The 88,896-nt window shown below is 72.2% G+C and carries 97 protein-coding genes and 3 tRNA genes; 80 read left to right on the top strand and 20 right to left on the bottom strand.

Features of this window, described 5'->3' with window-relative positions; translation table 11 throughout:
• The 7 genes from IN07_RS25655 to IN07_RS05610 all read left to right on the top strand — a co-directional run.
• Positions 1-1,320: hypothetical protein (locus IN07_RS25655; RefSeq protein WP_036334240.1), on the top strand; the 1,320-nt coding region annotated here is incomplete at its 5' end.
• A 438-nt stretch (positions 1,321-1,758) separates the two neighbouring features.
• Complete coding sequence (locus IN07_RS05585) at positions 1,759-4,260, top strand: putative bifunctional diguanylate cyclase/phosphodiesterase (protein ID WP_231558017.1); 2,502 nt, start codon at positions 1,759-1,761, stop codon at positions 4,258-4,260.
• Between the two features lie 101 nt (positions 4,261-4,361).
• Positions 4,362-4,434: transfer RNA gene (locus tag IN07_RS05590), tRNA-Thr, on the top strand.
• 57 nt (positions 4,435-4,491) lie between these two features.
• A tRNA-Met gene (locus tag IN07_RS05595) sits at positions 4,492-4,565 on the top strand.
• A 115-nt stretch (positions 4,566-4,680) separates the two neighbouring features.
• Positions 4,681-4,845: a 50S ribosomal protein L33 gene (gene rpmG / locus IN07_RS05600; RefSeq protein WP_014742879.1), complete on the top strand. Its 165-nt coding sequence runs from the start codon at positions 4,681-4,683 to the stop codon at positions 4,843-4,845.
• 30 nt (positions 4,846-4,875) lie between these two features.
• Positions 4,876-5,322: a MaoC family dehydratase N-terminal domain-containing protein gene (locus IN07_RS05605; RefSeq protein ID WP_036334244.1), complete on the top strand. Its 447-nt coding sequence runs from the start codon at positions 4,876-4,878 to the stop codon at positions 5,320-5,322.
• Entirely contained in the window at positions 5,319-5,741 is a 423-nt protein-coding gene (locus tag IN07_RS05610) for a MaoC family dehydratase (protein WP_036334247.1), read from the top strand. Before IN07_RS05605 ends, IN07_RS05610 begins: the two co-directional genes overlap by 4 nt.
• Positions 5,742-5,756: 15 nt before the next feature.
• Here IN07_RS05610 and IN07_RS05615 read toward each other — a convergent pair whose 3' ends face one another.
• Positions 5,757-7,010 carry a pyridoxal phosphate-dependent aminotransferase gene (locus IN07_RS05615; protein ID WP_036334249.1) on the bottom strand — a complete coding sequence of 418 codons (1,254 nt, stop codon included), beginning with the start codon at positions 7,008-7,010 and terminating at the stop codon, positions 5,757-5,759.
• A gap of 213 nt (positions 7,011-7,223) precedes the next feature.
• On the opposite strand from IN07_RS05615, the gene IN07_RS05620 reads away from it, so the two are divergent.
• From IN07_RS05620 to IN07_RS05660, 9 genes are all read left to right on the top strand, one after another.
• Positions 7,224-7,299, top strand: a tRNA-Trp gene (locus tag IN07_RS05620).
• Positions 7,300-7,362: 63 nt separating this feature from the next.
• Positions 7,363-7,821, top strand: coding sequence for a preprotein translocase subunit SecE (gene secE, locus IN07_RS05625; protein WP_036334251.1), 459 nt, complete (start codon positions 7,363-7,365; stop codon positions 7,819-7,821).
• Positions 7,822-7,864: 43 nt separating this feature from the next.
• Positions 7,865-8,761, top strand: a complete 897-nt coding sequence (gene nusG, locus IN07_RS26925; RefSeq protein WP_156119051.1) for a transcription termination/antitermination protein NusG — start codon at positions 7,865-7,867, stop codon at positions 8,759-8,761.
• A gap of 93 nt (positions 8,762-8,854) precedes the next feature.
• A complete protein-coding gene (gene rplK / locus IN07_RS05635) occupies positions 8,855-9,283 on the top strand; it encodes a 50S ribosomal protein L11 (RefSeq protein ID WP_036334253.1) in 429 nt (142 codons plus the stop codon).
• Positions 9,284-9,416: 133 nt separating this feature from the next.
• Complete coding sequence (gene rplA / locus IN07_RS05640) at positions 9,417-10,136, top strand: 50S ribosomal protein L1 (protein WP_036334254.1); 720 nt, start codon at positions 9,417-9,419, stop codon at positions 10,134-10,136.
• Between the two features lie 358 nt (positions 10,137-10,494).
• A complete protein-coding gene (gene rplJ, locus IN07_RS05645) occupies positions 10,495-11,112 on the top strand; it encodes a 50S ribosomal protein L10 (RefSeq protein ID WP_036334256.1) in 618 nt (205 codons plus the stop codon).
• Positions 11,113-11,130: 18 nt separating this feature from the next.
• Positions 11,131-11,520, top strand: coding sequence for a 50S ribosomal protein L7/L12 (gene rplL / locus IN07_RS05650; RefSeq protein ID WP_036334258.1), 390 nt, complete (start codon positions 11,131-11,133; stop codon positions 11,518-11,520).
• Positions 11,521-12,070: 550 nt separating this feature from the next.
• Entirely contained in the window at positions 12,071-15,565 is a 3,495-nt protein-coding gene (rpoB, locus tag IN07_RS05655; protein ID WP_036334260.1) for a DNA-directed RNA polymerase subunit beta, read from the top strand.
• A 96-nt stretch (positions 15,566-15,661) separates the two neighbouring features.
• Positions 15,662-19,561, top strand: coding sequence for a DNA-directed RNA polymerase subunit beta' (locus tag IN07_RS05660; protein ID WP_036334262.1), 3,900 nt, complete (start codon positions 15,662-15,664; stop codon positions 19,559-19,561).
• A gap of 112 nt (positions 19,562-19,673) precedes the next feature.
• Here IN07_RS05660 and IN07_RS05665 read toward each other — a convergent pair whose 3' ends face one another.
• The 3 genes from IN07_RS05665 to IN07_RS05675 form a co-directional block, all read right to left on the bottom strand.
• Positions 19,674-20,714 (bottom strand): LLM class F420-dependent oxidoreductase, encoded by a 1,041-nt coding sequence (locus tag IN07_RS05665; protein WP_036334356.1) that lies wholly within the window; start codon positions 20,712-20,714, stop codon positions 19,674-19,676.
• Positions 20,715-20,800: 86 nt separating this feature from the next.
• The gene (locus IN07_RS05670) at positions 20,801-21,016 is read right to left on the bottom strand and encodes a hypothetical protein (RefSeq protein WP_036334357.1); all 216 of its coding nucleotides are present in this window, start codon (positions 21,014-21,016) and stop codon (positions 20,801-20,803) included.
• 71 nt (positions 21,017-21,087) lie between these two features.
• Entirely contained in the window at positions 21,088-22,068 is a 981-nt protein-coding gene (locus tag IN07_RS05675) for a hypothetical protein (RefSeq protein ID WP_036334264.1), read from the bottom strand.
• A gap of 625 nt (positions 22,069-22,693) precedes the next feature.
• Here IN07_RS05675 and rpsL point away from each other — a divergent pair.
• From rpsL to truA, 36 genes are all read left to right on the top strand, one after another.
• Entirely contained in the window at positions 22,694-23,068 is a 375-nt protein-coding gene (rpsL, locus tag IN07_RS05680; protein ID WP_036334266.1) for a 30S ribosomal protein S12, read from the top strand.
• Positions 23,068-23,538 (top strand): 30S ribosomal protein S7, encoded by a 471-nt coding sequence (rpsG, locus tag IN07_RS05685; RefSeq protein ID WP_036334267.1) that lies wholly within the window; start codon positions 23,068-23,070, stop codon positions 23,536-23,538. Before rpsL ends, rpsG begins: the two co-directional genes overlap by 1 nt.
• Before the next feature lie 87 nt (positions 23,539-23,625).
• Positions 23,626-25,725 carry an elongation factor G gene (fusA, locus tag IN07_RS05690; RefSeq protein ID WP_036334268.1) on the top strand — a complete coding sequence of 700 codons (2,100 nt, stop codon included), beginning with the start codon at positions 23,626-23,628 and terminating at the stop codon, positions 25,723-25,725.
• A gap of 90 nt (positions 25,726-25,815) precedes the next feature.
• A complete protein-coding gene (gene tuf / locus IN07_RS05695; protein WP_036334269.1) occupies positions 25,816-27,009 on the top strand; it encodes an elongation factor Tu in 1,194 nt (397 codons plus the stop codon).
• A gap of 119 nt (positions 27,010-27,128) precedes the next feature.
• Positions 27,129-27,434, top strand: a complete 306-nt coding sequence (rpsJ, locus tag IN07_RS05700) for a 30S ribosomal protein S10 (protein WP_014742859.1) — start codon at positions 27,129-27,131, stop codon at positions 27,432-27,434.
• A gap of 14 nt (positions 27,435-27,448) precedes the next feature.
• The gene (rplC, locus tag IN07_RS05705) at positions 27,449-28,114 is read left to right on the top strand and encodes a 50S ribosomal protein L3 (protein ID WP_036334270.1); all 666 of its coding nucleotides are present in this window, start codon (positions 27,449-27,451) and stop codon (positions 28,112-28,114) included.
• A complete protein-coding gene (rplD, locus tag IN07_RS05710) occupies positions 28,111-28,899 on the top strand; it encodes a 50S ribosomal protein L4 (RefSeq protein ID WP_036334272.1) in 789 nt (262 codons plus the stop codon). The genes rplC and rplD overlap by 4 nt, the downstream gene beginning before the upstream one ends.
• A complete protein-coding gene (gene rplW / locus IN07_RS05715; RefSeq protein WP_014742856.1) occupies positions 28,896-29,198 on the top strand; it encodes a 50S ribosomal protein L23 in 303 nt (100 codons plus the stop codon). The genes rplD and rplW overlap by 4 nt, the downstream gene beginning before the upstream one ends.
• 54 nt (positions 29,199-29,252) lie before the next feature.
• Complete coding sequence (gene rplB, locus IN07_RS05720; RefSeq protein ID WP_036334274.1) at positions 29,253-30,086, top strand: 50S ribosomal protein L2; 834 nt, start codon at positions 29,253-29,255, stop codon at positions 30,084-30,086.
• A 23-nt stretch (positions 30,087-30,109) separates the two neighbouring features.
• The gene (gene rpsS, locus IN07_RS05725) at positions 30,110-30,391 is read left to right on the top strand and encodes a 30S ribosomal protein S19 (protein WP_036334275.1); all 282 of its coding nucleotides are present in this window, start codon (positions 30,110-30,112) and stop codon (positions 30,389-30,391) included.
• Between the two features lie 28 nt (positions 30,392-30,419).
• Positions 30,420-30,887: a 50S ribosomal protein L22 gene (gene rplV / locus IN07_RS05730; RefSeq protein ID WP_036334276.1), complete on the top strand. Its 468-nt coding sequence runs from the start codon at positions 30,420-30,422 to the stop codon at positions 30,885-30,887.
• Positions 30,887-31,816: a 30S ribosomal protein S3 gene (gene rpsC, locus IN07_RS05735; protein ID WP_036334278.1), complete on the top strand. Its 930-nt coding sequence runs from the start codon at positions 30,887-30,889 to the stop codon at positions 31,814-31,816. Before rplV ends, rpsC begins: the two co-directional genes overlap by 1 nt.
• A 3-nt stretch (positions 31,817-31,819) precedes the next feature.
• Positions 31,820-32,236 (top strand): 50S ribosomal protein L16, encoded by a 417-nt coding sequence (gene rplP / locus IN07_RS05740; RefSeq protein ID WP_014742851.1) that lies wholly within the window; start codon positions 31,820-31,822, stop codon positions 32,234-32,236.
• Complete coding sequence (rpmC, locus tag IN07_RS05745; protein ID WP_014742850.1) at positions 32,236-32,469, top strand: 50S ribosomal protein L29; 234 nt, start codon at positions 32,236-32,238, stop codon at positions 32,467-32,469. The genes rplP and rpmC overlap by 1 nt, the downstream gene beginning before the upstream one ends.
• Complete coding sequence (gene rpsQ / locus IN07_RS05750; RefSeq protein WP_036334280.1) at positions 32,466-32,768, top strand: 30S ribosomal protein S17; 303 nt, start codon at positions 32,466-32,468, stop codon at positions 32,766-32,768. The genes rpmC and rpsQ overlap by 4 nt, the downstream gene beginning before the upstream one ends.
• A 200-nt stretch (positions 32,769-32,968) precedes the next feature.
• On the top strand, positions 32,969-33,337 hold the full coding sequence (rplN, locus tag IN07_RS05755; RefSeq protein ID WP_026844850.1) for a 50S ribosomal protein L14: 369 nt from the start codon (positions 32,969-32,971) through the stop codon (positions 33,335-33,337).
• A 2-nt stretch (positions 33,338-33,339) separates the two neighbouring features.
• On the top strand, positions 33,340-33,687 hold the full coding sequence (gene rplX / locus IN07_RS05760; protein WP_442928849.1) for a 50S ribosomal protein L24: 348 nt from the start codon (positions 33,340-33,342) through the stop codon (positions 33,685-33,687).
• 5 nt (positions 33,688-33,692) lie between these two features.
• Positions 33,693-34,277, top strand: coding sequence for a 50S ribosomal protein L5 (gene rplE / locus IN07_RS05765; protein WP_036334284.1), 585 nt, complete (start codon positions 33,693-33,695; stop codon positions 34,275-34,277).
• Positions 34,278-34,309: 32 nt separating this feature from the next.
• A complete protein-coding gene (locus tag IN07_RS05770; RefSeq protein ID WP_036334286.1) occupies positions 34,310-34,495 on the top strand; it encodes a type Z 30S ribosomal protein S14 in 186 nt (61 codons plus the stop codon).
• A gap of 133 nt (positions 34,496-34,628) precedes the next feature.
• Positions 34,629-35,039, top strand: a complete 411-nt coding sequence (gene rpsH, locus IN07_RS05775; protein WP_036334288.1) for a 30S ribosomal protein S8 — start codon at positions 34,629-34,631, stop codon at positions 35,037-35,039.
• A gap of 15 nt (positions 35,040-35,054) precedes the next feature.
• A complete protein-coding gene (rplF, locus tag IN07_RS05780; protein WP_036334290.1) occupies positions 35,055-35,594 on the top strand; it encodes a 50S ribosomal protein L6 in 540 nt (179 codons plus the stop codon).
• A complete protein-coding gene (gene rplR, locus IN07_RS05785; protein WP_081975217.1) occupies positions 35,594-36,010 on the top strand; it encodes a 50S ribosomal protein L18 in 417 nt (138 codons plus the stop codon). The genes rplF and rplR overlap by 1 nt, the downstream gene beginning before the upstream one ends.
• A 37-nt stretch (positions 36,011-36,047) precedes the next feature.
• Positions 36,048-36,689 carry a 30S ribosomal protein S5 gene (rpsE, locus tag IN07_RS05790; protein ID WP_036334292.1) on the top strand — a complete coding sequence of 214 codons (642 nt, stop codon included), beginning with the start codon at positions 36,048-36,050 and terminating at the stop codon, positions 36,687-36,689.
• A gap of 1 nt (position 36,690) precedes the next feature.
• A complete protein-coding gene (gene rpmD / locus IN07_RS05795; RefSeq protein WP_036334294.1) occupies positions 36,691-36,873 on the top strand; it encodes a 50S ribosomal protein L30 in 183 nt (60 codons plus the stop codon).
• Positions 36,874-36,898: 25 nt separating this feature from the next.
• The gene (gene rplO / locus IN07_RS05800; RefSeq protein ID WP_036334296.1) at positions 36,899-37,342 is read left to right on the top strand and encodes a 50S ribosomal protein L15; all 444 of its coding nucleotides are present in this window, start codon (positions 36,899-36,901) and stop codon (positions 37,340-37,342) included.
• Between the two features lie 194 nt (positions 37,343-37,536).
• Positions 37,537-38,847 (top strand): preprotein translocase subunit SecY, encoded by a 1,311-nt coding sequence (gene secY, locus IN07_RS05805; protein ID WP_036334297.1) that lies wholly within the window; start codon positions 37,537-37,539, stop codon positions 38,845-38,847.
• Positions 38,847-39,467 (top strand): adenylate kinase, encoded by a 621-nt coding sequence (locus IN07_RS05810; RefSeq protein ID WP_036334298.1) that lies wholly within the window; start codon positions 38,847-38,849, stop codon positions 39,465-39,467. The genes secY and IN07_RS05810 overlap by 1 nt, the downstream gene beginning before the upstream one ends.
• Positions 39,468-39,548: 81 nt before the next feature.
• Positions 39,549-40,352 carry a type I methionyl aminopeptidase gene (gene map, locus IN07_RS05815; RefSeq protein WP_036334360.1) on the top strand — a complete coding sequence of 268 codons (804 nt, stop codon included), beginning with the start codon at positions 39,549-39,551 and terminating at the stop codon, positions 40,350-40,352.
• 292 nt (positions 40,353-40,644) lie between these two features.
• The gene (infA, locus tag IN07_RS05820; RefSeq protein WP_012950459.1) at positions 40,645-40,866 is read left to right on the top strand and encodes a translation initiation factor IF-1; all 222 of its coding nucleotides are present in this window, start codon (positions 40,645-40,647) and stop codon (positions 40,864-40,866) included.
• Positions 40,867-40,937: 71 nt separating this feature from the next.
• Positions 40,938-41,051: a 50S ribosomal protein L36 gene (gene rpmJ, locus IN07_RS05825; RefSeq protein WP_014742835.1), complete on the top strand. Its 114-nt coding sequence runs from the start codon at positions 40,938-40,940 to the stop codon at positions 41,049-41,051.
• 14 nt (positions 41,052-41,065) lie between these two features.
• Positions 41,066-41,440, top strand: coding sequence for a 30S ribosomal protein S13 (gene rpsM / locus IN07_RS05830; RefSeq protein ID WP_036334299.1), 375 nt, complete (start codon positions 41,066-41,068; stop codon positions 41,438-41,440).
• Between the two features lie 128 nt (positions 41,441-41,568).
• A complete protein-coding gene (rpsK, locus tag IN07_RS05835) occupies positions 41,569-41,976 on the top strand; it encodes a 30S ribosomal protein S11 (protein ID WP_026844840.1) in 408 nt (135 codons plus the stop codon).
• A 35-nt stretch (positions 41,977-42,011) separates the two neighbouring features.
• Positions 42,012-42,638, top strand: a complete 627-nt coding sequence (gene rpsD, locus IN07_RS05840; RefSeq protein ID WP_036334300.1) for a 30S ribosomal protein S4 — start codon at positions 42,012-42,014, stop codon at positions 42,636-42,638.
• A gap of 127 nt (positions 42,639-42,765) precedes the next feature.
• Positions 42,766-43,833: a DNA-directed RNA polymerase subunit alpha gene (locus tag IN07_RS05845; RefSeq protein WP_036334302.1), complete on the top strand. Its 1,068-nt coding sequence runs from the start codon at positions 42,766-42,768 to the stop codon at positions 43,831-43,833.
• 169 nt (positions 43,834-44,002) lie between these two features.
• A complete protein-coding gene (gene rplQ, locus IN07_RS27025; protein WP_036334303.1) occupies positions 44,003-44,800 on the top strand; it encodes a 50S ribosomal protein L17 in 798 nt (265 codons plus the stop codon).
• A gap of 36 nt (positions 44,801-44,836) precedes the next feature.
• On the top strand, positions 44,837-45,673 hold the full coding sequence (gene truA / locus IN07_RS05855; RefSeq protein WP_197058369.1) for a tRNA pseudouridine(38-40) synthase TruA: 837 nt from the start codon (positions 44,837-44,839) through the stop codon (positions 45,671-45,673).
• Between the two features lie 42 nt (positions 45,674-45,715).
• On the opposite strand, the gene IN07_RS05860 is transcribed toward truA, so the two are convergent.
• Positions 45,716-46,381: an NAD(P)H-binding protein gene (locus IN07_RS05860; protein ID WP_036334305.1), complete on the bottom strand. Its 666-nt coding sequence runs from the start codon at positions 46,379-46,381 to the stop codon at positions 45,716-45,718.
• A 58-nt stretch (positions 46,382-46,439) separates the two neighbouring features.
• Positions 46,440-47,027 carry a molybdenum cofactor guanylyltransferase gene (gene mobA / locus IN07_RS05865; RefSeq protein WP_036334307.1) on the bottom strand — a complete coding sequence of 196 codons (588 nt, stop codon included), beginning with the start codon at positions 47,025-47,027 and terminating at the stop codon, positions 46,440-46,442.
• 42 nt (positions 47,028-47,069) lie between these two features.
• On the opposite strand from mobA, the gene fdhD reads away from it, so the two are divergent.
• Positions 47,070-47,900, top strand: a complete 831-nt coding sequence (fdhD, locus tag IN07_RS05870) for a formate dehydrogenase accessory sulfurtransferase FdhD (RefSeq protein WP_036334308.1) — start codon at positions 47,070-47,072, stop codon at positions 47,898-47,900.
• Between the two features lie 171 nt (positions 47,901-48,071).
• Here fdhD and IN07_RS05875 read toward each other — a convergent pair whose 3' ends face one another.
• The 3 genes from IN07_RS05875 to moeA are packed head-to-tail and all read right to left on the bottom strand — an operon-like array spanning position 48,072 to position 50,304.
• Complete coding sequence (locus tag IN07_RS05875; protein ID WP_036334309.1) at positions 48,072-48,617, bottom strand: MogA/MoaB family molybdenum cofactor biosynthesis protein; 546 nt, start codon at positions 48,615-48,617, stop codon at positions 48,072-48,074.
• Positions 48,614-49,102, bottom strand: a complete 489-nt coding sequence (gene moaC / locus IN07_RS05880; protein WP_036334311.1) for a cyclic pyranopterin monophosphate synthase MoaC — start codon at positions 49,100-49,102, stop codon at positions 48,614-48,616. The genes IN07_RS05875 and moaC overlap by 4 nt, the downstream gene beginning before the upstream one ends.
• Positions 49,099-50,304 carry a molybdopterin molybdotransferase MoeA gene (gene moeA / locus IN07_RS05885; protein WP_036334312.1) on the bottom strand — a complete coding sequence of 402 codons (1,206 nt, stop codon included), beginning with the start codon at positions 50,302-50,304 and terminating at the stop codon, positions 49,099-49,101. Before moeA ends, moaC begins: the two co-directional genes overlap by 4 nt.
• A 184-nt stretch (positions 50,305-50,488) precedes the next feature.
• Here moeA and IN07_RS05890 point away from each other — a divergent pair, with 184 nt between their 5' ends.
• The 12 genes from IN07_RS05890 (at position 50,489) to tsaE (ending at position 61,857) form a co-directional block, all read left to right on the top strand.
• Positions 50,489-51,454, top strand: a complete 966-nt coding sequence (locus IN07_RS05890) for a PfkB family carbohydrate kinase (RefSeq protein WP_052090888.1) — start codon at positions 50,489-50,491, stop codon at positions 51,452-51,454.
• 52 nt (positions 51,455-51,506) lie between these two features.
• A complete protein-coding gene (locus IN07_RS05895; RefSeq protein ID WP_036334314.1) occupies positions 51,507-52,061 on the top strand; it encodes a beta-class carbonic anhydrase in 555 nt (184 codons plus the stop codon).
• Between the two features lie 152 nt (positions 52,062-52,213).
• The gene (rplM, locus tag IN07_RS05900; protein WP_036334364.1) at positions 52,214-52,657 is read left to right on the top strand and encodes a 50S ribosomal protein L13; all 444 of its coding nucleotides are present in this window, start codon (positions 52,214-52,216) and stop codon (positions 52,655-52,657) included.
• Positions 52,654-53,073, top strand: coding sequence for a 30S ribosomal protein S9 (gene rpsI, locus IN07_RS05905; protein ID WP_036334315.1), 420 nt, complete (start codon positions 52,654-52,656; stop codon positions 53,071-53,073). Before rplM ends, rpsI begins: the two co-directional genes overlap by 4 nt.
• A 10-nt stretch (positions 53,074-53,083) precedes the next feature.
• Positions 53,084-54,439 carry a phosphoglucosamine mutase gene (gene glmM / locus IN07_RS05910; RefSeq protein ID WP_036334317.1) on the top strand — a complete coding sequence of 452 codons (1,356 nt, stop codon included), beginning with the start codon at positions 53,084-53,086 and terminating at the stop codon, positions 54,437-54,439.
• A 153-nt stretch (positions 54,440-54,592) separates the two neighbouring features.
• Positions 54,593-56,455 (top strand): glutamine--fructose-6-phosphate transaminase (isomerizing), encoded by a 1,863-nt coding sequence (gene glmS / locus IN07_RS05915; RefSeq protein ID WP_036334318.1) that lies wholly within the window; start codon positions 54,593-54,595, stop codon positions 56,453-56,455.
• A 125-nt stretch (positions 56,456-56,580) separates the two neighbouring features.
• Positions 56,581-56,958 carry a holo-ACP synthase gene (locus IN07_RS05920; RefSeq protein ID WP_036334319.1) on the top strand — a complete coding sequence of 126 codons (378 nt, stop codon included), beginning with the start codon at positions 56,581-56,583 and terminating at the stop codon, positions 56,956-56,958.
• A complete protein-coding gene (locus IN07_RS05925; protein WP_036334320.1) occupies positions 56,955-58,391 on the top strand; it encodes an NAD(P)H-hydrate dehydratase in 1,437 nt (478 codons plus the stop codon). Before IN07_RS05920 ends, IN07_RS05925 begins: the two co-directional genes overlap by 4 nt.
• Before the next feature lie 27 nt (positions 58,392-58,418).
• Positions 58,419-59,570 (top strand): alanine racemase, encoded by a 1,152-nt coding sequence (gene alr, locus IN07_RS05930; RefSeq protein WP_081975220.1) that lies wholly within the window; start codon positions 58,419-58,421, stop codon positions 59,568-59,570.
• Positions 59,570-60,757, top strand: a complete 1,188-nt coding sequence (locus IN07_RS05935; RefSeq protein ID WP_036334321.1) for an alpha/beta fold hydrolase — start codon at positions 59,570-59,572, stop codon at positions 60,755-60,757. Before alr ends, IN07_RS05935 begins: the two co-directional genes overlap by 1 nt.
• 33 nt (positions 60,758-60,790) lie before the next feature.
• On the top strand, positions 60,791-61,408 hold the full coding sequence (locus IN07_RS05940; protein WP_036334323.1) for a uracil-DNA glycosylase: 618 nt from the start codon (positions 60,791-60,793) through the stop codon (positions 61,406-61,408).
• Positions 61,405-61,857, top strand: a complete 453-nt coding sequence (gene tsaE / locus IN07_RS05945; protein ID WP_036334325.1) for a tRNA (adenosine(37)-N6)-threonylcarbamoyltransferase complex ATPase subunit type 1 TsaE — start codon at positions 61,405-61,407, stop codon at positions 61,855-61,857. Before IN07_RS05940 ends, tsaE begins: the two co-directional genes overlap by 4 nt.
• 3 nt (positions 61,858-61,860) lie before the next feature.
• Here tsaE and IN07_RS05950 read toward each other — a convergent pair whose 3' ends face one another.
• Entirely contained in the window at positions 61,861-62,541 is a 681-nt protein-coding gene (locus IN07_RS05950) for an alpha/beta hydrolase (RefSeq protein WP_036334327.1), read from the bottom strand.
• A gap of 119 nt (positions 62,542-62,660) precedes the next feature.
• On the opposite strand from IN07_RS05950, the gene tsaB reads away from it, so the two are divergent.
• The 3 genes from tsaB to tsaD are packed head-to-tail and all read left to right on the top strand — an operon-like array spanning position 62,661 to position 64,812.
• Positions 62,661-63,323: a tRNA (adenosine(37)-N6)-threonylcarbamoyltransferase complex dimerization subunit type 1 TsaB gene (gene tsaB / locus IN07_RS05955; protein ID WP_036334328.1), complete on the top strand. Its 663-nt coding sequence runs from the start codon at positions 62,661-62,663 to the stop codon at positions 63,321-63,323.
• Entirely contained in the window at positions 63,320-63,781 is a 462-nt protein-coding gene (gene rimI / locus IN07_RS05960; RefSeq protein WP_036334329.1) for a ribosomal protein S18-alanine N-acetyltransferase, read from the top strand. Before tsaB ends, rimI begins: the two co-directional genes overlap by 4 nt.
• On the top strand, positions 63,778-64,812 hold the full coding sequence (gene tsaD, locus IN07_RS05965; RefSeq protein ID WP_036334330.1) for a tRNA (adenosine(37)-N6)-threonylcarbamoyltransferase complex transferase subunit TsaD: 1,035 nt from the start codon (positions 63,778-63,780) through the stop codon (positions 64,810-64,812). The genes rimI and tsaD overlap by 4 nt, the downstream gene beginning before the upstream one ends.
• 26 nt (positions 64,813-64,838) lie before the next feature.
• Here tsaD and IN07_RS05970 read toward each other — a convergent pair whose 3' ends face one another.
• Positions 64,839-66,086 (bottom strand): class I SAM-dependent methyltransferase, encoded by a 1,248-nt coding sequence (locus tag IN07_RS05970; protein WP_231558018.1) that lies wholly within the window; start codon positions 66,084-66,086, stop codon positions 64,839-64,841.
• 191 nt (positions 66,087-66,277) lie between these two features.
• Here IN07_RS05970 and groES point away from each other — a divergent pair, with 191 nt between their 5' ends.
• The 3 genes from groES to IN07_RS05985 all read left to right on the top strand — a co-directional run bounded on the left by groES (position 66,278) and on the right by IN07_RS05985 (position 70,150).
• A complete protein-coding gene (gene groES / locus IN07_RS05975) occupies positions 66,278-66,586 on the top strand; it encodes a co-chaperone GroES (protein WP_036334331.1) in 309 nt (102 codons plus the stop codon).
• 165 nt (positions 66,587-66,751) lie between these two features.
• Positions 66,752-68,392, top strand: coding sequence for a chaperonin GroEL (gene groL, locus IN07_RS05980; RefSeq protein ID WP_036334332.1), 1,641 nt, complete (start codon positions 66,752-66,754; stop codon positions 68,390-68,392).
• Between the two features lie 144 nt (positions 68,393-68,536).
• Positions 68,537-70,150 (top strand): GGDEF domain-containing protein, encoded by a 1,614-nt coding sequence (locus IN07_RS05985; RefSeq protein WP_052090890.1) that lies wholly within the window; start codon positions 68,537-68,539, stop codon positions 70,148-70,150.
• A 94-nt stretch (positions 70,151-70,244) separates the two neighbouring features.
• Here the strand turns inward: IN07_RS05985 and IN07_RS05990 are convergent, their stop codons facing one another.
• Complete coding sequence (locus IN07_RS05990; RefSeq protein ID WP_036334333.1) at positions 70,245-70,544, bottom strand: WhiB family transcriptional regulator; 300 nt, start codon at positions 70,542-70,544, stop codon at positions 70,245-70,247.
• Between the two features lie 368 nt (positions 70,545-70,912).
• Here IN07_RS05990 and IN07_RS05995 point away from each other — a divergent pair, with 368 nt between their 5' ends.
• Together IN07_RS05995 and IN07_RS06000 are read left to right on the top strand one after the other, a co-directional pair.
• Positions 70,913-71,671 carry a response regulator transcription factor gene (locus IN07_RS05995; protein ID WP_052090891.1) on the top strand — a complete coding sequence of 253 codons (759 nt, stop codon included), beginning with the start codon at positions 70,913-70,915 and terminating at the stop codon, positions 71,669-71,671.
• A gap of 203 nt (positions 71,672-71,874) precedes the next feature.
• Positions 71,875-72,891, top strand: coding sequence for a type IV toxin-antitoxin system AbiEi family antitoxin domain-containing protein (locus tag IN07_RS06000; protein ID WP_052090893.1), 1,017 nt, complete (start codon positions 71,875-71,877; stop codon positions 72,889-72,891).
• A 76-nt stretch (positions 72,892-72,967) separates the two neighbouring features.
• Here the strand turns inward: IN07_RS06000 and IN07_RS06005 are convergent, their stop codons facing one another.
• Positions 72,968-73,402, bottom strand: a complete 435-nt coding sequence (locus IN07_RS06005; protein ID WP_036334335.1) for a DUF5319 family protein — start codon at positions 73,400-73,402, stop codon at positions 72,968-72,970.
• Positions 73,403-73,592: 190 nt separating this feature from the next.
• Between IN07_RS06005 and guaB the strand changes: the two genes are divergently transcribed.
• The 4 genes from guaB (at position 73,593) to IN07_RS06025 (ending at position 79,073) form a co-directional block, all read left to right on the top strand.
• Positions 73,593-75,113, top strand: a complete 1,521-nt coding sequence (gene guaB / locus IN07_RS06010) for an IMP dehydrogenase (protein ID WP_036334336.1) — start codon at positions 73,593-73,595, stop codon at positions 75,111-75,113.
• Between the two features lie 4 nt (positions 75,114-75,117).
• Positions 75,118-76,287 (top strand): GuaB3 family IMP dehydrogenase-related protein, encoded by a 1,170-nt coding sequence (locus IN07_RS06015; protein ID WP_036334337.1) that lies wholly within the window; start codon positions 75,118-75,120, stop codon positions 76,285-76,287.
• Positions 76,288-76,295: 8 nt separating this feature from the next.
• Positions 76,296-77,894, top strand: a complete 1,599-nt coding sequence (guaA, locus tag IN07_RS06020; protein ID WP_036334338.1) for a glutamine-hydrolyzing GMP synthase — start codon at positions 76,296-76,298, stop codon at positions 77,892-77,894.
• Positions 77,895-78,053: 159 nt separating this feature from the next.
• Complete coding sequence (locus IN07_RS06025) at positions 78,054-79,073, top strand: sodium:calcium antiporter (protein ID WP_036334339.1); 1,020 nt, start codon at positions 78,054-78,056, stop codon at positions 79,071-79,073.
• Between the two features lie 45 nt (positions 79,074-79,118).
• Here IN07_RS06025 and IN07_RS23825 read toward each other — a convergent pair whose 3' ends face one another.
• Together IN07_RS23825 and IN07_RS06035 are read right to left on the bottom strand one after the other, a co-directional pair.
• Positions 79,119-79,415 carry a hypothetical protein gene (locus tag IN07_RS23825; protein WP_052090894.1) on the bottom strand — a complete coding sequence of 99 codons (297 nt, stop codon included), beginning with the start codon at positions 79,413-79,415 and terminating at the stop codon, positions 79,119-79,121.
• Positions 79,408-80,343 (bottom strand): PspC domain-containing protein, encoded by a 936-nt coding sequence (locus IN07_RS06035; RefSeq protein ID WP_036334340.1) that lies wholly within the window; start codon positions 80,341-80,343, stop codon positions 79,408-79,410. The genes IN07_RS23825 and IN07_RS06035 overlap by 8 nt, the downstream gene beginning before the upstream one ends.
• 134 nt (positions 80,344-80,477) lie before the next feature.
• Here IN07_RS06035 and IN07_RS06040 point away from each other — a divergent pair, with 134 nt between their 5' ends.
• Together IN07_RS06040 and IN07_RS06045 are read left to right on the top strand one after the other, a co-directional pair.
• Complete coding sequence (locus IN07_RS06040) at positions 80,478-81,716, top strand: ATP-binding protein (RefSeq protein WP_036334341.1); 1,239 nt, start codon at positions 80,478-80,480, stop codon at positions 81,714-81,716.
• Positions 81,713-82,372 (top strand): response regulator, encoded by a 660-nt coding sequence (locus tag IN07_RS06045; protein ID WP_036334343.1) that lies wholly within the window; start codon positions 81,713-81,715, stop codon positions 82,370-82,372. The genes IN07_RS06040 and IN07_RS06045 overlap by 4 nt, the downstream gene beginning before the upstream one ends.
• Before the next feature lie 42 nt (positions 82,373-82,414).
• On the opposite strand, the gene IN07_RS06050 is transcribed toward IN07_RS06045, so the two are convergent.
• The gene (locus tag IN07_RS06050) at positions 82,415-83,149 is read right to left on the bottom strand and encodes a PIG-L deacetylase family protein (protein WP_036334344.1); all 735 of its coding nucleotides are present in this window, start codon (positions 83,147-83,149) and stop codon (positions 82,415-82,417) included.
• A 74-nt stretch (positions 83,150-83,223) separates the two neighbouring features.
• Positions 83,224-83,514: a chorismate mutase gene (locus IN07_RS06055; protein ID WP_036334345.1), complete on the bottom strand. Its 291-nt coding sequence runs from the start codon at positions 83,512-83,514 to the stop codon at positions 83,224-83,226.
• 261 nt (positions 83,515-83,775) lie between these two features.
• Here IN07_RS06055 and pcrA point away from each other — a divergent pair, with 261 nt between their 5' ends.
• Entirely contained in the window at positions 83,776-86,067 is a 2,292-nt protein-coding gene (gene pcrA, locus IN07_RS06060; protein ID WP_036334347.1) for a DNA helicase PcrA, read from the top strand.
• Here pcrA and IN07_RS06065 read toward each other — a convergent pair.
• From IN07_RS06065 to IN07_RS26625, 3 genes are all read right to left on the bottom strand, one after another.
• Entirely contained in the window at positions 86,057-86,602 is a 546-nt protein-coding gene (locus tag IN07_RS06065) for a GNAT family N-acetyltransferase (RefSeq protein ID WP_036334349.1), read from the bottom strand. The genes pcrA and IN07_RS06065 overlap by 11 nt on opposite strands.
• 32 nt (positions 86,603-86,634) lie before the next feature.
• Positions 86,635-87,510 (bottom strand): M23 family metallopeptidase, encoded by an 876-nt coding sequence (locus tag IN07_RS06070; protein ID WP_156119053.1) that lies wholly within the window; start codon positions 87,508-87,510, stop codon positions 86,635-86,637.
• A gap of 230 nt (positions 87,511-87,740) precedes the next feature.
• Positions 87,741-88,496 (bottom strand): esterase/lipase family protein, encoded by a 756-nt coding sequence (locus tag IN07_RS26625; protein WP_269429948.1) that lies wholly within the window; start codon positions 88,494-88,496, stop codon positions 87,741-87,743.
• Between the last annotated feature and the right edge of the window lie 400 nt (positions 88,497-88,896).

Genomic DNA, 88,896 nt, shown 5'->3' on the forward strand with positions numbered 1-88,896 from the left:
GGCGCCGACGGGCTCCGCTGGCTGCTCGCCGTGCTCGGCGAGCGCGGCGGATCCGCCGACGCGCTGGCCGGCCTGCTGGCGGTCGCGCTCGGCTCGGTGGCCGGTGGGTCCTCCGCCACGAGCAGGGCCGGCCGGGCGCTCGCCGACCTGCGGTTGGACCCCGCGGACCCCGACGGCGCCGTCGACGTGGTGGCCGTGGGGATGGGGGTCGTGCTGCGCACCCTGGCCGGTCCGGTCGGGGGAGGCGCCTCGCGGCTGACTGCGTCCTGGGCGAGCCAGTTCCTGGCCCGCGAGGCCGCCCAGGGGGTCGGGTCGGCGGCCCGGGTCGGTCCGACGACACCCGACCCGGTGGCGGCCGCACTGGCCGTGCTGCGGAGCGGCGGCGACCGGGGGTCGGCGGGTCGGCTGCTCGGCGAGCCGGCGGCCTGGACGACGCTGCTGAGCCGCCCCTGGCCGGCCGGGACGGCGGACCTGGCCGCCGTGGTCTCGCTCGCCGCCGCGGGTCCGGGTGCGTCGGCCGCGGTCGAGGCGGGGCTGCGGGCACTGGGGAGGGGCCTGGCCCCGGACGCGCCGGACCGGGTGCTGGTCGACCAGGGGACGCTCACCGGGATCGGCACTGCGGTGGGCGGCCTGGTGGCCGGGCAGCCCGGCGTCCTCGTGCCGCTGCTCGACGCCGCCGTGCGGGACGGCGGAGCCGACGGCGACCTCGGTGCGTCGACCGACACCGACCTGCGCGGACTGGCGCACCTGTTCGCCGACGAGGCCCGGAGCGAGCCGGTGGTCAGTGCGGTGCACGCCGCGCTGCGAGCCGGGGAGGCGGGCGTGCCGGCGTCGTCGGCCGCAGCGCTCGTCGGTGCCACCGTGGCGGTCCAGGAGCACGGGCAGCGGCTCCGCCATGCGCTCGCGTACAGCCAGGCCCAGGGGGAAGCCGTCGACCGGCAGCTGTTGTGGACGGTCGGGGTGACCCTGCCCAGCGCACCGCTCCGCGGGTCACGGGGGGAGCTCGTCGGCGACGTCCTGGACGCGGCAGCGGGCCTGGTCGGCGCCGACGGCGTGGTGCGGATCGGTCCGGACACCGGCCGGGTCCGTACGGCTGAGGACGCCGAGCGGACGGCGGTCGAGCTGCTGACCGCGGAGGCGCTCCCCCCGGGAACGGTCGGGGCGGCCGCCCGGACCGGTTTCGACCAGGTGGCCGCCGCGCTCGGCCGGCCGGGCCCACCGGCCCCCTCGCCGCTGGACCTGCTCGACGACGTGCCCGACCCGGACGACAGGAACCGGTGGCGCCTGCGCAGGCACCCGAACGGGGTCACCCGATGGTGACGTTCAGCAGATCAGTCACTGCAGAGCGTAACGACACAACGAAGATCATCAACCCGTTCGTGTTCGATATTGCGCGTGTGGGTGACCGCTTGCAGTCTCTCCATTGCGGTCTGTGCCGGACGACGCTCTGCCCCCGCGTGGGCGGCTACCGCGACCCCGAGTCCTTCCGCGCCCTCAGGAGACGTCATGACCGGCACCACCTCGCTCGCCACCGCCCGCCCCTCCGCCGCCGACCGTGGCTGGCGCTGGAACCGCGGCTGGCGCTGGAACCGCTGACCCGGCCGTCTGGCTGAGGGGCGGTCGTGACGAGCCGGCTGCCCCAACGGGTGAGGTGGCTGCCCGGAAGTGGCCACCGCTGTTAACGTCTGTCGACCACGCCAATTGACAGACGGGCTGACGTTGGCCGAGCAGCCGGCCCCCCCGCAGTGGGGGGCAGCAGTGATCCGGCGCCCCGAGATGATCGTCGCCGTCGCGCTCTCGGTGGCGGCGGTGCTCGGTGCGCTGACGCTCCCGCATGCCTGGACCACCCCGTCGGTGTGGGCCGTCCTGGCCCTCTTCCTCGCCTTCCTGCTCACCGAGGCGTCCCAGTTGGAGCTGGAGTTCCGGCGCCAGACCTTCGCGGTCTCGCCCTCCGAGCTGGTGCTGGTCATCGCGCTCGTCGAGGTCGGAGGCGTCTGGGCCGTCATCGCCCGCGTGGCCGCCGTGGCCATCGTGCTGGTCCGTCAGTCGCTCCCGCTGACCAAGGCCGCCTACAACATCGGCCTGACCGTCGCCGAGGTGTGCACGGCCCTGCTGGTGCTGTCTTGGCTCCCGCCGCTCGACCTCGACGACCCGCTGAGCTGGTTGTCCCTGGTCCTGGCGCTGCTGGCGGCGACGGTCGTCGGCATCCTGATGACCTGTCTGGCCATCTGGTTGTCCGGGGGCTTCCCGGGCTGGGGGCTGCTGCTCAGCGCGATACCGGCCTTCGCCGTGGCCCCGCTGAGCGTGGTCGTCGGTGTCGTCGCCCTCCTGCTGACCCGTGAGACGGCGTGGGGCTGGGTGCTGATCGGCCCCCTCGTCCTGGGGGCTGTGGCGATGTTCCGGCAGTCCTCGCACGCCATCCGGGAACGGCGGACCGTCCAGCAGGTCTACGACTTCGCCCGGCGCGTGGAGCTGGTGACCCCGGACGAGGCGGGGACCCGGGAGATCGTGAGCGCGGTCCGCGAGCTGCTCAACGCCGACCGGGTGGCGCTGTGGCTGCCGCCCTACCTCGACGAGGGTCCGCAACTCGTCGTCGACGCCGCCGATGGCGAGCTCGCCTGGTACGACGGTCCCGGCGATCCCGACGACCTGATCCGGCAGCGTGCCCTGGCTCCCGATGCCTCGGGGCCGGTCCTCCTCTGGGCGGCCCGGGCGGAGCCCCGGGAGCTCGCTGCCCTGGCCCGTCGCCACGCCCGCGAGGTGCTCGGCGCTCCGGTGGTCACCGCAGCCGGTGAGCCCGGGTACCTCGAGGTCTGTGACCGGCGCAGCGACGTGGTCACCTTCGCCGACGGGGACCGCAGTGCGCTCGAGTCGATGTTGACCCACGTCAACGCTGCGATCCGGCAGCAGCAGCTGCTCAGCCAGATCCGGCACGACGGCGACCACGACCGGCTGACCGGGCTGCCGAACCGGCAGCGGCTGGGTGGGGAGATCGACGCGCTGCTGCTGGCCGAGCCGGCCACCGCCCGGGCCGGGCTGGTGCTGGCGGCCCTGGACGGCTACACCGACGTCACCGACACCCTCGGGCACGCCGCCAGCGACGAACTGCTCCTGGTCACCGCCGGCCTGCTCCGCGAGCACGCGCCGCCGCAGGCCGTCGTCGCCCGGATGGAGGGCGGTCAGTTCGCCGTCCTGCTGCCGGGCCTGTCCCTGGCTGCCACCGAGCGAGCCGCCCGTCGGCTGCGGGAGGCCGCCTCCACCCGGGCCCGGGTCGCCGGGCTGGACCTGGAGGTCGCGCTGACGATCGGGGTGGCTGCGGCGCCCGTGCACGGGTCGGAGTCCGGCACGCTGATCCAGCGGGCGGACGTCGCACTGCTCGCGGCACAGGGCTCCGGGGGAGTGGCGACCTACCACCCCGTCCTGGACCAGCAGAGCCTGCGCCGCCTGCAACTGGGCGCGGAGCTGGAGACCGCGATGGCCGACGGGCAGATCTCGGTCGTCTTCCAGCCGATCGTGGACACCCGCACCGCGGACATCGTCTCGGTGGAGACCCTCGTGCGCTGGGCGCACCCGCGCTACGGGGACATCTCGCCCGACGACTTCATCAGCCTGGCCGAGCAGATCGGCCGGATCGGGCTGCTGACCGACCACGTCCTCGACCGTGCGCTGGACCGCTGCCGGCGGTGGCTGGACCAGGACATCGCCCTGTCGGTGGCGGTCAACCTCTCGGCCCACTGCCTCGCCGAGCCGGACATCGTCGACCGTGTCCGCCGGGCACTGCGCCACCACGGGGTGCCGGGTGAGCTGCTGACCCTCGAGCTGACCGAGGGCAGCGTCGTCGACGACACGGTGCGCAACAGCACCGTGCTGGCCGACCTGCACGCGCTCGGTCTGCGGTTGTCCATGGACGACTTCGGCACCGGCTACTCGTCGCTGTCCCAGCTGCGGCTGCTGCCGATCGACGAGCTGAAGATCGACAAGTCCTTCGTGCTGGGCATGTCGACGAGCCAGAACGAGTCCTTCATCGCCCGGTCGATCGTCGAGCTCGCGCACAACCTGGGGTTGCGCGTGGTGGCCGAGGGGGTCGAGGACGAGGTGACCCGGGACCTGCTGACCCAGATGGGCTGCGACAAGCTGCAGGGCTTCCTGGTCAGCCGCCCGTTGCCGGAGGACCGGCTCGAGGGGTGGCTGCTGGCGCGCACCGGGGTCCGCGCCGCCGCGCCGGGGGCCACCCACCGGCGGCTGTTCGTCCGCACCTGAGAGAGGACCTCCCTGCCCCCCACCGCTCGCAGGCTCGCGGCGGGCCCCTGCAGGGAGGCCGAAAGGCATCAGGTACAGTTCTCCACGGCTCTTCGGAGCAGGCCCCTTTAGCTCAGTCGGCAGAGCGTCTCCATGGTAAGGAGAAGGTCTACGGTTCGATTCCGTAAAGGGGCTCGTACGATCGAATGCCGACCACCGGTCCAGTCGGAAGACCGGGCCGCGCGGTCGCCTGGCGGTGTAGCTCAGCCTGGTAGAGCAAGCGGCTCATAATCGCTGTGTCACCGGTTCAAGTCCGGTCACCGCTACCCCAGACGGACCCCGGGAACGGGGTCCGTCGTCGTGTTCGGCATCCGTCGGGCACGGGCACCACCCGAGAAGCGTCGAGGGACTCTCGACCACCGACAAGGCGAGGATGCGCTCATGGCAGCCACCGACGTTCGTCCGAAGATCACCCTGGCCTGCCAGGAGTGCAAGAACCGCAACTACATCACCCGCAAGAACCGGCGGAACGACCCCGACCGGATCGAGCTGAAGAAGTACTGCCCGACCGACCGCAAGCACACGGTCCACCGCGAGACGCGCTGACCGCAGCGGTCGCGAGGAGAGGGCGGGAGCATGGCGCTGGACGCAGGACTGGTCGGGCGCAGCTACCCGCCCTCTGCCGTGTACGAGGTCGGGCGCGAGAAGATCGCGGAGTTCGCCACGGCGCTGGCCGACCCTGACCCGGTCTACCGCGACCCGGCCGCGGCCCGCGCCGCCGGTCACCCCGACGTCATCGCCCCGCCGACCTTCGCCATCGTGCTGTCCCTCGGTGCGGGCAACGTCGTCGTCGAGGACCCCGAGGTGGGGCTCGACTACAGCCGGGTCGTGCACGGCGAGCAGCGGTTCACCCACCACCGCCCGATCCGGGCCGGCGACCGACTGGTCGCCACCGCCACCATCGACGCGGTGAAGACGGTGGCCGGCAACGACATGCTGACCACCCGCGTCGACCTGGCCACCGAGGACGGCGAGCCGGTGTGCACGACCCGCTCGATGCTCGTCGCCCGGGGCACGGCGTGAGCCCGCGACCGACCGACGTCGAGGTCGGCACCGAACTGCCCGAGCAGACCTCCCGGGTCACCCGCGCCGACCTGGTCCGGTACGCAGGCGCCTCGGGTGACCTCAACGTCATCCACTGGAACGAGCGGGTCGCCCGCGCGGTCGGCCTCCCGGGTGTGATCGCGCACGGGATGCTCACCGCGGGCCTCGCCGTCCGAGCGGTCACCGCCTGGGCCGGCGACCCGGGTGCCGTCGTCGACTACTCGGTGCGCTTCAGCCGGCCGGTCGTGGTGCCCGACGACGACCTCGGTGCCGAGCTGACCGTGCGGGGGCGGGTCGCCGCCCTCCTCGAGGACGGCCGGGTGCGCGTCGACCTCACCGTGACCAGTGGTGGCGACAAGGTCCTGTCCCTGGCCCGCGCCGTCGTCGCGCTGGGCTGATCGGGTCCGCAGGTCTCAGCCTGCGGAGCCCAGGAGCTGCTGCATCCGGCGGACACCCTCGACCAGGTCGTCGTCCCCGAGGGCGTAGGACAGGCGGAGGTACCCCGGCGTGCCGAAGGCCTCGCCCGGGACGACGGCGACCTGGGCCAGTTCCAGCAGCAGCTCGGCCAGCTCGGCGCTGCTGGCGGCCGTGCGCCCGGCGATCGCGCGGCCGAGCAGGGCGGTGACCGACGGGTAGACGTAGAAGGCGCCCTGCGGCTCGGGGCAGGCGATCCCCGGGATCTCCCGGAGCATCCGGACGACAGTCCGGCGGCGGCGGTCGAGGGTGGCCCGCAGCTCCACGACGCTGGACTGGTCACCGCTGAGCGCGGCCACCGCGGCGGCCTGGGCGACGTTCGAGACGTGCCCGGCCGAGTGCGACTGCAGGGCCGTCGCCCCGGCCACCACGTCGGCCGGCCCGATCAGCCAGCCCACCCGCCAGCCGGTCATCGCGTACGCCTTGGCGACGCCGTTGACGACCACGCACCGCGGCTGGACCTCGGGCACCAGGGCGGGCAGCGACGGCGCCGTCGTCCCGTCGTAGGTCAGGTGCTCGTAGATCTCGTCGGTGACCACCCAGAGGCCGGCAGCCAGCGCCCACCGGCCGATCTCGGCCACCTCCTCGCGCGGGTGGACGGCGCCGGTGGGGTTGGCCGGGGAGCAGAACAGCAGCAGCTTCGTCCGCGGGGTGCGAGCCGCCTCGAGCTGTCCGACGGAGACCAGGTAGCCGCTGGCCTCGTCGGCGACCACCGGGACGGGCACGCCGCCGGCCAGCCGGATCGCCTCCGGGTAGGTGGTCCAGTGCGGCGTCGGGAGCAGCACCTCGTCGCCGGGGTCGAGCAGCGCCGCCAGTGCCTGGGCGACCGCCTGCTTGCCCCCGGCGGTGACCAGGACGTCGGTCGGCTGGGCGGTCAGGCCCGAGTCGCGCAGCGTCTTCGCGACGATCGCCTCCCGGAGCTGGGGGAGGCCCCCGACCGGGGTGTACCGGTGCATCGCCGGGTCCCGGGCCGCCCGGACGGCCGCCTCGACGACGTGGTCGGCCGTGGGGGAGTCCGGTTCGCCGGCGGCGAAGCTGATCACGGGCCGCCCGGTGGCCCGCAGCGCCTTGGCGCGGGCGTCGGCGGCCATCGTCGCAGAGGAGGCGATGGCGGCGACCCGCCGGGAGACCCGCCGCTCCGCCGATGGCGCCGGTTCGACGGGCTCGGACCCGGGGGCGGGGGCGGTCGGCATGATCCGATCGTGGCAGACGGACCGGGTGTCCCAGCCCGCTCCGGGTCCCCCGCGGGGGCGCCCCGGCTCCCGTGTTGGCTGCTGGGCGGGCCGGTCCCGTACACTCGACGACCTGGGGCCTGTGGGACCCCGCCACCGGCGTGCCCCGGAGGCCCTCTTCGGGGGGTCACGTCGAGACTGGGGCCGCGTCGCGACGCGGACCCGGCGTTCCCTAGGGGTGTAGCTCAATTGGCAGAGCAGCGGTCTCCAAAACCGCAGGCTGCAGGTTCAAGTCCTGTCACCCCTGCCACGACCTGACGACCGACCGAGAAGAGCCGACCGAAGTGAGCCGGACCGACGTGAGCGAGGCGCTGTGAGCGAGAAGGACGGCGAGCCGAACGGCGAGCAGGTCGACGCCGAGCAGCTCGACGCCGAGACGCCGGGCGTGGAGGACGCGGGAGCGCTCGAGGCCGCCGAGGCCGACGTCGCCGACGAGGCGGAGACCGACGAGGACAAGGTCGTCGCCACCCCCACCCAGCGCCGGTCCCGCACGTCGAGCCGTCCCGCCGGGCGGACGCCGGACACGGGTTCCACCGGGACCCGCACCCGCGCCGCCGCCGAGCGCGAACGCGCCGCCGAACAGCGGAAGAAGCGGGACCTGGGGCGGTTCCTCCGCGAGGTCGTCGCCGAGCTGCGCAAGGTGATCTGGCCCGGTCGCAAGGAGCTGATCACCTACACCACCGTGGTGATCATCTTCGTGGCGGTCATGGTCGCGATCGTCGCCGGCCTGGACCTCCTCTTCGCCCAGGGCGTGCTCGCCGTCTTCGGCTGACCGCCCTCCGCGACTGCACCACACCCGACAAGGAAGAGACCCTGTGACTGACCCCCGCGAGCCCTTCGAGACCGACAGCGCCGTCGAGGGCACCGACCTCGACGACGCGCGTGCGGACGTGCGCGGTAGCGCAGACCTCGAGACGGGCGCCGGCGAGACCGGGTCCGCCGAGGGATCGAGCGACACCGCAGACCAGGACACCGACACCGGTTCCGCCGACGCCGTCCCCGAGGTGGAGTCCGGTGGCCGCGACACCCTCGTCGCCGACCCCCTGGCCGAGCCCGCCCCCGACCACGACCCCGTGGTCGTCGAGGCCCTCGAGACCGCGGCGGCGGAGGACGAGGACCCGGCCGAGGCCCTGCGCTCGACCCTGCGTGGCCAGTTCGGCGACTGGTACGTGATCCACTCCTACGCGGGCTACGAGAACAAGGTGAAGACCAACCTCGAGTCCCGGATCACGTCGCTGGACATGGAGGACTACATCTTCCAGATCGAGGTGCCCACCGAGGAGGTCACCGAGATCAAGAACGGCAAGCGGACGCAGGTCAACCGCAAGAAGCTGCCCGGTTACCTGCTCGTCCGGATGGACCTCAACGACGAGTCCTGGGGTGCGGTCCGCAACACCCCGGGCGTCACCGGCTTCGTCGGGGCCACCTCCAAGCCCTCGCCGCTGAGCATCGACGAGGTCGTCAACCTGCTGGTGCCGGCCACCACCGCCAAGCCGGTCTCCACGACCGAGGCGGCCCCCAGCGCCGGCCCCGCGCCGGAGGTCGAGTTCGAGGTCGGCGAGTCCGTCACCGTCATGGACGGGCCGTTCGCGACGCTGCCGGCGACCATCAACGAGATCAACCCGGAGCAGCAGAAGCTCCAGGTGCTCGTCTCCATCTTCGGCCGCGAGACGCCGGTCGAGCTGTCGTTCACCCAGGTCACCAAGATCTGAGGACCTCCTCGCCCCCCACCCTTCGCAGGCTCAGGGTGGGGCCCTGCGAGGGAGCCGTTCCAGCCAGTCACCACCGTCACGAAGAAGGAAGTCATGCCCCCCAGGAAGCGGTTGACCGCGGTCATCAAGCTCCAGATCAACGCCGGTGCGGCCACCCCCGCGCCGCCCGTGGGCCCCGCCCTCGGTCAGCACGGCGTCAACATCATGGAGTTCTGCAAGGCGTACAACGCCGCGACGGAGGCGCAGCGCGGGAGCGTCATCCCCGTGGAGATCTCGGTCTTCGAGGACCGGTCGTTCACCTTCGTCACCAAGACGCCCCCGGCAGCGCGCATGCTGCTGAAGGCCGCCGGTGTGGAGAAGGGCTCGGGTGAGCCGCACAAGACCAAGGTCGCGACGGTCACCCGCGACCAGGTCCGCGAGATCGCGCAGACCAAGATGGCCGACCTGAACGCCAACGACCTCGAGCAGGCCGAGAAGATCATCGCCGGCACCGCCCGGTCGATGGGCATCACCGTCAAGTGAAGGACGCCGGTGCCTCCCGGCACCGGGGCCGTTCCATCGCTGACCCGGTCAGCACCTCACCTCAGTAGTCGTGGGAGGGCCTCGCCAGGCCCGCACACCACATGACCCCCGTCCCGGGGGAAGGAGAACCACCATGGCGAAGCACGGCAAGAACTACCGCAAGGTCGCCGAGCTGGTCGACGCGGACACGCTCTACAGCCCGCTGCAGGCCGCCGGTCTGGCCAAGCAGACCTCGACCACCAAGTACGACGCCACCGTCGAGGTCGCCATCCGGCTCGGGGTCGACCCGCGCAAGGCCGACCAGATGGTCCGCGGCACGGTCAACCTGCCGCACGGCACCGGCAAGACCGCCCGCGTCATCGTCTTCGCGACCGGCGACAAGGCAGCCGAGGCGGAGGCCGCCGGCGCCGACGTCGTCGGCTCCGACGACCTGATCGAGCAGATCCAGGGCGGCTTCCTGGACTTCGACGCCGCGATCGCCACCCCGGACCAGATGGCCAAGGTCGGTCGCATCGCCCGCATCCTCGGCCCCCGTGGCCTGATGCCGAACCCGAAGACGGGCACGGTGACCCCCGACGTCACCAAGGCCGTCAACGACATCAAGGGCGGGAAGATCAACTTCCGCGTCGACAAGCAGGCCAACCTGCACCTGGTGATCGGCAAGACGTCCTTCGACCAGGCCAAGCTGGTGGAGAACTACGCCGCTGCCCTGGACGAGGTCCTGCGGGCCAAGCCCTCGGCGGCCAAGGGCCGGTACCTGCGGAAGGTCACCGTCTCCACCACCATGGGCCCGGGCATCCCGGTCGACCCGAACCGCACCCGCAACCTCACCGTGGACGAGCCCTCCTCCTGATCGGCGCACCTGTCTGATCGACGGACCCCGTCCCCACGAGGGCCCCGCAGCGCACGTCGCTGCGGGGCCCTCGTGCATCGGGGCCCTCGTGCGTCCGGCCCGCAGTCCCGTGTACTCTTCCTGCTGTTCCCCCCAAGACCGCTGGTCGTCGCACGTCCGCGTGCGATCGAAGGTCCGGAAACGACCGGACGACCCGCGCAGGTGGACGGTTCGACGAACGTGGCACGGCCTGGGCTCAGCGCCCGGACCGTGAACGTCCCTCGCCCCGTGCGCCCTGCGCCGGGGCGTTCCTCGTCTCCGGGCCCGATCGCCCCGGGCGCACGTCGCCGGTGGTCGCCCGACAGACGAGAGGAGGCCCATGCCCACGCAGGCGAAGGCCGCGGTGATCGAGGAGATCACCGAGCGGTTCCAGAAGTCCAGCGCGGCCGTGCTCACCGAGTACCGCGGGCTGACCGTGGCGCAGCTCACCGAGCTGCGTCGTTCCCTCGGTGCGGGCAGCAGCTACGCCGTCGTCAAGAACACCCTGACGAAGCGGGCGGCGGACTCGGTCGGTCACTCGGACCTGGCCCCGCTGCTCAACGGCCCCACCGCGATCGCCTTCATCGAGGGCGACCCGGTCGAGGCCGCCAAGGCCATCCGTGACTTCGCGCGGGCCAACCCGCTGCTGGTCATCAAGGGCGGCGTGGTCGAAGGCCGCACGGTCGACGCTGCCGAGGTCACCCGCCTCGCCGACGTCGAGTCCCGTGAGGTCCTGCTGGCCAAGCTGGCCGGCGCCATGAAGGGCAACCTCACCAAGGCGGCCGGGCTGTTCCAGGCCCCGCTGTCGCAGGTCGCCCGACTGGCCGAGGCCCTCAAGGAGAAGAAGCCGGCCGAGGGCGCTGCTGCCTCGGACGACGCTGCTCCCGCCGACTCTGCTGCTGACACCACCCCCGACACGACCGATGCTGCCGCGGACTCCGCGGCCAGCACCGACTGACCCCCTCAAGGAGACACCATGGCCAAGCTTTCCACTGACGAGCTGCTCGACGCCTTCAAGGAGATGACCCTCCTGGAGCTGTCGGACTTCGTGAAGCAGTTCGAGGAGACCTTCGAGGTCACCGCCGCCGCCCCCGTCGCCGTCGCGGCTGCCGGCGGTGGTGGTGGCGCTGCCGCCACCGAGGCCCCGGTCGAGCAGGACGAGTTCGACGTCATCCTCGAGGCTGCCGGCGACAAGAAGATCCAGGTCATCAAGGAGGTGCGCGGCCTCACGTCCCTCGGCCTCAAGGAGGCCAAGGACCTGGTCGACAACGCACCGAAGCCGGTCCTGGAGAAGGTCGCCAAGGACGCTGCGGAGAAGGCCAAGGCCGCCCTCGAGGGCGCCGGCGCCACCGTCACCGTCAAGTGACCCCCCACCCGGCCGCCACCTCCGTGGCGGCCGGGTAGCACCACCCCGCACTGACGACAGGGGCCGATCCACTCCGGTGGGTCGGCCCCTGTCGTGCGTCCTGGTCGCCGGCGCCTGAGTGGGGTCCGCGGGGTCTTCGTTCACCCACAGGTCGCGGCGTGGCGGTCCCACGTGGGCTGCGGCACTGGCATCATCGGCAGGGCACTCATCCCGCTCACCCCCGATCCGCGGCACCGGGCTCCTGCTGGAGCCCCGTGTCCCCCGGGCCGGGTGGGCGCCGGCCACCCCACGCGGGTGGGTCCCCGACCGCCCCGGCGGCCCGACGTGGACACCGGCGCTGAGCAGGGGTAGGGTCTCCTGTTGCGCTGCCCTCTGACTGCCAGCCCGTCGAGACGGGTCACGAGGGGTGCCCGGGAACGGCTCCGGGTCACCCCGTGTTGACCGTACCGACGGGGCAGGCATCCGCGGTCAGCCTCGCCGACAACGACGACGACCCAGGACGAACTGCACCCACCGCCCGCACGTCGTGAGGTCCTCGAAAGGACGCATCTTGGCAGGCTCTCGCCCCACCAGCACCACCACCACTGATCCCGGCACCACCGCGGTCGACGTCCAGCCCGGTCCCCGTACCGGCGGCACCGACCAGCAGAAGATCCCCGGCGCGCCGCTCCGCGTCTCGTTCGCCAAGATCCGCGAGCCCCTCGAGGTCCCGGACCTGCTCGCCCTGCAGACCGCCTCGTTCGACTGGCTGGTCGGCGCCCCGGAGTGGAAGGCCACCCTCGCCCCCGAGGACCAGGCCAACGCCGTCGGCGGCCTCGCCGAGATCCTCGAGGAGATCTCGCCGATCGAGGACTTCAGCGGCTCGATGTCGCTGTCCTTCTCCAACCCGCGCTTCGAGGACGTCAAGGCGTCCCTCGAGGAGTGCAAGGACAAGGACATGACCTACGCGGCGCCGCTGTTCGTCACCGCCGAGTTCATGAACAACACCACCGGCGAGATCAAGAGCCAGACGGTGTTCATGGGCGACTTCCCGGTCATGACGAGCAAGGGCACGTTCGTCATCAACGGGACCGAGCGCGTCGTCGTCTCCCAGCTGGTCCGCAGCCCCGGCGTCTACTTCGACAAGAGCCTGGACAAGACGTCGGACAAGGACGTCTACAGCGCCAAGGTCATCCCCAGCCGCGGTGCGTGGCTGGAGTTCGACGTCGACAAGCGCGACACCGTCGGCGTCCGGATCGACCGCAAGCGCCGCCAGCCGGTCAGCGTCCTGCTCAAGGCCCTCGGCTGGACCGAGGACCGGATCCGCGAGCACTTCCAGTGGTCGCCCACCATGCTGGCCACCCTGGAGAAGGACCACCTCGCCGGCCAGGACGAGGCGCTGCTGGACATCTACCGCAAGCTGCGCCCGGGCGAGCCGCCGACGCGTGAGTCGGCGCAGGCGCTGCTGGAGAACCTCTTCTTCAACCCGAAGCGCTACGACCTGGCGAAGGTCGGCCGCTACAAGGTCAACAAGAAGCTGGGTGTCGACGTGCCCAAGGGCACCTCGACGCTGACCGAGGACGACATCGTCGCCACCATCGAGTACGTCGTGCGTCTGCACGCCGGCGAGCCCGACCACGGCGTCGACGACATCGACCACTTCGGCAACCGTCGCCTGCGCACGGTCGGCGAGCTGATCCAGAACCAGATCCGGGTCGGCCTCTCCCGCATGGAGCGCGTGGTCCGCGAGCGGATGACGACCCAGGACGTCGAGGCGATCACGCCGCAGACGCTGATCAACATCCGGCCGGTCGTCGCCTCCATCAAGGAGTTCTTCGGCACCAGCCAGCTCTCGCAGTTCATGGACCAGACCAACCCGCTCGCGGGCCTGACCCACAAGCGCCGCCTGTCGGCGCTGGGCCCGGGTGGTCTGTCCCGTGAGCGTGCGGGCATGGAGGTCCGCGACGTGCACCCGAGCCACTACGGCCGGATGTGCCCGATCGAGACCCCTGAGGGCCCGAACATCGGCCTGATCGGCTCGCTGTCCTCGTTCGGCCGGGTGAACCCGTTCGGCTTCATCGAGACGCCGTACCGCAAGGTCGAGAACGGCACCGTCACCGACCAGATCGACTACCTGACCGCTGACGAGGAGGACCGCTTCGTCGTCGCCCAGGCCAACTCGCCGCTGGACGCGACGGGCCGGTTCGCCGAGGACCTGGTCCTGGTCCGCACCAAGGGCGGGGAGACCACCGACCTCGCCCCGGAGAACGTCGACTACATGGACGTCTCGCCGCGGCAGATGACCTCGGTCGCGACGGCGATGATCCCGTTCCTCGAGCACGACGACGCCAACCGCGCCCTGATGGGCGCGAACATGCAGCGTCAGGCGGTCCCGCTGCTGCGCAGCGAGGCCCCGCTGGTCGGCACGGGCATGGAGCTGCGTGCCGCCGTCGACGCCGGTGACGTCGTGGTGGCCGAGAAGGCCGGTGTGGTCGAGGACTCCACCGCCGACTACGTCACCGTGATGGCCGACGACGGGACCCGGCAGACCTACCGGCTGCTGAAGTTCCAGCGCTCGAACCAGGGCACCTCGATCAACCAGAGCCCGGTGGTCGAAGAGGGCCAGCGGGTCGAGGTGGGCCAGGTCATCGCCGACGGCCCGTGCACCGACGAGGGCGAGATGGCGCTGGGCAAGAACCTGCTCGTCGCCTTCATGCCCTGGGAGGGTCACAACTACGAGGACGCGATCATCCTGTCGCAGCGCCTCGTGCAGGACGACGTCCTGTCCTCGATCCACATCGAGGAGTTCGAGGTCGACGCCCGCGACACCAAGCTCGGTGCCGAGGAGATCACCCGGGACATCCCGAACGTCTCCGAGGAGGTCCTCGCCGACCTCGACGAGCGCGGGATCATCCGGATCGGTGCCGAGGTCGTCCCCGGCGACATCCTCGTCGGCAAGGTCACGCCCAAGGGTGAGACGGAGCTGACCCCCGAGGAGCGGCTGCTGCGGGCGATCTTCGGCGAGAAGGCCCGCGAGGTGCGCGACACCAGCCTCAAGGTCAAGCACGGCGAGTCCGGCAAGGTCATCGGCGTCCGGGTCTTCTCCCGCGAGGACGGCGACGAGCTGCCCGCCGGCGTGAACGAGCTCATCCGGGTCTACGTGGCCCAGATGCGCAAGATCAGCGACGGCGACAAGCTGGCCGGCCGCCACGGCAACAAGGGCGTCATCTCCAAGATCCTCCCGCAGGAGGACATGCCGTTCCTCGAGGACGGCACGCCGGTCGACATCGTGCTCAACCCGCTGGGCGTGCCCGGCCGGATGAACGTCGGCCAGGTGCTGGAGACCCACCTCGGGTGGATCGCCAAGACCGGCTGGGAGGTCGAGGGCACCCCGGAGTGGGCGGCCAAGCTGCCGGGCGCTGCGCGTCAGGCCGCGCCGGGCACCCGCACCGCGACGCCGGTCTTCGACGGTGCCAAGGAGGAGGAGATCATCGGCCTGCTGGGCTCGACGGTCCCGAACCGCGACGGCAACCGGATGGTCAAGGAGACCGGCAAGGCGCGGCTGTTCGACGGCCGCTCCGGGGAGCCCTTCCCCGAGCCGATCTCGGTGGGCTACGTCTACATCCTGAAGCTGCTGCACCTGGTCGACGACAAGATCCACGCCCGTTCGACCGGGCCGTACTCGATGATCACGCAGCAGCCGCTGGGTGGTAAGGCGCAGTTCGGTGGTCAGCGCTTCGGTGAGATGGAGTGCTGGGCGATGCAGGCCTACGGCGCGGCCTACGCGCTGCAGGAGCTGCTCACCATCAAGTCCGACGACATCCTCGGCCGCGTCAAGGTGTACGAGGCGATCGTCAAGGGCGAGAACATCCCGGAGCCGGGCATCCCGGAGTCCTTCAAGGTGTTGCTCAAGGAGCTCCAGTCGCTCTGCCTCAACGTGGAGGTCCTCTCCAGCGACGGCAACGCGATCGAGCTGCGCGACACCGACGACGAGGTCTTCCGGGCCGCGGAGGAGCTGGGCATCGACCTCAGCCGTCGCGAGCCGTCGTCCGTCGAAGACGTCTGATCGGCCGCCGGCCGGCCCTGAGCGAGTCAGGGCCGGCCGGCCCCACACCCTCATCGATTAGAAGCGAAGAACTAGCCCCGGAAAGGGGTACATCGAGTGCTCGACGTCAACTTCTTCGACGAACTGCGCATCGGTCTGGCCAGCGGTGACGACATCCGCCAGTGGTCACACGGCGAGGTGAAGAAGCCCGAGACCATCAACTACCGCACTCTCCGTCCGGAGAAGGACGGTTTGTTCTGCGAGAAGATCTTCGGTCCCACCCGGGACTGGGAGTGCTACTGCGGGAAGTACAAGCGCGTCCGCTTCAAGGGCATCATCTGCGAGCGCTGCGGCGTCGAGGTCACTCGCGCCAAGGTGCGTCGTGAGCGGATGGGCCACATCGAGCTGGCCGCGCCGGTCACCCACATCTGGTTCTTCAAGGGCGTCCCCTCGCGCCTGGGCTACCTGCTCGACCTGGCGCCCAAGGACCTCGAGAAGATCATCTACTTCGCTGCCTACATGATCACCTCCGTCGACGACGAGGCGCGTCACCGCGACCTGCCGACCGTCGAGGCCGAGATCAGCGCGGAGAAGTCCAACCTCGAAGGTCGCCGCGACGCCGACGTGGAGGCGCGCCAGCAGAAGCTGGAGGCCGACCTCGCCGAGCTGGAGGCCGAGGGGGCCAAGTCCGACGTGCGCCGCAAGGTGCGCGAGGGCGGCGAGCGCGAGATGCGCCAGCTGCGCGACCGGGCCCAGCGGGAGATCGACCGCCTCGACGAGGTGATGGACACCTTCCGCAAGCTCGAGGTCAAGCAGCTCATCGCCGACGAGGGCCTCTACCGCGAGCTGCGCGACCGCTTCGGTGAGTACTTCGAGGGCGGCATGGGCGCCGCGGCGCTGCAGAAGCTGCTCGCCGGCTTCGACCTCGACGCCGAGGCCGTCTCGCTGCGCGAGACCATCCGCAGCGGCAAGGGCCAGCGCAAGCTGCGGGCGCTCAAGCGGCTGAAGGTCGTCGCGGCGTTCCAGCAGACCCAGAACTCGCCCATGGGCATGGTCCTGGACTGCGTGCCGGTGATCCCGCCGGACCTGCGCCCGATGGTGCAGCTGGACGGTGGCCGCTTCGCGACCAGCGACATGAACGACCTGTACCGCCGGGTGATCAACCGGAACAACCGGCTCAAGCGACTGCTCGACCTGGGCGCGCCGGAGATCATCGTCAACAACGAGAAGCGGATGCTCCAGGAGTCCGTGGACGCGCTGTTCGACAACGGTCGTCGTGGCCGTCCCGTCACCGGCCCGGGCAACCGTCCGCTGAAGTCCCTGAGCGACCTGCTCAAGGGCAAGCAGGGCCGGTTCCGGCAGAACCTGCTGGGCAAGCGCGTCGACTACTCCGGCCGTTCGGTCATCGTCGTCGGCCCCCAGCTCAAGCTGCACCAGTGCGGTCTGCCCAAGCAGATGGCGCTGGAGCTGTTCAAGCCCTTCGTGATGAAGCGGCTGGTCGACCTCAACCACGCGCAGAACATCAAGTCCGCCAAGCGGATGGTGGAGCGTGCGCGGCCGGTTGTGTGGGACGTCCTGGAAGAGGTCATCACCGAGCACCCGGTGCTGCTGAACCGGGCGCCGACGCTGCACCGTCTGGGCATCCAGGCCTTCGAGCCCCAGCTGGTCGAGGGCAAGGCCATCCAGATCCACCCGCTCGTCTGCACCGCGTTCAACGCGGACTTCGACGGTGACCAGATGGCGGTGCACCTGCCGCTGTCGGCCGAGGCGCAGGCCGAGGCCCGCATCCTCATGCTCTCCAGCAACAACATCCTGAGCCCGGCCGATGGTCGTCCGATCACCGCGCCGACCCAGGACATGGTGCTGGGCCTCTACCACCTGACCTCCCTCTCCGGGTCGGTCGAGGTGCCCGAGGGCGAGCGGCCCAAGTCGTACTCGACGACGGCCGAGGCGGTCATGGCCTTCGACAAGGGCGTGCTCGGGCTGCAGGAGCGGGTCCTCATCCGCCTCGACGAGGTGTTCGGCGTCGACAGCGGCCCGAACGACCCGTGGGAGGCCCCCGAGGGCTGGGAGCCCGGCCGGCCGGCCGTCGTCTCCACCAGCCTGGGCCGGGTCCTCTTCAACGAGGCCCTGCCGGAGGACTACCGGTTCGTCAACTACCAGGTGCCGAAGAAGGCGCTGGGCGCGATCGTCAACGACCTCGCCGAGCGCTACCCGAAGGTGCAGGTGGCGGCGACGCTGGACGCCCTCAAGTCGGCCGGCTTCCGTTGGGCGACCCGTTCGGGCGTGACGATCGCGATCGACGACGTCGTCACCCCGCCGGTGAAGGCCGCGATCCTGGAGCGGCACGAGGACGAGGCCCGCAAGATCGAGCGTCAGTACGAGCGGGGCGTCATCACCGACGCCGAGCGTCGTTCCGAGCTCATCGAGATCTGGACGCGGGCACGGGCCGAGGTCAGCCAGGCGATGGTCGACAACTTCCCGACCACCAACCCGGTCTGGGTCATGGTCAACTCCGGCGCTCGCGGCAACATGATGCAGATCAGCCAGATCGCCGGCATGCGTGGCCTGGTGGCCAACCCGAAGGGCGAGATCATCCCGCGGCCGATCAAGGCCAACTTCCGGGAGGGTCTGTCCGTGCTGGAGTACTTCATCTCCACGCACGGTGCCCGCAAGGGCCTGGCCGACACCGCGCTGCGGACCGCCGACTCCGGGTACCTCACCCGCCGGCTGGTCGACGTCTCGCAGGACGTCATCATCCGCGAGGAGGACTGCGGCACCGAGCGCGGCGTGATCATGCCGATCGGCACCGTGGTGGACGGCGCGGTCATCCGTGACGCCCACGTGGAGACCAGCGTCTACGCCCGTGCACTGGCCGCTGACGTGGTCGCTGCCGACGGCACCCAGATCGCCCCGGCCGGGGCCGACCTGGGCGACGTGCTGATCGCTCAGCTGGTCGACGCCGGGGTCTCCGAGGTCAAGGTGCGCTGCGTGCTCACCTGCGAGTCGCTGCTGGGCACCTGCGCCACCTGCTACGGCCGGTCGCTGGCCTCCGGCAAGCTCGTGGACGTCGGCGAGGCGGTCGGCATCATCGCCGCCCAGTCGATCGGCGAGCCCGGGACGCAGCTGACGATGCGCACCTTCCACACCGGTGGTGTGGCGGGCGCGGACATCACGCACGGTCTGCCGCGTGTGGTCGAGCTCTTCGAGGCCCGTGTCCCCAAGGGCAAGGCCCCGATCGCCGAGCTGGCCGGCAACGTCCGGATCGAGGACGGCGACCAGTTCCGCAAGCTCACCATCACCCCGGACGACGGGTCCGACGAGGTCGTCTACGACAAGCTGTCGCGTCGCTCGCGGCTGCGGGTCGAGGACGGCGGGCACGTCGAGGTCGGCGAGCAGCTGACCGAGGGTGCGGTCGACCCGCACGAGGTGCTGCGGATCATGGGCCCGCGTGAGGTGCAGCTGCACCTGGTGCGCGAGGTCCAGGAGGTCTACCGCAGCCAGGGTGTGTCGATCCACGACAAGCACATCGAGGTGATCATCCGCCAGATGCTGAAGCGGGTGACCATCATCGACTCGGGCGCGACGGAGTTCCTGCCCGGTGCGCTGGTCGAGCGGACCCTGTTCGAGACGGAGAACCGTCGGGTGGTCGCCGAGGGCGGCGAGCCGGCCTCGGCCCGTCCGGTGCTGATGGGGATCACCAAGGCGTCGCTGGCGACGGAGTCGTGGCTGTCGGCCGCCTCCTTCCAGGAGACGACGAAGGTGCTCACCGACGCCGCCATCCAGGGGAAGAGCGACAGCCTGCTCGGGCTCAAGGAGAACGTGATCATCGGGAAGCTGATCCCGGCCGGTACCGGCATCAGCCGCTACCGGAACATCACGGTCGAGCCCACCGAGGAGGCGCGTGCTGCCGTCTACACCATGGCCGGTTACGACGACGGGCAGTACTACGGCCCGGACGTCTTCGGTCAGGGCACGGGCGAGGCCGTCCGGCTCGAGGAGTACGACTGGCGCTGACGCGCTGAGTGAGTGACAGGAGGGCCCCGGGAGCGCGAGCTCCCGGGGCCCTTCTGTGTCTCACCGGACGTCACGTGACGCAAGGGGCCGGCTTGCCCCGGTCCCGCCGGGCTCAGCCCGCCAGGCGGCGCATCGTCTCGACGGTGCGGAGCCGACCCTCGCGGCTGTCGTCGAGGGGCTGCAGGTTGATCGTGGTCACCCCGGCCGCGGCGAACGCGGCGATCCGTTCGGCCACGTAGGACTCCGGCCCGATCAGCGAGGTCGCTCGCACGAGGTCCTCCGGGACAGCGGCGGCCGCCTCGTCCTTGCGCCCGGCCAGGTACAGCTCCTGGATGGCTTCCGCCTCGGCCTCGTAGCCGTACCGGCGGGCCAGGTCGTTGTAGAAGTTCTTGCCCTTGGCGCCCATGCCGCCGACGTACAACGCGATCCCCGGCCGCACTGCCTCCACCAGGTGCTCGACGTCCTCGCCGATCGCCACCGGGACGCCGACGACGACGTCGAGCTCACCGAGCGACGGGTCCCGCTTGGCCTTGCCCGCCTCGAGCGAGGCGCCCCAGACGTAGGCAGCCCGCTCGGGGTGGAAGAAGATCGGCTCCCACTTCTCCGCGATCTCGGCGGCGAGCTCCACGTTCTTGGACCCGAGCGCGGCGAGCAGCACCGGGATCTGCGGCCGCACCGGGGTGTTGATCAGCTTCAGCGGCTTGCCGAGGCCGGTGCCCTGGTCGGCCGGGAGCGGCACCTGGTACTTCTTGCCGTCGTGCTCCAGCCGCTCGCGGCGCCACACCTGGCGGCAGATCTCGATGATCTCGCGGGTCCGCTGCAGGGGGGCGTCGTAGGGCAGCCCGTGCCAGCCCTCGATGACCTGCGGCCCGGAGGCGCCCAGCCCGAGGGTGAACCTCCCGCCGGAGACGAAGTCCAGACCGGCCGCGGTCATCGCGATCAGTGCCGGCGTGCGGCTGTAGATGGGCAGGATGCCGCTCATCAACTCGACCCGGTCGGTCACGGCCGCCAGGTAGCCCAGCTGGCTGACCGCGTCGAACGTGTACACCTCCGCGCACATCGCGACGTCGAGCCCGGCGGACTCCAGGTCACGGATCTCGTCCGCGGTCTGCTTGAAGTCACCGGCGTAGCTGGCCTGGATCCCGATGCGCACGCGCCCTCCTCGGCGTCCGTGGCACCCTCGTCGGTGCCACTGCCGCGACGGTAACGGCCCGGCGGGGGAGTGGGCCCCCGGGGCGCTCAGAGGGCGCGGACGGTGCCGATCACGTGCGTGACGACCCGTACGCCGTCGACGTCGGCCGGCACGCGGGCGCCGGCGCCCGGCTCGGTCAGGTCGACCCGGACGACGTAGTCGGCGGCCTGCCGCGCCAGCCCGACCGCGGCGACGCCGGGGTCGGCGGCGAAGCGGGAGGCCAGCGCGTCCTTGGCTGCGCGGGCGGAGGCGCGGTCGGTCATGCCCCCATGGTGCCCTCCGCTGCCGGATCAGGACAGCGCAACGCCCGCCGAGGTCCTCCTCCCGGGGTCGATCAGCCCGCGAACCACTCCACGTCGAGCTCGCGCAGCACCGTGGCCAGCGGGTTGGCGAAGGTGACGCCGCCACCGGCGCTGCCGCCCGTCGTCGACCCGGCGAACAGCAGACCCAGCGGTGCGCGGTCGCGGCTGCGCCAGATCACCGACCCGCTGTCGCCCCCGGCGCTGAACCCCCCGCTGACGCCCTCGATCTCCACCTGGTCGTCGAAGGTGTGCACGGCGTCGTCGAACTGCACCCCGACGCCGTCGACCTCGACGGCGGTGATCCGCCCGCGGGTGTGGCCCGTCGTGCGCCCCACCTTCTCCACCAGCTCGTCGGGGTCGGTGTCGTCCGCGGCGGCGACCACGGCGGAGAGCGGGCCGCCGGGGTAGCCGGCGGGGTTCGTCGTCATGCCGGGGTCCAGGGCAGCGACCGCGGCGTCGACCAGGTTCCCCGGCTCGAGGCGGAACCGGATGAAGGCGGCCAGACTGCCGATCCGGTCGGTGTCGAGGCCCCCGTCGGCGACACCCGGCTGGAACACCGGGTCGCCCGTCACGCCCGCGTCGCTGTTGGCCAGCACGTGGTTGTTGCTGAGCACGAGCAGCTCTTCCGTACCGCGGCGCCGGACGAACCCACCGAGGGTGCCGGCGGTGACGTCGCGATGGCCGACGGACGCCCCGGGCCGCAACGGACGCCCCCGCCGCCGCAGCTCATCGGGGGTGGGGGAGGTCAGCGGCCGGACCGGGCCGATGACCCGGACGTCCACCTCGTCCCGGGCGCCGGCGTCCAACCCGCCCAGCACGACGTCGGCGTCGGCCTGCTCGATCAGCCGGATCGCCAGGTGCACCTGACCTCTGGCGACCGGGGTCAGGCCCAGGGCCACCCCGCTCCACCGGGAAGGGCCGTCGACGGAGCTGGCCGCGACGCTGGACGGTGGCACCTCGCTCAGCCGCTTGGACAGCCGGGCCTTCAGTTCGCGGGCGTTGTCGGGGAGCACGGCGTACCTCCGAGCGGCAGGCGCACCACGGACGAGGTGCGGGATGTGAGCGGTTCGCCACAGACGGTAGGGCGGGAGTCCGACAGAAGCGACGTGACGACGGACGACGACGCGCGCCGGGACCCCTGCCCGCCGCCGTCCGGTTCCGGTACGTTCCCCGCACGACCCCTCGGGCAGCTGCGTGCAGCGCCCGGGAACATGCCCGAGGCAACGGCAGTTGGTGCAGGACAGACCGGCTGAACCGGTGCGCAGCCCACATGTCGACCCGGCTTTGACCGGTCAGGCAGGGCCGGGTACTGTGGTCAGCTGTGCCCAGGATGACTGGGCCTGCTCCCGCAAGCGGTGCACCTGCGCGTCCATCGGTCCTCGGATCGACCGGATGCCGGGGGCCACTCCCGTCACCGACGGGGTCCACTGCAAGGTGGTGTGGCCGGCGCCGAGTCGCGAGGGGCAACGAGTCCGGTTCGATCAACTGGCCGGTTCTCGCGGAGGGCGACACGCCCGAGCGCGGGGGTCGGAGGGTGGGTCGCGGGCAGACTCGGTAGGGCCGGGCCACCGGGCACACCACAGGCAGTGCACCACATCCACAGCACGACCCAGCGCAGGCAGGAGATCCAGGCCACCCATGCCCACGATCCAGCAGCTGGTCCGCAAGGGCCGCGAGGACAAGGTCGAGAAGACCAAGACCCCGGCGTTGAAGGGATCCCCTCAGCGCCGCGGCGTGTGCACGCGCGTCTACACGACGACGCCGAAGAAGCCGAACTCGGCGCTGCGCAAGGTCGCTCGCGTGCGCCTCACCAGCGGTGTCGAGGTGACCGCCTACATCCCGGGCGTCGGCCACAACCTGCAGGAGCACTCGATGGTGCTCGTGCGTGGCGGCCGGGTGAAGGACCTGCCCGGCGTCCGCTACAAGATCATCCGTGGTTCGCTGGACACCCAGGGTGTCCGCGGCCGCAAGCAGGCTCGCAGCCGGTACGGCGCGAAGAAGGAGAAGAGCTAATGCCGCGCAAGGGCCCCGCGCCGAAGCGTCCGCTCATCGCCGACCCGGTGTACCAGTCGCCGCTGGTCACCCAGCTGGTGAACAAAGTGCTCGTGGACGGCAAGCGCTCTGTCGCCGAGGCGATCGTCTACGGCGCCCTCGAGGGCGTCCGGGCGAAGAACGACACCGACCCGGTCGTCACACTCAAGCGCGCGCTGGACAACGTGAAGCCCGCCCTCGAGGTGCGCAGCCGCCGCGTCGGTGGTGCGACCTACCAGGTGCCGATCGAGGTCCGCCCCTCCCGCAGCACGACCCTCGGCCTGCGCTGGCTCATCCAGTACAGCCGAGCGCGTCGCGAGAAGACGATGACCGAGCGCCTCATGAACGAGCTGCTGGACGCCAGCAACGGCCTCGGTGCCGCGGTCAAGCGCCGCGAGGACACGCACAAGATGGCCGAGTCGAACAAGGCCTTCGCGCACTACCGCTGGTGACGCCAGTCCATCAGCAGCCGCTGCCCGCGGTGGAACCGGGCGACCCCCGGACACCGCGCACGGACGAGAACGAAGAGGAGTGACGTAATGGCCCAGAACGAGGCCCAACTCGCCAAGACCCGCAACATCGGGATCATGGCGCACATCGACGCCGGCAAGACGACGACGACCGAGCGGATCCTCTTCTACACCGGTATCAACTACAAGATCGGTGAAGTCCACGACGGCGCGGCCACGATGGACTGGATGGAGCAGGAGCAGGAGCGCGGCATCACCATCACGTCCGCCGCGACGAAGTGCTCCTGGAACGACCACGACATCAACATCATCGACACCCCGGGTCACGTCGACTTCACCGTCGAGGTGGAGCGGTCGCTGCGGGTGCTCGACGGTGCGGTCGCCGTCTACGACGGTGTCGCCGGCGTGGAGCCGCAGACCGAGCAGGTCTGGCGCCAGGCCGAGAAGTACAGCGTCCCGCGCATGTGCTTCGTGAACAAGCTCGACCGCACCGGCGCCGACTTCTTCCGCTGCGTCGACATGATGGTGGAGCGGCTCAACGCCAACGCGCTGGTGCTGCAGCTGCCGATCGGTGCCGAGGCCGACTTCATCGGCGTCGTCGACCTGGTCCAGATGAAGGCCCTGACCTGGCGCGGTGAGACCAAGATGGGCGAGGACTACGCCATCGAGGACATCCCCGCCGAGCTGGCCGACCAGGCTGCGGAGTACCGCGAGAAGCTCCTCGAGAACATCGCGGACTTCGACGACTCGCTGATGGAGGACTACCTCGCCGGCGAGGAGATCGCCGTCGACCGGCTCAAGGCAGCCATCCGCAAGGCCACCATCGCCGGCCAGGTGAACCCGGTCCTGACCGGTACGGCCTTCAAGAACAAGGGCGTGCAGCCCCTGCTCGACGCGGTCGTCGACTACCTGCCCAGCCCGCTGGACGTCGAGGCCATCGTCGGCACCGCGCTCGACGGCGAGACCGAGGTCCTGCGGCACGCCGACGAGAACGAGCCCTTCTCCGCGCTGGCCTTCAAGATCCAGACGGACCAGCACCTCGGCAAGCTCACCTACATCCGGGTCTACTCCGGCAAGCTCGACGCGGGTTCCCCGGTGCTCAACAGCACCAAGGACCGCAAGGAGCGGGTCGGCAAGATCTACCAGATGCACGCCAACAAGCGCGAAGAGCGCCAGGGCGTGGGCGCCGGCGAGATCGTCGCCGTCAACGGCATGAAGCAGACCACGACGGGTGACACGCTCTGCGACCCGCAGAAGCCGGTCATCCTCGAGTCGATGACCTTCCCGGCGCCGGTCATCTCGGTCGCCATCGAGCCGAAGACGAAGAGCGACCAGGAGAAGCTGGGCACGGCCATCCAGAAGCTGGCCGAGGAGGACCCGACGTTCCAGGTCCGCCTCGACGAGGAGACCGGTCAGACGGTCATCTCCGGCATGGGTGAGCTGCACCTGGAGATCCTGGTCGACCGCATGCGGCGTGAGTTCAACGTCGAGGCCAACGTCGGCAAGCCGCAGGTGGCCTACCGTGAGACGATCCGCAAGGCCGTCGAGCGCTACGACTACACGCACAAGAAGCAGACGGGTGGCTCCGGCCAGTTCGCGAAGGTGCAGATCGCCCTCGAGCCGCTGGAGATGAGCGGCGACTCGGCGACCTACGAGTTCGAGAACAAGGTCACGGGTGGGCGCATCCCGCGGGAGTACATCCCGTCGGTCGACGCCGGCATGCAGGACGCCATGCAGTACGGCATCCTCGCCGGCTACCCCATGGTCGGCGTCAAGGCGTCGCTCCTGGACGGCCAGTACCACGAGGTCGACTCCTCGGAGATGGCCTTCAAGATCGCCGGATCGATCGCCTTCAAGGAGGCCGCCCGCAAGGCCAGCCCGGCCCTGCTGGAGCCGATGATGGCGGTCGAGGTCGTCACCCCGGAAGAGAACATGGGCGACGTCATCGGCGACCTGAACTCCCGCCGCGGGACCATCCAGGCGATGGAGGAGCGTTCCGGCGCTCGCGTCGTCCGGGCCCTGGTGCCGCTGTCGGAGATGTTCGGCTACGTGGGCGACCTGCGCAGCCGCACTCAGGGGCGGGCGAGCTACACCATGGTGTTCGACACCTACGCCGAGGTCCCGGCCAACGTCGCCAAGGAGATCATCGCCAAGGCGACCGGCGAGTAACCGGACGGCGGTCCACCCGCCGGCCACCGCGAGCGTGAGCTCGCACCCCAGACACGCGAACGACTGCGAAGAATCGACGAGAGGAACCCAGTGGCCAAGGCCAAGTTCGAGCGGACCAAGCCGCACGTCAACATCGGCACCATCGGGCACATCGACCACGGCAAGACGACGCTGACCGCGGCGATCACCAAGGTGCTGCACGACAAGTTCCCGAACCTCAACGAGGCGTCCGCGTTCGACATGATCGACAAGGCGCCCGAGGAGAAGGCTCGCGGCATCACGATCTCGATCGCCCACGTCGAGTACCAGACCGAGAACCGGCACTACGCGCACGTCGACTGCCCCGGGCACGCCGACTACATCAAGAACATGATCACCGGTGCCGCGCAGATGGACGGCGCCATCCTGGTGGTCGCCGCCACCGACGGCCCGATGCCGCAGACCAAGGAGCACGTGCTCCTGGCCCGCCAGGTCGGCGTCCCCTACATCGTGGTGGCGCTGAACAAGGCCGACATGGTCGACGACGAGGAGATCCTCGAGCTCGTCGAGCTGGAGGTCCGCGAGCTGCTGTCCGAGTACGAGTTCCCGGGCGACGACGTCCCCGTGGTCCGCGTCTCGGCGCTGAAGGCCCTCGAGGGCGACGCCGAGTGGGGCGACAAGCTCATGGAGCTCATGAACGCCGTCGACACGGCGATCCCCGAGCCCGAGCGTGAGATCGACAAGCCGTTCCTCATGCCCGTCGAGGACGTCTTCACGATCACCGGCCGTGGCACGGTCGTCACCGGCCGCGTCGAGCGCGGCATCGTCAAGGTCTCCGAGGAGATCGAGATCGTCGGCATCCGCCCGAACTCGACCAAGACGACCGTCACCGGCGTCGAGATGTTCCGCAAGCTGCTCGACCAGGGCCAGGCCGGGGACAACGTCGGCCTGCTGCTGCGCGGCATCAAGCGCGAGGACGTCGAGCGTGGCCAGGTCGTCGTGAAGCCGGGTTCCATCACCCCGCACACGAACTTCGAGGGCTCGGTCTACATCCTCTCGAAGGACGAGGGTGGTCGGCACACGCCGTTCTTCAACAACTACCGTCCGCAGTTCTACTTCCGGACGACGGACGTCACCGGCGTCGTCACGCTGCCTGCGGGCACCGAGATGGTCATGCCGGGTGACAACACCGAGATGTCGGTGGAGCTGATCCAGCCCATCGCCATGGAGGAAGGCCTGCGCTTCGCGATCCGCGAGGGTGGCCGCACCGTCGGCGCCGGCCGGGTCGTCAAGATCAACCAGTGACACCTCGACGGGCGGCGGCCGGTTCGGCCGCCGCCCGTCAACCGGGTCGGGAGACCCGACCCCGGGTCAGCAGACCCACTTGTACTTTCACAACCGATCGGCAGGAGCGAAGACAACCGATGGCGGGACAGAAGATCCGCATCCGGCTGAAGGCCTACGACCACGAGGCCATCGATGCCTCGGCTCGGCGCATCGTGGACACGGTGACGAAGACCGGAGCGCGCGTCGTCGGCCCGGTGCCGCTGCCGACGGAGAAGAACGTGTACTGCGTCATCCGCTCGCCGCACAAGTACAAGGACTCGCGCGAGCACTTCGAGATGCGTACGCACAAGCGGCTCATCGACATCCTCGACCCGACGCCGAAGACGGTCGACGCGCTGATGCGCATCGACCTGCCGGCCTCGGTCGACGTCAACATCCAGTAAGGGCTGTCCCAGACATGGCGAGCACATTCCGTGGTCTCCTCGGCGAGAAGCTGGGGATGACCCAGGTATTCGACGAGAACAACCGCATCGTGCCGGTGACCGTCATCAAGGCGGGCCCGTGCGTGGTCACCCAGGTGCGCACCCCTGAGAAGGACGGCTACTCCGCCGTCCAGCTCGGTTTCGGTGCGATCGACCCCCGCAAGGTGAACAAGCCCGAGGGCGGGCACTTCGCCAAGGCAGGCGTCACCCCGCGACGGCACCTGGTCGAGCTGCGCACCGAGGACGCCGCCGACTACTCGGTCGGGCAGGAGCTGACCGCCGAGGTCTTCTCCGACGTGGCCAAGGTCGACGTCATCGGCACCAGCAAGGGCAAGGGCACCGCCGGCGTCATGAAGCGTCACGGCTTCAAGGGCCTCGGCGCCGGCCACGGCACCCACCGCAAGCACCGCGCCCCCGGCTCGATCGGCGGGGCCTCCACCCCGGGTCGTGTCTTCAAGGGCGTCCGCATGGCCGGGCGCATGGGCGCGGTCACCACGACCACGCTCTCGCTGAAGGTCCACCAGGTCGACACGGAGAAGGGCCTGGTCCTGATCAAGGGCGCTGTCCCCGGTCCGCGCGGCGGGCTCCTGCTCGTCCGTTCCGCGGTCAAGGGCGGCCCCGTAGGGAGTGACGCGAAGTGACCGTATCGACATCGGCAGGTCCGGTCGGCACCCGGTCCGACCGCCAGGTCGACGTCCGGACGCCGGCGGGGGAGACCTCCGGCAGCGTCACGCTGCCCGGCGAGCTGTTCGACGCCCCGGCCAACGTCTCGCTGCTGCACCAGGTCGTCGTGGCCCAGCTGGCCGCGGCCCGCCAGGGCACGCACTCGACCAAGACGCGTGCCCAGGTCAGCGGTACCGGCGCCAAGCCGTACCGCCAGAAGGGCACCGGCCGTGCCCGTCAGGGTTCGCTGCGTTCGCCGCAGTTCACCGGCGGTGGCATCTCGCACGGTCCGCAGCCGCGGAACTACGAGCAGAAGACGCCCAAGAAGATGAAGGCCGCCGCCCTGCGCGGTGCCCTCTCCGACCGGGCTCGTGACGGCCGCGTGCACGTCGTCTCCGCGTTCGTCGACGGCGACGCGCCCTCGACCAAGGCCGCGCTCAAGGTCCTGGACGCGATCAGCACCGCCAAGCGCGTGCTGGTCGTCCTCGACCGCGACGACGTCCTCAACTGGGTCAGCCTGCGCAACGTGCCGCGGGTGCACCTGATCGAGGCCGGTCAGCTGAACACCTACGACGTGCTGGTGTCCGACGAGGTCGTCTTCACCGAGACCGCGCTCACCGAGTACGTCACCGGCCCGGCCCGGGGCGGCAAGGGCGCGGCCTCCTCGGCCGAGCTCCCCGACCTGGAGACCCACGAGATCGACGGCGACGTGCCCTCGATCGCGCCGGCCACCACGACCGAGACGTCCGAGGAGAAGGCATGAGCGTCCGCGACCCCCGGGACGTGCTGCTGTCCCCGGTCATCTCGGAGAAGAGCTACGGGCTGCTGGACGAGAACAAGTACACGTTCATCGTCCGGCCCGACGCGAACAAGACCCAGATCAAGATCGCTGTGCAGCAGGTCTTCAACGTGAAGGTCCTCGCCGTCAACACGATCAACCGCCAGGGGAAGAGGAAGCGCTCCAAGGGCGCTGTGATGGGGAAGCGCAAGGACACCAAGCGCGCCATCGTCTCCGTTGCCCCCGGTGACCGCATCGAGCTCTTCGGTGGACCCGGCGCCTGAGCGCCGGTGACCACCGATCGGACCAGAGAGAACAGACAGGGACTCTGAGGAACCATGGCCATCCGTAAGTACAAGCCGACGACGCCGGGCCGCCGCGGCTCGTCCGTCGCCGACTTCGCCGAGGTCACCCGCGACCATCCCGAGAAGTCGCTGGTCCGACCGCTGCACGGTCGTGGCGGGCGCAACGTCCACGGTCGTGTGACTGCTCGTCACCAGGGCGGTGGGCACAAGCGCGCCTACCGCCTCATCGACTTCCGCCGGGCCGACAAGGACGGTGTGCCGGCCAAGGTCGCGCACATCGAGTACGACCCGAACCGCACCTCGCGCATCGCGCTGCTGCACTTCGCCGACGGGGAGAAGCGCTACATCATCGCCCCGGCGAAGCTGAAGCAGGGCGACACGGTCGAGTGCGGCCCGGCGGCCGACATCAAGCCGGGCAACAACCTGCCGCTGCGCAACATCCCGGTCGGCACGGTCATCCACGCCATCGAGCTGCGGCCCGGTGGCGGGGCCAAGATCGCCCGCTCGGCCGGCACCAGCGTCCAGCTGGTCGCCCGTGAGGGTCGTTTCGCCCAGCTGCGGATGCCCTCGGGCGAGATCCGCAACGTCGACGTCCGCTGCCGCGCCACCATCGGCGAGGTCGGCAACGCCGAGCAGTCGAACATCAACTGGGGCAAGGCCGGCCGGATGCGGTGGAAGGGCAAGCGCCCGACCGTCCGTGGTGTCGCCATGAACCCGGTGGACCACCCGCACGGTGGTGGTGAGGGCAAGACCTCCGGTGGCCGGCACCCGGTCAACCCGAAGGGCAAGCCGGAGGGCCGGACGCGCAAGCGCAAGGCCAGTGATGCCCTGATCGTGCGCCGCCGGCGCACCAACAAGAAGCGCTGAGCGGGTAGAGGAGTCCGACAGACATGCCACGCAGCCTCAAGAAGGGCCCGTTCGTCGACGACCACCTGCTCGCCAAGGTGGACGTCCAGAACGACAAGGGCACCAAGAACGTCATCCGCACCTGGTCGCGGCGTTCGACGATCATCCCCGACATGCTCGGGCACACGATCGCCGTGCACGACGGCCGCAAGCACGTCCCGGTGTTCGTCACCGAGGCGATGGTCGGGCACAAGCTCGGCGAGTTCGCGCCCACGCGCACCTTCCGTGGGCACGTCAAGGACGACCGCCGGTCGCGGCGCGGCTGAGCGACGACCAGGTAGAGAAGAGACCCAGATGACTTCCCAGTTGGGACAGGAGATGCCGGTCGCCCGGGCCACGGCCCGGTTCGTCAGCGTCACCCCCATGAAGGCCCGCCGGGTGGTGGACATGATCCGCTACCTGCCGACCGACGAGGCCCTGGCACTGCTGCGCTTCACCCCGCAGACCGCCAGCGAGCCGGTGGCCAAGGTCGTCGCCAGCGCGGTCGCCAACGCCGAGCACAACCTGCAGTTGGACCCCGCAGCGCTGGTCGTCAGCGCCGCGTTCGTCGACGAGGGCCCCACGCTCAAGCGGATCCGTCCGCGTGCGCAGGGCCGGGCGTTCCGCATCAACAAGCGGACCAGCCACATCACCGTCGAGGTGACCGAGGTGAGCTCGAGCGCTGAGCTGGCACTGCGGTCGCGCAAGGCACGTCGGGAGACCGGGCAGTCTGGCCCGGCCACCCAGCAGCAGAAGAGCAACACGAGGGGAGGGACCCGCTAGTGGGTCAGAAGGTCAACCCGCACGGGTTCCGGCTCGGCATCACCACCGACTACAAGTCCCGGTGGTACGCGGACAAGCTGTACGCCGACTACGTCAAGGAAGACGTGGCCATCCGGAAGCTCATGGGCAAGGGCATGGAGCGCGCCGGTATCTCGAAGGTGGAGATCGAGCGCACCCGTGACCGGGTCCGAGTGGACATCCACACCGCCCGGCCGGGCATCGTCATCGGTCGCCGTGGTGCGGAGGCCGACCGCATCCGCGGTGAGCTGGAGAAGCTCACCGGCAAGCAGGTGCAGCTGAACATCCTCGAGGTGAAGAACCCCGAGTCCGACGCGCAGCTGGTCGCCCAGGGTGTCGCCGAGCAGCTCTCCAGCCGGGTCAGCTTCCGTCGTGCCATGCGCAAGGCGATGCAGTCCGCGCAGCGCAGCCCGCAGGTCAAGGGCATCCGGGTGCAGTGCTCGGGTCGCCTCGGCGGCACCGAGATGAGCCGTTCGGAGTTCTATCGCGAAGGCCGCGTGCCGCTGCACACGCTCCGGGCGAACATCGACTACGGCATCTACGAGGCCCGCACGACCTTCGGCCGCATCGGTGTGAAGGTCTGGATTTACAAGGGCGACGCCAGCGGTTCGCGCGCGGAGCGGGAGGCCCTCGAGGCCCTCGCGCAGCGTCAGCAGCGCCGTGAGCGCGCCCAGCGTCCCCAGCGGCGGTCCGGCTCGTCCGGCACCACTGCCGGGGGCACCGAGGCAGGCCGCGCTGCGGCTGACGCCCCGGTCTCCACCGAGCAGCCGGCCGAGGCTCCCGCGGACGCCACCAGCGCCGTCGCCGTCGTCTCGGGTGAGGCTGCTCCCGCGCAGAGCATCGGCGAGGCCGCTGGTGCCGAGGGCACCGCGGCCGCGAAGGCCGCCGGCGCCGAGAACACGGAGGGCTGACCAGTGCTCATCCCACGTCGGGTCAAGCACCGCAAGCAGCACCACCCCGACCGCACCGGGCGGGCCAAGGGCGGCACCGCGATCAACTTCGGTGACTTCGCGATCCAGGCTCTCGAGCCCGCGTACGTGACCAACCGGCAGATCGAGTCCGCTCGTATCGCCATGACGCGTCACATCAAGCGTGGCGGCAAGGTGTGGATCTCGATCTACCCCGACCGCCCGCTGACGAAGAAGCCGGCCGAGACCCGCATGGGTTCCGGCAAGGGCTCGCCCGAGTGGTGGGTGGCGAACGTCAAGCCCGGTCGGATCATGTTCGAGCTGTCGGGTGTCGCCGAGCCGGTGGCCCGCGAGGCCATGCGCCGCGCGATCCACAAGCTCCCCATGAAGTGCCGCTTCATCACTCGCGAAGGAGAGGTGTGATGGCCGCCGGCCTCACTGCGCCTGAGCTGCGCGAGCTGTCCGCCGACGAGCTGGCCACCCGGCTGCGCGAGTCGCGCGAAGAGCTGTTCAACCTGCGGTTCCAGGTGGCCACCGGCCAGCTGGACAACAACCGGCGACTGCAGACCGTCCGCCGCGACATCGCCCGGATCTACACGATCATGCGCGAGCGCGAGCTCGGTCTCTCGGTCGCCCCGAACGAGGGTGTCGCATGAGCGAGGTCACCAACACCGCCGATACCTCGACCGGCCCCGGCCTGGCCGGGCGTGGCTACCGCAAGGTCCGTGAGGGCCTGGTCGTCAGCGACAAGATGGACAAGACCATCGTCGTCGAGGTCGAGGACCGCGTGAAGCACGGGCTGTACGGCAAGGTTCTGCGTCGCACCAGCAAGCTGAAGGCGCACGACGAGCAGAACACCGCCGGCATCGGCGACCGGGTGCAGATCATGGAGACGCGCCCCACCTCCGCCACCAAGCGGTGGCGTCTGGTGACGGTCGTGGAGAAGGCCAAGTAAGAAGTCGACAACCGGCCTCTCGGGGTCGGTGAGCAGGGAGTACCCTGGACGACTGGTGCGCTCTTCGGAGCTCGCCGCATCCCGGTACCCGTGCACGGACGCACCGGCGGCGCTCGCTGCCGGTGCGTCCGCACGTGGGTGCCGGACAGCCGGTTCACCGATCCGGTCCGGCTGTCGCCACTCAGATTCAGGAGCAGGAAGTGATCCAGCAGGAGTCGCGGCTCAGGGTCGCCGACAACACCGGGGCCAAGGAGATCTTGTGCATCCGCGTGCTCGGTGGCTCGGGGCGTCGCTACGCGGGCATCGGTGACGTCATCGTCGCCACCGTTAAGGACGCGCTGCCGGGCGCAGGCGTCAAGAAGGGCGATGTGGTCAAGGCCGTCATCGTCCGCACGGTCAAGGAGCGCCGTCGTCCGGACGGCTCCTACATCCGCTTCGACGAGAACGCCGCGGTGATCATCCGCGACAGCGGCGACCCGCGCGGCACGCGCATCTTCGGCCCCGTCGGCCGGGAGCTGCGCGACAAGCGCTTCATGCGGATCATCTCGCTCGCTCCGGAGGTGTTGTGATCATGGCTCAGCCGACGAGCGGGAAGACCCCGTCGATGAAGGTCAAGAAGGGCGACTCCGTCGTCGTCCTGGCCGGCAAGGACAAGGGTGCCAAGGGCCGCGTCATCGCGGCCTTCCCCCGGACCCAGAAGGTCCTGGTGGAGGGCATCGGCCGGGTGAAGAAGCACACCCGGATCAGCACCACCCAGCGCGGTGCCCAGCAGGGCGGGATCGTCACGCAGGAGGCCGCCATCCACGTGAGCAACGTGATGGTGATCGACTCCGAGGACAAGCCGACCCGGGTCGGTTACCGCAAGGACGAGGAAGGCCGCAACATCCGGGTCTCGCGGCGCACCGGTAAGGACCTCTGATCACCATGAGCGCACCCACCCGTGAGCTGCCCCGCATGCTGGCCCGGTACCGCGAGGAGATCGCGCCGGCCCTCCAGTCCGAGTTCGGCTACCCCAACGTCATGCAGATCCCCGGTCTCGTGAAGATCGTGGTCAACATGGGCGTCGGCGAGGCCACCCGTGACGCCAAGTTGATGGACGGCGCGGTCCGCGACCTCACCGCCATCACCGGCCAGAAGCCCGCCGTCGTGCGGGCCCGGAAGTCGATCGCGCAGTTCAAGCTGCGCGAGGGCATGCCGATCGGCGCGAAGGTGACCCTCCGCGGCGACCGCATGTGGGAGTTCCTGGACCGGCTGCTGTCGCTGGCCCTGCCCCGCATCCGTGACTTCCGTGGCCTGAACCCCAAGCAGTTCGACGGCCACGGCAACTACACGTTCGGTCTGACCGAGCAGTCGATGTTCCGCGAGATCGACGTCGACAAGATCGACCGGCCCCGCGGCATGGACATCACCCTGGTGACCACCGCCACCACCGACGAGGAGGGCCGGGAGCTGCTGTCGCTGCTCGGGTTCCCCTTCGCCGGCCAGACCGTCGTGAACGCCACCCGCTGACGCGGTCTGCGTAGAAGGTAGGAGACCAAGAGATGGCCAAGAAGGCCCTTGTCAACAAGGCGGCTCGCACGCCGAAGTTCGCCGTCCGCGGCTACACCCGTTGCCAGCGGTGCGGCCGGCCGCACGCGGTCTTCCGCAAGTTCGGCCTGTGCCGGATCTGCCTGCGGGAGATGGCGCACGCGGGCGAGCTGCCCGGCGTGACCAAGTCGAGCTGGTAACAGACGCAGTACGGCCCGCCCCGCACGGGGCGGGCCACTCGCTCCCGGGTACGCCCCGGAGCACCACCCACGTCGCCGAGAGGCCCGCGCACGACAGCGTGCGGAACCGCGGTGAGAGAGGCACGACGCACCCATGACGATGACCGACCCGATCGCGGACATGCTCACGCGGATCCGCAACGCCAACCAGGCGTACCACGACGCCGCGGCCATGCCGTCGTCGAAGCTCAAGACGAAGGTCGCCGCGATCCTCCAGCAGGAGGGCTACATCGGCGGCTGGACCGTCAACGACGTCGAGGTCGAGGGCCACGTCCGCAAGGAGCTCGTGGTCTCCCTCAAGTACGGCCCGAACCGCGAGCGCAGCATCGCCGGTGTCCGTCGGGTGTCCAAGCCCGGCCTGCGTGTCTACGCGAAGTCGACTGCCCTGCCCAAGGTCCTGGGCGGCCTCGGGGTGGCGATCATCTCCACCTCCACCGGGCTGCTGACCGACAAGCAGGCGAACAAGAAGGGCGTGGGTGGGGAAGTCCTCGCCTACGTCTGGTAAGAGGAGCGAGCAGACATGTCACGGATCGGACGACTCCCGATTCCGGTGCCGAGCGGGGTTGACGTCGCCATCGACGGGCGAACGGTCAACGTCTCAGGCCCGAAGGGGAAGCTCAGCCACACGCTGGCAGCTCCCATCACCGTCGAGCACGGTGAGAACGGCGCGCTGCTGGTGCAGCGTCCCAACGACGAGCGCGAGAGCCGGGCCCTGCACGGCCTGTCCCGCTCGCTCATCGCCAACATGATCACCGGCGTCACCCAGGGGTACGAGAAGACCCTGGAGATCGTCGGCGTCGGCTACCGCGTGCAGGCCCGTGGGTCGGACCTCGAGTTCGCCCTCGGCTTCAGCCACCCGGTGCTGGTGAAGGCCCCCGAGGGGATCTCCTTCACCGTCGAGGCCCCCACCCGCCTGCGGGTGAGCGGCATCGACAAGCAGCAGGTCGGCGAGGTCTCCGCCAAGATCCGCAAGATCCGCAAGCCCGACCCGTACAAGGGCAAGGGCGTGCGGTACCAGGGCGAGGTCGTCAAGCGCAAGGTCGGGAAGACGGGCAAGTGATGGCACAGGCAGCCAAGACCGAGAAGGGTGTCCGGGTGCACAAGCCCGTCGGCACCGATGTCAGCACCGCGCGCCGCGTCTCGCGGCTGCGCCGGCACAACCGCCTGCGCAAGCGGGTGGGTGGCACGCCGGAGCGCCCGCGTCTGGTCGTCAAGCGCAGCTCCCGGCACATCCACGTCCAGGTCGTCGACGACACCGTGGGCCGTACCCTGGCCAGTGCGTCGACCATGGACGCCAGCCTGAAGGGCGCGGAGGGCGACAAGTCCGCCCTCGCCCGGCAGGTCGGTGCCCTGGTCGCCGAGCGCGCCAAGGCCGCCGGCATCGCCGCCGTCGTCTTCGACCGTGGCGGCAACCGGTACGCCGGGCGCATCGCCGCCCTGGCGGACGGCGCCCGCGAAGGCGGGCTGGACTTCTGATGAGCACCATCACTGAGCAGATCGAGAGGGACGTCTGATGCCAGGACCACAGCGACGCGGCGGTGGCGCCGGCGGGACGGGTGGCCCCGGCGGTGCCGGCGGCGGCAACGACCGTCGTGACCGCCGTGACGGCGGCCGCGGCCCCGGTGGCGGTACCGCCGAGAAGAGCCAGTTCATCGAGCGCGTGGTGGCCATCAACCGCGTGTCGAAGGTCGTCAAGGGCGGTCGGCGCTTCAGCTTCACCGCGCTGGTCATCGTGGGCGACGGCAACGGCACCGTGGGTGTCGGCTACGGCAAGGCCAAGGAGGTGCCCGCGGCGATCGCCAAGGGCGTCGAGGAGGCCAAGAAGCACTTCTACAAGGTGCCCCGCATCGCCAGCACCATCCCGCACCCGGTGCAGGGTGAGGCGGCTGCTGGTGTCGTGCTGCTGAAGCCGGCCAGCCCCGGTACCGGTGTCATCGCCGGTGGTCCGGTGCGCGCCGTGCTCGAGTGCGCCGGCATCCACGACATCCTGTCCAAGAGCCTCGGGTCCTCGAACCCGATCAACATCGTCCACGCGACCATGCAGGCGCTGAAGGACCTCGTCCGTCCCGAGGAGATCGCGGCTCGCCGCGGTCTGCCCCTGGAGGACGTCGCCCCGGCCGCCATGCTGCGTGCGCGGGCCGGTCAGGGGGTCTGAGATGGCTCAGCTGAAGGTCACCCAGGTCAAGTCGGCCATCGGCACCAAGCCGAACCAGCGCGAGACGTTGCGTTCGCTCGGGCTGAAGCGGATCAACGACTCGGTCGTCCAGGAGGACCGTCCCGAGATCCGCGGGATGGTCGCGACGGTGCCGCACCTGGTCGCCGTCGAAGAGATCGTCTGAGCTTCGGGCGAGAAGGAATACAGACATGACTCTCAAGGTCCACCACCTGCGTCCGGCCCCCGGCGCTCACACCAAGAAGACCCGCGTGGGTCGTGGTGAGGGCTCCAAGGGCAAGACGGCCGGTCGCGGCACCAAGGGCTCCGGCGCTCGCGTGCAGGTCTCTGCCCGCTTCGAGGGTGGTCAGACCCCCCTCTTCATGCGGCTGCCGAAGCTCTCGGGCTTCAAGAACAACAACAAGGTCGTCTTCCAGGTCGTGAACCTGGACCGGATCGCCTCCCTGTTCCCGCAGGGCGGCACGATCGACCCGGAGACGCTGGCCGACGCCGGCGCCATCCGTCGCGGTCAGCCGGTCAAGGTCCTCGGCACGGGCGAGCTCGGCGGGGTGAAGGTCGACGTGCAGGCGCACGCCTTCTCCAAGTCCGCCGAGGAGAAGATCGGCGCTGCCGGGGGCAGCACCACCCAGATCTGACGAAGGACCCCTCTGCCCCCCGCCGTGAGCGCGCTCGCGGCGGGGGACGCAGGGGGGCTTTTGTCTGTCCGGCCGCCGGCCGGAGCGCCACCTGACCGTCGTCCGCGCGACTGGGCCCACCCCTCCGGGTGGGCGGGTCGCCGGAGCCACGGCCTGACGTTGATAGCCTCATAGGACCTACTCGGGGAGGGCACGTGCTGCAGGCGTTCGCCGCGGCGTTCCGGACGCCAGATCTCCGGCGCAAGCTGCTGTTCTCCCTGGCGCTGATCGCCGTCTACCGGCTGGGTGCCAGCATCCCCGGCCCAGGGGTCTCGACCGAGGCGATCAACAGATGTCTGGACCTGGCTGCGGCCTCCGACCAGCGGGACGTCTACTCGCTGGTCAACCTGTTCTCCGGCGGAGCGCTGCTCCGGCTGTCGGTCTTCGCGCTGGGCATCATGCCGTACATCACGGCGAGCATCATCGTCCAGCTGCTGGTCGTGGTCATCCCGCGGTTCGAGCAGTTGAAGAAGGAAGGGCAGTCGGGTCAGGCGAAACTGACCCAGTACACCCGCTACCTGACGATCGCCCTCGCCGTCCTGCAGAGCACCGGGATCATCGCCCTGGCCCGTAGCGGCCAGCTGTTCCCCAACTGCCCGCAGGACATCATCCCGTCGGACTCCGTCTGGACGACGGTCATCCTCGTCATCACGCTGACCGCCGGCACGGCCGTGATCATGTGGCTGGGCGAGCTCCTCACCGAGAAGGGGATCGGCAACGGCATGTCCGTGCTGATCTTCACCTCGATCGCCGCCCGGATCCCCGCCGAGGGCGGCGCGATCCTGCAGACCCGCGGTGCCTTCATCTTCACCGTCGTGTGCATCTTCGCCCTGGTCGTCATCGCCTCGGTGGTCTACGTCGAGCAGGCGCAGCGCCGCATCCCGGTGCAGTACGCCAAGCGGATGGTCGGACGCCGGATGTACGGCGGCACGTCGACCTACCTGCCGCTGAAGGTGAACCAGGCCGGCGTCATCCCGGTCATCTTCGCCTCCTCGTTGCTGTACCTGCCGCAGTTGCTCAGCCAGCTGCAGAGCGACTCGAGCGGCCCGGTCCGCCGGTTCTTCGAGAACTACGTGATCAACCAGAGCAGCCCGGTGCACATCGCCATCTACTTCGGGCTGATCATCTTCTTCACGTACTTCTACGTGTCGATCACGTTCAACCCCGAAGAGCGCGCCGACGACATGAAGCGCTACGGCGGCTTCATCCCGGGCATCCGCCCCGGTCGGCCCACTGCGGAGTACCTGCAGTACGTGCTGTCCCGGATCACCCTGCCGGGGTCCATCTACCTCGGGTTGGTGGCAGTGTTGCCCAACCTGTTCCTCTCGATCACCCAAGAGGGACAGAACCAGAACTTCCCGTTCGGCGGGACCGCGGTGCTGATCATGGTGGGAGTGGGCTTGGAGACGGTGAAGCAGATCGAGACGCAGTTGAACCAGCGCAGCTACGAAGGGTTCCTCCGCTAGTGCGCGTCGTGCTGCTGGGCCCTCCCGGAGCTGGCAAGGGGACCCAGGCCCAGATCATCGCCGAGCGGCTCGGTGTGCCCGCGATCTCGACGGGCGACATCTTCCGGGCCAACGTCAGTGGTCAGACCGAACTGGGCCGACAGGCCAAGGCCTACATGGACTCCGGTGACCTGGTGCCCGACGAGATCACCGTCGCGATGGTCTCCGACCGCCTGGCCGAGTCCGATGCGAAGGCCGGCTTCCTGCTCGACGGCTTCCCGCGCACCATCGCCCAGGCCGAGCAGCTGCGTGACTCCCTCGCGGAGATGGGCCACGCGCTGGACAGGTGCCTGGAGCTCGTCGTCGACGAGGACGAGCTCGTGCGCCGGCTCTCCGGGCGCCGGATGCTGGTGGACGGTGAGTGGGTCCAGCGGGACGACGACAAGCCGGAGACCGTGCGGCACCGTCTCGAGGTCTACCGGGAACAGACGGCGCCGCTGGCCGGGTTCTACGAAGAGGTCGGGCTGCTCAGCCAGATCAACGCCATCGGGGAGGTCGACGAGGTCACCCGGCGCGCCCTGGAGGCCCTCGGTGCCGAGGAAGCGCTGGCCGACGAGCCCGACGACGAGTCCGGTCGCTGAGTCCCCGAGGTCCCGGTGAACGGTGACCGCAGTGCGGCGTGGGCGGCCCGGCTGCCGTTGCTGGCGAAGTGGAGTGGACGCATGATCCAGATCAAGACAGCACACGAGATCGAGCTCATGCGAGCCTCCGGACTGGTCACCGCGGGGGCCCTCAAGGCCGTCCGCGCGGCCGTGCGTCCCGGGGTGACCACCGGCGAGCTCGACGCGATCGCCGAGGACCACATCCGGTCGTGCGGGGCCGTGCCCAACTTCCTCGGGTACCACGGCTTCACCGGCACCATCTGTGCGTCGATCAACGACGAGGTGGTGCACGGCATCCCGAACCCCGACCGGACGCTCGCCGAGGGCGACAACATCTCCATCGACTGTGGCGCCATCCTGCAGGGCTGGCACAGCGACTCCGCGATCACGGTCCCGGTGGGGACACCGTCCGCCGAGGACGCGGCTCTGCTGGAGGTCACCGAGCGGTCGATGTGGGCAGGGCTGGCGAAGGCTGTCGCCGGCGGCCGGCTGACCGACATCAGCCACGCGGTGGAGGAGTCGATCACCGCGCACGAGCACCCCTACGGGATCGTCGACCACTACGGCGGTCACGGCATCGGCACGGAGATGCACCAGGACCCGCACGTGCTGAACTACGGGCGTGCGGGGCGTGGGCCCAAGCTCGTCCCCGGCCTGGCACTGGCCATCGAGCCGATGGTCACCATCGGTGACCCGGCCACCGTGGAGCTGGACGACGGCTGGACCGTGGTCACCAAGGACGGCTCACGGGCCGCGCACTTCGAGCACAGCGTCGCCATCACGCCAGAGGGCCCGTGGGTCCTCACGGCCGAGGACGGCGGCGTTGCCGGCCTCGCGCCGTTCGGGGTCACGCCCCGCTCCTGACCGGCTCCCTCCGGACGCTCTCTGCGCGCGAGCAGAGGGTGCTGGGGGGCGAGAGGGGTCCGTCACCCTGGCCCGGGTTGGAGCCCTGGTGCTGTGGGGAGTACAGTGGCCGATGGCGTTCGCGCCGTCCGTCGTCGTGCTGTGGCCGTACGCCGAGGGACGCCCTCAGCGAGATCGCCCGTTCCACTGTGCCCGACACGTCGAGTGCAGCCAGCAAGGAATCCCGCACCACCGCCCTGTCGCTCCGGCATGGGCGCATGCAGATCCGATCGAACGAGGAGGCCGTGTAGGCGTGGCTAAGAAGGACGGGGCCATCGAGGTCGAGGGTCGTGTCGTCGAGCCGCTGCCCAACGCGATGTTCCGGGTCGAACTGCAGAACGGGCACCGGGTGCTCGCCCACATCAGCGGCAAGATGCGGCAGCACTACATCCGGATCCTGCCCGAGGACCGCGTCGTCGTGGAGCTCTCGCCCTACGACCTGACGCGCGGCCGCATCGTCTACCGCTACAAGTAACCCGCTGCCGGTCCGGGTCCCCACGGGGTCCGGGGGTCGGCGCACGATCTACAGGAATGAGGGCGGCACCGGTGAAGGTCCAGCCGTCGGTGAAGAAGATCTGTGACAAGTGCAAGGTGATCCGCCGGCACGGCCGGGTCATGGTCATCTGCGAGAACGCCCGGCACAAGCAGCGCCAGGGCTGAGGGAGTACCAGACAATGGCACGACTTGCTGGCGTCGACCTTCCCCGCGAGAAGCGGATGGAGATCGCGCTCACCTACATCTACGGGATCGGGCCGACCTCGGCCAAGGCGACCCTGGCCGCAACGGGCGTCAGCCCGGACCTGCGCGCCAAGGACCTGACCGACGAGGACCTGCTCAAGCTGCGCGACTACATCGACGAGCACTTCCGCGTCGAGGGTGACCTGCGCCGTGAGGTGGCCGCCGACATCCGCCGCAAGGTGGAGATCGGTTGCTACCAGGGTCTGCGGCACCGCCGCGGCCTGCCGGTGCACGGTCAGCGCACCAAGACGAACGCGCGCTCGAGCAAGGGCCCGCGCAAGACCATCGCGGGCAAGAAGAAGGCCCGCTGATCTCAGCACGTCGGCGCACCGTCGCGGGTCCGTAGGGCCGGACCGGCGGTGCGCCTGAGCACGACCGCCCCCTCGGCTAGGACCGGGTGGGCGACCAGGCCACGAACACAGACTCAGACCGGAGAGAGATGCCTCCCAGGGCTCGCGCGGCAGCTGGCACCAAGAAGGTGCGCCGCAAGGAGAAGAAGAACGTCGCCCATGGTGCGGCGCACATCAAGAGCACCTTCAACAACACGATCGTGTCGATCACCGACCCCACGGGCAACGTGATCAGCTGGGCCTCGGCCGGGCACGTCGGGTTCAAGGGCTCCCGCAAGTCCACGCCGTTCGCGGCGCAGATGGCTGCGGAGAACGCCGCACGCAAGGCGCAGGAGCACGGCATGCGCAAGGTCGACGTCTTCGTGAAGGGCCCGGGCTCCGGTCGGGAGACCGCGATCCGCTCGCTGCAGGCCACCGGCCTCGAAGTGGGTCAGATCCAGGACGTGACGCCTCAGCCGCACAACGGCTGCCGCCCCAAGAAGCGCCGCCGGGTCTGACCGGTCACTGACGAGACGAACTAGGAGTACCTGACGTGGCCCGTTACACCGGAGCCGACTGCCGTCTGTGCAGGCGCGAGAAGATGAAGCTGTTCCTCAAGGGCAGCAAGTGCGAGTCCGCGAAGTGCCCGATCGAGATCCGGCCCTACCCGCCGGGCGAGCACGGCCGCGGTCGCAGCAAGGACAGCGAGTACCTGCTCCAGCTGCGCGAGAAGCAGAAGGCCCGCCGCATCTACGGCGTGCTGGAGAAGCAGTTCCGCGGTTACTACGAAGAGGCGAACAAGAAGTCGGGCAAGACCGGTGAGGTCCTGCTGCAGATCCTCGAGTCCCGCCTCGACAACGTGGTCTACCGGGCCGGCTTCGCCGAGTCCCGTGACATGGCCCGCCAGCTGGTGCGCCACGGTCACATCAAGGTCAACGGTCGCAAGGTCGACATCCCGTCCTACCGGGTGAGCGCCAACGACATCCTCGAGGTGGCTGCGAAGTCCGCCGAGATGGTGCCGTTCCAGCTCGCCCAGGCCAAGGCCGGCTCTCGTCCCGTGCCGCCGTGGCTGGAGGTCATCTCCTCGCAGCTGAAGGTGTTGGTCCACAACATCCCGGCGCGCCAGGTGATCGACACCCCGGTCCAGGAGCAGCTGATCGTCGAGCTCTACTCGAAGTGATCGGCCGGTAGGACAGCACGACTGCAGGACCAGCACGACGGCGGGACGGGCGGACCGATGTCCGTCCCGCCGGCACCACCCCCTCACGGCGTCATATGGCGGGTGCCGGAGGACCTGAAGGAGAACCATGCTCATCGCACAGCGTCCGACCCTCGCCGAGGAGACCATCGACGCCCAGCGCTCGCGGTTCGTCATCGAGCCGCTCGAGCCGGGTTTCGGTTACACCCTCGGCAACTCGCTGCGTCGCACCCTGCTGTCCTCGATCCCCGGCGCTGCTGTCACCAGCATCCGGATCGAGGGCACCCTGCACGAGTTCACCACCGTGCCGGGGGTCAAGGAGGACGTCACCGAGATCATCCTGAACCTCAAGGGCCTCGTGGTCAGCTCCGACTCCGACGAGCCGGTGACCATGTACCTGCGCAAGCAGGGTCCTGGTGAGGTCACGGCGGCGGACATCGCCCCGCCGGCCGGCGTCGAGGTGCACAACCCCGACCTGCACATCGCCACGCTGAACGCGAAGGGCCGGCTGGAGATCGAGCTGGTCGTCGAGCGCGGTCGCGGCTACGTGCCGGCCACTCAGAACAAGCAGCCAGGCCAGGAGATCGGCCGCATCCCCGTCGACTCCATCTACTCGCCGGTGCTGAAGGTGACCTACGCGGTCGAGGCGACCCGTGTCGAGCAGCGCACCGACTTCGACCGGCTCGTGGTCGACGTCGAGACGAAGCCGTCGATGGAGCCCCGGGACGCGATCGCCAGCGCCGGCTCGACCCTGGTCGAGCTGTTCGGCCTGCTGCGTGAGCTGAACGTCGACGCGGAGGGCATCGAGGTCGGGCCCAGCCCGGCCGAGGCCGCCGACATCGCCAACTTCTCGATGCCCATCGAGGACATGGACCTCACGGTGCGGTCCTACAACTGCCTCAAGCGCGAGGGCGTGCACACCGTCGGTGAGCTCGTCACCCGCTCCGAGGCCGACCTGCTCGACATCCGCAACTTCGGCGCGAAGTCGATCGACGAGGTCAAGCTCAAGCTGGCCGCGATGGGCCTGGCTCTCAAGGACAGCCCCCCCGGGTTCGTCCCCACCTCGGTGGAGAGCTACGACGAGGGCTACGAGACCGACGCCTACCAGGGCGACGCAGCCTTCGGTGACCCCGCCACCTTCGACGAGGGCACCTACCAGGAGACCGAGCAGCTCTGACAGGCTGTTCGTGATCCGGGGCGCGGCCGGTGGGGGAGACCCTGCCGGCCGAGCCCCGCACCGAGCACTGAGCACGGCCATCCCCACGGTGGCCCAGCAGCACGCAGCACTGCGATGTGGACGACGCAGCCGGCACACGCCCCGCCCGGCCGCCTGAGGAAGGACCGACATGCCCACCCCCACCAAGGGCCCCCGTCTCGGCGGCTCTCCCGCGCACGAGCGGCTGATGCTGGCCAACATGGCCACCTCGCTGTTCGAGCACGGGCGGATCACCACCACCGAGGCCAAGGCCAAGCGGCTGCGGCCGCTGGCCGAGAAGCTGGTCACCTTCGCCAAGCGCGGTGACCTGCACGCCCGTCGGCAGGTGCTGACGACGATCCGGGACAAGGACGTCGTGCACCACCTGTTCGCCGAGATCGGCCCGCGCTTCGCCGACCGTCCCGGTGGCTACACGCGCATCGTCAAGGTCGGTCCCCGCAAGGGTGACAACGCGCCGATGGCGATCATCGAGCTGGTCGAGGGCCAGACGGTGGCGCAGCAGGCCGTCGGCGAGGCCGAGCGCGCCCGCGGCACCCGGTTCGCTGCCGGCGCCGGTGCATCCGCCGCCGCCGGTGAGGTGACCGCTGACGCCCCCGAGGTGTCGGACGGCGACCTGACCGATGATGGCGTCACCACCGGCCCCGGCGGGGACACCAGCCCTGCGGTGACCGGTGGTGAGCCGGACGAGGCCGTGGCTGCCGGTCAGGAGGTCGTCGCCGACGTCTTCAACCCGGACGGCGACCGCCAGGACGACGGCAACGTCACCCCGCAGCCGACGTCCGAGAACCTGGCCGTCGTCGACGACCCGACGCTCAGCCCCGACGTGGCCGCTGCGGCGGCGGCCGAGGTCGAGGCCGCCGAGATCAGTGACGCGGCGACCGCGGGCACCCACGCCCCCGGTGGCGAGCCGGCCACCGACCCCAAGTGAGCTGAGACCGTTCTGGCGGTCTGATCCATGCAGGACATGCGCGCTGACGAGCCCGCCACCGATGCCGGTGGCGGGCTCGTCCGCGTCCGGTTGGCGATCTCCTACGACGGGACGGCGCTGCACGGCTGGGCCCGCCAGCCCGGTCTGCGCACCGTCCAGGGCGAGCTGGAACTGGCGCTGGCCACGGTGCTGCGGGTGGACGTGGACCTGACGGTCGCGGGCCGCACGGACGCCGGCGTGCACGCCACCGGTCAGGTCGCGCACGCCGACCTGCCCGGGGACCTCTTCACCTCCCACCAGGACCGGCTGTTGCGCCGCCTGCGAGGCGTCTTGTCCCCGGACATCGCCGTCACCTCGGCGGAGGCGGTCACAGCCGACTTCGACGCCCGGTTCTCCGCGCTGGCCCGGCACTACGTGTACCGCCTCACCGACGCCGACGCCGGCCCCCCGCCGCTGCGCCGGGCCGACACGGTCGGCTGGCCGCGCCGGTTGGACGTCGGTGCGATGCAGGCGGCGGCGCGCCTCCTCCTCGGGCAGCAGGACTTCGCCGCCTTCTGCCGGCGACGCGAGGGGGCGACCACGATCCGGACCCTGCTCGCCCTGGACGTCCAGCGCGACGGCGACCTGGTGGAGATCCGCGCGTCCGCCGACGCCTTCTGCCACTCGATGGTCCGCAGCCTGGTCGGTGCGCTGGGCGCCGTGGGCGAGGGGCGCCGGCCGGCGAAGTGGCCGTCGTCCCTGCTCTCCCGCAGTGAACGGGCCAACGACGTGCCGGTCGCGCCGGCCGGTGGCCTGACGTTGCTGCGGGTCGACTACCCGGACGACGCGGGCCTCGCGGCCCGGGCAGTGGTCACCCGGGCGAAGCGCAGTTGACCGGCGCCTGCCGCGCCCGCGAGGCCGTCCGTCGTCAGGACGTCAGGGGAGGGCGGCGACGGCCTCGGTGACCGGGGTGTCGCCGGAGAGCAGCTCGACCACGGCGCCGTCCTTCGGGTCGTCGAGCAGGGCCAGCAGCACGGCGGCGACGTCGTCACGGGGGACCTCGCCGCGGTCCGTGGTGTGCTCGAGCCGGACGCGTCCGGTGCCGGGGTCGTCGGTGAGGCTCCCCGGGCGGATGACCATGGGGGACAGGCCCTCGCGGGACAGCACGTGCTCCTCGGCTGCCAGCTTGGCCCGCAGGTAGGCGACGAACACCTCGTCCATGTCCTCGGGGGCGCCGTCCCCGGCCACCATCTCGACGCCGATCGACGAGACCAGCAGGTAGGGGCGGACGCCGGCCGCGACCGCTGCCTCGGCCAGCAGCACGGCGGCGCCGCGGTCGACGGAGTCCTTGCGCTCGATGCCGCTGTCCGGGCCACCGCCGGCGGCGAAGACCACGGCATCGGCGCCGGAGACGACGGCGGCGAGGTCCTCCACCGAGGCCTGCTCCAGGTCCAGCACCACCGGCTGTACCCCGTCGGACTCCAGGTCGGCCTGGTGGTCGGGGTTGCGGACGATGCCGACGGCGGTGTCCCCCCGCTGGCTCAGCAACCGGCCGAGGCGGCGGGCGATCTTCCCGTGGGCTCCTGCTGTGACGACGCGCATGGTGCGGCCCTACCCGCTGTGTGTGGTCCCCACGCAGGTCGGCCGCGTGGGGAACGGCTCACTCCCGGCCGGGTGCGGCCCGGGCGCGGGCGAGGTCGGCGGGGGTGTCGCAGTCGGTCCACGGCGCCGGCCGGCCGGGCAGCGCGGCCGGCCGATGGCGGCTGACGGACAGCTCGGACAGCACGGTCCGCAGTGGCGTGTGCGGGCGGGGGTCACGGACGGCGGCGCGGAGTGCCGCGGTCCGCCAGACGCCCAGGAGGAGCTGGTCGCGGCCGGTGTCGTCGACGACCAGCACGCCGTCGTCGACGAGTCGCCGGCGCAGTGCGGTCACCAGGTCCCGGGTGAGGAAGGGCAGGTCGGCGGCGAGGACGGCGACCACCTCGGCGTCGCCGACCGCGGCGAGCCCGGCGGCGAGCGCCGGGACCGGCCCCCCGCCCGGAGGCACCTCCCGGACGAGCACGACGCCCTCGGGGACGGGCTGCGGGGGCCCGACGACGACGACCGGATCGGCGTCCCGGGCGGCGTCCACGACGGTGGCGAGCATCGTGCGCCCGCCGACGTCGAGCTGCGGCTTGGGCTGCCCGCCGAGCCGGGCTGCCCGGCCGCCGGCCAGCACGACGGCCGCGAAGCGCGGGAGCGGGGTCATGCTCGGAACGGTAGGGCGCGACCGGTGAGTACCGTCAGCCGCGTGGGACGAGTCACCAGCCGCACTCCGGTGCTGCGCATCCGCGGCGCCGTGCACACCCGACGGCCCGACACGGTCGCCTCCGAGGAGCCCCTGGAGATCCGGCTCGGCGGCACGCCGCTGGCGGTGACGATGCGGACCCCGGGCGACGACTTCGACCTGGTGCACGGCTTCCTGACCACCGAGGGCGTGATCGCCTCGGCGGCCGACATCGCTGGGCTGCGGTACTGCAACTCCGTGGACGACGAGGGCCGCAACACCTACAACGTCGTGGACGTCGACCTGGCGCCCGGCGTGCAGGCCCCGGACACCGCGCTGGACCGGAACTTCTACACGACCAGTTCCTGCGGTGTCTGCGGCAAGGCCAGTATCGACGCCATCCGCACGAAGACCGCCTACGACGTCGCCGCCGACGACACCCGCCTCACCCTGGCGACCCTGCTGGCGCTGCCGGACCGGCTGCGCGCCGCCCAGCAGGTGTTCGACAAGACCGGCGGGCTGCACGCGGCCGGGTTGTTCTCCGCCGGCGGCGAGCTGGTCGCGCTGCGGGAGGACGTCGGCCGGCACAACGCCGTGGACAAGGTGGTCGGCGACGCGGTGCGGGAGGGCCGGGTGCCGCTGGCCGGGCACGTGCTGATGGTCAGCGGCCGGTCGTCCTTCGAGCTGACCCAGAAGGCGGCGATGGCTGCCCTGCCGGTGCTGGCCGCGGTGTCGGCGCCCAGCTCGCTGGCGGTGGAGCTGGCCCAGGAGGTGGGCATCACCCTGATCGGCTTCCTCCGCGGCGACGGCTGCAACGTCTACACCCACCCCGAACGCCTCGTCCTGCCCGGCTAGGCACACAGAGCCGGGCACGGACGCAGTAGGGACGGACTGGGCCGGGCACGAGCACCGACCAGCCGGGCACGAACAGAGCCGGGCACGAGTACGGACCCCCGTCCGGAGGACGGTCCGTGAGCGCAGCGCGGGGCCGGAGGCTCCCGCTGCGATCGCGGGAAGCGGCTCAGTTCAGCTGGGGGACGGCTCCTGGCCGCGCTGCGGCGCGGCAGCGTCGCCAGGAGCATGGTCGCCACCGCGGAGCTGGCTGACCACGTGCGGCAGCAGCGGGCCCAGCACGGCGAGACCGTCCCGGACGCCACCGGTCGAGCCGGGCAGGTTGACGATCAAGGTGCGTCCGGCGGTGCCGGCGACGCCGCGGGACAGCACCGAGGTGGGCACCTTGCCCTCCCCGTACCGGCGCACCGCCTCGGCGATGCCGGGGGCCTCCCGCTCGAGCACCGCGCGGGTGGCCTCCGGCGTGACGTCGGTCGGTGAGAGCCCGGTGCCGCCGGTGGTCAGGACGACGTCGGCCCCGCCCGCCACGGCCTCCCGCAGCACCTCGGTCAGCGCCGCGACGTCGTCCGGGCGCACGTGCGGACCCTCGACGGTGAAGCCGAGCCCCCGCAGCCCCTCGGCGAGCGCCTGGCCGGAGCGGTCCTCGTAGACCCCGGCCGAGGCGCGGTTGGAGGCGGTGAGCACGACGGCCCGGGCGTCGGCCGGCAGGTCGGCGCTCATCGGGTCCAGTCGCCCTTCTTGCCACCGGACTTGGCGAGCAGCCGGACGTCGGTGATGCAGGCGCGCGGGTCGACCGCCTTCACCATGTCGATGACGGTGAGCCCGGCGACGGCGACGGAGGTGAGCGCCTCCATCTCCACGCCGGTGCGGTCGGCGGTGCGGGCGGTGGCGGTGATCTCCACGGCGTCGTCGGTGACGTCGAGGTCGACCGTCACGCCGTGCAGTGCGATGGGGTGGCACAGCGGGATCAGGTCGGGGGTGCGCTTGGCCCCGGCGATCCCGGCGATCCGGGCCACCGCGATGGCGTCGCCCTTGGGCACGCCCGTGCCGCGCAGCAGGGCGACCACCTCGGGGCTGACCAGCACCCGGCCGGCGGCGGTGGCGACCCGTGCGGTGACCGGCTTCGCGGTCACGTCGACCATCCGTGCCGCGCCGGACTCGTCGACGTGGGTGAGTCGTGCCGGGCCCTCGGGTGAGGTGGTCACTGGAGTGCTCCTTCGATCAGGACGACGGTGACCTGGGCGCCCGCGGGCAGGTCGGTGACGTCCTCGGGGACGACGACGAGGCAGTTGGCGCGGGCGAGGTGGGCGACCAGGTGCGAGCCGGGCCCGCCGACCTGGTCGACGACCTCCCCGTCGAACCGCCCGCGCAGGAACTGCCGGCGGCCGGCGGGGGAGCGCAGCGGAGCGGTGAGCCGGGCGGTGGTGCGCAGCCGGTCGGGGGAGGCGTGGCCGAGCGCCCGGCGCAGGGCGGGGCGGACGAACACCTCGAAGGAGACGAAGGAGCTCACCGGGTTGCCGGGCAGCGTGATGACCGGGACGCCGTCGACGGTGCCGGCACCCTGCGGACCTCCCGGCTGCATGGCGACCTTGCCGAACTCGACCGTGCCCAGCCCGGCGAAGGCGTCCTTGACGACCTCGTACGCACCGGCGCTGACCCCGCCGCTGGTGACCAGCAGGTCGGCGTCCGGCAGCTCGGCGCGGACCGTGGCGAGGAACTGCTCGACGTCGTCGGGCACGAAGTGCAGCGTGCGCGCCTCGCCACCGGCCTCGGTGACGGCGGCGGCCAGCAGCACGGAGTTGGACTCGTAGATCTGGCCCGGTCGCAGCGGGCGGCCGGGTTCGACCAGCTCGCTGCCGGTGGAGAGCACCAGCACCCGGGGACGGCGCCGCACCGGCACGGTGTCGTACCCGACCGCGGCCGCGAGCCCCAGCTGGGCCGCGCCGAGCGCGGTGCCGGCGGGCATGGCCAGCTCGCCGGCCCGGATGTCCTCACCGGCGTGCCGCAGATGGGTGCCGGCCGAGGGGGCGGAGGTGATGGTGACGACGTCGGTGCCGGCGTCGGTGCGCTCGACCGGGACGATCACGTCCGCACCGTCGGGCACCGGGGCGCCGGTCATGATGCGGTGCACCGTGCCCGGCAGCAGCGGTGGCACGTCGGTGCGCCCGGCCGGCAGGTCGGCGGCGACGGGCAGCCGGACGGGGGCCTCCGCGGTGGCCGCCCCCACCTCGGCGTGCCGTGCGGCGTAGCCGTCCATGGCGGAGTTGTCGAAGCCCGGAAGGGCCACCCGCGCCGTCAGGTCGCGGGCGAGCACCCGTCCGGCGGCCGCGGCGAGCGGGACGTCCTCGACCGGCAGCGGGGCGAGCAGCCCGGCGACCGCTGCCTGGTGTTCCTCGACCGTGCGCACGGTCCCATCCTCACCGATGCCGCTCCAGCGGGTGGCGGCGCGGGCCGGGACCGTGCCGGGACCGGTCGTGCACAGCCGGTGATCGCACGACGCAGGGTGAGCGGGCAGGCTGGGACGGTCACCGACGCCGCCCGGCAGGCAGGCCGGGGCCGGCGCGGCACCACGTGCACGACGAGGAGGAAGCGTGCCAGTTCCGGAGGGTCCCGCGGTCGTCGTCGGCCAGGTGGGTCGCGACCTCGTCCTGGAGGTGGACCGGTTGCCGCGCGGTGGGCGGAGCGCCGACGTCCGCCGCCGCCGGGAGCTGCTGGGTGGGAAGGGAGCGAACCAGGCCGTCGCGATGGCGCAGCTGGGCTGGCCGGTCGCCCTGGTCGGGGTGCTCGGCGACGACCCGCCCGGCGACCTGGTCCTGGCCCAGGCGGTCAGCGACGGTCTGTGGGTCTCCGGGGTGGTCCGCCGCCGGGGCGCCGAGACCGCTCTGCTGGTCGACCTGGTGGAGGCCGGTGGCACGCGGCGGCTGCTGGAGGACGTCCCGGAGCCGACGCTGCTGACCGCGGCCGACGTCGATGCGGCTGCCCGGTCGTTCGCGCGGGCGTCCGCCGTCGTGCTCCAGCTGCAGCAGCCGGGGGCCGCCGTCCGCGCCGCCCTGGCGCGGGCCCCGCGGGGCGCGTTGACGGTCGCCGACGGCGCCCCGCCGGACCCGGAGACCCGGGAGGCGCTGCTGGGCCGGGTGCGGGTCCTGCGGGCCGACCTGGTCGAGGCCGGGCTGTGGGTGGACGGCGAGCTGGACGGGCTGGGTGACGTGCGCGCCGCAGCCCGCCAGCTGTGCGCAGCAGGCCCCAGGGTGGTCTGCCTGTCGGCCGGGGAGGACGGCGACCTCACGGTGTGGCGGGAGCCCGGCGGCCGGGTGCGCGAGGAGCTGGTGCCGCTGCTCGGCCAGGACCCGGTCGACCCGACGGGCGCCGGTGACAGCGTGGTGGCGGCGTTCGCCGTCGCGCTGTTGCGTGGCGCCGACCCGGGGGCAGCCGCCTGGCAGGCGGGAGCCGCGGCGGCCCCGACCGTGGGCAGGCTCGGCGGCCGACCCGCGCTGGACCCCGAGGAGGTCACGCGCCTCGCCGTGGAGTGCCGGGAGCGCGGCGGTGCGGGCCGCTGACGCGCCGCGCTAGCGTTGCCGGGACGTAGCGGCGGACGAGAGGTGGCGCAGGGTGACCGAGATCGACCGGATGCTGGCGGCGAACGAGGCCTGGCTGGATGAGTTCCCCGGCGACCTCCCGGTCGCGCCGGCCCGCGAGGTCGCCGTCGTCGCCTGCATGGACTCCCGCATGCCGCTGTTCGGCATGCTGGGCCTCGACGTCGGTGACGCGCACGTCATCCGCAACGCCGGTGGCGTGGTCACCGAGGACACCCTCCGGTCGCTGGCCATCTCCCAGCACGTGCTCGGCTCCCGTGCGGTCGTGCTCGTGCACCACACCGACTGCGGGCTCAACAAGGCCACCGACCAGGAGGTCGCCGACCTGGTGGAGCGGACCACCGGCCACCGGCCGCCCTGGGTGGCGCGCACCTTCACCGACGTGGACGCCGACGTCCGGGAGTCGATCCGGCTCATCCGGGAGACGCCCTACCTGCTCAGCACCGAGGTGCGGGGCACGGTCTACGACGTCGCGAGCGGCCGGCTCCGCGAGGTGGAGGACCCTGCTGCCCCCCACCTCTCGGAGGCTCGCGGCGGGTCCCTGCAGCAGGGCCAGGAGCAGGGTTCGTAATTGACGCTGGTATCGTTCCCCGTTGGTGCGTGATGCCGGTTGGTGCACACGCGTCCGGGGCGCCGATGTCATCGGGTCCGCCCAAGTCTCCCGTTCTCGGTGAGGCGATCCCACCAGCCACCCGCCCGACGACGACAGGACGAGTGAGCCTCGTGCGCACGTACAGCCCCAAGCCCGGTGACATCACCCGGGCCTGGCACGTCATCGACGCCACCGACGTGGTGCTCGGTCGACTCGCCAGCCAGACCGCGATCCTCCTCCGCGGCAAGCACAAGCCCCAGTTCGCGCCGCACGTCGACGCCGGCGACTTCGTCGTCATCGTCAACGCGGGCAAGGTGGCCCTGACCGGCTCCAAGCGCGACACCAAGGTCGCCTACCGCCACTCCGGCTACCCGGGTGGACTGCGGACGATCAACGTCGGCGACGAGCTGAAGACCCGTCCCGACCGCGTCATCGAGCGCGCCGTCAAGGGGATGCTGCCGCACAACACGCTGGGCCGGCAGATGCTCTCCAAGCTCAAGGTCTACGCCGGGCCCGAGCACCCGCACGCCGCCCAGCAGCCCCAGACCTACGAGATCAAGCAGGTGGCCCAGTGACCAGCGCACTGACCGTGACCGACGCCGACGGGCGTCCCATCCAGACCGTCGGCCGCCGCAAGGAGGCCATCGTCCGGGTGCGCCTGCTCCCCGGCGCCGGTGAGTTCAAGCTCAACGGCCGCACCATCGAGCAGTACTTCCCCAACAAGGTGCACCAGCAGCTCATCCGTGAGCCGTTCGTGATCCTGGAGAAGAACGAGCAGTACGACGTCGTCGGCATCCTGCACGGCGGCGGCGTCAGCGGCCAGGCCGGTGCGCTGCGCCTGGCGATCGCCCGGGCGCTCATCGAGATCGAGCCCGAGGACCGTCCGGCCCTCAAGAAGGCCGGCTTCCTCACCCGTGACCCGCGGGTCACCGAGCGCAAGAAGTACGGCCTGAAGAAGGCCCGCAAGGCGCCTCAGTACTCGAAGCGCTGACGGTACGTCCGTGGGTCGGCTCTTCGGGACCGACGGTGTCCGCGGCCGGGCCAACGCCGAGCTGACGCCGGAACTGGCGCTCTCGGTGGCCCGTGCCGCGGCCAGCGTGCTCGCCGACCGCGACGGGACCTCGCGTCCCGTCGCGGTCGTCGGCCGTGACCCCCGCGCCAGCGGGGAGATGCTCGAGGCTGCGGTCGTCGCCGGCTTGGCGAGCGCCGGTGCCGAGGTGCTGCGCGTCGGCGTCCTGCCGACCCCGGCGATCGCGCACCTGACCGGCCGCACCGACGCCGACCTGGGCGTGATGCTCTCGGCCAGCCACAACCCGATGCCCGACAACGGCATCAAGCTGTTCAGTCGCGGTGGCCACAAGCTGCCCGACGCCGTCGAGGCCGCCATCGAGCGGCGGGTCATGGGCACCGACGACGGCGACCCCCGCGGCGACCACCGCCCGACCGGTGGGGGCATCGGCCGCGTCCGCGACCTGGCCGGCGCCGCGGAGGACTACACCACCCATGTGCTCTCCGCGTTGCGCGAGCCCCTGCGTGACCTGCGCGTCGTCGTCGACTGCGCCCACGGGGCCGCCTACCGCTGTGCGCCGGAGATCTACCGCCGGGCCGGTGCGCAGGTGCACGTCATCGGCGGCGAGCCCGACGGCTGGAACATCAACGACGGCATCGGCTCCACCCACCTGGGGCCGCTGATCGACGCCGTCGCGAAGCACGGTGCCGACATCGGCATCGCCCACGACGGTGACGCCGACCGCTGTCTGGCGGTGACCGCGCAGGGCGACGTCGTCGACGGCGACGCGATCCTGGCCATCTGCGCGCTGGCGCTGCACGAGAGCGGCAACCTGACCGACCAGACGGTCGTCGCCACGGTGATGAGCAACCTCGGCTTCCACCACACCATGCGTGCGGCCGGCATCTCCGTGCAGACGACGGCCGTGGGTGACCGCTACGTCCTGGAGGCGCTGCGCTCGCGGGGGCTCTCCCTCGGCGGCGAACAGAGCGGCCACCTGGTCTTCCTGGACTGGGCGACCACCGGCGACGGGCTGCTCACCGGGCTGGCCCTGATGTCCCGGATGAGCGCCACCGGTGCCTCCCTGGCCGAGCTGGCCTCGGTGGTGCAGCGGTTGCCGCAGACCCTGGTCAACGTCCCCGTGACCGACCGGCTCGCGGTGGCGGAGAGCGACGAGGTCGCACGGGCGGTCAATGCCGTCGAGGCCGAGCTCGGCAGCTCCGGGCGGGTGCTGCTGCGGCCCTCGGGCACCGAGCAGCTGGTGCGCGTGATGGTGGAGGCGCCGACCCAGGAACAGGCCGACACCGTCGCTGCACGGCTCGCGGAGGTCGTGGCCGCCACACGCTGACCCGTCGTCGGCGGCCGGGGGAGCGGGTGTCCCGCGCAGGTGGGACCGGGCCCGCGGTGTCCGATCGGGCTGGACGAGTGTCCGGTGGGACGGCTGGGGCTCGGCTTCCGCGGCGCGGCAGCGAACTGGGAACGAGCCGGTACGCTCGGTCAAATGTGCGGCATCGTGGGGTACGTCGGCCCGCAGGACTCCCTGGAGATCGTCCTGGAGGGCCTGCGCCGACTCGAGTACCGAGGCTATGACTCGGCCGGGGTGGCGGTGCTGGCCGATGGCCGGCTGACCACTGCCAAGAAGGCGGGCAAGGTCGCCAACCTGGAGAAGGAGCTGGCCGAGGAGGCGCTGCCCGCCTCGACCATCGGCATCGGCCACACGCGCTGGGCCACGCACGGCGGGCCCACCGACCGCAACGCGCACCCGCACGTCTCCGCCGACGGCACCGTCGCGGTGATCCACAACGGCATCATCGAGAACTTCGCGCCGCTGCGCGCCGAGTGCGAGGCCACCGGGATCGAGTTCTCGTCCGAGACCGACACCGAGGTCGTCGCCCACCTCCTCGCTGCCGTCTACCGGGAGACGCCGGAGGGCCCTGACCGGTTCGCCGAGGCCATGCGCCAGGTGAGCCGGCGCCTGGAGGGTGCGTTCACCCTGGTCGCCACCCACGTCGCGGAGCCCGACCGGCTGGTCGCCTCGCGACGCAACAGTCCGCTGGTGGTCGGGGTGGGCGACGGGGAGTACTTCTTCGGCTCCGACGTCGCGGCGTTCATCGGGCACACCCGTGTGGCGCTGGACGTGGAGGAGGACCAGGTCGTGCTCCTGGACCGCGAGCACGGGGTCACGGTGACCGACTTCGCCGGCACCGTGGTCGAGCCGGCGACCCGCACCGTCGACTGGGACGCCGCGGCCGCGGAGAAGGGCGGCTACGACTGGTTCATGCTCAAGGAGATCGCCGAGCAGCCCGAGGCAGTGGCCAACACCCTGCTGGGCCGGCTCGGCGAGACCGGTGAGCTGGTGCTCGACGAGGTCAGGCTCTCCGACCAGGAACTCCGCGACGTCGACAAGGTCTTCGTCGTCGCCTGCGGGACGGCCTACCACGCCGGGCTGATCGCCAAGTACGCGATCGAGCACTGGACCCGCGTCCCGGTCGAGGTCGAGCTGGCCAGCGAGTTCCGCTACCGCGACCCGGTGCTGGACCGGAGCACGCTGGTCGTGGTCATCAGCCAGTCCGGCGAGACGATGGACACCCTCATGGCGCTGCGGCACGCCCGGCAGCAGAAGGCCAAGGTCCTGGCGATCTGCAACGCCAACGGGGCGACCATCCCGCGGGAGTCCGACGCCGTCCTGTACACCCACGCCGGGCCGGAGGTCGCCGTCGCCTCGACCAAGGGCTTCCTGACGCAGGTCGTGGCCTGCTACCTGGTGGGGCTCTTCCTGGCCCAGGTGCGCGGGGTCAAGTACGCCGACGAGGTCTCCGCCATCGTCGAGGACCTGCGGGCGCTGCCGGCGCAGGTGACCGAGGTGCTGGCCTCGATGGAGTCGGTCCGGGAGCTCGCCCGTGACCTGGCCACCGCGAACACGATCCTGTTCCTCGGTCGGCACGTCGGCTACCCGGTGGCCCTCGAGGGGGCGCTCAAGCTCAAGGAGCTCGCCTACATCCACGCCGAGGGCTTCGCCGCCGGCGAGCTGAAGCACGGGTCGATCGCGCTGATCGACCAGGGCACCCCGGTCGTGATCGTCGTCCCGTCGCCGCTGAGCCGGGGGTCGGTGCACGGCAAGGTGGTGAGCAACATCCAGGAGGTCCGCGCCCGGGGCGCCCGCACCATCGTGATCGCCGAGGAGGGCGACGACGACGTGCTGCCCTACGCCGACCACCTCATCCGGGTGCCGCGTACCCCGACCCTGCTCGCGCCGGTGGTGACGACCGTGCCGCTGCAGGTGCTGTCCTGCGAGATCGCCGCCACCCGCGGCCTGGACGTGGACCAGCCGCGCAACCTCGCCAAGAGCGTCACCGTCGAGTAGCAGCACCCGACCCGGCGCCCAGCGCCGATCAGGTGACCTGATCACCGGCTGTCCCCCTGCACCAGCGTCGGTGCGGGGGCACAGTCATCGGTGGGGGTGGACGGCGGCGCGGGCACACTGTCCGGGTGATCATCGGGATCGGTGTCGACGTCTGCCCGGTCGAGCGGTTCGCCGCCTCGCTGGCCCGCACCCCTGGGCTGCGGGACCGGCTGTTCACGCCGGCCGAGCAGCGCACCCCGGCGGGCGGTGAGCGCAGCAGCGAGTCCCTGGCGGCCCGCTTCGCCGCCAAGGAGGCGCTGGCCAAGGCGCTGGGCGCCCCGGGGGACCTGCGCTGGCACGACGCCGAGGTGGTCGTCGGGGAGCGGGGGCGTCCGCACCTGGAGGTCCGCGGCACGGTGGCCCGGCGCGCCGCGGAGCTGGGCGTCACCTCCTGGCACGTGTCGCTGAGCCACGACGGGGGCATCGCCTCCGCCATGGTGATCGCCGAGGGGACTGCCACGTGATCGGGCTGCACACCGCTGCGCAGGTCCGGGCTGCGGAGCAGTCCGTCCTGGCCGGGCTCCCGGCGGGGGTGCTCATGCAACGGGCCGCGACCGGGTTGGCGACCGTCTGCCTGGGGTTGCTGGGCCGGGCGCACGGTGTCCGGGTGGTGTTGCTGGTCGGCTCCGGTGACAACGGCGGCGACGCGCTGTTCGCCGGTGCCCTGCTGGCGCAGCGTGGCGCGAGGGTCACTGCCGTCCTGCTCACCCCGGACCGGGCGCACGCCGGAGGACTGGCCGCGTTCCGTCGCGCCGGTGGCCGGGTGGCCGAGGCGGCCGATGCGGGACTGCACCGGGCCGACCTGGTCCTCGACGGGATCGTCGGCCTCGGCAGCGCCGGCGGACTGCGAGAACCGGCCGCCGTGCTGGTCCGGGAGGCGACCGCCGGGCCGGGGCTGCTGGTCGCGGTCGACCTGCCCAGCGGCGTCCTCGCCGACACCGGCGAGGTCCCCGGGGCGGCCTTCCCCGCTCAGCACACGGTCACCTTCGGTGCCGTCAAGCCGGGGCTGGTGGTGGGCGCCGGTCGCCGGCAGGCCGGCACGGTGCACCTGGTCGACATCGGGCTCGGCCCCGTCCTCGCCGAACCGGCGGCCCAGCAGCTGACCGACGCCGACGTCGTCCCGCACCTGGACGCCCCCGCCCCCGACGACGACAAGTACTCCCGCGGCGTGGTCGGCGTCCTGGCCGGTTCGGCGACCTACCCCGGCGCCGGGGTGCTGTGCACCGGTGCGGCGGTGCGGACCCGGCCGGGCCTGGTCCGGTACGCCGGCACCGCTGCGGAGGGCGTGCGGGCCGCCTGGCCGGAGGTCATCGTCACCGCCGGCCGCCCGGGGGACGCCGGACGGGTTCAGGCCTGGGTGGTCGGCCCGGGGATGGGCACCGACGACGACGCCGCCAGCGTGCTCGCCGAGGTGCTGGCCACCGACCTGCCGGTGGTGGTCGACGCCGACGGGCTGACCCTGGTCTCCCAGCGACCGGAGCTGGTGGCGGACCGCACGGCACCCACCGTGCTGACGCCGCACGACCGCGAGTTCGCCCGCCTCTTCGGTGAGGTCGGCACCGACCGGCTGGCCGCTGCGCGCCGGGGTGCGGCGGAGCTGGGCTGCACGGTGCTGCTGAAGGGCGACGCGACCGTCGTCGCCGACGCCGCCGGCACGACCTTCGTCAACGGCACCGGCACCCCGTGGCTGGCGACCGCCGGCACCGGGGACGTGCTCGCCGGCATCCTGGGGGCAGTGCTGGCGACCGGGCTGCCGGCCGCGGAGGCCGCGGCCGTCGCGGCTCACGTGCACGGCCGGGCCGGTCAGCTGGCCGCCGAGCAGGGCCCGCTGATCGCCGGTGACCTGGTCCGCCGGCTGCCCGAGACGCTGGCCCGGCTGCGCGCCGGTGCGGGCTGACCGCGGCGGCCTGGGACAGTGGGCAGCGTGACGCAGGTGCAGCAGGTGCTGGGCAGCCGGGCCGAGGTGGTCGTCGACCTCGACGCGATCGCGGCGAACACCGCCGCGCTGCGCGCGCGGGCCGGCCGGCCGCTGATGGCGGTGGTCAAGGCCGACGGCTACGGGCACGGGCTGGTGCCCGCTGCCCGGGCGGCGCTCGCCGGCGGGGCCGATGCCCTCGGGGTGACGGTGCTGGAGGAGGCGCTCGCACTGCGCGCCGCCGGGGTCACCGCACCCCTGCTGTCCTGGCAGCACGCGCCGGGGGAGGACTACGCCGCGGGGCTGGCCGCCGACGTCGAGCTGTCGGTCAACGCGGAGTGGGCGCTGGCCGAGGTGGTCGACGCCGCCCGGGCCACCGGCCGCACCGCCCGGGTGCAGCTGTTCGCCGACACCGGCCTGTCCCGCGAGGGCGCCACACCCGAGGCCTGGCCCGGGCTCGTGGCCGCGGCGGCGCGTGCCCAGGTCGACGGCGACGTCGTCGTCACCGGGTTGTGGAGCCACCTCGCCCACGCCGACGCCCCCACCCACCCGACCATCGCCCGGCAGGTGCAGGTCTTCGAGGAGGCGGTGGCGCTGGCCCGGCGGGCCGGGCTGACCGACGCCCGCCGTCACCTGGCCAACTCGGCGGCCACCATCGCCCTGCCCGAGACCTGGTACGACATGGTCCGGCCCGGGGTCGCGCTGTACGGCCTGGACCCGCTGGGCGGCGACCCGGGGCAGTACGGGCTCCGCCCGGCGATGACGGTCCAGGCCCGGGTGGCGCTGACCAAGCGGGTGCCGGCCGGGACCGGGGGCTCCTACGGCCACACGTACTCCCCGGAGGGGGAGACGACGCTGGCCCTGGTGCCGGTCGGCTACGCCGACGGGGTGCCCCGCGCCGCCGGGAACCGGGCACCGGTGCTCGCCGCGGGGGCGCAGCGGACCATCGCGGGCCGGGTGTGCATGGACCAGTTCGTCCTCGACGTGGGCGACGACCCGATCGCGCCCGGTGACGCGGTGGTGCTGTGGGGCTCGGGGGCGGACGGCGAGCCGACCGCCCAGCAGTGGGCCGACGCGGTCGACACCATCCACTACGAGCTCGTCACCCGGGTGGGCGGCCGCTTCTCCCGCCGCTACGTGGGAACCGCGGGGATCGCCTGATGGCGCAGCACGGCCACCTCCGCCTGGGCCGCACGGCCGGTCTGGTCGGCGCCGCGGTCGGCCTGGCCGCGGCCGGCACGGCGGTCGGGGTCGCCGTCACCCGGACGGCGACGGCCCGGGTGCGGGCCGGCCAGCTGGCCGGTCAGCGCGGGGAGGACGGCCGCCCCGTCGAGGACGTACCGGTGAACCAGCTGCGCCGGGAGGACCCGCTGGGCTCCGGCCGCCGTGCCGCCGACCGCACGGTGGTGGTGCGGGCCGACGACGGGGTGGCGCTCACGGTCGAGGAGGTCGGCCCGACCGATGCGCCGCTGACCGTCGTCTTCGTGCACGGCTACGCGCTGTCCATGGCCTCCTGGACGTTCCAGCGCAGGGACCTCGGCGAGCAGCTGGCCACCGCCAACGGCCACCGGCCCACCGCGCGCCTGGTCTTCTACGACCAGCGGGGGCACGGCGCCTCCGGCCGCGGTGCCGCCGAGCGTTCGACCATCGACCAGCTGGCCGCGGACCTGGAGTCGGTGCTCACCGCGCGGGTGCCGCGCGGGCCGGTGGTGCTGGTCGGCCACTCGATGGGCGGGATGACGGTGCTCGCCCTGGCCCAGCGCCGGCCGGAGCTGTTCGGGACCCGGGTCGCCGGGGTGGCGCTGGTGTCCACCTCCAGCGGCAACCTCGGCGACCTGGACTTCGGGCTGCCCACGCTGCTGACCCGGGTCCGCGCAACGGTGCTGCCGGTCGCGGTCTGGACCATGCGCCGCAGGCCCGGGCTCGCCGAGGTGACCCGGCGACTGGCCAAGGACGTCGTGTCGGCGGTCACCTGGTCGATGTCGTTCGCCTCCACCGGCGTCGACCCGGCACTGGGGCGCTACGTGGACGCGATGATCGCCGGGACCCCGGTCGACGTGGTCGCCGAGTTCTACCCGGCGATCGCCGGACTGGACGTCAGCGGCGCGATCGAACCGTTGTGTCGGGTGCCGACCGTGGTGCTGACGGGCGACGCGGACAAGCTGATCCCCAAGGCGCACAGCGAGCGGATCCGGACGCGGCTCGAGGAGTCGGGGGAGGGCACGGTCGAGTACGTCGCCGTCCCGGACGCCGGGCACCTGGTGCCGCTGGAGCACCCGGGACAGGTGACCGACGTGCTGGCCGGCCTGATCCGCCGGGTCGCCGCCGGGCAACGCCCCGCCGGCTGACCCCCGGCCGGGCCCCGGTCGTAGGGTGCTGGCGTGGCTGCTCCCCGACCCGACGCGGCCGCCGCCGAGGTGGCGGCGACCGCCGCGGCCGCGCCGGACTGGTCCTCGCTCGCCGAGGTCGCCCGCTCCTGCGTCGCGTGCCCCGAGCTGGCCGCCACCCGGCAGCACGTCGTCGTCGGGGACGTGCCGGTGACGGGTCGGCCGCGGCTGGTGGTCGTGGGGGAGGCGCCGGGCGCCACCGAGGACGAGACCGGCCGGCCGTTCGTGGGCAGGAGCGGCGCGCTGCTGGACCTGTTGCTCGACGAGGCCGGGCTGCCCCGGGCGGAGGTGGCCGTGCTCAACATCGTGAAGTGCCGCCCGCCGGGCAACCGCACCCCGAAGGCCCCCGAGGTCGCCCGGTGCAGCGGCTGGCTGCGCCGCCAGCTCGACCTGCTCGGCGCCGACGTCGTGGTCGCCCTCGGGCTCTCCTCGGCCAAGTGGTTCCTCGGGCCACGCACCGTGCTCGGCCAGGTGCGTGGCCGGGCGCACGACGTCGACGGGCGCGCCGTGTGGGTCACCTACCACCCGTCGGCCGCGATCCGGTTCGGCCCGAACGGTGCCCCGCGAGCCGCGCTCGCCGCCGACCTGCGCGCCGTGGCGGGCTCGCTGTGAGGCGCGCGCACGAGCTGCCCACCGTCGCCGACACCCAGGCCTTCGGCCGCGAGCTGGCCGGGTTGCTCCGGGCCGGTGACCTGGTCGTGCTGGCCGGGCCGCTGGGTGCGGGCAAGACCGCGCTCACCCAGGGGATCGGTGCCGGCCTCGGTGTCCCCGGCCCGGTGACCTCACCGACGTTCGTGCTGGCCCGGGTGCACCGCGGCGGACGGGTCCCGCTGGTGCACGTCGACGCCTACCGGCTGGCCGGCATGGCCGACGTCGACGACCTGGACCTGGACGCCACCACCGACGAGGCGGTCACCGTCGTCGAGTGGGGCCACGGCCTGGTCGAGCAGTTGGCCGACGAGCACCTGGTGGTCGAGCTCGACCGGCGGGACGACGACGTCCGCACCGTCCGGCTGGTGCCCGTCGGCCCGGGCTGGGAGCAGCGGCTCACCGACGCCTGAGCCTCAGCCGGCCCGCTCGACGATCGGGCGCAGGAGCGCCGCCAGTTCGGCCGGCGCGGCCAGGAACGGCGAGTGGCCGGTGTCCAGCCGGAGCACGGTGCCGGCGCGGGAGGACATCGCCTCCTGGGCGGCCACCGGGATGGCCTGGTCCTGCTCGCAGACGACGTAGGTGCTCGGCAGCTCCGTCCAGGCGGCGCGGCTCAGCGGTTGGGTGAGCGCGGCCGTGGACTGCAGCTGCAGTTCGGCCACCGCCTGCTGGGTGAGCTCCGGGGAGACGCCGTTGTAGAACACCGTCTCCGGCGCGGTGGCCCGCACGTGCGTCGGGTGCAGCTCCTGCCAGGACGGGACCTGTCCGCCCAGGCTGCTCACCAGCGAGTCGCCCACGTCGAGCTGGAAGGCGCACAGGTAGACCAGGTGCGCCACGCCCAGCTCGGCGGTGGCCGCCTCGCTGATCGGGATCCCGCCGTAGGAGTGCCCCACCAGGACCACGGGCCCCTCGACCTCGGCGAGCGCGTCCCGGACGGCGGCGGCGTCGGCGGTGAGGTCGCCGAGCGACTGCGGGTCGGTGCCGGAGCTGGGCAGCGCGACACGGACGACGTCGACGCCGGGCAGGTGGTCGACCAGCGGCTGCCAGCACCACGGGGTGTGCCAGGCGCCGTGGACCAGGACCAGGGTGGCGGGCATGCGGGTTCCTCGTCGTCGGGGGAGGTGGGCCCGCGCAGTCGATCAACAGCCTGCCTCGGGCGCAACCGCCCGGCCGCTGCCGACGGCGGGCCGGGGAGCGGCATCTACCCTCGACGGTCGTGCTCGTCCTCGCGCTCGACACCGCCACCCCGACCCTCGTCGTCGGGCTGGCCGAGGTCACGTCGACCCGGGTGGAGGGTGCGCTGCTGCTCCCCGCTCAGCGCACCGTCGAGGTGCTCGCCGAACGGGCCCTCCCGTCGGGGAACCGGCATGCCGAACTGCTCACCCCGGCGATCCGCGAGGTGCTCGCCGAGGGCGGGGTCGAGATGCGTCAGGTGGACTCCTTCGTGGTGGGGCTGGGGCCGGGCCCGTTCACCGGGTTGCGGGTCGGGGTGGTCACCGCCGCCGCCCTGGGTGACGCGATCGGGACGACGGTCTACGGCGTCTGCTCGCTGGACGCCGTCGGCGACGGCGCCCGGTCGGTGGTCACCGACGCGCGGCGCAAGGAGGTCCACTGGGCCACCTACGGCGCTGACGGGGAGCGGCTGACCGGCCCCGGCGTCGACCGGCCGGAGGACGCCCCGGTCACCGACCCGGTCGTCGGGGACGTCCGGTTCACCGAGCGGCTGGGCCGCGAGGTCATCGCCGCTGAGGTCACCACCGCCGGGCTGCTGCGCGCCGCCGTGCCGCTGTTCGACCGGCCGCCGGCACCGCTGGAGCCGCTGTACCTCCGCCGTCCCGACGCGGTGCCGTCGGTGACCCGCAAGCCGGTGAGCCAGTGAGCGTGCGGCTGCGCGACATGACCGTCGCGGACCTGCCCCGGGTGATGGAGCTGGAGGAGGAGCTCTTCGCGCCGGACACCTGGACCGAGTGGATGTACCGGGACGAGCTCGCCCGTCCCGACACCCGGCACTACCTGGTCGCCGTCGATGCCGATGCCGACGCCGACGCCGTGGTCGGCTACGCCGGGCTGATCGCCTATCCCTACGAGGCGCACATCGCCACCATCGGGGTGGCCGGCACGCGGCAGCACGAGGGGATCGGGGCGCTGCTGCTGGACGCGCTGCTCGCCGAGGCGGACGGGCGGCGCACGCCGGTGCTGCTGGAGGTCCGCGAGGACGACGAGGCGACCCAGGCGTTCTACCGCCGGCGCGGGTTCGCCGAGATCGGCCGCCGCCCGAACTACTACCCGCTCAGTGGGAAGGACGCCGTCGTGATGCTGCGAGAGGTGCGGCAATGAGCCAGCCGCTGGTGCTGGGGTTCGAGACCTCGTGCGACGAGACCGGGATCGGGCTGGTGCGCGGGCAGACGTTGCTGTCCGACGCGCTGGCCACGTCCATGGCCGAGCACGAGCGCTTCGGCGGGGTGGTCCCGGAGATCGCCAGCCGGGCGCACCTGGAGGCGATGGTCCCGACCGTGCACCGGTCGCTGGCCGACGCCGGGGTGACCCTGCGCGACGTCGACGCGATCGCCGTCACCGCCGGCCCGGGGCTCACCGGCGCGCTGCTGGTGGGCGTGGCCGCGGCCAAGGCCTACGCGCTGGCCCTCGACGTCCCGCTGTACGGGGTGAACCACCTGGCCGCGCACGTCGCCGTCGACGAGCTGGAGCACGGCCGGCTGGCCGAGCCCGCGATCGCGCTGCTCGTCTCCGGCGGGCACAGCTCCCTGCTGCTGGTGCCCGACCTCGCCCAGGACGTGCAGGAGCTGGGCCGGACGATCGACGACGCCGCGGGGGAGGCCTTCGACAAGGTCGCCCGGGTGCTCGACCTGCCCTTCCCCGGCGGCCCGCCGATCGACCGCGCCGCCCGGGAGGGCGACCCGCGGGCGATCGCCTTCCCGCGCGGGCTCACCGGCCCCCGGGACGCGACCTACGACTTCTCCTTCTCCGGGCTGAAGACGGCGGTGGCCCGGTGGGTGGAGGGCCGGCAGCGGGCCGGGGAGCCGGTGTCGGTCGCCGACGTCTCCGCGTCCTTCCAGGAGGCGGTGGTCGACGTGCTGACCGCCAAGGCGGTGCGGGCCTGCCGCGACCACGGGGTCGACCACCTGGTCATCGGCGGCGGTGTGGCGGCCAACTCGCGGCTGCGCGCCCTGGCCCAGGAGCGCTGCGACGCCGCCGGGATCGTGCTGCGCACCCCGAGCCCGCGGTTGTGCACCGACAACGGTGCGATGGTGGCCGCGCTCGGCTCCCGCCTGGTGGAGGCGGGAGTGCCGGCGGCGCCGATCGACCTGGGCGCCGACAGCTCCATGCCGATCGACCTCATCAGCCGCTGAACCACCGAGATGGCCATCCTGGTGGATCAGGGCGCCGCGCAGACCAGCGCGGTGGGGGCGCCGGCGACGCGGGTGACGACGACGACCGCGCTGTCCTCGCCGGGGCCGCGGAGCTGGCGGGCCAGCGTCTCGGGCTCGATCGGCGACCCCCGCTTCTTCACCACCACCCGGCCGACGCCGCGGGCGCGCAGCAGCGCCTTGAGCTTCTTCAGGTTGAACGGCAGCACGTCGGTCACCCGGTAGGAGCTCACCCACGGGGAGTCCGCGGCCGCGTCGGAGGTCAGGTAGGCGATCGTCGGGTCGACCAGGGTCGCGTCCAGCTCGGTCGCAGCCAGGGCGACCAGCCCGGAGCGGATGACCGCGGGATCGGGTTCGTGCAGCCAGCCGCGCACCGGGCCCGGCTCGGCGTCACCCGGGTCGGTGTCGGCGGTCAGCTCGTGCAGCACGCCGTCCCGGCCGACGACGGTGGCCCGGCGCCAGGTGCGCGACGGCGCCCGCCCCCACAGCAGCGCCTCGACGATCGACCCGCCCAGCGACACCCACTCGGCCTCCACCCCGGCGGGTACCCGGTCGTGGTCCAGCCCGGGTGCCACCTTGACCACGCACGTCGGGGCGGTGTCGAGCAGGGCCTGCACCGTCGACCACGGCGGGGACCAGCGGTCGGGGTCGAGCTGGCGGCGTCCGCCGGCCCGCCGGGCGGGGTCCAGGACGGCGGCGTCGCATGTGGCCACCCGACCCCCGATCGCGGCGGCCACCAGGTCGACCGCGTCCGCCGCGCGGATCTCGACCCCGCGGAGCCCCGCCGCCGCGGCGTTGAGCCGGGTGAGCTCGCGGGCGACCGGGTCCAGGTCGACGGCGACCACGGCGGCGCCGGCCCGGGCCAGCGCGATCGTGTCGGTGCCGGCGGCGCAGCCGAGGTCGACCACCGACCGGGCGCCGTCGGCCAGCAACCGGGCTGCCCGCCGGTCGGCGAGGAGCGGACGGCCGGCCTGCTCCAGCGCGTCGGCGGTGAAGAAGAAACGGTCGGCGTCGGCGCCGAAGGCCGGCCGGGCCCGCTCCCGCTGCCGGGCGATGCCCCAGGCCGGGCCGGCCAGCTCCACTCCCACCTCGGACCGCAGCCGGGTCAGCGCGGTGACGGCGTCGGTGCGGTCGGCCAGCAGCTCCCGCGCGCGGGTCAGCGCGGCCGCGCCGGCCGGGGTCGCGAGCGCCTGCAGCTGGCGCACCGCCTCCGCTGCCTGCCCGTCGGTCTCGTCGTCGTGGGGGTCGCCGGGCACCGGCACAGCGTGGCGCATCGCCGTCCCCACCTGGGCGGGACCCCGGTTGAGCGGCTGGCACTCACATGGGTAGAGTGCCAATCGACACGGGCCGGGCCCCGACCCCCGCGACGGCGAGGTCCAGCCCCCGTGCCACAGCATCAGCACCATCCATTCGAGAGCCCGTCCGACACCGAAGGGGGCGTCACGACGTGACGACCGCTACCAAGGTCAACATCAAGCCGCTCGAGGACCGCGTGGTCGTCCAGGCCAACGAGGCCGAGACCACCACCGCCTCTGGCCTGGTCATCCCGGACACCGCCAAGGAGAAGCCCCAGGAGGGCACCGTCGTCGCAGTCGGCCCCGGCCGCGTCGACGACAACGGCAACCGGGTCCCGCTCGACGTGAACGTCGGCGACGTGGTCATCTACTCGAAGTACGGCGGCACCGAGGTGCGCTACGGCGGCGAGGACTACCTCGTCCTGTCCGCGCGCGACCTGCTCGCCGTCGTGGAGAAGTAGAAGGACCCCCTGGCCCCCCACCCGCTCGCGAGCTCGCGTGCGGGCCCCTGCAGGGGGCCGTGCAACACCACTGAACGACACCGCCCCGGCGACCCGAACCACCGGGTCCCGGGGCGGTCGTCGTCTGCCCCCGTTCTCCTCCGCACCACCTGAGAGAGGTCTGGCATGGCCAAGATCATCCTGTTCGACGAGGACGCCCGTCGCGCCCTCGAGCGTGGCGTCGACAAGCTCGCCGACGCCGTCAAGGTCACCCTCGGCCCCCGTGGCCGCAACGTGGTCATCAACAAGAACTTCGGCGCCCCGACGATCACCAACGACGGCGTGACCATCGCCCGGGAGATCGAGCTCGAGGACCCGTACGAGAACCTCGGCGCCCAGCTCGCCAAGAACGTCGCCACCAAGACCAACGACGTCGCCGGTGACGGCACCACCACCGCCACCGTGCTGGCCCAGGCCCTCGTGCACGAGGGCCTGCGCAACGTCGCCGCCGGGGCCAACCCGATGAGCCTGGGCCGCGGCATGCGCGCCGCCGTCGACGCGGTCTCCGCCGCCCTCGACGCCGTCGCCATCCCCGTCGACGACCGCAAGGCCATCGCCGGGGTCGCCACCGTCTCCGCCCAGGACGCCGAGGTCGGCGAGCTGATCGGCGAGGCGATGGAGCGGGTCGGCAAGGACGGCGTCATCACCGTCGAAGAGGCCAACGGGATGACCACCGACCTCGACGTCACCGAGGGCGTGCAGTTCGACAAGGGCTACCTGTCGCCGTACTTCGTCACCGACAACGAGTCGATGGAGGCCGTCCTCGAGGACGCCCTCGTCCTCATGGTCAGCGGCAAGGTCAGCGCCCTGGCCGACCTGCTGCCGCTGCTGGAGAAGGTGCTGGCGACCGGCAGCCGCCCGCTGCTGATCGTGGCCGAGGACGTCGAGGGCGAGGCGCTGTCCACCCTGGTCGTCAACTCCATCCGCAAGACGGTCAAGGTCGTCGCGGTGAAGTCGCCCTACTTCGGCGACCGGCGCAAGGCGTTCATGACCGACCTCGCCATCGTCACCGGTGGCCAGGTCGTCAGCGAGGACGTCGGCCTGTCCCTGGACGGCGTCGGCCTCGAGGTGCTGGGCACCGCGCGCCGGGTGACCGTCACCAAGGACGACACCACGATCGTCGACGGCGGCGGCACCTCCGGCGCCGTGGCCGACCGGGTCGCCCAGATCCGCAAGGAGATCGAGGCGACCGACTCCGACTGGGACCGCGAGAAGCTGCAGGAGCGGCTGGCCAAGCTGGCCGGCGGCATCGCGGTCATCCGGGTCGGTGCCGCCACCGAGGTGGAGATGAAGGAGCGCAAGCACCGCATCGAGGACGCCATCGCCGCCACTCGCGCTGCGGTGGAGGAGGGCGTCGTCCCCGGTGGTGGCTCCGCACTGGTGCACGCCGCCACGGCGATCGACGACCTGGAGCTGACCGGCGACGAGCTGATCGGCGCCCGGTCGGTGCGCAAGGCGATCGACTCGCCGCTGTCGCTGATCGCCTCCAACGCCGGGTTCGAGGGGCCGGTCGTCGTCGGCCGGGTCCGTGAGCTGGGCATCGGCCAGGGCTTCAACGCCGCCACCGGCGAGTACGGCGACCTGGCCGCCCAGGGCGTCATCGACCCGGTCAAGGTCACCAAGGCGGCGCTCTCGCACGCCGCCTCGATCGCGGCGATGGTGCTCACCACCGACTCCGCGATCGTGGAGAAGCCCGCCGAGCAGGAGTCCGACGGCGCCGGGCACCACACCCACGGGCACTCGCACGGCCACGGGCACAGCCACTGAGCTGAGCGCGACCGGCTGACACCCGCCCCCGTTCCCGTCTGGGAGCGGGGGCGGACCCGTTCGTGGCCGCGGGCGCACCACCCATGAGGGTCAGTCCACCGAGACAGGGGCTCAACGTGCCGTTCGCGCCGTCGATGGGGTGGGGTGCAGGACGTGGAGGTCGGTGAGCGGGCGGTGCCCCGCCCGGATCCGGCGACCCCTGAGGACGCCGTCGAGCTGGCGGCTGCCCTCGACGAACTGGAGGCGCTGTCCCGCTTCGACGTCGACGGCATCGGTGACCGGGCGCAGCAGGCCGAGGACGCCGCCCGCGCGCTGGGCGCACCCGAGCTGGAGCTGCGTGCCCGGCTGGTGCTGGCGGACCTGGCCCGACGGCGCGGCGACGTGGCCGAGGCCGGCCGGATCGCCCGCCAGGTGCAGCGCTGGGCCACCGACGCGGACGCCCGGCACGTGCTGTCCCGCAGCCACTTCCTGCTGGCGGCCGTCCTTCAGGAACTGGGCGACCTCTCGCTCGCCCTGGAGCACGCCGTCCAGTCCGTGCACCTGCTCGGCGACGAGGACCCGCCGGTGCTGCGGATCGACCACCTCGCCCGGATGGCCGACTGCCAGGGCCTGCAGGGTGACGAGGGAGCCCGGGAGCGCTACGCGGAGGTGCTCGGTCTCGCCGAGCAGCTCGGTGACGTGGACCGCCAGTTGCTGATCCTGAACAACTGGGCCTACGTGGAGACGATCGCCGGCCGGTACGAGCGCGCACTGGGGCTGAGCACGCAACTGCAGGCACTCGCCGAACGGCACGGGGTGCCGCTGCACGTCGGACGGCTGGACACCATCGCCCGTGCCCTCTTGGGGCTGGGCCGGCTGGAGGAGGCGGAGCACGCACTGGCGCCGGGAACGGAGTCCGGGGCGCTGGACGCCTCGCCGGACGGGGACGCCGGTGCCGACTTCCTGCTGACCCTGGCCGAGGTGCGCCGTCGCCGAGGGCACGTGGCCGGCGCCCAGGAGGTGCTGGACGAGTGCGTGCGACGGTGCGAGCAGCACGGGCTGACCGCCATCCGGGTGCGCGCCCGGCGGGAGCAGGCCGAGCTGCACGCAGCGGGTGCGGACTACAAGGCGGCGTTCGAGGAACACCAGCTGTACAGCCAGGCGGCGCTGGACCTCCAGTCCGCGCAACGCGACGCCCGGGCCCGGGCGCTGCAGGCGATGTACGAGGCGACCGAGGCGCGGCGGCAGAGCCGGCGCTACCGTGAGCTCTCGCTGCGTGACCCGCTGACCGGCCTGTACAACCGCCGCTTCGTCGACGACCAGCTCCCGCAGCTGCTGGACCGGGCGATCACGACCACCGAGATCGTCTCCGTGGCGCTGGTCGACCTGGACCACTTCAAGCGGGTCAACGACACGTGGTCGCACGACGTCGGCGACCAGGTGCTCCGCGCGGTGGCGGCGGAACTCGAGGTCGCGGCATCGGGCGGCGCCGCGCCGGGTGGCTTCGCCGCGCGGATGGGGGGCGAGGAGTTCCTGCTGGTGCTCGTCGGCGGGGACCTGCCGCGCGCCGTCCGGCAGCTGGACGACCTGCGCCGGGCGGTCGCCGCGCACCCCTGGGCCGAGCTGGCCGACGGCCTCACGCTGACCCTCAGCGCGGGGGTGGCGACCACGGCCGGGGGCGCTTGGACGGCGCTCGCCGACCTGCTCAGCCGCGCCGACGAGCACCTGTACGAGGCCAAGACCCGGGGACGGGACCGCGTCGTCAGCGACCTGGGCTGAGCGGACCCCGGACAGCCGAGAGGGCCGGTCCGACGCGTTCGTCGAACCGGCCCTCTCGGCATCTCGTCAGCGGGGGAGGCCTCCCGCGGACGGATCAGACCGCAGCGGCGATGGCAGCGGGCTCTGCAGCGATCAGCCGCGCTCGCTCCTCCTCGCTCATGCCGCCCCAGACCCCGTAGGGCTCGCGGACCGACAGGGCGTGCTGGAGGCAGGACTCGATGACCGGGCAACGTCCGCAGACGGCCTTGGCGGCGGCCTGGCGGCGCGCACGGGCCGGGCCGCGCTCGCCGTCGGGGTGGAAGAAGAGCGAGGTGCTCTCGCCCCGGCAGGAACCGTGCAGCTGCCAGTCCCAGACCTCGGCCACGGGGTTGGGCAGTCGGCGGATGTCAGCCATTGGACCTCCTCGGCTCAGTGCACCGGGGGGTCTGCCCGGTCGCTTCCGGGCCGATGCCCGCTGCCGACGAGCCGCAAACACGACCGATCGCGTTCGTCGTGCGGGATCGGCCGAGTTGTGCTTCGGCCGCCGCGCGCTCACAGGTCGTCACCCGCGGGGGTGACGGCCACTGTCGCCGCGCTACCCACAGGATCAAGGTGATCACAGTGAGTGCCGACCACCAGGGTGGGGGACACCCCGACACCCGTCCGGGAGACCGGAGGTGCCGGCGCTCCCGGGAGCGAGGGGACCACCTCGCTCCGGCCACCCGCCCGGGCGACGCCCGGTCGGTACGCCGCCGGTTCCGACCGGCGCAGACGGGAGCAGTCGTGATCGAGGACAGGACGCGGGGCAACGGCAGCGGTGGATCCGTCGTCTGGGTGTTCGACGAGCGTCGCCGGGTCCGGGACGACGTCGCCGGCCGGCTGCTCGCCCTGCCCTTCGTCAGCCGCGTCGAGGCCGTCGCCGACCCGACGTCGCTGATGGCCCGGCTGGACAACCGCGTGCCCGACGTCCTGCTCGTCGGCACCCAGCGGGCGACCGACAGTGGGCTGTCCGTGGCCACCCAGGTCCTGCGTGCCCACCCGACGCTGCCGGTGCTCATGCTCGGGGCACCGGACGACGCCGAGACCGTGCGCGCCGCGGTGTCCCTCGGCGCCCGCGGGTACCTCCGCTGGGACGCCAGCCCCCTCGAGCTCGGGCTGGGCCTGTCCCGTACCGGCATGCGCCCCGACGGCGGGCGCCTGCCCCACCAGCTGGCCCCTGCGCCGCGCAGCGCCCAGCAGGCGGGCGTGCTCGCCGGCGCACCCGCCGGCTCGGGCTGGGGTGGTGCCAGCCCGCTGGCCGGCCTGGCCCCGACCACGGTGCGCTCCACCGTGCCCGAGACGCCGCAGGTCGCCCTGTCCGCGCGGGAGATGCAGGTGCTCACCGGGATGAGCCAGGGCAAGAGCAACGCCCAGATCGGCCGGGAGCTCTACCTGTCCGAGGACACGATCAAGACCCACGCGCGGCGGCTGTTCCGCAAGCTCGGCGCCAAGGACCGCGCCGAGGCCGTGGCCACCGGCTTCCGCCGCGGGATGATGCACTGAGCTGACCCGGCCAGACGCATCTGAGCGCGGGCCTTGGCCGCCTGACCGACCGGTGAGCCGGGGCGTGCAGCGGCGGAACGGTCGCTGAGGTGGCTCTACCGGACGAGGCCTGGCCGTGCCGGCCGTCGTCCACCGGACGACGGCCAGTCCACGGTGTCGCCTGACGCGGTCCGGGAGGACGTCGGTCCGCCGACGATCGACTCGTGCCTCCCCAGCTGCCCGGCCCGGTCCGTGTCGCCGCCAACGCTCGGCGGGGCCTGTTCAGCAGTGCCGAGCTGACGGCGGCCGGCGTCACCGAGCGGGAGGCCCGCACCGCGGTCCGGTCGGGTGCATGGGTCCGGCTGCGTCGTGGCCTGTTCGTCACCGCGGACGACCTGACGGTGGCGGAGGCAGCCGGGCGGCGCCACGAACTCGACGCCCTGGTCGTGACCACGGCGCTGGCCCGGCCGACTGCGGCGTTGAGCCACGCGACCGCGGCCCGGCTGTGGGGTCTGCCGCTGCCCACCGGCCTGCCCCCGGACGTCCGGCTGACCGACCCCCTCCGTTGGCGCACCGGCCCGGGCTACGTGATGGCGAAGGCGCAGCTCCCGGACGACGAGGTGACCGTCCGCGGCCAGCTCCGGCTCACGACCCCCGCGCGGACCCTGGTCGACACCGCACGGGAGTGGCCGGAGCTGCCGGCGGTCGCGGCGCTGGACGCAGCACCCCTGCGGGGCCTGGTCACCACGGAGCAGTTGCAGGCGACCCTCGATCGGCACCGGTTCGCGCCCCGTGCTCCGCTGGCCGTCCGGGCGGTGGCCGCGGCGGACGGAAGGGCCGAGACGTGGCTGGAGACGAAGGGGCGGCTGCGCTTCCGCGCTGCTGGACTGCCGCCCTACCTGCCGCAGGTGGAGCTGTGGATCGACGGGCGGTTGGTCAAGGTCGTGGACGGTTGGTACGAGGACGCCGCCGTGGCCGTGGAGTTCGACGGCCGGGTCGAGTACGTCCGACCCGCGTACGGAGACCGCCCCGAGGACGTGCTCTTCGACGAGAAGCGACGGGAGGACCTGGTGCGGGCGACCGGGATCCGGTTCGTCCGGCTGGTCGACGAGGACCTCGGCCCGGGCTGGGCGTCGGTGGAGCGGCGAGTGCTCCGCGAGCTCGAGGTCCCGGGCCCGGCCGAGCGGCTCTTCCGTGCAGTGCCGCGCGACGTGGGGCGGGTGCGCGCCTCGCTGGGGTGAGCCGCCTGGCCGACCGGTGGACCGTGTCGCTCAGCGGTTCACCGGTCGATGAGACGGCTCAGCCTCCGGGGTCCCGTCAGTCGTCGCGGGCGTGGCGGCCGCCGATGCCGTGCCGGCCGGTGGGCTCCTCGCGCTCGGCCAGGGCGGCGATCCCGTCGGCGTAGCCGCTGGCGTAGTCCCAGCTGACGTAGTCGTCGGGGTCGGGGTCGAACGGCGGCTCGTGCCGGCCGGTCTGTCCCTCGTCCAGCAGCTGGCGCAGGTTCGCCTGCATCAGCGCCCAGTCGACGTGGTGCTCCTCGTCGCAGTCGGGGCAGTCCACGACGATGCCCTTGACCCCGGTGGGCTCCAGTAGCGTGCGGAAGACCTCCAGCTCGGCCAGGTCGTCGAGCACCCCGGCCCGCTCCTCCATGGTCAGCGGTGGCTGCACCGAGTGGTCACCGGAGCCGAGCTCGCCCCCGAAGTCCGGGTCGCGATCCGGGGTCGCGCCGAATGCGTCGTCCCACGCGTCCACGTGTCCTCCTCGCCGGCCAGGGCCGGCATCCTCGGTCATTGCTGGTCAGCCAGCAGTCGGCCGGGCATGCCCGACCGACGGACCACGGTAGCGGGGCGAGGGACCCCTCCGGTGCTCCGCCTAGCATGTGGGGGGATCCAGTGCGCCTGGCGAGGCGCTCCCACCGAAGAAGTCGAGAGGGTGGCGGCACATGCAGCCCGACGAGCGCATCCCTGAACTGCCGGCCAAGTTCGCCCCGCTGGGGCTGACGTACGACGACGTCCTGCTGGTCCCCGGGGCCTCGGACATCGTGCCCACCGACGTGGAGACCAGCACCCGGCTGACCCGCGGCATCCGGCTGGCCATCCCGTTGGTCTCCTCGGCGATGGACACCGTCACCGAGTCGCGGATGGCGATCGCCATGGCCCGTGCCGGTGGCATCGGGGTCCTGCACCGCAACCTCGCCGCCGAGGACCAGGCCGGCCAGGTCGACCTGGTCAAGCGCTCCGAGGCCGGCATGGTCACCAACCCGGTCACCTGCTCCCCGGACAACACCCTCGCCGAGGTCGACGCGCTGTCGGCCCGCTACCGGATCTCCGGGGCACCGGTCGTGGACGCCGAGGGCGTGCTGGTCGGCATGGTCACCAACCGGGACATGCGCTTCGAGACCGACCAGCACCGGCTGGTGCGCGACGTGATGACGCCGCTGCCACTGGTCACCGCCCCGGTGGGCGTCGACCCGGATCGGGCGCTGGCGCTGCTCAAGCAGCACAAGATCGAGAAGCTGCCGCTGGTGGACGACGGCGGGCGGCTGCGCGGGCTGATCACCGTCAAGGACTTCGTCAAGCGCGACCAGTACCCCAACGCCACGAAGGACGTCGACGGGCGGCTGTCCGTCGGTGCCGCGCTGGGCGTGGGCGAGGACGCCTACAAGCGGGCCGGGTTGCTCGTGGACGCCGGGGTCGACGTGCTCGTCGTCGACACCGCCCACGGCCACCAGCGCGCCGTGCTGGACATGGTCGCCCGGGTGAAGAAGGACTTCGCGAACGTGGGCCACGGCGTGCAGGTGGTCGGGGGCAACATCGCCACCCGGGCCGGCGCGCAGGCGCTGATCGACGCCGGGGTCGACGCGGTCAAGGTCGGCGTCGGGCCGGGTTCGATCTGCACCACCCGCGTGGTGGCCGGGGTCGGCGTCCCGCAGGTCACCGCCATCTACGAGGCCGCGCTCGCCGCCCGCCCGGCCGGGGTCCCGGTCATCGCCGACGGCGGGCTCCAGTACTCCGGTGACATCGTCAAGGCGCTGGTCGCCGGCGCGGACACCGTCATGATCGGCGGCCTGTTCGCCGGGGTCGAGGAGGCCCCGGGGGAGCTGGTCTTCATGAACGGCAAGCAGTACAAGACCTACCGCGGCATGGGCTCCCTCGGCGCGATGCAGAAGCGCGGCAACCAGTCCTTCAGCCGGGACCGCTACTTCGCCGACGACGTCCTCTCCGACGACAAGCTCGTGCCCGAGGGGATCGAGGGGCAGGTGCCCTACCGCGGGCCGCTGTCCGGGGTCGCCCACCAGCTGGTCGGCGGGCTCCGCGCCGGCATGGGCTACGCGGGTGCGGCCACCGTCGCCGACCTGCAGGAGCGCGGCCAGCTGACCCGGATCACCTCCGCGGGGCTCACCGAGAGCCACCCGCACGACATCCAGATGACCGTCGAAGCCCCCAACTACCGAGGCCGCTGACCCCATGCCAGTACGTGACAACGTCGAGATCGGCCTGAACCGCTTCGCCCGCCGGGGCTACGACCTGGACGAGGTGTCGATCGTCCCCTCCCGGCGCACCCGGGACCACGACGACGTCTCCACCGCCTGGCAGATCGACGCCTTCAGGTTCGAGATCCCGCTCGTCACCAGCCCCAGCGACGCGGTGGTCAGCCCGGAGACCGCGGTCGCGGTCGGTGAGGCCGGTGGCCTGGGTGTGCTCAACGCCGAGGGCCTGTGGGCCCGGTACGACGACCCGACCGACGTCTACCGCCGCCTGCGCGACGCCGCCGGGCCCGACAGCGGCCCGCCGACCGCGCTGCTGCAGGAGGTCTACGCCGAGCCGGTGAAGCCGGACCTGATCGCCGCCCGGATCAAGGAGGTGCGGGACGCCGGGGTGACCACGGCGGTGCGCGTCTCCCCGCAGCACACCGTGGCGCTCGCCCCGACCGTGCTCGCCGCCGGGGTCGACCTGCTGGTCATCCAGGGCACGATCGTCTCCGCCGAGCACGTCACCACCGGCGGGGACGCGCTGAACCTCAAGGAGTTCATCGCCGACCTCGATGTCCCGGTGATCGTCGGCGGCGCGGCGGACTACCAGACCGCGCTGCACCTGATGCGCACCGGCGCCGCCGGCGTGATCGTCGGCGTGGGCGCCGACAGCTGGTCCACCGCCGACGCCGTGATGGGCGTCCGGGTGCCGCTGGCCAGCGCGATCGCCGACGCCGCGGCGGCCCGCCGCGACTACCTCGACGAGACCGGTGGCCGGTACGTGCACGTCATCGCCAACGGCCGGATCGAGACCAGCGGCGCCATCGCCCGGGCGCTGGCCTGCGGTGCCGACGCCGTCCAGCTCGGGGAGCCGCTGCGCACCGCCGCGGAGGCGCCGGCCGGCGGCGTGTGGTGGGACTCCGTGGCCGCGCACCCGCGACTGCCCCGCGGCGGCACGTCCGCACCGGCGCAGGCCCGCGGCTCGCTGGAGGAGGTGCTGCTCGGCCCGGCCACCTCCGCCGACGGGCGCACCAACCTCTTCGGTGCTCTGCGCCGCACCATGGCCAAGACCGGCTACCGGGACCTCAAGGAGTTCCAGCGGGTCGACCTGGTGATCGGTGGCAACGGCGACACCGCGGCCGGTCCCGGCCACCTGGTGGGCTGACGCCCCCGATGAGCAGCAGCCCCACCACCAGCAGCCCGGCCACGATGGACTTCCCGACCGTGCTGGTCGTCGACTTCGGTGCCCAGTACGCCCAGCTGATCGCCCGCCGGATCCGGGAGGCCGGGGTCTACTCCGAGCTCGTCGGCTCCGACGTGCCGGTCGCCGAGCTGCTGGCCCGCAAGCCGGCGGCGATCGTGCTCTCCGGCGGGCCCTCCAGCGTCTACGCCGAGGACGCCCCGCAGGTCGACCCGGCCGTCTTCGAGGCGGGGGTGCCGGCCTTCGGCATCTGCTACGGCTTCCAGGCGATGGCCGCCAGCCTCGGCGGCACCGTGGCCCGCACCGGCGACCGGGAGTACGGCGGCACCCCGCTGACCGTGACCACCCCGGGTCAGCTGTTCGGCGAGCTGCCGAACGAGCAGTCGGTGTGGATGAGCCACGGCGACGCGGTCAGCGCCGCACCGCCCGGCTTCACCGTCACCGCCACCAGCACCGGCGCCCCGGTCGCGGCCTTCGAGGACGTCGACCGGCGGCTGGCCGGCGTGCAGTTCCACCCCGAGGTGAAGAACACCCCGCACGGGCAGACGGTGCTCGAGCACTTCCTGTTCGACATCGCCGGCCTGGAGCCGAGCTGGACGATGGCCAACGTCGTCGACGAGCAGGTCGCGTCGATCCGCGCGCAGATCGGCGACCGCCGCGCCATCTGCGGGCTGTCCGGTGGGGTCGACTCCGCGGTGGCCGCGGCGCTGGTCCAGCGGGCCATCGGTGACCGGCTCACCTGCGTCTACGTCGACCACGGGCTGATGCGCGAGGGCGAGACCGAGCAGATCGAACGGGACTTCGTCGCCGTCACCGGAGCCGACCTGCGCGTCGTCGACGCCAGCGAGCAGTTCCTCGCCGCGCTGGCGGGGGTCAGTGACCCGGAGACGAAGCGGAAGATCATCGGCCGGGAGTTCATCCGGGTCTTCGAGCAGGCCGCCCTCGACGTGATCGCCGACGCCAAGGAGCACGGCGAGACCGTCGACTTCCTGGTGCAGGGCACCCTCTACCCCGACGTGGTGGAGTCCGGTGGCGGCACCGGGACGGCGAACATCAAGAGCCACCACAACGTCGGCGGGCTGCCCGAGGACCTGACCTTCACCCTGGTCGAGCCGTTGCGCACGCTGTTCAAGGACGAGGTGCGCGAGGTCGGCCGGCAGCTGGGCCTGCCCGACACCCTGGTGCAGCGCCAGCCCTTCCCCGGCCCGGGCCTCGGCATCCGGATCATCGGTGAGGTCACCCGTGACCGGCTGGACGTGCTGCGTCAGGCCGACGCGATCGCCCGCGAGGAGCTCACCGCGGCGCACCTGGACACCGAGATCTGGCAGTGCCCGGTGGTACTGCTGGCCGACGTCCGCAGCGTGGGCGTGCAGGGCGACGGGCGCACCTACGGACACCCCGTGGTGCTGCGCCCGGTGTCCAGCGAGGACGCGATGACCGCGGACTGGACCCGGCTGCCCTACGACGTGCTGGCGAAGATCTCCACCCGGATCACCAACGAGGTGGCCGAGGTGAACCGGGTCGTGCTCGACGTGACGAGCAAGCCGCCGGGCACCATCGAGTGGGAGTGAGCGGGAGGACCCCGACCGTCACCTCTTCCTGACGCCGCCGGGGATGGTCGGGCGGGGGCGCTCCGGCGCGTCACCTGTTCGGGGGCGCCGAGTGGCGAGGGCCGGCGGCTCATGATCAGGTTGTCGCCGATCTGATCGTCCACGCGAGGAGGTGCCGGAGTGACCGCCGGGGTGTGGCCACTCTGGCCGAGCGCGCTGGCCCTCGTCGCCATGGCAGCGGTGATCGTCTTCGCCGGCATCCGGCTGACCCGCGCCGCCGACGAGCTCGCCGACCGCACCGGACTGGGCGACGCGATCGGTGGCGCCCTGCTGCTCGGTGCGGTCACCTCCCTGCCGGGCATCGTGACCACCGCGACCGGCGCGCTGGAGGGCGATGCCGGGTTCGGCCTGGCCAACCCGATCGGCGGCGTCGCGGTGCAGACGGTCTGGCTGGCCATCGCCGACCTGGTCTACCGCCGGGCGAACCTGGAGCACGCCGCCGCCTCATTGGAGAACGTGCTGCAGGCGCTGCTCCTGGTCGGGATGCTGTCCCTGCCGGTGGTCGCCTACGCCACCCCCACGCTGCAGTGGGGCTGGATCCACCCGGTGACCCTGCTGATCCCGCTGCTCTACGGCTATGGGCTGGTCCTGCTCCGGCGGATGCACGACCACCCCATGTGGCAACCCATCCAGACCTCGGCCACGGTCGAGGACGTCGAACCCGACGGCACCGACGCCTCGACCCGGCGGCTGTGGGGCCGGCTCGCGGCGCTCGCGCTGGTGGTCGGCGTCGCCGGCTGGGTGATCGGCCAGGCCGGGCTGGGTGTCGTCCAGGCGACCGGGCTGCCCAGCGGCGTCGTCGGCTTCACCCTGACCACGGCGGTCACCTCGCTGCCCGAGCTCGTCGTGCTGATCACCGCGGTGCGGATGGGGGCGCTGACCCTGGGCATCGGCAACATCATCGGCGGGAACGTCTTCGACACCCTGATGATCCCGGTGGCCGACGTCGCCTACCTGGAGGGGCCGGTCTACCGCGACGCCGGTGAGATCAGCCTGGTGCTGCTCGGCGGCACGATCCTGATGACCGTCGTGCTGGCGACCGGGCTGGTGATGCGCGAGCGCAAGGGGGTCGGGTTCGAGGGCATCCTGCTGCCGCTGATCTACCTCGGCACCGTGGCCATCGCGGTCGTCACGCGCTGAGTGGCCGGGCCCGGGGGCGTCCCCCGGGCCCGGCCACCGCCGCCCTCAACTCCGGCGGCGGGCCTTGCGCCACTCGTTGACCAGCAGCGCGACCCCGGCGCCGATCAGGATGACCCAGGCGATGCCGTCGCCGAACCAGGCGAGGTCGAGGTCCACCCCGGCCATCAGCAGCACCGCCACCAGGATGAACAGCACCCCGGCCACCAGAGCCCCGGGGTCGATGTCGCGTCGGCGGTCGGAGGAGTCGCCGGGGGAGGCGGTGGAGCTCCCGGTCGTGCTGCCGGTCGTGCCCTGGGGGAACACCTCGGTGTCCCGCCGTCCGTAGGGGTCGTGCTCAGCCACGGGACACCTCCACGTCGCCCAGACCGGAGTGGATCATGATCTCGAACTCCGGGTCGGAGTCCCCGGACCACTCGTCCGTCCCCCGACCGGGGAAGAAGCCGCTCGTCACGCTGTCGCCGAACAGGTCGGTCTCGCCGACCCCCTGGACGACGTCCAGCTCCACGTCGGCGGAGAAGGGCACGATCACCTCGATGTCGCCGATCCCGGAGTCGATCCGGGTGGTGATCGGGGAGTCCAGGTCGTCGAGGTCGACGCCGCGCAGGTCCAGCAGCAGGTCGCCGGCGCCGTTCTCGTAGTCCGACTGCACGGCGGCGGCCGACGCCGGGCGCCAGGTGCGGTCGCCCATCCCGCCGGACGGGACGTCGACGGTGGAGGCGATCGCCAGCGCCACGGAGAGCACCAGGCCGAGCCCGATGAGCCCGCCCTTGGCGCCCCGGCCGATCCCGGTCAGCGCGCCGACCACCAGGCCGACGCCGACGACGAGGAGGGCGATGCCCAGGACGCCGCGGGCACCCAGCTCCACGTCGGTGAACTGGTCCAGCAGCACCGCGATGCCGGCGATGATCAGCAGCGCCGCGACCGTCACGCCGGGCACCGGAGAACGCGGGCCGGTGCGGGCCTGGTCCGGGACGCCGGGCTGGCCGGGCGGCGCCGCGGGGGCGGCCGGCATGAGCAGCCACAGCAGCACGTAGATGATCAGGCCGCTGCCGCCCGCGAGGGTCAGCGCGATGGCGCCCACCCGCCACAGCAGGGCGTCCACCCCGGTGTAGTCGGCCAGGCCGCCGGCGACGCCGCCGATCACCCGGTCCGTGCGGCTGCGGCGCAACGGTGGACGCGCCACCGGCCCCGGTGGCGGCGGAGGCGGCCACGAGCCCGGTGGCTGCTCGGCCGCCGGGGGCGGGGCGGAGGGAGGGAGTGCTGAGGTCATGCCACGAGCCTGCCGACTCCGCTCGCCTTGCGGTATCAGGGAACCCCCTGGACCGACCCTGATCCGCGACGGTCGCCCTGCCTCCGGGTGATCACCGGTGTGCGTGGCGCGGGGACGGTGACACCATCGGTGTCGTGACCACCAGCACCGCGCCGGCGGCCGGGCATCCCGCCCCGGCCGCGGCTCGGCTCCCCGACGGCCGTCCGGCCCGTCCTCCGCTGGCGCGACCGGCCGGCGACCGACTGCTGGCCGGGGTGGTCGCCGGCACCGCCGCGCACCTGCGCCTGGACCCGCTCGTGGTGCGGGTCGTCGTGGTCGGGCTGGCGTTCACCGGGGTCGGCGTCGTCGCCTACGCGCTGCTGTGGCTGACCATGCCGGTCGCCGACCCGTCCGGGGAGGACGACCCGACCGCCGTCATCGGGCAGCGCCCCAGCCGCCGCCAGATGATCCTGCTGGCGCTGCTGTCCTTCGTCGTCTTCGGGCTGGTCTCCCAGCTGCTCACCTTCGGCGGCTACGACGTCGTCCTGCCGCTGGCGCTCGCCGGGATCGGGCTGGCGCTGATCTGGCGGCAGACCGAGACCGACGCCTCGCTCTCCCGACGCACCAGTCGCTGGGGACTGGCCGCCGGCGTCGTCGTCGGCGTGGTCGGTGTGGTGCTGCTGCTGGCCACCACCGGGCAGCTGGCCAACGCCCGCAACGGCTTCACCGCCACCGTGGTGATCCTCGTCGGCCTGACACTGGCGACCGCCCCGCTGTGGCGCCGGCTGCTGGACCAGCGCGCGGCCGAGCGGGCTGCCCGGATCCGCTCCGAGGAGCGCGCCGCGGTCGCCGCCCACCTGCACGACTCGGTGCTGCAGACCCTCGCGCTGATCCAGCGGCACGCGGCCGACCCCACGGTGGTGAACCGGCTGGCCCGCAGCCAGGAGCGGGAGCTGCGGGCCTGGCTGTACGAGCCGACCGTCGCCACCGGCGGCACTTGGGCCGGGTTGGTCGCCCGACTGGTGGCCGAGGTGGAGGCCGACCACGCCGTCACCGTCGAGCCCGTCGTCGTCGGTGACCTGCCCGTCGACGACGCGGTCGCCACCCTCGGCCAGGCCGCCCGGGAGGCGGTCGTCAACGCGGCGAAGCACTCGGGTGCGCCGTCGGTCTCGCTGTACAGCGAGGTGACGCCGGGCTCGGTGACGGTCTTCGTCCGGGACCGCGGGACCGGGTTCGACCCCGCCGCCGTACCGGGCGACCGGCGCGGACTGCGCGACTCGGTGGTGGGGCGGCTGACCCGACTGGGCGGCACGGCAACGGTGCGGTCCGCGCCGGGAGAGGGGACCGAGGTGGAGCTCTGCCTCCCACGTGCACAGATGGAGGCGTCGCTGTGAACCGCACCCGGGTCTTCCTGGTCGACGACCACGCGATGGTCCGCGCCGGCGTGCGCGCCGAGCTGGGCGAGGAGGTCGAGGTGGTCGGCGAGGCAGCCGACGTCCCGACCGCGGTGGCCGGCATCCGGGCCAGCACACCGGACGTCGTCCTGCTCGACGTGCACCTGCCCGGCGGGGGTGGCCACGCCGTCCTCGAGTCGCTGCGCACCGAGCTGCCCGAGACCCGGTGGCTGGCGCTGTCGGTCTCCGACGCCGCCGAGGACGTCATCGCCGTCATCCGGGCCGGGGCCCGCGGGTACGTCACCAAGACGATCTCCGGGGCCGACCTGCGGGACGCCGTCCGCCGGGTCGCCGAGGACGACGTCGTCTTCAGCCCCCGGCTGGCCGGTTTCGTGCTGGACGCCTTCTCCGCCGGGCCCGCCGCACCGGTCCCCGCCGAGGACCCGGCCACCGACCCGGGCCTGGACCTGCTGTCGGCCCGCGAGCGCGAGGTGATGCAACTGCTGGCCCGCGGCTACACCTACCGGGAGATCGGCGGGCGGCTGTTCATCTCGGTGAAGACGGTGGAGTCGCACGCCTCCAACGTGCTGCGCAAGCTGCAGCTGTCCAACCGCAACGAGCTCACCCGCTGGGCGGCCACCAACCGCCTGCTGTGACGCGGTGGCCGGTGGCCGCGGTGCGGTCGGTCGGGCGCCAGGTCAGCCGGTGTGCACCACGTGGAAGGCCTCGGCCAACCGGCCGTCGGGCAGGCCGTGGGCACGCGCGTTCTGCCGCATCCAGCCGGTCAGGAACTCCTGCAACTGGCCCTCGGGCCAGTGCGAGACCTGGCTGACGTGCGAGCGCAGCGCGGCGAGCTTGCGGTCGAGCACGTCGGTGACGTCCACGGCGTGGTCCGAGCGGGGGCCGCCGCCCAGCCACACCTCCGACACCGTCCAGGCGTCCAGGCCCTCGTCGGCCAGCAGCTCGGGGAAGGCGAAGGGGTTGCGGGCGTCGGGGTACACCGCACGCAACGTGGACTCGCCCACGGTCATGTGGTCGGGGTGGCTGGCGCCGATCCGCTCCCAGAAGCGCTCGGGTGAGCTGGTGAGCACCCGCTGCGGCCGCACCTGGCGGATCACCCGGCTGATGTCGCGGCGCAGGTCCAGGGTCGGCTCGAGCCGCCCGTCCGGGTACCCGAGGAACCGGACGTCGGTGACACCCACCGCCGCGGCCGCGGCTCGCTGCTCCTCGCGGCGCAACGGGCCCATCTGGTCGCGCGGGGTCTCGTCGAAGCCCCCGGCGTCCCCGTCGGTCACCATGCAGTAGGTGACCTCCGTGCCCGCCGCCGTCCAGGTGGCGACCGTGCCGGCGCTGCCGAAGTCGACGTCGTCGGGGTGGGCGAGCACGCACAGGACGCGGTCGACGTGCTCGGCGGGGGCAGTGGGGAGCGGCATCACGCGCCGCAGCTTATGGGCACCCTCCAGGGCCCCGGTCGAGCTCACGAGGCCTGGGGGAGGGTGACCCTCCCTCAGAGCCGGCCGCGGCCCTGGCGCAGCAGCATCATCCCGAGTGCGGCGCCGTCCGGACCGAGCGCGGTGCGGAAGCGGGCGAGGACCCGCTGCTCGCGGGACAGCGACAGCCGCATGCCGCCCGAGGCGGTGCGCAGCGCGCCGATCTCCTGGGAGACGGCCAGCCGGCGCTGGACCAGCTCGATGATCTGCGCGTCGCAGGCGTCGATCTCGGCGCGCAGCGCGTCGATGTGCTCGGCCGGGTCGGCAGGGCGCTCGGTGGAGACGCTGGGGGAGAGGGTGCTGCTCATCGGGTCCTCCGGGGCGGGTGTGAGGCCGTCGGACCCGGGACACAGAAAACGCCCCGGGGCCTTGGGCCCGGGGCGTCGTGTGCGGTGGCTGATCAGCCAGCGAGTACGGACACCGGAACCCGGTGGCCGTAGGAAAACTCGCGATGCGTCAGCACGTCGAGGAGTGTGTCACACCACGGACCGCGCGGCCAGGTCACGCCGTCCCCAGGCGACACGCGGGCCCCGGTGGTCGTCGGTGCCCCGGCTTAGAGTGGGCGGGTCATGAGCAGCCCCCAGCACACCCTCCCCGGCACCGCCGCGCTCCCCCGGCACACGTCCGGCCAGATCGGCCGCGAGCTCGACCGGATGCTCGCCGGCCTGAACGGCCCGCAACGCGAGGCCACGGTGCACGAGGGCAGTCCGCTGCTCATCGTCGCCGGCGCGGGGTCGGGCAAGACGCGGGTGCTCACCCACCGCATCGCCTACCTGCTCGGTGCCCGCGGCGTGCAGCCCGGCGAGATCATGGCGATCACCTTCACCAACAAGGCCGCCGGCGAGATGAAGGAGCGCGTCGCCGCCCTCGTCGGCCCGCGGGCCCGGGCGATGTGGGTGTCCACGTTCCACTCGATGTGCGTGCGCATCCTGCGCGCCGAGGCCGGCAAGCTCGGCATGAAGAGCTCGTTCACCATCTACGACCAGGGCGACTCGGTCCGGCTGATGACGATGGTCGCCCGCGACCTGGACCTCGACGCCAAGCGGTATCCCGGTCGCGGCCTGGCCAACCAGGTCTCGAACCTGAAGAACGAGCTCGTGGACGAGGAGTCCTACGCCCCGCAGACGGCACCGGAGAAGGTGCTGAAGGAGGCGTACACGCTCTACCAGCGGCGGCTGCGCGAGGCGCACGCGATGGACTTCGACGACCTGATCATGACCACGGTGCACCTGCTCCAGGCCTTCCCCGACGTGGCCGAGCACTACCGCCGCCGGTTCCGGCACGTCCTGGTCGACGAGTACCAGGACACCAACCACGCCCAGTACGTGCTGGTCCGCGAGCTGGTCGGCACGCACGGTGGCCCGGTGCCACCGGCCGAGCTGTGCGTCGTCGGGGACGCCGACCAGTCGATCTACGCCTTCCGCGGCGCGACGATCCGGAACATCGACGAGTTCGAGCGCGACTACCCCGACGCCACGACCATCGTGCTGGAGCAGAACTACCGCTCCACCCAGCGCATCCTGCGCGCGGCCAACCAGGTGATCGCCCGCAACACCGCCCGCCGGCCGAAGAACCTCTGGTCCGACGCCGGGGACGGCGAGCTGATCGAGGGCTACGTCGCCGACAACGAGCACGACGAGGCTGCCTGGGTCGCCGAGCAGATCGACGCGCTCACCGACGAGGGCAAGGCGCAACCCAAGGACATCGCGGTCTTCTACCGCACCAACAACGCCTCCCGGGTGTTCGAGGAGGTGTTCATCCGGGTCGGCATGCCCTACAAGGTCGTCGGCGGGGTGCGCTTCTACGAGCGCCGGGAGGTCCGGGACGCGGTCGCCTACCTCAAGGTGGTCGCCAACCCGGCCGACGTGGTGAGCCTGCGGCGGGTGCTGAACACCCCCAAGCGGGGCATCGGCGAGCGGGCCGAGGCGTGCGTCGAGCGGTTCGCCGACCGTGAGCGGATCCCGTTCGCCAGCGCGCTGCGCCGGTGCTCGGAGGTCGGTGACCTGGCCACCCGGTCGCTCAAGGCGATCCAGGAGTTCGTCGCGCTGCTGGAGGAGTTCGAGCAGCTCGTCGAGACGGGCTCGGGCCCGGCGGCGCTGCTGGAGAGCGTGCTGGACCGCACCGGCTACCTCGCCGAGCTGGAGGCCAGCACCGACCCGCAGGACGAGGGGCGGGTCGACAACCTCAACGAGCTCATCTCGGTGGCCGCTGAGTTCGAGGCGGCCAACCCCGGCGGCACCGTCACCGAGTTCCTCGAGCAGGTCTCGCTGGTCGCCGACGCCGACCAGATCCCGGTCAGCGGCGACGAGGCCGGCGTGGTCACGCTGATGACCCTGCACACCGCCAAGGGCCTGGAGTTCCCGGTGGTCTTCCTCACCGGCCTGGAGGACGGCGTCTTCCCGCACCTGCGGGCCCTCGGTGACCCGCGGGAGCTGGAGGAGGAGCGGCGGCTGGCCTACGTGGGCATCACCCGGGCGCGGCAGCGGCTGTTCCTCTCCCGGGCGACGGTGCGCACCAGCTGGGGGCAGCCGGCCTACAACCCGCCGTCCCGGTTCCTCGACGAGCTGCCGTCCGACGCCGTCCACTGGGAGCGGATGGAGCCGGCGCCCAGCAAGCCGATGAGCTCCGCCCAGGCCCGGGTCGCCTCGACCGGGTTGTCGACCGGGGGCCTGCGCGGCGGTGCGGGCAACCGGGCCGTGATCAGCGTCGACGTCGGCGACCGGGTCAGTCACGACGCCTTCGGGCTCGGCACGGTGGTCGAGATCAACGGCGCCGGCGACAAGGCGCAGGCCACGGTCGACTTCGGTTCCGGCGGCACCAAGCGGCTCGTGCTGCGCTACGCCCCGCTCGTCAAGCTCTGAGGTCGTCGGCGGCGACCTCGTAGACCAGCTCGAGACCGTCCTCGTCGTCCTCCTGCTCGCCGACCGGCACGAAGCCGTAGGGGAGCGCCAAGGCCCGGGAGGCGGTGTTGGTCGGGCTGATGGTCACCCGGACGGTGCGTACCGCGGGCTCAGCCCGTGCGCGGGTGAGCAACTGCTCGAAGGCGGCCCGGGCATAGCCCTGCCGGCGCCACACGGGTCCCACGGCGTAGCCGATCTCGACCATGCCGTCGCGATCAGGTGCGCCGTGGAACCCCGCCCGCCCGACGGCTGCCCGGCGGGTGGGGTCCCAGATGACCCGGGTGATCCAGCCGGCGTCCTCGGGGTGGGTGGTCAACTGTGCGGCGCGCCGGCGCCACACGGACGCCCAGTCCGGGCCGGCGAAGTACGCGGTCAGCGGCACCGGGCTGAGTTCGTCGGCCGCGGCGAGATCACCGGCGGCCAGAGCGGTGAACACCGCAGCCGGGAGCTGGACCAACCGCACGGACGGACCGGATGGCGGGTTGGCGGAGGTCACCGGGCCAGTCTGCCGGGGGCCACCGGCCTGGGTCAGCCGACGGACAGGCCCCGCTCGGCGAGCCAGTCCTCGGGGTCGATCGGCTTGCCGTTCATCCCACCGCGGTGGATCTCGAAGTGCAGGTGCGGCCCGGTCGACTGGCCCTGGTTGCCGACCTTGGCGATCTGCTCGCCGGCCGAGACGACGTCGCCGGCTGACACGTCGTAGTAGCGCATGTGCCCGTAGATCTGGACGTTCCCGTCGGCGTCCTGGATGTACACGGCGTTGCCGTAGCCCGACGCCGGCCCGGCGCGCAGCACGACCCCGTCGGCCGCGGCGAAGATCGGGGTGCCGAGCGGGGCAGCGAGGTCGAGACCCCAGTGCATGGTGCCCCAGCGCTGGCAGAAGCACGTGGTCAGCCGGCCGGTGGTGGGGACGACGAAGTCCGGCTCGCGGGCCGCCCGGGAGGCGGCGATCTCGCTCAGCCGGGCCTGGGCCTCTGCCTGGCTGATCTCCCCGCGTGCGCCCTCGACGTCCACGCCGCCGGCGAAGCTGGCATCGGCCAGCCCCAGCCCGTAGTCCACTCCGGAGGCCACCGGGGCGGGCTCCGGGTCACCGAGTCCGCCCAGCAGCGAGGTCGCCAGGGCGCCGGCGACGGCGATGGCCAGCAGCGCGGGTGCCCGGCGCCGCGGCGGACGGGGGAACGCCCGTCGCACGACGTCGTCCGGGGGGCGCGCGGGGGTCTCGTCGGAGGCGGCCGCGGCGCGGGCGGCGGTGCTCGGGTCGGCGTCCTGGGTGGCCGCCCACTCGCGGTCCCAGTCCCAGTCGTCGTCGAAGTCGTCGGCCCAGTCGCCGGACGGGCCGGTGGGGGCGACGGCGGGGACGATCGCGGACTGCGTGCGGCCCACGAGTGTTCGTACACGGGACATCGGGCACCTCCCGGGCAGCACGCCGCGGGGAGCCGGGCGTCGTCGAGCACCAGCGGCCGCGCGGAGCGGCGGCTGCTGGCACTGCGGTTCGGTGACGCCGGTGGAAATCCCATCGGTGTCATTCGCGACGCTACGGAGGGGTGGTGGGTGGTTCAACGATCTGACAGCGCGTGTCGACACCACAAACGATGAGTGACGACACCCGCGCTTGGCAGGTGTTGTCGTCGTGGTCAGGCGGCAGCGGCGGGGGTGTCGGCCTCGGAGCTGCGCAGGCCGGCCAGGGTCGCGGCGACCTCGTCGACCACGCCCCGGTGGATCGGCAGCGACATGTGCCCGACGCCCGGCACGAGCACGTTGCGGGCCTGGAGATCGGGGTGCTCGCAACGCCCGGCCGACGACGGCACGACCATCTGGTCCAGGTCGCTGTAGACCGCCGTCACGCGGGTGCGGCACTCCGGCGCCGGGGCGGCGAGCTCCTGGAACAGGTCCGACCCCGGCCGCAGCTGGCGCACCAGGCGGGTGGGCAGGACGTGCGCCCACCGGCTCCCGCCGTGCGGCGTCCCGAGGGTCACCAGCGACTCCACCCGAGCGTCGCCGCCCAGGCGCTGCACGAGGTACCGGGCGACCAGTCCGCCGAGACTGTGGCCGACCACGTGCACCCGGTCGTGCCCGGTCGCCCGGCAGACCTCCTCGATGTGCTGGCCGAGTGCCTCGGCAGCGCTCTGCACGTCGCGCAGCAGCGGGCTGTAGTTCCAGGTGCAGACCTGGGCGAAGCCACGCCGGCGGAGGCTGCGGCGCATCACCGTGAACACCGACCGGTTGTCGATCAGCCCGTGGACCAGCACGACGGGGATCCGGGCGGCGAGGGGGTCGGCGGCGAACAGGGCACGGACGGCGGCGGGCTGCGTGCCGGGGCGGTAGCTCCCGTCGGGGCGCAGCCGCTCGGTGCGGGTGCCCAGCGGGTAGAGCAAGGTGTGTGCCCCCACCCAGGCCAGCTCGGTGAGGCTGCCGGTGAGTGCAGCGGGGGAGACCAGTCGCCGGAGGCCGGTGCGGCGAGGCAGTGTCGGCGTCGGGGGGACGTCGCTCCGTGCTCCAGCGCGCGGGGCGTGCCAGGCTGGTGCGGAGGGCAGAACGGGCTCGTGCACGCCGTTCCCCCTCCCGTCCGCCTCGGCACCGCGCCGGGCGGCGCGACATGAGCAGTGGTGTGCTCGGTTCAGGGGACCGTAATGCCCCGTTGTGTTGAACGTCACACAACTGTCACGCGACACGCGCTCGCGGCCAGAGAGCCCGATCCGGAGGAGAACCCCAGTGCCCGCCCGTGACCGCGACCCCGCCCGCACCGGCGAGCCAGGCCGGCCTGCCGCCGCGCGCGCCTCCGCGGCCCGC

It is taken from the genome of Modestobacter caceresii (assembly GCF_000761485.1).
Taxonomy (GTDB): domain Bacteria; phylum Actinomycetota; class Actinomycetes; order Mycobacteriales; family Geodermatophilaceae; genus Modestobacter; species Modestobacter caceresii.

What these genes read in the sequence shown, in the direction of transcription:
- pcrA (WP_036334347.1), top strand. Translation starts at nt 83,776, where the DNA reads ATGAGCAGCCCCCAGCACACCCTCCCCGGCACCGCCGCGCTCCCCCGG.
- IN07_RS06055 (WP_036334345.1), bottom strand. Translation starts at nt 83,514, where the DNA reads ATGAGCAGCACCCTCTCCCCCAGCGTCTCCACCGAGCGCCCTGCCGAC.
- rpsL (WP_036334266.1), top strand. Translation starts at nt 22,694, where the DNA reads ATGCCCACGATCCAGCAGCTGGTCCGCAAGGGCCGCGAGGACAAGGTC.
- rplX (WP_442928849.1), top strand. Translation starts at nt 33,340, where the DNA reads ATGGCTCAGCCGACGAGCGGGAAGACCCCGTCGATGAAGGTCAAGAAG.
- rpmG (WP_014742879.1), top strand. Translation starts at nt 4,681, where the DNA reads ATGGCAGCCACCGACGTTCGTCCGAAGATCACCCTGGCCTGCCAGGAG.
- guaA (WP_036334338.1), top strand. Translation starts at nt 76,296, where the DNA reads ATGAGCAGCAGCCCCACCACCAGCAGCCCGGCCACGATGGACTTCCCG.
- rpmC (WP_014742850.1), top strand. Translation starts at nt 32,236, where the DNA reads ATGGCCGCCGGCCTCACTGCGCCTGAGCTGCGCGAGCTGTCCGCCGAC.
- rplR (WP_081975217.1), top strand. Translation starts at nt 35,594, where the DNA reads ATGGCACAGGCAGCCAAGACCGAGAAGGGTGTCCGGGTGCACAAGCCC.
- mobA (WP_036334307.1), bottom strand. Translation starts at nt 47,027, where the DNA reads ATGACCCCGCTCCCGCGCTTCGCGGCCGTCGTGCTGGCCGGCGGCCGG.
- rpsE (WP_036334292.1), top strand. Translation starts at nt 36,048, where the DNA reads ATGCCAGGACCACAGCGACGCGGCGGTGGCGCCGGCGGGACGGGTGGC.
- rpsK (WP_026844840.1), top strand. Translation starts at nt 41,569, where the DNA reads ATGCCTCCCAGGGCTCGCGCGGCAGCTGGCACCAAGAAGGTGCGCCGC.
- tsaD (WP_036334330.1), top strand. Translation starts at nt 63,778, where the DNA reads ATGAGCCAGCCGCTGGTGCTGGGGTTCGAGACCTCGTGCGACGAGACC.
- rplE (WP_036334284.1), top strand. Translation starts at nt 33,693, where the DNA reads ATGAGCGCACCCACCCGTGAGCTGCCCCGCATGCTGGCCCGGTACCGC.
- rplO (WP_036334296.1), top strand. Translation starts at nt 36,899, where the DNA reads ATGACTCTCAAGGTCCACCACCTGCGTCCGGCCCCCGGCGCTCACACC.
- IN07_RS05935 (WP_036334321.1), top strand. Translation starts at nt 59,570, where the DNA reads ATGGCGCAGCACGGCCACCTCCGCCTGGGCCGCACGGCCGGTCTGGTC.
- IN07_RS05950 (WP_036334327.1), bottom strand. Translation starts at nt 62,541, where the DNA reads ATGCCCGCCACCCTGGTCCTGGTCCACGGCGCCTGGCACACCCCGTGG.
- rplJ (WP_036334256.1), top strand. Translation starts at nt 10,495, where the DNA reads ATGCCCACGCAGGCGAAGGCCGCGGTGATCGAGGAGATCACCGAGCGG.
- rplF (WP_036334290.1), top strand. Translation starts at nt 35,055, where the DNA reads ATGTCACGGATCGGACGACTCCCGATTCCGGTGCCGAGCGGGGTTGAC.
- IN07_RS05670 (WP_036334357.1), bottom strand. Translation starts at nt 21,016, where the DNA reads ATGACCGACCGCGCCTCCGCCCGCGCAGCCAAGGACGCGCTGGCCTCC.
- rpmD (WP_036334294.1), top strand. Translation starts at nt 36,691, where the DNA reads ATGGCTCAGCTGAAGGTCACCCAGGTCAAGTCGGCCATCGGCACCAAG.
- rpsJ (WP_014742859.1), top strand. Translation starts at nt 27,129, where the DNA reads ATGGCGGGACAGAAGATCCGCATCCGGCTGAAGGCCTACGACCACGAG.
- IN07_RS05770 (WP_036334286.1), top strand. Translation starts at nt 34,310, where the DNA reads ATGGCCAAGAAGGCCCTTGTCAACAAGGCGGCTCGCACGCCGAAGTTC.
- rplW (WP_014742856.1), top strand. Translation starts at nt 28,896, where the DNA reads ATGAGCGTCCGCGACCCCCGGGACGTGCTGCTGTCCCCGGTCATCTCG.
- groL (WP_036334332.1), top strand. Translation starts at nt 66,752, where the DNA reads ATGGCCAAGATCATCCTGTTCGACGAGGACGCCCGTCGCGCCCTCGAG.
- map (WP_036334360.1), top strand. Translation starts at nt 39,549, where the DNA reads ATGATCCAGATCAAGACAGCACACGAGATCGAGCTCATGCGAGCCTCC.
- fusA (WP_036334268.1), top strand. Translation starts at nt 23,626, where the DNA reads ATGGCCCAGAACGAGGCCCAACTCGCCAAGACCCGCAACATCGGGATC.
- rplQ (WP_036334303.1), top strand. Translation starts at nt 44,003, where the DNA reads ATGCCCACCCCCACCAAGGGCCCCCGTCTCGGCGGCTCTCCCGCGCAC.
- IN07_RS05605 (WP_036334244.1), top strand. Translation starts at nt 4,876, where the DNA reads ATGGCGCTGGACGCAGGACTGGTCGGGCGCAGCTACCCGCCCTCTGCC.
- truA (WP_197058369.1), top strand. Translation starts at nt 44,837, where the DNA reads ATGCGCGCTGACGAGCCCGCCACCGATGCCGGTGGCGGGCTCGTCCGC.
- IN07_RS06015 (WP_036334337.1), top strand. Translation starts at nt 75,118, where the DNA reads ATGCCAGTACGTGACAACGTCGAGATCGGCCTGAACCGCTTCGCCCGC.
- rplK (WP_036334253.1), top strand. Translation starts at nt 8,855, where the DNA reads ATGCCCCCCAGGAAGCGGTTGACCGCGGTCATCAAGCTCCAGATCAAC.
- IN07_RS05845 (WP_036334302.1), top strand. Translation starts at nt 42,766, where the DNA reads ATGCTCATCGCACAGCGTCCGACCCTCGCCGAGGAGACCATCGACGCC.
- rpsS (WP_036334275.1), top strand. Translation starts at nt 30,110, where the DNA reads ATGCCACGCAGCCTCAAGAAGGGCCCGTTCGTCGACGACCACCTGCTC.
- IN07_RS05615 (WP_036334249.1), bottom strand. Translation starts at nt 7,010, where the DNA reads ATGCCGACCGCCCCCGCCCCCGGGTCCGAGCCCGTCGAACCGGCGCCA.
- guaB (WP_036334336.1), top strand. Translation starts at nt 73,593, where the DNA reads ATGCAGCCCGACGAGCGCATCCCTGAACTGCCGGCCAAGTTCGCCCCG.
- rpsG (WP_036334267.1), top strand. Translation starts at nt 23,068, where the DNA reads ATGCCGCGCAAGGGCCCCGCGCCGAAGCGTCCGCTCATCGCCGACCCG.
- rplV (WP_036334276.1), top strand. Translation starts at nt 30,420, where the DNA reads ATGACTTCCCAGTTGGGACAGGAGATGCCGGTCGCCCGGGCCACGGCC.
- IN07_RS05860 (WP_036334305.1), bottom strand. Translation starts at nt 46,381, where the DNA reads ATGCGCGTCGTCACAGCAGGAGCCCACGGGAAGATCGCCCGCCGCCTC.
- rplA (WP_036334254.1), top strand. Translation starts at nt 9,417, where the DNA reads ATGGCGAAGCACGGCAAGAACTACCGCAAGGTCGCCGAGCTGGTCGAC.
- rplC (WP_036334270.1), top strand. Translation starts at nt 27,449, where the DNA reads ATGGCGAGCACATTCCGTGGTCTCCTCGGCGAGAAGCTGGGGATGACC.
- rpsM (WP_036334299.1), top strand. Translation starts at nt 41,066, where the DNA reads ATGGCACGACTTGCTGGCGTCGACCTTCCCCGCGAGAAGCGGATGGAG.
- rpsH (WP_036334288.1), top strand. Translation starts at nt 34,629, where the DNA reads ATGACGATGACCGACCCGATCGCGGACATGCTCACGCGGATCCGCAAC.
- glmS (WP_036334318.1), top strand. Translation starts at nt 54,593, where the DNA reads ATGTGCGGCATCGTGGGGTACGTCGGCCCGCAGGACTCCCTGGAGATC.
- IN07_RS06035 (WP_036334340.1), bottom strand. Translation starts at nt 80,343, where the DNA reads ATGACCTCAGCACTCCCTCCCTCCGCCCCGCCCCCGGCGGCCGAGCAG.
- IN07_RS05990 (WP_036334333.1), bottom strand. Translation starts at nt 70,544, where the DNA reads ATGGCTGACATCCGCCGACTGCCCAACCCCGTGGCCGAGGTCTGGGAC.
- IN07_RS05875 (WP_036334309.1), bottom strand. Translation starts at nt 48,617, where the DNA reads ATGAGCGCCGACCTGCCGGCCGACGCCCGGGCCGTCGTGCTCACCGCC.
- rpsQ (WP_036334280.1), top strand. Translation starts at nt 32,466, where the DNA reads ATGAGCGAGGTCACCAACACCGCCGATACCTCGACCGGCCCCGGCCTG.
- rplL (WP_036334258.1), top strand. Translation starts at nt 11,131, where the DNA reads ATGGCCAAGCTTTCCACTGACGAGCTGCTCGACGCCTTCAAGGAGATG.
- IN07_RS06050 (WP_036334344.1), bottom strand. Translation starts at nt 83,149, where the DNA reads ATGCCGCTCCCCACTGCCCCCGCCGAGCACGTCGACCGCGTCCTGTGC.
- IN07_RS06070 (WP_156119053.1), bottom strand. Translation starts at nt 87,510, where the DNA reads ATGTCCCGTGTACGAACACTCGTGGGCCGCACGCAGTCCGCGATCGTC.
- rplB (WP_036334274.1), top strand. Translation starts at nt 29,253, where the DNA reads ATGGCCATCCGTAAGTACAAGCCGACGACGCCGGGCCGCCGCGGCTCG.